This is a genomic window from Streptodolium elevatio, from assembly GCF_053592165.1.
In genome coordinates this window covers 1-115,343 of the sequence record NZ_JBSFVE010000023.1, presented here as the reverse complement: position 1 = coordinate 115,343, position 115,343 = coordinate 1, and the positions used below count along the sequence as shown (strand labels likewise).

At 71.8% G+C, this 115,343-nt stretch carries 102 protein-coding genes and 1 pseudogene (1 of these 103 running past the window's edge); 59 read left to right on the top strand and 44 right to left on the bottom strand.

The annotated features are described in order from the left end of the window. The 4 genes from sufD to ACWD12_RS33145 form a co-directional block, all read right to left on the bottom strand. Positions 1-24 carry the 5' end (the start) of a Fe-S cluster assembly protein SufD gene (gene sufD, locus ACWD12_RS33160; protein WP_358348756.1) on the bottom strand. 1,197 nt of this gene lie to the left of the window's left edge, so the window shows 24 of its 1,221 coding nt (coding positions 1-24); it begins with the start codon at positions 22-24; its stop codon lies beyond the left edge, outside the window. A gap of 14 nt (positions 25-38) precedes the next feature. Then, positions 39-1,451, bottom strand: coding sequence for a Fe-S cluster assembly protein SufB (gene sufB / locus ACWD12_RS33155; RefSeq protein ID WP_450102656.1), 1,413 nt, complete (start codon positions 1,449-1,451; stop codon positions 39-41). Further along, a complete protein-coding gene (locus ACWD12_RS33150) occupies positions 1,448-2,161 on the bottom strand; it encodes a helix-turn-helix transcriptional regulator (protein WP_358348859.1) in 714 nt (237 codons plus the stop codon). Before ACWD12_RS33150 ends, sufB begins: the two co-directional genes overlap by 4 nt. A gap of 125 nt (positions 2,162-2,286) precedes the next feature. Beyond that, positions 2,287-2,910, bottom strand: coding sequence for a TetR/AcrR family transcriptional regulator (locus ACWD12_RS33145; RefSeq protein WP_450102655.1), 624 nt, complete (start codon positions 2,908-2,910; stop codon positions 2,287-2,289). Between the two features lie 155 nt (positions 2,911-3,065). Between ACWD12_RS33145 and ACWD12_RS33140 the strand changes: the two genes are divergently transcribed. The 5 genes from ACWD12_RS33140 (at position 3,066) to ACWD12_RS33120 (ending at position 8,131) form a co-directional block, all read left to right on the top strand. Then, complete coding sequence (locus ACWD12_RS33140; protein WP_450102654.1) at positions 3,066-4,577, top strand: MFS transporter; 1,512 nt, start codon at positions 3,066-3,068, stop codon at positions 4,575-4,577. A gap of 79 nt (positions 4,578-4,656) precedes the next feature. Further along, positions 4,657-5,586 (top strand): ABC transporter ATP-binding protein, encoded by a 930-nt coding sequence (locus tag ACWD12_RS33135; protein ID WP_450102653.1) that lies wholly within the window; start codon positions 4,657-4,659, stop codon positions 5,584-5,586. 50 nt (positions 5,587-5,636) lie between these two features. Beyond that, positions 5,637-6,365 (top strand): ABC transporter permease, encoded by a 729-nt coding sequence (locus tag ACWD12_RS33130; protein WP_450102673.1) that lies wholly within the window; start codon positions 5,637-5,639, stop codon positions 6,363-6,365. Positions 6,366-6,422: 57 nt separating this feature from the next. Continuing rightward, complete coding sequence (locus tag ACWD12_RS33125; protein WP_450102652.1) at positions 6,423-7,409, top strand: COX15/CtaA family protein; 987 nt, start codon at positions 6,423-6,425, stop codon at positions 7,407-7,409. Positions 7,410-7,513: 104 nt separating this feature from the next. Next, positions 7,514-8,131, top strand: coding sequence for a helix-turn-helix domain-containing protein (locus ACWD12_RS33120; RefSeq protein WP_358348740.1), 618 nt, complete (start codon positions 7,514-7,516; stop codon positions 8,129-8,131). A gap of 107 nt (positions 8,132-8,238) precedes the next feature. Here ACWD12_RS33120 and ACWD12_RS33115 read toward each other — a convergent pair whose 3' ends face one another. Then, positions 8,239-8,619 (bottom strand): hypothetical protein, encoded by a 381-nt coding sequence (locus ACWD12_RS33115; RefSeq protein WP_358348738.1) that lies wholly within the window; start codon positions 8,617-8,619, stop codon positions 8,239-8,241. 95 nt (positions 8,620-8,714) lie between these two features. Next, complete coding sequence (locus tag ACWD12_RS33110) at positions 8,715-9,659, bottom strand: heme o synthase (RefSeq protein ID WP_435838978.1); 945 nt, start codon at positions 9,657-9,659, stop codon at positions 8,715-8,717. Between the two features lie 241 nt (positions 9,660-9,900). Here ACWD12_RS33110 and tkt point away from each other — a divergent pair, with 241 nt between their 5' ends. The 6 genes from tkt to pgl all read left to right on the top strand — a co-directional run bounded on the left by tkt (position 9,901) and on the right by pgl (position 18,592). Then, positions 9,901-11,991 carry a transketolase gene (gene tkt, locus ACWD12_RS33105; RefSeq protein WP_450102651.1) on the top strand — a complete coding sequence of 697 codons (2,091 nt, stop codon included), beginning with the start codon at positions 9,901-9,903 and terminating at the stop codon, positions 11,989-11,991. Positions 11,992-12,065: 74 nt separating this feature from the next. Continuing rightward, positions 12,066-13,175 (top strand): transaldolase, encoded by a 1,110-nt coding sequence (tal, locus tag ACWD12_RS33100; protein ID WP_450102650.1) that lies wholly within the window; start codon positions 12,066-12,068, stop codon positions 13,173-13,175. 161 nt (positions 13,176-13,336) lie between these two features. Next, the gene (locus ACWD12_RS33095) at positions 13,337-15,049 is read left to right on the top strand and encodes a glucose-6-phosphate isomerase (RefSeq protein WP_450102649.1); all 1,713 of its coding nucleotides are present in this window, start codon (positions 13,337-13,339) and stop codon (positions 15,047-15,049) included. Further along, entirely contained in the window at positions 15,046-16,590 is a 1,545-nt protein-coding gene (gene zwf, locus ACWD12_RS33090) for a glucose-6-phosphate dehydrogenase (RefSeq protein ID WP_358348725.1), read from the top strand. Before ACWD12_RS33095 ends, zwf begins: the two co-directional genes overlap by 4 nt. After that, the gene (gene opcA, locus ACWD12_RS33085) at positions 16,587-17,795 is read left to right on the top strand and encodes a glucose-6-phosphate dehydrogenase assembly protein OpcA (RefSeq protein WP_450102648.1); all 1,209 of its coding nucleotides are present in this window, start codon (positions 16,587-16,589) and stop codon (positions 17,793-17,795) included. The genes zwf and opcA overlap by 4 nt, the downstream gene beginning before the upstream one ends. Further along, positions 17,792-18,592 carry a 6-phosphogluconolactonase gene (gene pgl, locus ACWD12_RS33080; RefSeq protein ID WP_358348719.1) on the top strand — a complete coding sequence of 267 codons (801 nt, stop codon included), beginning with the start codon at positions 17,792-17,794 and terminating at the stop codon, positions 18,590-18,592. The genes opcA and pgl overlap by 4 nt, the downstream gene beginning before the upstream one ends. Positions 18,593-18,700: 108 nt before the next feature. On the opposite strand, the gene ACWD12_RS33075 is transcribed toward pgl, so the two are convergent. From ACWD12_RS33075 to ACWD12_RS33060, 4 genes are all read right to left on the bottom strand, one after another. Next, positions 18,701-19,285: a Uma2 family endonuclease gene (locus ACWD12_RS33075; protein WP_358348716.1), complete on the bottom strand. Its 585-nt coding sequence runs from the start codon at positions 19,283-19,285 to the stop codon at positions 18,701-18,703. Positions 19,286-19,606: 321 nt separating this feature from the next. Next, entirely contained in the window at positions 19,607-20,245 is a 639-nt protein-coding gene (locus ACWD12_RS33070; protein WP_450102647.1) for a DUF2889 domain-containing protein, read from the bottom strand. 155 nt (positions 20,246-20,400) lie between these two features. Further along, complete coding sequence (locus ACWD12_RS33065) at positions 20,401-24,150, bottom strand: hypothetical protein (protein WP_450102646.1); 3,750 nt, start codon at positions 24,148-24,150, stop codon at positions 20,401-20,403. Between the two features lie 206 nt (positions 24,151-24,356). Beyond that, positions 24,357-24,605, bottom strand: a complete 249-nt coding sequence (locus ACWD12_RS33060) for a DUF6191 domain-containing protein (RefSeq protein ID WP_450102645.1) — start codon at positions 24,603-24,605, stop codon at positions 24,357-24,359. A gap of 265 nt (positions 24,606-24,870) precedes the next feature. On the opposite strand from ACWD12_RS33060, the gene ACWD12_RS33055 reads away from it, so the two are divergent. Next, positions 24,871-25,458 (top strand): ATP-binding protein, encoded by a 588-nt coding sequence (locus ACWD12_RS33055; protein WP_358348705.1) that lies wholly within the window; start codon positions 24,871-24,873, stop codon positions 25,456-25,458. Positions 25,459-25,580: 122 nt separating this feature from the next. Here ACWD12_RS33055 and ypfJ read toward each other — a convergent pair whose 3' ends face one another. After that, a complete protein-coding gene (ypfJ, locus tag ACWD12_RS33050; RefSeq protein ID WP_358348703.1) occupies positions 25,581-26,489 on the bottom strand; it encodes a KPN_02809 family neutral zinc metallopeptidase in 909 nt (302 codons plus the stop codon). Positions 26,490-26,805: 316 nt separating this feature from the next. On the opposite strand from ypfJ, the gene abc-f reads away from it, so the two are divergent. The 4 genes from abc-f (at position 26,806) to ACWD12_RS33030 (ending at position 32,229) form a co-directional block, all read left to right on the top strand. After that, a complete protein-coding gene (gene abc-f / locus ACWD12_RS33045; protein ID WP_358348700.1) occupies positions 26,806-28,404 on the top strand; it encodes a ribosomal protection-like ABC-F family protein in 1,599 nt (532 codons plus the stop codon). 500 nt (positions 28,405-28,904) lie between these two features. Next, entirely contained in the window at positions 28,905-29,129 is a 225-nt protein-coding gene (locus ACWD12_RS33040; RefSeq protein WP_235057814.1) for a helix-turn-helix domain-containing protein, read from the top strand. A 193-nt stretch (positions 29,130-29,322) separates the two neighbouring features. Further along, positions 29,323-30,093, top strand: a complete 771-nt coding sequence (locus ACWD12_RS33035; RefSeq protein ID WP_450102644.1) for an enoyl-CoA hydratase/isomerase family protein — start codon at positions 29,323-29,325, stop codon at positions 30,091-30,093. Between the two features lie 168 nt (positions 30,094-30,261). Beyond that, a complete protein-coding gene (locus tag ACWD12_RS33030; RefSeq protein ID WP_450102672.1) occupies positions 30,262-32,229 on the top strand; it encodes an ABC transporter ATP-binding protein in 1,968 nt (655 codons plus the stop codon). A 124-nt stretch (positions 32,230-32,353) separates the two neighbouring features. Here the strand turns inward: ACWD12_RS33030 and ACWD12_RS33025 are convergent, their stop codons facing one another. Beyond that, entirely contained in the window at positions 32,354-33,013 is a 660-nt protein-coding gene (locus tag ACWD12_RS33025) for a hypothetical protein (RefSeq protein ID WP_450102643.1), read from the bottom strand. 185 nt (positions 33,014-33,198) lie between these two features. On the opposite strand from ACWD12_RS33025, the gene ACWD12_RS33020 reads away from it, so the two are divergent. The 6 genes from ACWD12_RS33020 (at position 33,199) to ACWD12_RS32995 (ending at position 35,960) form a co-directional block, all read left to right on the top strand. Continuing rightward, the gene (locus tag ACWD12_RS33020; RefSeq protein WP_358348692.1) at positions 33,199-33,687 is read left to right on the top strand and encodes an Asp23/Gls24 family envelope stress response protein; all 489 of its coding nucleotides are present in this window, start codon (positions 33,199-33,201) and stop codon (positions 33,685-33,687) included. A 16-nt stretch (positions 33,688-33,703) separates the two neighbouring features. Next, positions 33,704-33,991 carry a hypothetical protein gene (locus ACWD12_RS33015; RefSeq protein WP_450102642.1) on the top strand — a complete coding sequence of 96 codons (288 nt, stop codon included), beginning with the start codon at positions 33,704-33,706 and terminating at the stop codon, positions 33,989-33,991. A 129-nt stretch (positions 33,992-34,120) separates the two neighbouring features. After that, positions 34,121-34,303 (top strand): DUF2273 domain-containing protein, encoded by a 183-nt coding sequence (locus tag ACWD12_RS33010; RefSeq protein WP_358348687.1) that lies wholly within the window; start codon positions 34,121-34,123, stop codon positions 34,301-34,303. Next, positions 34,303-34,677: an Asp23/Gls24 family envelope stress response protein gene (locus ACWD12_RS33005; RefSeq protein ID WP_358348684.1), complete on the top strand. Its 375-nt coding sequence runs from the start codon at positions 34,303-34,305 to the stop codon at positions 34,675-34,677. The genes ACWD12_RS33010 and ACWD12_RS33005 overlap by 1 nt, the downstream gene beginning before the upstream one ends. Next, complete coding sequence (locus tag ACWD12_RS33000) at positions 34,674-35,306, top strand: DUF6286 domain-containing protein (RefSeq protein WP_450102641.1); 633 nt, start codon at positions 34,674-34,676, stop codon at positions 35,304-35,306. The genes ACWD12_RS33005 and ACWD12_RS33000 overlap by 4 nt, the downstream gene beginning before the upstream one ends. Before the next feature lie 9 nt (positions 35,307-35,315). Continuing rightward, positions 35,316-35,960: a hypothetical protein gene (locus tag ACWD12_RS32995; RefSeq protein ID WP_450102640.1), complete on the top strand. Its 645-nt coding sequence runs from the start codon at positions 35,316-35,318 to the stop codon at positions 35,958-35,960. A gap of 22 nt (positions 35,961-35,982) precedes the next feature. On the opposite strand, the gene ACWD12_RS32990 is transcribed toward ACWD12_RS32995, so the two are convergent. Further along, positions 35,983-36,768, bottom strand: coding sequence for an SDR family oxidoreductase (locus ACWD12_RS32990; RefSeq protein ID WP_450102639.1), 786 nt, complete (start codon positions 36,766-36,768; stop codon positions 35,983-35,985). Positions 36,769-37,003: 235 nt separating this feature from the next. Next, positions 37,004-38,101, bottom strand: coding sequence for a Zn-dependent alcohol dehydrogenase (locus tag ACWD12_RS32985; protein ID WP_450102638.1), 1,098 nt, complete (start codon positions 38,099-38,101; stop codon positions 37,004-37,006). A gap of 55 nt (positions 38,102-38,156) precedes the next feature. Between ACWD12_RS32985 and ACWD12_RS32980 the strand changes: the two genes are divergently transcribed. Beyond that, positions 38,157-38,906 carry an SIR2 family NAD-dependent protein deacylase gene (locus ACWD12_RS32980; RefSeq protein WP_450102637.1) on the top strand — a complete coding sequence of 250 codons (750 nt, stop codon included), beginning with the start codon at positions 38,157-38,159 and terminating at the stop codon, positions 38,904-38,906. A 41-nt stretch (positions 38,907-38,947) separates the two neighbouring features. On the opposite strand, the gene ACWD12_RS32975 is transcribed toward ACWD12_RS32980, so the two are convergent. Together ACWD12_RS32975 and ACWD12_RS32970 are read right to left on the bottom strand one after the other, a co-directional pair. Then, positions 38,948-39,835 carry an SURF1 family cytochrome oxidase biogenesis protein gene (locus tag ACWD12_RS32975; RefSeq protein WP_450102636.1) on the bottom strand — a complete coding sequence of 296 codons (888 nt, stop codon included), beginning with the start codon at positions 39,833-39,835 and terminating at the stop codon, positions 38,948-38,950. Positions 39,836-39,919: 84 nt separating this feature from the next. Next, positions 39,920-40,921 (bottom strand): metallophosphoesterase family protein, encoded by a 1,002-nt coding sequence (locus ACWD12_RS32970; protein WP_450102635.1) that lies wholly within the window; start codon positions 40,919-40,921, stop codon positions 39,920-39,922. A gap of 136 nt (positions 40,922-41,057) precedes the next feature. Between ACWD12_RS32970 and ACWD12_RS32965 the strand changes: the two genes are divergently transcribed. Then, positions 41,058-41,834: a hypothetical protein gene (locus tag ACWD12_RS32965; RefSeq protein ID WP_450102634.1), complete on the top strand. Its 777-nt coding sequence runs from the start codon at positions 41,058-41,060 to the stop codon at positions 41,832-41,834. A 145-nt stretch (positions 41,835-41,979) separates the two neighbouring features. Beyond that, positions 41,980-43,935: a protein kinase domain-containing protein gene (locus ACWD12_RS32960; RefSeq protein ID WP_450102633.1), complete on the top strand. Its 1,956-nt coding sequence runs from the start codon at positions 41,980-41,982 to the stop codon at positions 43,933-43,935. Positions 43,936-43,980: 45 nt separating this feature from the next. On the opposite strand, the gene ACWD12_RS32955 is transcribed toward ACWD12_RS32960, so the two are convergent. Then, positions 43,981-44,232 (bottom strand): hypothetical protein, encoded by a 252-nt coding sequence (locus tag ACWD12_RS32955; RefSeq protein WP_358348659.1) that lies wholly within the window; start codon positions 44,230-44,232, stop codon positions 43,981-43,983. A 660-nt stretch (positions 44,233-44,892) separates the two neighbouring features. Here ACWD12_RS32955 and ACWD12_RS32950 point away from each other — a divergent pair. Next, positions 44,893-45,114 carry a hypothetical protein gene (locus tag ACWD12_RS32950; protein ID WP_450102632.1) on the top strand — a complete coding sequence of 74 codons (222 nt, stop codon included), beginning with the start codon at positions 44,893-44,895 and terminating at the stop codon, positions 45,112-45,114. A gap of 38 nt (positions 45,115-45,152) precedes the next feature. On the opposite strand, the gene ACWD12_RS32945 is transcribed toward ACWD12_RS32950, so the two are convergent. After that, entirely contained in the window at positions 45,153-45,809 is a 657-nt protein-coding gene (locus ACWD12_RS32945; protein ID WP_358348656.1) for a TetR/AcrR family transcriptional regulator, read from the bottom strand. A gap of 273 nt (positions 45,810-46,082) precedes the next feature. On the opposite strand from ACWD12_RS32945, the gene ACWD12_RS32940 reads away from it, so the two are divergent. The 5 genes from ACWD12_RS32940 (at position 46,083) to ACWD12_RS32920 (ending at position 51,113) form a co-directional block, all read left to right on the top strand. Then, complete coding sequence (locus ACWD12_RS32940) at positions 46,083-46,886, top strand: acetoacetate decarboxylase family protein (protein WP_450102631.1); 804 nt, start codon at positions 46,083-46,085, stop codon at positions 46,884-46,886. Between the two features lie 60 nt (positions 46,887-46,946). Continuing rightward, on the top strand, positions 46,947-47,837 hold the full coding sequence (locus ACWD12_RS32935; protein WP_358348650.1) for an SDR family NAD(P)-dependent oxidoreductase: 891 nt from the start codon (positions 46,947-46,949) through the stop codon (positions 47,835-47,837). Positions 47,838-47,848: 11 nt separating this feature from the next. Further along, entirely contained in the window at positions 47,849-49,171 is a 1,323-nt protein-coding gene (locus ACWD12_RS32930) for an amidohydrolase family protein (protein ID WP_450102630.1), read from the top strand. A 35-nt stretch (positions 49,172-49,206) separates the two neighbouring features. After that, entirely contained in the window at positions 49,207-50,463 is a 1,257-nt protein-coding gene (locus tag ACWD12_RS32925) for an amidohydrolase family protein (RefSeq protein ID WP_450102629.1), read from the top strand. 269 nt (positions 50,464-50,732) lie between these two features. After that, complete coding sequence (locus ACWD12_RS32920; RefSeq protein ID WP_450102628.1) at positions 50,733-51,113, top strand: VOC family protein; 381 nt, start codon at positions 50,733-50,735, stop codon at positions 51,111-51,113. 87 nt (positions 51,114-51,200) lie between these two features. On the opposite strand, the gene ACWD12_RS32915 is transcribed toward ACWD12_RS32920, so the two are convergent. The 6 genes from ACWD12_RS32915 to ACWD12_RS32890 all read right to left on the bottom strand — a co-directional run bounded on the left by ACWD12_RS32915 (position 51,201) and on the right by ACWD12_RS32890 (position 56,472). Continuing rightward, the gene (locus ACWD12_RS32915) at positions 51,201-51,464 is read right to left on the bottom strand and encodes a hypothetical protein (RefSeq protein WP_450102627.1); all 264 of its coding nucleotides are present in this window, start codon (positions 51,462-51,464) and stop codon (positions 51,201-51,203) included. A 131-nt stretch (positions 51,465-51,595) separates the two neighbouring features. Beyond that, a complete protein-coding gene (locus tag ACWD12_RS32910) occupies positions 51,596-52,372 on the bottom strand; it encodes a GntR family transcriptional regulator (RefSeq protein WP_450102626.1) in 777 nt (258 codons plus the stop codon). A gap of 76 nt (positions 52,373-52,448) precedes the next feature. Then, entirely contained in the window at positions 52,449-52,883 is a 435-nt protein-coding gene (locus tag ACWD12_RS32905) for a nuclear transport factor 2 family protein (protein WP_358348631.1), read from the bottom strand. A 92-nt stretch (positions 52,884-52,975) separates the two neighbouring features. Then, positions 52,976-54,280 (bottom strand): MFS transporter, encoded by a 1,305-nt coding sequence (locus tag ACWD12_RS32900; protein WP_450102671.1) that lies wholly within the window; start codon positions 54,278-54,280, stop codon positions 52,976-52,978. Between the two features lie 384 nt (positions 54,281-54,664). Next, on the bottom strand, positions 54,665-55,195 hold the full coding sequence (locus ACWD12_RS32895; protein ID WP_450102625.1) for a GNAT family N-acetyltransferase: 531 nt from the start codon (positions 55,193-55,195) through the stop codon (positions 54,665-54,667). After that, complete coding sequence (locus ACWD12_RS32890; RefSeq protein WP_450102624.1) at positions 55,162-56,472, bottom strand: Tat pathway signal protein; 1,311 nt, start codon at positions 56,470-56,472, stop codon at positions 55,162-55,164. Before ACWD12_RS32890 ends, ACWD12_RS32895 begins: the two co-directional genes overlap by 34 nt. A gap of 162 nt (positions 56,473-56,634) precedes the next feature. On the opposite strand from ACWD12_RS32890, the gene ACWD12_RS32885 reads away from it, so the two are divergent. Together ACWD12_RS32885 and ACWD12_RS32880 are read left to right on the top strand one after the other, a co-directional pair. Further along, positions 56,635-56,850, top strand: a complete 216-nt coding sequence (locus tag ACWD12_RS32885) for a hypothetical protein (RefSeq protein ID WP_450102623.1) — start codon at positions 56,635-56,637, stop codon at positions 56,848-56,850. A gap of 208 nt (positions 56,851-57,058) precedes the next feature. Beyond that, positions 57,059-58,219 carry a methyltransferase domain-containing protein gene (locus ACWD12_RS32880; protein WP_450102622.1) on the top strand — a complete coding sequence of 387 codons (1,161 nt, stop codon included), beginning with the start codon at positions 57,059-57,061 and terminating at the stop codon, positions 58,217-58,219. Between the two features lie 6 nt (positions 58,220-58,225). On the opposite strand, the gene ACWD12_RS32875 is transcribed toward ACWD12_RS32880, so the two are convergent. Further along, a complete protein-coding gene (locus tag ACWD12_RS32875) occupies positions 58,226-59,422 on the bottom strand; it encodes a hypothetical protein (RefSeq protein WP_450102621.1) in 1,197 nt (398 codons plus the stop codon). Positions 59,423-59,600: 178 nt separating this feature from the next. On the opposite strand from ACWD12_RS32875, the gene ACWD12_RS32870 reads away from it, so the two are divergent. Both ACWD12_RS32870 and ACWD12_RS32865 read left to right on the top strand, forming a co-directional pair. After that, positions 59,601-60,674 (top strand): exonuclease domain-containing protein, encoded by a 1,074-nt coding sequence (locus tag ACWD12_RS32870; protein ID WP_358348614.1) that lies wholly within the window; start codon positions 59,601-59,603, stop codon positions 60,672-60,674. A 116-nt stretch (positions 60,675-60,790) separates the two neighbouring features. Further along, on the top strand, positions 60,791-61,864 hold the full coding sequence (locus ACWD12_RS32865) for an amidohydrolase family protein (RefSeq protein ID WP_450102670.1): 1,074 nt from the start codon (positions 60,791-60,793) through the stop codon (positions 61,862-61,864). A gap of 120 nt (positions 61,865-61,984) precedes the next feature. Here the strand turns inward: ACWD12_RS32865 and ACWD12_RS32860 are convergent, their stop codons facing one another. The 4 genes from ACWD12_RS32860 to ACWD12_RS32845 are packed head-to-tail and all read right to left on the bottom strand — an operon-like array spanning position 61,985 to position 66,351. Further along, complete coding sequence (locus ACWD12_RS32860; protein WP_450102620.1) at positions 61,985-62,665, bottom strand: ABC transporter ATP-binding protein; 681 nt, start codon at positions 62,663-62,665, stop codon at positions 61,985-61,987. Beyond that, positions 62,665-63,576, bottom strand: a complete 912-nt coding sequence (locus ACWD12_RS32855) for an ABC transporter ATP-binding protein (RefSeq protein ID WP_450102619.1) — start codon at positions 63,574-63,576, stop codon at positions 62,665-62,667. The genes ACWD12_RS32860 and ACWD12_RS32855 overlap by 1 nt, the downstream gene beginning before the upstream one ends. Then, positions 63,573-65,594: an ABC transporter permease gene (locus tag ACWD12_RS32850; RefSeq protein ID WP_450102618.1), complete on the bottom strand. Its 2,022-nt coding sequence runs from the start codon at positions 65,592-65,594 to the stop codon at positions 63,573-63,575. The genes ACWD12_RS32855 and ACWD12_RS32850 overlap by 4 nt, the downstream gene beginning before the upstream one ends. Positions 65,595-65,646: 52 nt before the next feature. Further along, a complete protein-coding gene (locus tag ACWD12_RS32845) occupies positions 65,647-66,351 on the bottom strand; it encodes a hypothetical protein (RefSeq protein ID WP_450102617.1) in 705 nt (234 codons plus the stop codon). 344 nt (positions 66,352-66,695) lie between these two features. On the opposite strand from ACWD12_RS32845, the gene ACWD12_RS32840 reads away from it, so the two are divergent. Together ACWD12_RS32840 and ACWD12_RS32835 are read left to right on the top strand one after the other, a co-directional pair. Continuing rightward, positions 66,696-67,277, top strand: coding sequence for a hypothetical protein (locus tag ACWD12_RS32840; protein WP_358348600.1), 582 nt, complete (start codon positions 66,696-66,698; stop codon positions 67,275-67,277). A 185-nt stretch (positions 67,278-67,462) separates the two neighbouring features. After that, positions 67,463-68,818, top strand: a complete 1,356-nt coding sequence (locus tag ACWD12_RS32835; RefSeq protein WP_450102616.1) for an ABC transporter substrate-binding protein — start codon at positions 67,463-67,465, stop codon at positions 68,816-68,818. A 114-nt stretch (positions 68,819-68,932) separates the two neighbouring features. Here the strand turns inward: ACWD12_RS32835 and ACWD12_RS32830 are convergent, their stop codons facing one another. Next, the gene (locus ACWD12_RS32830) at positions 68,933-70,405 is read right to left on the bottom strand and encodes a D-alanyl-D-alanine carboxypeptidase family protein (protein ID WP_450102615.1); all 1,473 of its coding nucleotides are present in this window, start codon (positions 70,403-70,405) and stop codon (positions 68,933-68,935) included. A 246-nt stretch (positions 70,406-70,651) separates the two neighbouring features. Between ACWD12_RS32830 and moaA the strand changes: the two genes are divergently transcribed. Beyond that, positions 70,652-71,680, top strand: coding sequence for a GTP 3',8-cyclase MoaA (gene moaA, locus ACWD12_RS32825; protein ID WP_450102614.1), 1,029 nt, complete (start codon positions 70,652-70,654; stop codon positions 71,678-71,680). Positions 71,681-71,911: 231 nt separating this feature from the next. Here moaA and ACWD12_RS32820 read toward each other — a convergent pair whose 3' ends face one another. The 5 genes from ACWD12_RS32820 to ACWD12_RS32800 all read right to left on the bottom strand — a co-directional run bounded on the left by ACWD12_RS32820 (position 71,912) and on the right by ACWD12_RS32800 (position 76,856). Beyond that, positions 71,912-72,157 carry a hypothetical protein gene (locus ACWD12_RS32820; RefSeq protein WP_450102613.1) on the bottom strand — a complete coding sequence of 82 codons (246 nt, stop codon included), beginning with the start codon at positions 72,155-72,157 and terminating at the stop codon, positions 71,912-71,914. Between the two features lie 336 nt (positions 72,158-72,493). Continuing rightward, a complete protein-coding gene (locus ACWD12_RS32815) occupies positions 72,494-73,036 on the bottom strand; it encodes a DUF3099 domain-containing protein (RefSeq protein ID WP_450102612.1) in 543 nt (180 codons plus the stop codon). Between the two features lie 265 nt (positions 73,037-73,301). After that, the gene (locus tag ACWD12_RS32810; RefSeq protein ID WP_450102669.1) at positions 73,302-73,838 is read right to left on the bottom strand and encodes an RNA 2'-phosphotransferase; all 537 of its coding nucleotides are present in this window, start codon (positions 73,836-73,838) and stop codon (positions 73,302-73,304) included. A 94-nt stretch (positions 73,839-73,932) separates the two neighbouring features. Beyond that, complete coding sequence (locus ACWD12_RS32805; protein ID WP_450102611.1) at positions 73,933-75,336, bottom strand: metallopeptidase TldD-related protein; 1,404 nt, start codon at positions 75,334-75,336, stop codon at positions 73,933-73,935. Continuing rightward, positions 75,333-76,856 (bottom strand): TldD/PmbA family protein, encoded by a 1,524-nt coding sequence (locus ACWD12_RS32800; RefSeq protein ID WP_450102610.1) that lies wholly within the window; start codon positions 76,854-76,856, stop codon positions 75,333-75,335. The genes ACWD12_RS32805 and ACWD12_RS32800 overlap by 4 nt, the downstream gene beginning before the upstream one ends. Positions 76,857-77,086: 230 nt before the next feature. On the opposite strand from ACWD12_RS32800, the gene fabG reads away from it, so the two are divergent. The 5 genes from fabG (at position 77,087) to ACWD12_RS32775 (ending at position 82,347) form a co-directional block, all read left to right on the top strand. Then, positions 77,087-77,791, top strand: coding sequence for a 3-oxoacyl-[acyl-carrier-protein] reductase (gene fabG / locus ACWD12_RS32795; RefSeq protein ID WP_358348577.1), 705 nt, complete (start codon positions 77,087-77,089; stop codon positions 77,789-77,791). 3 nt (positions 77,792-77,794) lie between these two features. Further along, positions 77,795-78,568, top strand: a complete 774-nt coding sequence (gene fabI, locus ACWD12_RS32790) for an enoyl-ACP reductase FabI (RefSeq protein WP_358348574.1) — start codon at positions 77,795-77,797, stop codon at positions 78,566-78,568. A 188-nt stretch (positions 78,569-78,756) separates the two neighbouring features. Then, the gene (locus tag ACWD12_RS32785) at positions 78,757-79,059 is read left to right on the top strand and encodes a hypothetical protein (protein ID WP_358348571.1); all 303 of its coding nucleotides are present in this window, start codon (positions 78,757-78,759) and stop codon (positions 79,057-79,059) included. 346 nt (positions 79,060-79,405) lie between these two features. Then, the gene (locus tag ACWD12_RS32780; protein ID WP_450102609.1) at positions 79,406-81,727 is read left to right on the top strand and encodes an MMPL family transporter; all 2,322 of its coding nucleotides are present in this window, start codon (positions 79,406-79,408) and stop codon (positions 81,725-81,727) included. A 104-nt stretch (positions 81,728-81,831) separates the two neighbouring features. Beyond that, positions 81,832-82,347 (top strand): SixA phosphatase family protein, encoded by a 516-nt coding sequence (locus ACWD12_RS32775; protein WP_450102608.1) that lies wholly within the window; start codon positions 81,832-81,834, stop codon positions 82,345-82,347. Between the two features lie 39 nt (positions 82,348-82,386). Here ACWD12_RS32775 and serB read toward each other — a convergent pair whose 3' ends face one another. Both serB and ACWD12_RS32765 read right to left on the bottom strand, forming a co-directional pair. Continuing rightward, a complete protein-coding gene (serB, locus tag ACWD12_RS32770; protein WP_450102607.1) occupies positions 82,387-83,577 on the bottom strand; it encodes a phosphoserine phosphatase SerB in 1,191 nt (396 codons plus the stop codon). Between the two features lie 466 nt (positions 83,578-84,043). Then, positions 84,044-85,759 carry a streptophobe family protein gene (locus ACWD12_RS32765; RefSeq protein WP_450102606.1) on the bottom strand — a complete coding sequence of 572 codons (1,716 nt, stop codon included), beginning with the start codon at positions 85,757-85,759 and terminating at the stop codon, positions 84,044-84,046. Positions 85,760-86,491: 732 nt separating this feature from the next. On the opposite strand from ACWD12_RS32765, the gene ACWD12_RS32760 reads away from it, so the two are divergent. Next, the gene (locus ACWD12_RS32760; protein ID WP_450102605.1) at positions 86,492-89,122 is read left to right on the top strand and encodes an FHA domain-containing protein; all 2,631 of its coding nucleotides are present in this window, start codon (positions 86,492-86,494) and stop codon (positions 89,120-89,122) included. A gap of 103 nt (positions 89,123-89,225) precedes the next feature. On the opposite strand, the gene ACWD12_RS32755 is transcribed toward ACWD12_RS32760, so the two are convergent. Then, complete coding sequence (locus ACWD12_RS32755) at positions 89,226-90,020, bottom strand: hypothetical protein (RefSeq protein WP_358361781.1); 795 nt, start codon at positions 90,018-90,020, stop codon at positions 89,226-89,228. A 172-nt stretch (positions 90,021-90,192) separates the two neighbouring features. Here ACWD12_RS32755 and ACWD12_RS32750 point away from each other — a divergent pair, with 172 nt between their 5' ends. The 7 genes and pseudogenes from ACWD12_RS32750 to ACWD12_RS32720 all read left to right on the top strand — a co-directional run bounded on the left by ACWD12_RS32750 (position 90,193) and on the right by ACWD12_RS32720 (position 97,691). Then, on the top strand, positions 90,193-90,987 hold the full coding sequence (locus ACWD12_RS32750; protein ID WP_358361784.1) for an ABC transporter ATP-binding protein: 795 nt from the start codon (positions 90,193-90,195) through the stop codon (positions 90,985-90,987). A gap of 304 nt (positions 90,988-91,291) precedes the next feature. Then, the gene (locus ACWD12_RS32745; RefSeq protein ID WP_358361819.1) at positions 91,292-91,702 is read left to right on the top strand and encodes an NfeD family protein; all 411 of its coding nucleotides are present in this window, start codon (positions 91,292-91,294) and stop codon (positions 91,700-91,702) included. A 192-nt stretch (positions 91,703-91,894) separates the two neighbouring features. Beyond that, positions 91,895-92,833, top strand: a pseudogene (locus ACWD12_RS32740) (SPFH domain-containing protein); the annotation flags it as partial. Between the two features lie 632 nt (positions 92,834-93,465). Then, a complete protein-coding gene (locus tag ACWD12_RS32735) occupies positions 93,466-94,224 on the top strand; it encodes a sulfite exporter TauE/SafE family protein (RefSeq protein ID WP_450102604.1) in 759 nt (252 codons plus the stop codon). Between the two features lie 243 nt (positions 94,225-94,467). Next, positions 94,468-95,460: a cobalamin biosynthesis protein gene (locus tag ACWD12_RS32730; protein WP_450102603.1), complete on the top strand. Its 993-nt coding sequence runs from the start codon at positions 94,468-94,470 to the stop codon at positions 95,458-95,460. Further along, positions 95,457-97,010: a cobyric acid synthase gene (locus ACWD12_RS32725; protein WP_450102602.1), complete on the top strand. Its 1,554-nt coding sequence runs from the start codon at positions 95,457-95,459 to the stop codon at positions 97,008-97,010. Before ACWD12_RS32730 ends, ACWD12_RS32725 begins: the two co-directional genes overlap by 4 nt. A 150-nt stretch (positions 97,011-97,160) precedes the next feature. Next, a complete protein-coding gene (locus ACWD12_RS32720; protein WP_358361792.1) occupies positions 97,161-97,691 on the top strand; it encodes a hypothetical protein in 531 nt (176 codons plus the stop codon). 117 nt (positions 97,692-97,808) lie between these two features. On the opposite strand, the gene ACWD12_RS32715 is transcribed toward ACWD12_RS32720, so the two are convergent. Then, on the bottom strand, positions 97,809-99,014 hold the full coding sequence (locus tag ACWD12_RS32715) for a DUF2330 domain-containing protein (RefSeq protein WP_450102601.1): 1,206 nt from the start codon (positions 99,012-99,014) through the stop codon (positions 97,809-97,811). 174 nt (positions 99,015-99,188) lie between these two features. On the opposite strand from ACWD12_RS32715, the gene ACWD12_RS32710 reads away from it, so the two are divergent. Further along, positions 99,189-100,073: a metallophosphoesterase family protein gene (locus ACWD12_RS32710; RefSeq protein WP_450102600.1), complete on the top strand. Its 885-nt coding sequence runs from the start codon at positions 99,189-99,191 to the stop codon at positions 100,071-100,073. On the opposite strand, the gene ACWD12_RS32705 is transcribed toward ACWD12_RS32710, so the two are convergent. After that, positions 100,025-102,430: an MMPL family transporter gene (locus tag ACWD12_RS32705; protein ID WP_450102599.1), complete on the bottom strand. Its 2,406-nt coding sequence runs from the start codon at positions 102,428-102,430 to the stop codon at positions 100,025-100,027. The genes ACWD12_RS32710 and ACWD12_RS32705 overlap by 49 nt on opposite strands. 98 nt (positions 102,431-102,528) lie before the next feature. On the opposite strand from ACWD12_RS32705, the gene ACWD12_RS32700 reads away from it, so the two are divergent. From ACWD12_RS32700 to ACWD12_RS32685, 4 genes are all read left to right on the top strand, one after another. After that, on the top strand, positions 102,529-102,984 hold the full coding sequence (locus tag ACWD12_RS32700; RefSeq protein ID WP_358361803.1) for a MarR family winged helix-turn-helix transcriptional regulator: 456 nt from the start codon (positions 102,529-102,531) through the stop codon (positions 102,982-102,984). Between the two features lie 151 nt (positions 102,985-103,135). Next, positions 103,136-104,704 carry a peptidase MA family metallohydrolase gene (locus tag ACWD12_RS32695; RefSeq protein WP_450102598.1) on the top strand — a complete coding sequence of 523 codons (1,569 nt, stop codon included), beginning with the start codon at positions 103,136-103,138 and terminating at the stop codon, positions 104,702-104,704. A gap of 168 nt (positions 104,705-104,872) precedes the next feature. After that, a complete protein-coding gene (locus ACWD12_RS32690) occupies positions 104,873-106,492 on the top strand; it encodes a hypothetical protein (protein WP_450102597.1) in 1,620 nt (539 codons plus the stop codon). A 97-nt stretch (positions 106,493-106,589) separates the two neighbouring features. Continuing rightward, a complete protein-coding gene (locus ACWD12_RS32685; protein ID WP_450102596.1) occupies positions 106,590-108,488 on the top strand; it encodes a peptidase MA family metallohydrolase in 1,899 nt (632 codons plus the stop codon). 79 nt (positions 108,489-108,567) lie between these two features. Here the strand turns inward: ACWD12_RS32685 and ACWD12_RS32680 are convergent, their stop codons facing one another. Together ACWD12_RS32680 and ACWD12_RS32675 are read right to left on the bottom strand one after the other, a co-directional pair. After that, positions 108,568-109,071 carry an HNH endonuclease gene (locus ACWD12_RS32680; RefSeq protein ID WP_450102595.1) on the bottom strand — a complete coding sequence of 168 codons (504 nt, stop codon included), beginning with the start codon at positions 109,069-109,071 and terminating at the stop codon, positions 108,568-108,570. 300 nt (positions 109,072-109,371) lie between these two features. Then, the gene (locus ACWD12_RS32675) at positions 109,372-109,914 is read right to left on the bottom strand and encodes a YbhB/YbcL family Raf kinase inhibitor-like protein (RefSeq protein WP_450102594.1); all 543 of its coding nucleotides are present in this window, start codon (positions 109,912-109,914) and stop codon (positions 109,372-109,374) included. Between the two features lie 358 nt (positions 109,915-110,272). On the opposite strand from ACWD12_RS32675, the gene ACWD12_RS32670 reads away from it, so the two are divergent. After that, positions 110,273-111,709 (top strand): hypothetical protein, encoded by a 1,437-nt coding sequence (locus ACWD12_RS32670; RefSeq protein ID WP_450102593.1) that lies wholly within the window; start codon positions 110,273-110,275, stop codon positions 111,707-111,709. Positions 111,710-111,780: 71 nt separating this feature from the next. Here ACWD12_RS32670 and ACWD12_RS32665 read toward each other — a convergent pair whose 3' ends face one another. After that, a complete protein-coding gene (locus ACWD12_RS32665) occupies positions 111,781-112,563 on the bottom strand; it encodes a sporulation protein (protein ID WP_358365110.1) in 783 nt (260 codons plus the stop codon). 59 nt (positions 112,564-112,622) lie between these two features. Here ACWD12_RS32665 and ACWD12_RS32660 point away from each other — a divergent pair, with 59 nt between their 5' ends. Together ACWD12_RS32660 and tyrS are read left to right on the top strand one after the other, a co-directional pair. Continuing rightward, on the top strand, positions 112,623-113,303 hold the full coding sequence (locus tag ACWD12_RS32660) for a DNA-3-methyladenine glycosylase (protein WP_450102592.1): 681 nt from the start codon (positions 112,623-112,625) through the stop codon (positions 113,301-113,303). A 105-nt stretch (positions 113,304-113,408) separates the two neighbouring features. Continuing rightward, the gene (gene tyrS / locus ACWD12_RS32655) at positions 113,409-114,686 is read left to right on the top strand and encodes a tyrosine--tRNA ligase (RefSeq protein WP_358365105.1); all 1,278 of its coding nucleotides are present in this window, start codon (positions 113,409-113,411) and stop codon (positions 114,684-114,686) included. Between the two features lie 437 nt (positions 114,687-115,123). Here tyrS and ACWD12_RS32650 read toward each other — a convergent pair. Then, positions 115,124-115,343 (bottom strand): hypothetical protein (locus ACWD12_RS32650; protein WP_450102591.1); only part of this gene is annotated, 220 nt, incomplete at its 5' end.

The window sequence follows — 115,343 nt, the reverse complement described above, 5'->3', positions numbered from 1 at the left end:
ACCGGAGTTGTTAGCGCTTGCCATAGGTATTTGCGGGCCTAGCCCACAGCCCCTTCCATCTGCAGCTCGATCAGGCGGTTCAGCTCGAGGGCGTACTCCATGGGCAGCTCGCGCGCGATGGGCTCGACGAACCCGCGCACGATCATGGCCATGGCCTCGTCCTCGGTCATGCCGCGGCTCATGAGGTAGAACAGCTGGTCCTCGGAGACCTTGGAGACGGTCGCCTCGTGGCCCATCGACACGTCGTCCTCACGCACGTCCACGTACGGGTACGTGTCGGACCGCGAGATGGTGTCGACCAGCAGCGCGTCGCACTTGACCGACGAGGTCGAGCCCTTCGCGCCGTCCTCGATCTGGACCAGGCCGCGGTACGACGTGCGCCCGCCGCCGCGCGCGACCGACTTGGACACGATGTTCGAGGACGTGTTCGGCGCGCAGTGCACCATCTTCGAACCCGCGTCCTGGTGCTGCCCCTCGCCCGCGAAGGCGATCGACAGCGTCTCGCCCTTGGCGTGCTCGCCGAGCAGCCAGACGGCCGGGTACTTCATGGTCACCTTGGAGCCGATGTTGCCGTCGATCCACTCCATGGTGGCGCCCTCGTGGGCGACGGCACGCTTGGTGACCAGGTTGTAGACGTTGTTCGACCAGTTCTGGATGGTCGTGTACCGCACGCGCGCGTTCTTCTTGACGATGATCTCGACGACCGCGGAGTGCAGCGAGTCCGACGAGTAGATCGGCGCGGTGCAGCCCTCGACGTAGTGCACGTACGAGTCCTCGTCCGCGATGATCAGCGTCCGCTCGAACTGGCCCATGTTCTCGGTGTTGATCCGGAAGTAGGCCTGCAGCGGGATCTCGACGTGCACGCCCTTCGGCACGTAGATGAACGAGCCGCCCGACCACACGGCGGTGTTCAGCGCGGCGAACTTGTTGTCGCCGACCGGGATCACCGAGCCGAAGTACTCCTGGAAGATCTCCGGGTGCTCGCGCAGGCCGGTGTCGGTGTCCATGAAGATGACACCCTGCTCCTCCAGGTCCTCGCGGATCTGGTGGTAGACGACCTCGGACTCGTACTGCGCCGCGACACCGGCGACGAGGCGCTGCTTCTCCGCCTCGGGGATGCCGAGCCTGTCGTACGTGTTCTTGATGTCGTCGGGCAGGTCCTCCCACGAGGCGGCCTGCTTCTCCGTGGAGCGCACGAAGTACTTGATGTTGTCGAAGTCGATCCCGGACAGGTCCGAGCCCCAGGTCGGCATCGGCTTCTTGCCGAAGAGACGCAGGCCCTTGAGGCGGAGCTTGAGCATCCACTCGGGCTCGTTCTTCTTCGCCGAGATGTCCCGGACGACCTCTTCGGACAGGCCGCGGCGCGCGTTGGCACCGGCCACGTCCGTGTCGGCCCAGCCGTACTCGTACGTGCCCAGTCCCTCAAGCTCGGGGCGAGCTTCGGTGGTCATGCGGGGTTCCTCCCGGTGACGTTCTTCGGTACGTGCGTGGTGCAGACGCCGTCGCCGTGTGCGAGCGTTGCCAGCCGCTGGACGTGGGTGCCGAGGAGGCGTGCGAACACCTCTGCCTCGGCCTCGCACAGCTGCGGGAACCGCTCGGCGACGTGCGCCACCGGGCAGTGGTGCTGGCAAAGCTGCTCTCCGCCGGGGGTCTGCCGCGCGTTCGCGGCGTATCCGTCGGCGGACAGCGCCTCTGCCAGCGCCTCGGCCCGTTTGCCCTCGGGCGCGCTCTCGACGACCGGTAGGTACTTGGTCTCGAGTGCGGCGACCCGGGTGCGGGCGAACGCCATGACCGCGTCCTCGCCCGCGACTTCCGAGAGGAAGTGCAGGGCGTCGGCGGCCAGGACGTCGTACTCCTGGTGGAACGATCCGCGGCCGGTGTCCGTGAGCGCGAACACCTTGGCGGGGCGGCCTCGCCCGCGGTGACCGTACACCCGCTGCTGCCGGGCCTCCACGACACCTTCCGCGAGCAGCGCGTCGAGGTGTCGGCGCACGGCCGCGGCGGTCAGGTCGAGCCGCTCGGCGAGATCCGCCGCGGTGGACGGACCGTGCTCGAGGATCGACCGGGCGACCTTGTTGCGGGTGCCGGCATGCGCGTCGTTCTCGGGCGCGGTCGGGCCCTGGGCGGCGTGCCGCCCCGGACCTCCCGTGTCCTCGCGCATGTATTTCACAACGCCATTGTTGCGTTAATGGTTCCCGAAGGCGAATCCGCCCCGCGTGCGGTCGATCACTTAGGGCTGCCTAACGAGCCTCTGAGCTGGGGGGATAACGCAAAGTACATGACCTTTCACGCGCGATCGGCCGGAGTGTCCCGAGGCCTGAGCATGGGCAGCAGGACGTCGTCGACCAGCTCGACCACGAAGCCCTCGGTCAGATCGCCGGGCGCGGTCAGGTTTTGGTACGTCACCATCGCCGGTCCCACGCGTGCCGTCAGCGGTGTCGCGGCCCCCTCGCGGATGTCGCCGCGCGCCTCGGCGTCGCGCAGGATCTCCAGCAGCATGCGGCGGGTCGGCACCGAGACGCGCTCGCGCATCATGGCGTGCGTCTCCTTGGACTCGGTCTTGGCGGTCTGGAGTGCCGGGTCCTTTGTGAGCTCGCAGGCGGCGCGCATGAAGCGCAGTACGGCGAGCAGGTCGGCGCGCAGTTCGCCGACGAGTTCGATGTCGTCGGCGCAGGGGAGTCGGTCGCGCAGGGCGTCGACGAGCAAGGCGTCCCGGTCGGGCCAGCGCCGGTAGAGCGGGGCCTTGCCGGTGCGCGCCGCGGCGGCGACGCCGTCCATCGAGAGCCCCGCGTACCCGACTCTGCGCAGTTCGTCGAACACCGCCTGGAAGATGGCCTGTTCGAGGGCGCGTCCGCGCCTGCGGGTGGGCGGTCCCGCGGCGGGGGACGGCTCGTCGGTGCGGGCTGTCACCTCGGGTCACCTCTCTCGAATCCCTCAACTCCGCCCCCAGTATCGCCGGAGGCTTGTAAGAGACCGAGCAGTCTCCTAAGGTGAACCCAGATAAGAGACTCCTTGGTCTCCTATTTTGCGCTTCCTTCCGCCTGTCCGCGATCCGGGGGTACCCCATGCCCGCTTCCCCATCTGCTTCCACCCGAGCCGCCGCGGCACCGCCGGGCGGCGGCACCACCCCGCCCCCGGGGCAGCGGCCAGGGCTCGCCCTCGCGGTGATCACCGGCTCGATGCTGCTCATCGGCATCGACGTCACCGTCGTCAACCTCGCGCTGCCCGACATGCGGGCGGCCCTCGACCTGTCCCCGACCGCGTCCTCGTGGGCCCTCAACGCCTACACGCTCGCCTTCGGCGGACTGCTGCTGCTCGGCGGCCGACTCGGCGACACGTACGGCCGGCTCCGCATGTTCGTCGCCGGCGTCGGACTCTTCACCGCAGCCTCTCTCCTGGCCGGCCTCGCGCCGTGGGCATGGTGGCTGATCGCCGCACGCGTCCTGCAGGGCGTCGGCGGCGCGCTCGTCGGGCCCAGCACGATGGCCCTCATCGTCAGCACGTTCGAGGGGCCGGCCCGCGCCCGCGCGATCTCCTGGTACTCGGCGGTCCTCGGCGGCGGCGCCTCGGTGGGCCTCGTACTCGGCGGCGTGCTCACCGAACTCGCCTCGTGGCGCTGGGTCTTCCTCGTCAACGTACCGCTCGGCGCGGCCCTGATGGTGCTCGCCCGGCGGGTCGTACGCGAGCCGCAACGGCCCGAAGCCGCCGCGGACCGCCCGAAGTTCGACCTCGCGGGCGCCCTCACCGGCACGGTCGGCGTCGCCGCACTCGTGTACGCCTGCATCAGGGCGGGGGACACCGGCTGGAGCGACACGCGCACCGTCGCCGCACTGGTCGCCGCCGCCGTCCTGCTGCCCGCGTTCGTCCTGGTCGAACGCCGCGCCGCCCAGCCGATCACACCGCTGCGGCTCGCGGTACGCGGCACCCTGGCCCGCGTCCTGCCGCCCGTCGCCCTCTACGCAGCCGCGATGTTCAGCGTCCTCTTCTTCCTCGGCCAGTACTTCCAGGAGGCACGCGACTACAGCCCCGTCAAGGCCGGCTTCGCCTTCCTCCCGCTGATGATCGGGCAGTTCACCATGGCCAGGCTGTCCCCGTGGCTGGTCCGCCGGGTCGGGACGGCCTGGCCCGCCGCGGTCGGCGCCGCACTCGGCGCGTCCGGACTGACCCTGCTGTCGAGGATCGGCGAGTCCGACGCCTACCCGACCGCCGTGCTGCCCGCCTTGCTCCTCATCGGCATCGGCGCCGGCGCGGCGATGTCACCACTGACCACCTACGGCATGACCGGCGTCGCGGCCCACGAGTCCGGCGCCGCCTCCGGCCTGCTCCAGACCACCCAGTGGCTGGCCGGCACCGTCGGGCTCGCCCTGTGGGTGACGGTCTTCGGCCACGCGACGCGCGACGCGGCCCCGGGCGCGACCCCCGAGCATGTCCTCACCCACGGCGTCGCCGCCGCGTTCACGGCCGCCGCGGTCTGCGCCGCTCTGGCCGCCGTCGCCGCCCTGCCCCTGTTCCGCAAGGGCAAGAACCCGGGCGACGACCCGGACAAGGCCCCCGGCAAGGTCCACGCCCGGGGCTGAGCCGCCGTGCGGACCCCGGCGCGGCCCATGGGCGACCGTGTACCGGGGCCGCACCCGGGCCTACCTAGACTGTTCGGCCATGGACTCCCCGCAGCCGGCCGTCGAGATCTCGGGTCTCGTCAAGAGGTACGGCGACAAGACCGCCGTCGACGGGCTCGACCTCGTCGTCGAGGCCGGGACCGTCACCGCCGTGCTAGGGCCCAACGGGGCGGGCAAGACCTCCACTATCGAGATCTGCGAGGGCTACCGCCGCGCGGACGGCGGCACGGTGCGCGTCCTCGGACTCGACCCGGCCGCCGACGGCGAGCGCCTGCGCCCGCGCGTCGGGGTCATGTTGCAGTCCGGCGGCGTGTACGCGGGCGCGCGCGCCGAGGAGATGCTGCGGCACGTCGCCAAACTGCATGCGCACCCGCTCGACGTCGGGATGCTGATCGAGCGGCTGGGGCTGGAGAGCTGCGGGCGCACCACGTACCGGCGGCTGTCCGGTGGCCAGCAGCAGCGCCTCGCGCTCGCGCTCGCCGTGGTCGGACGCCCCGAGCTCGTCTTCCTCGACGAGCCCACGGCCGGGCTCGACCCGCACGCCCGGCACGCGACCTGGGACCTGGTCCGCGACCTGCGCGACGACGGCGTGACGGTCGTCCTCACCACCCACTTCATGGACGAGGCCGAGAAACTGGCCGACGACGTGCACATCGTCGACCGGGGCCGGGCCATCGCCTCCGGCTCGCCCGAGGCACTGTGCCGGGACGGGGCGGAGAACTCACTGCGGTTCGCCGGACCTCCGGGGCTCGACCTGGCGAACATGATCGCCGCGCTGCCCGAGGGGGCCAAGGCGTTCGAGGTCGCGCGCGGGACGTACCGTGTCGAGGGCGACATCGACCCGCAGCTGCTCGCGACCGTCACCTCGTGGTGCGCGCAACACGGCGTCATGCCGGAGAAGTTGACCGTCGAGCGGCGCTCGCTCGAAGACGTGTTCCTGGAACTGACCGGGCGGGAGCTGCGGCCGTGACGACGACGGGGACCTTCACCCCCAGGCCCGGGGCCGCCCCGCTCGGCCGCATGATCGCCGCGCAGACCGCACTCGAGACCAAGATGCTGCTGCGCAATGGCGAACAACTGCTGCTCACCATCGTCATCCCCACACTCCTGCTCGTGCTGTTCAGCGCCGTGGACGTCGTCGACGTCGGCGACCTGGCACCCGGCGAGGAGCGCGTCGACTTCCTCGCCCCCGGCCTGCTGGCCCTCGCGGTCCTGTCCACCGCGTTCACGGGCCAGGCCATCGCGACCGGCTTCGAGCGCCGGTACGGCGTCCTCAAGCGCCTCGGCGCGACGCCGCTGCCGCGCTGGGGCCTCATGGTCGCGAAGACCGGCTGCGTCCTCGTCGTCGAACTCCTCCAGATCGCCCTGTTGACCACGATCGCCTTCGCCCTCGGCTGGTCCCCGCACGGCAACCCCCTCGCGGTGGTCCTGCTGCTGGTCCTCGGCACCGCCGCGTTCTCCGGGCTCGGCCTCCTCATGGCCGGGACCCTCCGCGCCGAGGCCACCCTCGCCGCCGCGAACCTGGTCTTCATCCTCCTGCTCGTCTGCGGCGGCGTGATCATCCCGCTCGACAAGTTCCCGGGCGGCGTCGAGGCGGTGCTCCAACTCACCCCCATCGCGGCCCTCTCCGACGGCCTGCGCGACGTCCTGCGCGACGGCTCGTCCATGCCCTGGGCCGACGCCGGCATCCTCGCCGCCTGGTCCGTCCTCGGACTGGCCGCCGCCGCCCGCTTCTTCCGCTGGGAGTAGCCGCGGAGCAGGGCCCCGTGTACTTCGTGAACGAGTTCACAACGTACGCTTTGCGGCATGAGTTCGCCGTCTGCCGTGTCGCCGCTTGCGCGACGGGTCTTTCTTGCCAACCTGTGCGCTCAGATCGGGATCGTCATCACCGGTGGGCTGGTGCGGCTCACCGGTTCAGGGCTCGGGTGCGACACCTGGCCGAGGTGCAACGACGACCAGTGGACGCCGCACGGTGAGAGCGACATCTACACGTTCATCGAGTTCGGCAACCGCATGCTGGCGTACGTCGTCGGGGCCATCGCGGTCGCGGCGATCGTGGTGGCGTGGCGGCACCGGCCGGTGCGCAAGGAGATCCGCTACCTCGCGGTGTTCCAGTTGTTCGCGGTCGTCGGGCAGGCGATCGTCGGCGGGATCACGGTCCTGACGGACCTGCACCCGGCGGCCGTGGCCAGCCACCTGCTGGTGTCGATGTTCATGATCGGCTCGGCGGTCGCCCTCTACGAACGCTCCGGCGAGGGCGACGGCCCGGTACGCCCGCTCGTCCGCCGCGAGATCCGCCGCTTCGGGGCCGGCGCGATCGGCGTACTGTCCGCGCTGCTCGTCGTCGGCACGATCGTCACCGGCTCGGGCCCGCACGCCGGCGACGAAGAGGCCCGGCGCTTCGACGTCGACGTCGACCAGATGGCATGGCTGCACGCCGACCTGGCCTTCCTGCTGCTGGGCGCGGCCATCGCGCTCGCGCTCGCGTTGCGTGTCACGGACGCGCCCGCCGCCGCGCAGCACCGGGTGTGGTGGCTGCTCGGCGTCATGGTCCCGCAGGGCCTCATCGGGTACACGCAGTACTTCAACGGTCTGCCCGAGTGGCAGGTCTCGCTGCACATGTTCGGTGCCTGCCTGGTCGTGGTCACCACCACGCGGATCCTCTTCGGGCTGCGCGAGCGCGGCGAGCAAATTGAGGCGGCAGACGGGGCAGACGGCCCCGACCGCAAGGCGGAGAACGCCGCCGGGGTACCCGCGCAGGCCGACGAGCCGGTCACCGCGACGCGCTACTGACCCGCCGCCGGCATACGACCTCCCACCGGCCCGGACGGACCGGCAAGATCACAATTTGCCACCCCGGCAAACTCTCGTTCACCGGAACGGACTAATCTGCGGCCATGACCGCCGCTGCGCCGGACGCGCCATCGGGCCGGGGGACCGGACGACTGGAGCGTGTCATCGCGCTCCGCGTCCGCGAGTACCGCCGTGCCGCCGGACTGTCGATCGCCGAGATGGCGACACTCGTCGGGGTGTCCAAGGCGATGTTGTCGAAGATCGAGAACTCGCAGACGTCGTGCAGCCTGGCCACACTCGAACGCATCGCCGACGGGCTCAAGGTGCCGGTGACCGCGCTGTTCCGCGGCGTCGACTCGGACCGCGAGGCGGTGTACGTGCCGGCCGGGCACGGCGCCCAGATCGTGCGCCGCGGCACGCGCGTCGGCCACCACTACCAGCTGCTCGGCGAACTGCGCGGCCCGCGCAAGCGACTTGAAGCCGTGCTGGTCACCCTGACGGAGTCCAGCGAGGTCTTCCCGCTCTTCCAGCACCCGGGCGTCGAAGTCCTCTACATGCTGGAGGGCGAGATGGTGTACGGGCACGGCGACGCCCGCTACACGATGCGCCCGGGCGACACGCTGCAGTTCGACGGCGAAGGACCGCACGGGCCCGACGAACTCGTCGCACTGCCCATCAAGTTCCTGTCCGTCACGGTCCTGGACGCGCCGCCGCAGACCTGACCCCTGGGGCCGGGCCGCGGGCCCGAGGTGTTCACCGCAGGGCCGTTTCCCGACCGCTCCCGCCGGCTCCCGACCGTTCGCGGGCGGGATGCCGCGGCGGACCGCCGTCAGGCGTTCGCGGGCCCGCCGATCTGGATGCCCGCCATGCGGGTCCACTCGTACTGCCCGGTCTTGACGCGCAGCGCCACGTCGTTCGGGAACTCGTCGTGCAGCCGCAGGCCGGCCGCCTCGATCGCCTTGCGCGCCGTTTCCGGGTCGCGCGCGACCTGGTCGCCCCACTGGCCGTCGGCGCCGACGACGACGATGCGGGTCGAGTCGCGCCCGATGTACTCCACGACCGCGTCGGCCGTCGAGTCGCCGCCCGCCGCGTGGCGGCTCGAGAACCGTGTGAGGTTGCGCGCGAGGCGGCGCACCTGGCGGTCGGTCTTCGGTGCCGCGTCCGCCGGCTCGGCCGGGGGAGTCGCCGCGGCGGTCTCTGTCTCGCTCATGCGCAGGATGCTACCGACGGGTCGTCGGACCGGCGCCGTGGGGATCATCACAGCGCGTCGCGCATCCACGGACCAGGCCGCCGCAGGTGAGGGACTCAGCCGAAGATGACCGGGTCGACCGCGACCGCCACGAACAGCAGCGTCAGGTACGTGATCGACCAGTGGAACAGGCGCATCTCCTTGAGCTTCGCGCCCGTCTCTTCGGCCTTCGCGCGGCGGTTCAGCGCATGTGCCTCGTACAGCCACGCCACGCCGAGCACCAGGGCCGCCGCCGGGTAGAGCCAGCCGGTGTCGGCGGTCGGCCACAGCAGCAGCGACGTGGCGACCATGACCCAGCTGTAGACCACGATCTGCTTGGCCACGACCTTGTTGCCGGCCACGACCGGCAGCATCGGCACGCCCGCGTTCGCGTAGTCGTCGGCGCACTTCATCGACAGCGGCCAGTAGTGCGGCGGCGTCCAGAAGAAGATGACCATGAACAGCACGAACGGCGCCCAGGCAAGGGAGTTCGTGACCGCGGTCCAGCCGATGAGCACCTGCATGCAGCCCGCGATGCCGCCCCACACGATGTTCTGCGGGGTACGCCGCTTCAGCATCATCGTGTAGACGACGACGTAGTAGAAGATCGCCAGCACCGACAGACCCGCCGACAGCGGGTTGACCAGCACCCAGAACCACACGGTCGAGATCACGCCGAGCGCGGTGGCGAACGCCAGGCACTCGCGCGGCGACACCATGCCGGTCACCAGCGGGCGCCGCTCGGTACGGTGCATCAGCCGGTCGATGTCCCGGTCGAGGTACATGTTGAAGGCGTTTGCACTGCCCGCGGACAGGTAACCGCCGAAGCAGACGACCAGTACGAGGCTCAGGTCCGGCAGCCCTTTGGCGGCCAGGAACATCACCGGAATCGTGCTGATCAGCAGCAGTTCGATGATGCGCGGTTTCGTGAGGGCCACGAACGCGAGGACCCGGGCCGCCGGCGGACGACTGCCGCGGGTAGGTCCCGCGAGCCCGGCCGGTCGGGATTCGACGGCTGTCACGAACACCCCATCAGCAGCGGATTAGAACTAACGGGAAACTGTAGTCCCTCGCTCGCTTGTGAATTGTGCGGGGGGCACGTCCGCGCGGCGTCGGCCGCCGTCGGCCACCCGGCCGGAGTCCTCCACCGCGTGACGTCCCCGGTGCCCCGGTAGGCTCGGCCTTGTGCCGTATACGCCGCGCGGGCGGTAGACCCGCGATTTCGGCGATCAACCGGAGAAACCGGAAGGAGCCCTGACAAGGGTGAGCACCATGCCGACCAACGACAGCAGCGCGCTGGAGTGGACCGATCTCGACAAGCGCGCGGTGGACACGGCTCGTGTCCTCGCGATGGACGCCGTGCAGAAGGTCGGCAACGGCCACCCGGGTACGGCGATGAGCCTCGCACCCGCGGCCTACCTCATCTGGCAGAAGCTCCTCAAGCACGACCCGGTCGACCCCGACTGGGCCGGCCGCGACCGCTTCGTGCTGTCCCCGGGGCACACCAGCCTGACGCTGTACACCCAGCTCTTCCTGTCGGGCTACGGCCTGACGCTGGACGACCTGAAGGCGTTCCGCACCTGGGGCAGCCGTACGCCCGGCCACCCCGAGCACGGCCACACCTCCGGCGTCGAGACCACCACCGGCCCGCTGGGCCAGGGTCTCGCCAACGCGGTGGGCATGGCGATGGCGGCCCGTTACGAGCGCGGTCTGTTCGACCCGGAGGCGCCCGCCGGCACCTCGCCGTTCGACCACACCATCTGGGCGATCGTCTCCGACGGCGACCTGGAAGAGGGCATCTCCGCCGAGGCCAGCTCGCTCGCCGGTCACCAGAAGCTCGGCAACCTCGTCGCGGTGTACGACGACAACCACATCTCGATCGAGGGCGACACCGAGACCGCGTTCAGCGAGGACGTCCTCAAGCGCTACGAGGCCTACGGCTGGCACACCCTGCGCATCGAGCCGCTGCCCAACGGCGACATCGACGTCGACGCGCTGTACGCCGCGCTGCTCGCCGGCCGCGCCGAGACCGGCCGCCCGACGATGATCGCGATGCGCACCACCATCGCGTGGCCCGCGCCGAACGCGCAGAACACCGCCAAGGCGCACGGCTCCGCGCTCGGCGCCGACGAGGTCGCCGCGACCAAGAAGATCCTCGGCTTCGACCCCGAGCAGAGCTTCGAGGTGGCCGACGAGGTCCTCGCGCACGCCCGCAAGGTCGTCGACCGCGGCCGCGCCGCCCGCGCCGAATGGGACACCGCGCTCGACACGTGGCGTGCCGCCAACCCGGAGCGCGCCGCGACCCTCGCGCGCGTCGCCAAGCGGCAGCTGCCCGACGGCTGGGAGCAGGCCCTCCCGGCCTTCGAGACCGGCAAGCCGATGGCCACCCGCAAGGCGTCCGGCAAGGTGCTGGAGGCGCTGGGCGGCGTCATCCCCGAGCTGTGGGGCGGCAGCGCCGACCTCGCCGAGTCGAACAACACCACGATCGACGAGTCCAGCTCGTTCCTGCCGGTCGGCAACGCGCTGAAGTCCGCGGACCCGTACGGCCGCACGATCCACTTCGGCATCCGCGAGCACGCCATGGGCTCGACCATGAACGGCATCGCGCTGCACGGCGGCACCCGCGTGTTCGGCGGCACCTTCCTGGTGTTCTCCGACTACATGCGCCCGGCCGTGCGCCTGGCCGCGCTGATGAAGCTGCCGGTCACGTACGTGTGGACGCACGACTCGATCGGCCTGGGCGAGGACGGCCCGACCCACCAGCCGATCGAGCACATCGCCGCGCTGCGCGCGATCCCCGGCCTCGACGTCGTCCGCCCGGCGGACGCCAACGAGGTGGCCGTCGCGTGGCGCACGATCCTGTCGCACACCGACCGCCCGGCCGGCCTGCTGCTGACCCGCCAGGACGTCCCGACGTTCGAGCGCGACGACCACAACTCGGCCGAGGGCGCCGCCAGGGGCGGCTACATCCTCGCCGAGGCGTCGAAGGGGCTGCCGCAGGTCGTGCTGATCGGCACCGGCTCCGAGGTGCAGCTCGCCGTGCAGGCGCGCGAGACCCTGGAGGCCGAGGGCATCGCGACGCGCGTCGTGTCGATGCCCTCGATCGAGTGGTTCAACGCGCAGGACCAGTCGTACCGCGAGCACGTCATCCCGCCGAACGTGAAGGCGCGCGTCTCGGTCGAGGCCGGTATCGCGCTCGGCTGGCGCGAGATCGTGGGCGACGCCGGAAAGATCGTGTCGCTCGAGCACTTCGGGGCATCCGCTGACTTCAAGACGCTTTTCGCGGAGTTCGGCATCACCGCCGCGGCGGTCGTGACGGCCGCGCGGGAATCCCTGCGCGCCGCGGGCGCTTGAGCCGGACGAGACCGGCTAAAGACATTCAGCGACCACTCGATCGGTCATTCACCGACCACTGAGGAGCGAAAGACATGACGGACAACCTCCGTCGCCTCTCCGCCGAGGGTGTGGCTATCTGGCTCGACGACCTGAGCCGTGCCCGCCTCGACTCCGGCAACCTCGCCGAACTCGTGCGCGACAAGGAGATCGTCGGCGTCACCACGAACCCGGCGATCTTCCAGAAGGCCATCTCGGGCAAGGACGACTACAACGCCCAGCTGCGGGACCTCGCGGTCCGCGAGGTCACGGTCGAAGAAGCCGTGCGCATGATCACCGTGCAGGACGTGCGGCGCGCGTGCGACGTGCTCAAGCCGGTGTACGTGGCGAGCAACCACGTCGACGGCCGCGTGTCGATCGAGGTCGACCCGCGGCTCGCGCACAAGACCGAGCCGACCGTCGCCGAGGCCCGCCAGCTGTGGTGGCTCGTCGACCGCCGGAACCTGTTCATCAAGATCCCGGCGACGAAGGCGGGCCTGCCCGCCATCTCGCAGGCGATCTCCGAGGGCATCAGCGTCAACGTCACGCTGATCTTCTCGCTGGAGCGCTACAAGGCCGTCATGGACGCGTACCTGACCGGCTTGGAGCGCGCCAAGGAGGCCGGCCTCAACCTCGCCGAGGTCGAGTCGGTGGCGTCCTTCTTCGTGTCCCGCGTGGACACCGAGATCGACGGGCGCCTCGACAAGCTCGGCACCGACGAGGCGAAGGCGCTGCGCGGCAAGGCCGGACTGGCCAACGCGCGCTTGGCGTTCGAGGCGTACGAGGAGGTCGTCGCCTCCGACCGCTGGAAGGCGCTGGCCGCCGCGGGGGCCAACCCGCAGCGTCCGCTGTGGGCGTCGACCGGGGTCAAGGACCCGGCCTACAAGGACACGCTGTACGTCGACGAGCTCGTGGTCGCCGGCACCGTGAACACGATGCCGGAGGCCACGCTCGAGGCGGTCGCCGACCACGGCGACATCCACGGCGACGCGGTGCGCGGGACGTACGACGCGGCCCGCGCCGACCTGGCCGCGCTGGAGCAGCTGGGGGTCTCGTACGACGAGGTCGTGCAGCTCCTCGAGGACGAGGGCGTGGAGAAGTTCGAGACCTCGTGGAACGAACTCCTGGACTCCGTGCAGAAGGAGCTCCAGCGCCTGCGCCCGTGAACCGGCGCGTCCCCGGGCCTCGATCCCTCGTCGGAGCCCTATAGCAGCACTCTTCGGTTGTCACGGCCGAACGTCACCCGTTCGGCCGTGACAACCGGGGAAATCCACGCAATCAGGGCATGATTTCAGCAGACTCCACAACACAGGAGGGCTGACCGCCCGTGCAACACGCATTCGACGAACGCGTGGCCGCCGGCGGCGTGGAAGTCACCGTCACCGGTGACCTCGTCCGTGCCGCAGCTGTCCACGACGCCGTCGCGACGTCGATCACCGACAAGGTTCCCGCGCGGCTCGCCGCGTCGGATCCCACCCTGTGGGGACCGGACGCCGAGTCCGAGGCGGCCGTGCGCCTCGGCTGGGTCGGCCTCCCCGCCTCCTCCCGGGCGTTGCTGCCGCAGCTCGCCGAACTCCGCGAGCAGGTCCGCGCCGAAGGACTCGACCACGTGGTCCTGGCCGGGATGGGCGGCTCCTCGCTCGCCCCCGAGGTCGTCGCCGCGGTCCACGGAGTCCCCCTCACCGTCGTCGACACCACCGACGCCGACCAGCTGCGCCGCGCCCTCCGCGAACGCACCGAACGCACCGTCGTCGTGGTCGCCAGCAAGTCCGGCGGCACGATCGAGACCGACAGCCACCGCCGCGCCTTCGAACAGGCGTTCCGCGACGCGGGTCTGACACCGAGCCAGATCGCCGCGCGCATCGTCGTGGTGACCGACCCCGGATCGCCGCTGGAGAAGTCCGCGCGGGAGGCCGGCTACACGGTCGTCCTCGCCGACCCCAATGTGGGCGGGCGCTACTCCGCGCTGACCGCGTTCGGCCTGGTGCCGAGCGCCCTCGCCGGCGCCGACGTGGCACGTCTGCTCGACGAGGCCGCGGCACTCGCCCCGGCCCTCGGCGGTGCCACCGACAACCCCGGGCTGCTGCTCGGCGCCGCACTCGGCGCGGCCGCCGCGTCCGGCCGCGACAAACTCGTCCTTTCCGACGGCGCCGGCCTGCCCGGTTTCGGGGACTGGGCCGAGCAGTTGATCGCGGAGTCCACCGGCAAGCAGGGCCGCGGCATCCTGCCGGTCGTCGTCGAGGGCCCCGACGCGCCCGGCATCGCCGGCCGGGGGCGCGACGCCGTGGTCGCGGCCGTCGGCGCGGGTAGCGGCGACATCACCGCTCCGTCCGCCGCGGCCGATTCGTCCGCCGCACCCGGGACCCCCGACATCGCCGTCACCGGCCCGCTCGGCGCGCAGTTCCTGCTCTGGGAGTACGCCACCGCCGTCGCCGGCCGCATCATCGGCATCGACCCCTTCGACCAGCCCAACGTCCAGGAATCGAAGGACAACACCGCCAAGCTGCTCGACACGCTCGCCGCCGAGGGCACGCTGCCCCAAGGCACCGCGGCGTTCGTCGACGGCGGGACCGCGGTGTACGGCGACGCCGACCTGCTCGGCGACACCGCCACCGTTCAGGACGCCCTGCGCGCGCTGCTCGCGGCCGTACCGGAACGCGGTTACCTGGCGGTCATGGCGTACCTCGACCGCGGCGGTGACACCGGCGCGCCGGACCTGCGCCCGCTGCTCGCCCGCGCGCTCGGCGACCGGCAGGTCACCTTCGGCTGGGCGCCGAGGTTCCTGCACTCGACCGGCCAGTTCCACAAGGGCGGCCCGCAAGTCGGGGCGTTCCTGCAGATCACCAGCGAGGTCACCGGCGACCTGCCGGTGGCTGGCCGCCCGTACACCTTCGCGCAGCTGCAAAAGGCCCAGGCGCTCGGCGACCTCCGCGCGCTCACCGCGCGCGGCCGCCCGGTGCTGCGCCTCCACCTCCTGGACCCCGCCGAAGCCCTGGCAGGTCTGCTGTCCGACGCACGCGCACTGGAGGGTGCCGCATGACACGCTCGCCGGCTGTTTGGCCCGCGAACCCGCTTCGTGACCCGCAGGACCGCCGTCTGCCACGCATCGCGGGGCCGTCCGGCCTGGTGATCTTCGGGGTGACCGGCGACCTGAGCCGCAAGAAGCTGATGCCCGCGATCTACGACCTGGCCAACCGCGGCCTGCTGCCGCCGGGCTTCGCGCTCACCGGCTTCGCCCGCCGCGACTGGGCCGACGAGGACTTCGGCCAGGTCGTGTACGACGCGGTCAAGGCGCACGCCCGCACCCCCTTCCGCGAGGAGGTGTGGCGCCAGCTCTCCGAGGGATTCCGGTTCGTCCAGGGCGACTTCGACGACGACGAGGCGTTCGACCACCTGCGCCAGACGATCGCCGAGCTGGACCAGAAGCAGGGCACGCACGGCAACCACGCCTTCTACCTCTCCGTACCGCCGAAGTTCTTCCCCCTCGTCGTCGCGCAGCTGAAGAAGCACGGCCTCGCCGACCCGCCGCACGCCGACTCGTGGCGGCGGGCGGTCATCGAGAAGCCGTTCGGCCGCGACCTGGAGACGGCGATCGAGCTCAACAACATCGTCGACGACGTCTTCCCGCCCGAGTCGGTCTTCCGCATCGACCACTACCTGGGCAAGGAGACCGTCCAGAACATCCTGGCGCTGCGCTTCGCCAACACGATGTTCGAGCCGCTGTGGAACCGCTCGTACGTCGACCACGTGCAGATCACCATGGCCGAGGACATCGGCATCGGCGGCCGGGCCGGCTACTACGACGGCATCGGCGCGGCGCGCGACGTCATCCAGAACCACCTGCTGCAACTCCTCGCACTGACCGCGATGGAGGAGCCGCAGTCGTTCGAGGCCGACTCGCTGGTGGCCGAGAAGCTCAAGGTGCTCAACTCCATCAAGCTGCCGGACGACCTGGGCAAGCACACCGTGCGCGCGCAGTACACGTCCGGCTGGCAGGGCGGTGAGCAGGTCTGCGGCTACCTGGAGGAGGACGGCATCTCGGCGTCGTCGCGCACCGACACGTACGCGGCCATAAAGCTGGAGATCGAGAACCGCCGCTGGGCGGGCGTGCCGTTCTACCTGCGCACCGGCAAGCGCCTCGGCCGCCGCGTCACCGAGATCGCCGTCGTGTTCCAGCGCGCCCCGCACCTGCCGTTCGACGAGACCGCGACCGAGGAGCTGGGGCAGAACGCGCTGGTGATCCGGGTGCAGCCGGACGAGGGCATGACGCTGCGGTTCGGCTCCAAGGTGCCCGGCACCGCGATGGAGGTCCGGGACGTCAACATGGACTTCGCGTACGGCGAGTCCTTCACCGAGTCGAGTCCGGAGGCGTACGAGCGCCTGCTGCTCGACGTACTCCTCGGCGACGCCCCGCTGTTCCCGCGCTGGGAGGAGGTCGAGGCGTCCTGGAAGATCCTCGACCCGATCGAGAAGTACTGGGACAAGCACGGCAAGCCCGACACCTATGTCTCCGGGACGTGGGGCCCCGAGGCAGCCGACCAAATGCTCGCACGTGACGGACGGAGCTGGCGCCGCCCATGATGATCGACCTGATCGACACGAAATCCAGTGCCGTCAACGCGGCGCTGGTCGACGCGCGGCACGCCATCGGGTCACCCGCCCTCGGCATGGTGCTCACGATGGTCATCGTCACCGACGAGAGCAACCAGTACGACGCCATGAAGGCCGCCGTCGAGGCGGCCCGCGAGCACCCCTCGCGCATCCTCGTGGTCATCGGCCGCCCCGGACCGGACATCCCGCCGCGCCTCGACGCCGAGGTGCGTGTGGGTGACGCGGGTGCGGGCGAGACGGTGGTCCTGCGGCTGCACGGCGAACTGGCCGAGCACGCCGAGTCGGTGTGCCTGCCGCTGCTGCTGCCGGACGCCCCGGTGGTGGTGTGGTGGCCGGGCAAGGCACCGGAGACGGCCAGCAAGGACCCGCTCGGCGTGCTCGCGCAGCGCAGGATCACCGACGCGGTCGCGGCGCCCCGGCGCACCGACTGGCTGGAGATCCGTGCGTCCGGCTACGTGCCCGGCGACACCGACCTCGCGTGGACGCGCACCACGACGTGGCGCAGCCTGCTGGCCGCCGCGCTCGACCAGCGCTACGAGCGGATCACCGGTGCCTCGGTCGAGGCCAAGGCGGGCAACCCGAGTGCCGAACTGCTCGCGCTGTGGCTGTCCGACCGCCTGAAGGTCCCGGTGGAGCGCGTCGTCTCGGCCGGCCCCGGCATCACCGCGGTACGCCTGACCACCGTGCAGGGCGACATCGCGATCACCCGGCCCGACGGCGTGCTGGCCACGCTGTCCACGCCGGGCCAGCCGGACCGGCACGTCGCCCTCAAGCGGCGTGACGCGGCCGAGCTGATCGCCGAGGAGCTGCGCCGACTCGACCCGGACGACGTCTACGCCACCACGCTCGCGCACGCGGCGGAGGAGGCCAAGGCGGCCGGCAAGTCCGCCGACCCGTCCGACGCCGCCGCGGAGGCGGCCGCGAACGAGCAGTCGTCGGTGGCGCTCGCCGCGCTGCCCGGCGGCCCGACGATGGCGGACACCGCGGACGTCGCGAAGCCGGCGGCGAAGCGGGCGGCCTCGCGTACGTCCGGAGGCGGGTCGAACGCGCCGAACCCGTCCGGTGCCACGAAGAAGACCGCGAAGTCCGCGAACTCGCGTTCGTCGTCTTCGTCTTCCTCGTCGTCGTCCTCGTCCCGGTCGCCGCGCAAGCGCTCCGGCGGTGGTTCGTCGTGACCGCGACGCCCGCGGTCCTGATCCACGCGGACGGCACGCTCCTCGCCCGCGCGGCGGCGGCCCGGCTCATCACCCGGCTCGTCGACGCGCAGGCCGCCCGGGGGGTGGCGCACATCGTGCTCACCGGCGGCCGCAACGGCAACGCGCTGATGCGTGAACTGGCCGAGTCCCCGGCCCGGGACGCGGTCGACTGGGCGCACGTCCACGTGTGGTGGGGCGACGAGCGGTTCCTGCCGAGCGGCGACCCGGACCGCAACGAGACGCAGGCCCGCGCCGAACTGCTCGACAAGCTGCCGCTCACCCCGGAGTTCGTGCACCCCATGCCGGCCTCCGACGGGCCGGACGGCGGCGACCCGGAGGCCGCGGCGGCCCGCTACGCGGCGGAACTGGCCGTCGCGGCACGGGCGGAGACGGCGGGGGAACGGGGCGGGGTGGACGTCCCGTCCTTCGACGTCGCGATGTTCGGCGTCGGCCCGGACACCCATGTCGCCTCGCTGTTCCCGGAGTTGCCCGCGGTGCAGGAGACCGCGCGGACCGTGGTGGCGGTACGCGGGGCCCCGAAGCCGCCGCCGACCCGGATCACCCTGACGTTCCCGGCGATCCGTACCGCCAAGGACGTCTGGCTGCTGGCCGCGGGCGAGGACAAGGCGTCGGCCGTGCGGATCGCCCTCGCGGGCGGCGGCGACAAGCAGGTCCCCGCGGCGGGCGCGTACGGCCGCCGCAACACCCTGTGGATACTGGACCGTTCCGCGGCCGCGCAGCTGCCGCCCGGTCTGAACCGCATCGCGTCGCCTTAGCGGGCGGAGACGAACAGGTGGGGCGGCTCCCGGAGTTCCGGGAGCCGCCCCACGCGTGTCTGCCGGTGCTCCAGGTACCCGGACTCCAGGTACCGGGAGTGGGCGCGGTCAGGACAGGCGGAGGCGTCCCCGGTGCGGCTTGGCGGGGAACTCGGCGGTCTCCAGGCGGAGTCCGAAGGGCTCCGGGATCGTGATCGGGTCGCCATAGGTGACGGTGTGGTGGGCGAGGTAGTCGCCGTGCTGCGGGTCGGTGTAGAGCGTGACGAGGGCGAGCAGCGGGTCGACGAGCAGGTAGAGCGGGACGCCTTCGCTCGCGTACAGCAGGCGCTTGGGTTCGCGGTCGTTCCTGATGCTGGACTCGGAGCCGACCTCGACGACGAGTTCGACGATGTCCATGGAGTGGAAGCGCAGGTCCGCGTCCAGCGCCTTGTCCGGGACGACGGTCAGGTCCGGGATCGGCTCGTCGCCGGTGGCCGGGCATCGGTAGCGGATGCCGCCGATGGGCCGGTGGTCGGCGGGGCACGCGGCCTGGAGTTGGCGGCGGACCTGGTCGACGGTGAGCGCGTGGCGGCCGCGCATGAGCGGTGACATGACGATGACTCCCCCGAGGATCTCCGCCCGGAGCGAGTCCGGGACATCGAAAGCGTGCAGAAGCTCTGAGAGCGAACTGTCGGAATGGCGGACAGCGATCATCGAATCCTCCGGTCGAGTGATCGGAATGTGATCGTCCGTCGACAGAAGGTAGTGGCGAAAGGGTGGCGCGTCCGGGTGTTCGAGTGACGTCACCCGTTTGGCCTAACGCTGCTGTCCGCCCGGCCCGCAAGGGAGTTCCGGGGGCGGCTGCCGGTCGGCGGTGAGCCGACGTCAGGTCGGTCGGCGCCTGTCAGCGGGCGCCTTCTCGGTCGGTGCCTGTCGGTCGGTGCCTGTCGGCCGGTGCCTGTCGGCCGGTGCCTGTCGGCCGGTGCCTGTCGCCCGGTGCCTGTCGGCCGGCGCCGGTTGGTCGGTGTCGGCCAGTCAGTCGGCGGTGCCGAGTGCGGGGATCGGGTACGGGCCGTGGTTCAGGTCCACGCCCGCCCGCACCTTGGTCTCGGCGACGCCGCCTTCGGACCAGATGTGGCACGTACCGCGGATCGGCGCGACCACCCGTTCGACGACGTCCGCGGGGAGGGGGTGCAGGCCGGGGCGGGGGACCGGGTTCGCCTCGAGACGCGCCCTGGCGTGGCAGGACATGACGCTCTGGAACACCGCGGACCCGAGCGCGCGGGACAGCTCGAACAGGTGGGAGCACCCCGAGACACCTCGGAACCCCTCCTGGAGCCGGGAGTTGAAGCCCGCACCCACCCGCATCCCGACCAGTTCCCCGAACTTCGGTGCGATCAGCGGGCATTCGGCGTGCGGGAAGCTGTGCATGCCGGCGTCGGCCGCGGTGATGACCATGTCGGACTTGCGGACGCGTACGTCCAACTGCATGTGGTGCAGCACCGCCCGCCCGTCGGTCTGCCAGGGCCGCTCGTCGCGCAGGTACGCGGTCACCAACAGGTCGCCGCCTTCCTCGAACGCGTCGAAGGTCAGCGTGCGGCGGTGCACCGGGAGCGGCACCCGCTCCGTGCCGCCCGTCTCCCGCGCCGCGGTCCCGCCGGTCGTCCCGTTCATCCCCGCCCCCTCCTGCGCCCCGGACGTCCGGTGGCGCGGCTTCGGCTCCTCACCGCAGTTTGCCTGACTGATACAACTATCCCGCCACCGGGGTGCCGATGACGGGATAGTCGATGCTCACGTTCCCGTGGTCGTGGCCGTGGGAGTGCGGCGGCTCAGCGGGCGGGTGCCACCCCCAGGAGCTCCAGGACGTCGGCGTCGCCCCGGTCCTGGAGCCGCTTGAGGACGGCCTTCAGGTCGCAGTTCGCGTCGAGCCCCAGCCGGGCGCCCAGCAGGGCGGGCAGGTTGACCTGGTCGGGGACGGGGTCGACGCCGGTGTGCCGCAGCGCACGCGCCCAGCGCGGCAGCCGCAGCTTGCCGTCGCCGGCCAGCAGCCGCGTCTCCAGGCGCCCCGGCCGCACCGAGCCGATGAACACCATGTCGCCGTCCTCGGCGCCGAGTCCGGCCAGGATGGCGCGCAGCGAGACGCAGTACGGCTCCCGCTCCCACCGCAGCGCGGCGGGACCCGCGGCGTGGTGCAGGCGCAGCCCCTGGTCCGGACGCAGGCCGAGGGACAGTACGAACTGCGGCGGCAGCGGCAGGCGTTCGCCGTCGATCAGCGGCATGTCGACGTCCACCCGGTACCACCAGACGCCCTGGTCGTCGCGGAAGCAGCGGGCCGCTTCGCCGGGATCGGCGTCCGGGTCCGGTTCCGCCGGCGCGGCGGCCGAGCCGGGCGCGGTCCAGGACGGCATGCCGGGTTCCGAGCCGAACGCGGCCTCGGGACCGGTCCCGGAGCCCGTTCCGGATCCCGGGTCGGGGTCGGGACGCGCCGCCTCCACGGTGGCCGCGGCCGCCTCGTTCTCGCCCGTCTCCGGGACCGCCGCGGCCTCGCCCGACTCGTCGCGCGGCCACGGGCGTACGACGCCGTCCGCGATCTCGAAGCCGTCGAGCCGGGCGATCCACGCCTCGCGCACCTTGACGCGCACGCCCAGTGCGGACAGCGGCGGTTCGAGGGCCGCCAGTGGGACGGAGCCGTCGCGTTCGCACGCGGCTCCGACGATCTCCGAGGTGCGCGACTCCAGTTCACCGGGCGCGCCGGCGGTGATCCACCCGTCGGCGGACGTGTTGAGGTCGAGCAGGCCGCGTACGACCTGCCACAATTGCACGCCGAGCCCCGGCACCGACGCGCTGTGCCGGTCGTCGAGTTCGCGGAGTTCGGCGACCGTGGCCACCGGGCCGAGGCTGTCGCGCACGTAGGCGAGGTGTTCGCGCACCTGGCTTCCGCCCGGCTCGTCCAGCTGCGCGTGCAGGTGCTGTCGCAACGCCCGTTCCAGCGCCGCGACCTCCGCCGTGTCCTTGTCGAACTCGGCCGCGATGGACGAGAGTTCGCGCGGGCTGTCGGTGAACAGCCGGTCCCGGGCGAGGGTTCGCCAGCGCGGTTCGCGGCCGGAGAACCACCCCGCGAGCACCATGACGATGTTGGCGGAGACGGGGGCGGGGGCGTCGTCGGAGTCGGTGTAAGACGACGCGCCCTCGACGGAGTCCGTACCGTGATCGATTGCGGTGGCCGCACCGGCGTCCGCTCCCGCGCCGCCCGTATCGGCCACGTCGCCACCCGACACCGGCGGCGCCGTCGTGGGGCGCGGCGGGATGGGCGGCGGCTGCGTCGGCTTCGGCGGGATCACGATGTCCGGGACGGCACCGGCCGGTTGCTGCGTCTCCGGCAGCGCGGACGCCTCCGAGTGCGCGGCGGCCTCCGAGCGTGCCGCCTTCTCCGCCCGTGCCGCCTCGGCCCGGGCGGCCGCCGCGGCCTTCGCGGCGGCGGCTTCGGCGCGCGGGTCGCGGGCGTCCGGGACGGCTTCCGCGGTGTCGGCGGCGATGGGCCGGGAGTCGACCTCGACCGTCACCTCGTCGTCCGTGTCGCCGGCACCCGCGTCGTCGCCGGCACCCGCAGTGCCGCTGTCGCCGCCTTGACCCGGCAGTGCCTTGGCGCCACCGCCGCGGATCCACGACGGACCGACGCCGAGCGACGTCGGGTCCAGTACCTCGTCCGCGTCCCACTCGGACTGTGAATCCGGCTGTGCCTCGGTGTGCTTACCGGACTGCGGGTGGAACGCCGGGGGAGATGCGAACACCTCGGGTTCCCGGGATCGCGCGGCGGACGGCACCGGGATGTCGTCGCGCGTCGACGGCGGGATCTCGCCGAACGCGTCGACCGAACGTTCCGCGGCGTCGCGGCCGTCCCGCGGTTCGGACCGCGGCTCGTCGCGCGGCGCGGGCTGCGCGGGCAGGTCCTCGCGCGTGGCGGGCGGGATCTCGCCGAAGGCGTCCATGGCGTCGTCGGCGGGCTCCCGCGGCGCTTCGGGGCGTACGGCGCGGTCCTCGCGGGTGGCGGGAGGCACCTCGCCGAAGCCGTCGAACGCGCCGCCGCAGGGGTGCGCGCCGGAGTCCTCCGAGTCGTCCCGACGCTCCGAATCCGCGGCGTGGTCCGGGTGGCCGGCGCCGTCGTCGATGCCCTCGTCACCGCCGTCGGCGGGGGTGACGGTGGGCATGGCGAGCATCGTCAGGTCGTCCGCACCCACCGGCGGCACGCGCGGCGGCTCGGAGGTGGCCGCGGGCATCGCCAGCATGGTCAGGTCGTCCGCGCCGAACGCCGGGCGCGCGTCCCGCTCGGGCTCCCCGCGGCTGTCGGACCAGGCGTCCGACGCCGAGCCGGACTCGGGCTCGTCGTCGGCGGCGGTGTCGGGTGCGAAGGCGGCGTCGTCCGGGCGTACGGCGCCGAGCATCGCGGTCATCTCGGGGGCGTTGTAGGGGTCCTCCAACTCGGCGCCGGGCACCGCGAGGGCGTCCTCGGAGACGTCCAGCCCCTCGGGCAGCAGGGTCTCCGGCACCAGCGAGGTCAGGCGCAACAGCGCCGTGCGCACCTCCGGAGGTGCGCCCTCGATACCGACGACGGCCACGGTCTCCAGCGTCACGCGGGCGAGTTCGGACATCAGCGGGACGTCCGGCGCCTCCTCGGCGAGCCAGCGCACGACGTCACCGAGGTCGCCGGTCGGCGGGGCGGGCATGCTGACCGGCCGCAGCTCGTCCTCGATCGCGTCGAGGAGGTCGCTGACCGGTTCGAGGCCGGAGTCCGCGGACGGGTCACCGTAACCGGCGTACGCGGACTGCGCCTCGTGCGCGACCGACGGCGGCTCCGGCTCCGGTTCGGTGTCCGCCGCCGGCTCGGCGACGGGTGTGACGGGCGGCCGCTTGCTGATCCGGATACCGCGCGGAGACGGCGCCGAAACGGGTGCCTCCGCGAGGGCCTCGGCGGCACTTTCCGCGGCCTCCGCCGGAGTCTCGCCGGAGCCGCCCGCGATGGAGGCGTCGACGGATCCTTCCCCGGATTCTTCCACACGTTCTTCCGCGGGCCCCGCCACGGAATCCGCAACGGAGTCGTCTGCCGCGCCGTCGGGCACGGCCGGCGCGCCCACGGTGCGTGCGTCGTCGGGCAGCAGCCCCAGGACCTCCGCGAACAACTGGGAGATCACCGGGCGCACGGTCGACGTGCCGATCTGGGTCCAGTCGCCGATCTCCTGCACGGTCGCGGTCAGCAGGTCCGCCCAGTCGGGCGTCCTGACCAGGACGTTCGTGCGGGCGGCGTCGGGCCACTGGGAGAGCCGGAAGTCGTTGCGGGCGAGCCACGCCGCCGGGAGCAGGTCGCCGAGGCGCAGGTGGCGGAGCTCGCCGTACGCCAGGTCCGCCAGCCGGTCGGGGAGTTCGGCCGCGCCGATCGCGTCGACGGCGCGCGAGATCGGCACGCTCGTCCACCACGCGGGCGGCAGGCCCGGGTGGCCCAGATGCCGGTCCACGCGGTCGGGGGGCAGGAAGCGCAGGGCCGGGACGAAGTCGGCCAGGGTGGCCTCAAGCCGTGGCTGCATGCGGATCCTCCGTGACGCGGACTCTTCTGTTGCCGCTTCTCGTGCCGACGGTAGCGCCCGCGCAGCGTGTCGGCACAGGGCGGTCGTACCGTACGCACCACCCGGCAAGCGGGACGTCGCAGCGCGCCGGTTGGTTCCCGGCACGGAGCCGACCGGGGCAGGTCAGAGCCGACGCGGGGGTCGGCCGGCGGCCGGATTTCGCGGCCTCAGGAACCGTCCCCGGGCCGCGCGGATCCGTCCGCGGCGGCTTCCGTACCGCCGCCCCCGGCCGGTGCGGCGGCCGGTGCCGCGGCCGGGACTGTGCGGCGGATCACCACGACGCCCTTGTCCAGGTCGATCGGCCCGGGGCCGCCCTGCTCGTGGTCGTCGTCGCGGGCGAGCGCGAGTCGGTTGTGCTCGTCGTTGGTGTGCTTGCGCCCCGGACTGAACAACTCCTCGAAGATGCCGCCTATCACGTGGCGCGCTCCCGCCGGTAGAGCGCCACGACGTGGCGCGGTGACTCTCTCCCTGCCACGGTACGCGCCGTCGCCACCCCGGTGCGCCGGGCGTGCGCCCCCGGTTCCGGACCACCACCCGTGCACCTGCCGGGCGTGCCTCGTCCGTGTCTGTTACCGCCAACGAGGTTTCGCGCGCCCCGCACAAGTCGATCTCACATACAAGGGAATCGAGGATCCGTCCGAGTGCACGGCGAGCAGCACGATCCGGCGATCAGGGGGAGCTGTGGGCGAGACCGCACCGCTGCGGCAGCACGGGGAGTCCAGATCCGACACACCGAATCCGGTCCACACACAGGTCCACTCGTCGACCGCACCGCCCATCCCGGCCCAGGCGACCGCGGCCGGAGGTGCCCCGGGCCGGCATCCGGGGCAGGCGCAGCACCCGGTGCCGGCGGTCCCGCAGGGCTCCGCATCCATGGTCTTCTCGCTGTGTCTGCCCGCGACGGTCGAGGCGGTCCCGCGTGCGCGGCACGCGCTACGCGGGTCGATACGGGGTGAGATACCGGGCGAACCGCTCGACGTCCTCGAACTCCTGGTCTCCGAACTCGTCACCAACGCCGTGCAGCACTCGCCGCAGTCGACCACCGTCACCGTCGAGGTGCTGCGCGGCGATCGCACGATCCGGATCGCGGTGACCGACGCGGGGGCGCTGCTGCCGCGCCCGCGCCGGGCGAAGTCGGTCGCCGAGGCCTCCGCGGACGAGCACGGGCGCGGCCTGCTGCTGGTGGAGGCCCTCGCGGAGTCGTGGGGCAGCCGTCCGGTGCCGGGCGGCAAGGTCGTGTGGTGCGACGTCGACGTGCTCCGGGACTGAACACGTGCCGCCGGGCCGACAGGGCCCGATGCGCTCGTGGGCCACGTCGGGCTCGCGGGCACATCACGGGGGCGCCGGTACGCCGTGCAGGGCTTGCCGCGCACCCCTGAGCGGACGACGCGTCAGATCCGGCCCGCGAACGTGTCGCACGAGGCCATGTCGCCCGTGCGGTACCCCTGGGTGAACCACTGCTGCCGCTGCGCCGCCGAACCGTGCGTCCAGCTCTCCGGGTTCACCCGCCCCTGGAACTCCTGCTGGATGCGGTCGTCGCCGACCGCGGCGGCGGCGTCGAGGCCGTCGGCGATGTCCTGGTCGGTCAGCTGCGTGATGAGCGGCGCAGTACCGTCCGGCTGCGGCCGGGTGGCGTTCTTCGCCCACACGCCGGCGTAACAGTCGGCCTGGAGTTCGAGGCGTACGGCACCGCTCTGCGGTCCCTGCCGGTCGTTGCCGACCTTCGCCATCTGGCCGGTGAGGTTCTGGATGTGGTGGCCGTACTCGTGCGCGATCACGTACGCCTCGGCGAACGGCCCGCCCTTCGCGCCGAACTTGGTGCGCAGGTCGTCGAAGAAGCCCAGGTCGATGTAGACCTTCCGGTCGGCCGGGCAGTAGAACGGGCCGACCGCCGAGGTCGCGCCGCCGCACGCGGTGCCGACCGAGCCGCTGAAGAACCGGGTCGGCGCGGCCGTGTAGCGGCCGCCGCGGGCCGTGAACTCGCCGTCCCAGTAGCCCTGCGCGCTGTTGACCACGCCGACGACGCGGCAGTCGTCGCGCGCGTTGGCGTCCCGCCCGGAACGGCAGGAGTCGGCGAGCGCCTGGTTGTCGGCCGGGATGTCGCTGCCGCCCCCGCCGCCGTCCGCGAGGCCGAGTTGGTCCGGGCTGATGCCGAAGATCAGCGCGACGATGGCGACCAGGATCCCGGCGCCGCCGCCGATCTTGAGGCCGGGGCCGCGCAGCCCGCCGCCACCGCCTCGGGAGCCCCGGGAGTCCTCGATCTGCGACGTGTCGAGATTGGCGTCGTCGTTGAACTGCATGGGACCACCCGTCGTCCGGCGGAGATCAACATCCCTTTTGTCAGAATTTAAAGGTGCTCCGTGCCGGCGGCATGCGCAGCACCCGGACCACCCGTCGCCCGCCCGACGCGGTGGAGGCGCGGTCGTGGCGCGACGGGTGGCGACCGGCGTACGGCGGGTCTCCGGCTAGACTGACGCGTATGGTCGTGAGGGCTTTCAATCCGCTGCGTGACCGCGGGGTGCATTAGGGCGAGGCGGTGCACGCCGCCCTCTGAGGTCCCCATGCCCCTGTCCGCCGGAGCCGACTTCCGGCCCTATCTGGAGCCACGTCCCCGACATGATCAATGCCACCGCCGTCGAACTGCGCGCGGGCGCCCGCATCCTCCTCGAATCGGCCACCTTCCGGGTTGCCCCCGGCGACCGCATCGGCCTCGTCGGCCGCAACGGCGCCGGCAAGACCACGCTGACCAAGACCCTCGCGGGCGAGACGCAGCCGGCCGCCGGAAGCATCGCGCGGACCGGCGAGGTCGGCTACCTGCCGCAGGACCCGCGTACCGGCGACCTGGACGTGCTCGCCAGCAACCGGATCCTTTCCGCGCGCGGACTCGACAGCGCCATCGCGGGCATGCGCGCCGCCGAGCAGACCATGTCCAACTCGGCCGGCGAGGCACGCGAGAAGGCGATGCGCCGATACGCGCGCCTCGAGACCGAGTTCCTCACCAAGGGCGGGTACGCCGCCGAGGCGGAGGCGGCCACGATCGCCGCCAGCCTCGGCCTGCCGGACCGCATCCTGTCGCAGCCGCTGCACACGCTGTCCGGCGGTCAGCGCCGCCGCGTCGAACTGGCCCGCATCCTGTTCTCGGACGCCGACACGTTGCTGCTCGACGAGCCGACGAACCACCTCGACGCCGACTCGATCGTCTGGCTGCGGGACTTCCTGAAGACGTACAAGGGCGGGTTCATCGTCATCAGCCACGACGTGAACCTGGTCGAGACGTGCGTCAACAAGGTGTTCCACCTGGACGCGAACCGCACCGCGCTGGACGTCTACAACGTGGGCTGGAAGGCGTACCTGACGCAGCGTGAGACGGACGAGCGCCGCCGCAAGCGCGAGCGCGACAACGCCGAGAAGAAGGCCGCGCAGCTCATGTCGCAGGCCGACAAGATGCGCGCCAAGGCGACCAAGACCGTGGCCGCGCAGAACATGGCCCGGCGGGCCGAGCGGCTGCTGTCCGGGCTCGAGGGCGTCCGCCAGTCCGACAAGGTCGCCAAGCTGCGGTTCCCCGACCCCGCGCCGTGCGGCAAGACGCCGCTCATGGCGTCGGAGCTGTCCAAGTCGTACGGCTCGCTGGAGATCTTCACGGACGTCGACCTCGCGATCGACAAGGGCTCGCGCGTCGTCATCCTCGGCCTCAACGGCGCCGGCAAGACCACGCTGCTGCGGCTGCTGGCCGGCGTCGAGCAGCCGGACACCGGCCGCGTCGAGCCGGGCCACGGCCTCAAGCTCGGCTACTACGCGCAGGAGCACGAGACGCTGGACCCGGAGCGCACCGTGCTGGAGAACATGCGCTCCGCCGCGCCCGACATGGACCTGGTCGAAGTACGCAAGGTGCTGGGCTCGTTCCTGTTCTCCGGCGACGACGTCGACAAGCCGGCCGCGGTGCTGTCCGGCGGCGAGAAGACCCGTCTCGCGCTGGCGACGCTGGTGGTCTCGGCGGCCAACGTGCTGCTGCTCGACGAGCCGACCAACAACCTCGACCCCGCGAGCCGCGAAGAGGTCCTGGGGGCGCTGCGCTCGTACGCGGGCGCCGTCGTGCTGGTGACGCACGACGAGGGCGCGGTCGAGGCGCTGCAGCCGGAGCGCATCATCCTGCTGCCGGACGGCGTCGAGGATCTGTGGAGTGCGGACTACGCCGACCTGGTCGCCCTCGCCTGAGCGGGACCGGCACGTAAGGCACCGCCGAGGGAGCGGCCACCGCCGAGGCGCCCGGGGCAACTCCGAGGGTACGGCCGCGGTCACTGCCGGGGAGCCGTCGAGACCGCCGCCGATGCGCGTTCCGGGCCTGGCGGTTCGGCCCGGCAGTGCCCGAACAACCCGCTGACGCCGGGGTTTCCCGGGCCGACAGGGATTCCCACACGAAATCCTCACAAGAGGAATCCCAAACTCCGGATCTCCCCGGCGCACACCCAACCAAATGATCAGCCACGCTGAGCAAGGTCGTAGACCTTGTGGGTGACCAGCGGCTTTGTGGACCAACAGCGGACAAGGTCAAGGAATTCCCGCCGGAACCCGGGGTTCCGGACGATGGATCTTGCCCGTCGGCGGGCGGATCAAGGCCCGCGGTCGGGCCCACGGGCTCCGCGGAATCACTGGCCTTGCCGCCCGCGAGGGGTGATCATGGGAACCCAGAGCGCACTTCCCATGAGGAGGCACGTGTGGCCGAGACTCTGAAGAAGGGCAGCCGGGTGACCGGCGCCGCGCGCGAAAAGCTCGCGGCGGACCTCAAGAAACAGTACGACTCCGGCGCCAGTATCCGCGCACTTGCGGAGGCGACGGGCCGTTCCTACGGCTTCGTGCACCGGATGCTGAGCGAATCGGGTGTGACCCTGCGCGGAAGGGGCGGGGCCACGCGCGGCAAGACCAGGGCTACGTCTTCCTGAGCCCTCCCGAGCTCCACCTTGTACTGCCTGCACAGCTCTTGCACTGCATCGCACCAGCCGACGGCTCGTGAAGTTACCAGCCGGTACCATCTCTCACGTGCGGCCACCCGACCTGCTTCCAGGCCGGGTGGCCGATCTCGGTGCACCCGGTCCGCCGTCCGGCCCGGAACCACCCCTCACGTGGAGGTAGAGCATGTCGGAGTACGTCCGTCTGGAACAGACGGGTCCGCTCGCCGTGGTGACCCTGGCCAATCCGGACCGGCGCAACGCGCAGACGCCCGCCATGTGGCGGGAGCTTGCCGGGATCGGGCGCTCGCTGCCCGGAGACGTCCGCGCGGTTGTGCTCCGGGGCGAGGGCGCCTCCTTCTCGGCGGGTCTCGACCGCCGTCTGTTCCCGGGCGGCGGAGGAGTTCCCGGCGAGGCCGCGCTCGCCGACCTGGCCGAACAGGACGAGGCCGGTCTCGACGCGGCCATCTCCGGATTCCAGGAGGCGTTCACCTGGTGGCGGCGCCCGGACCTGGTCTCCATCGCGGCGGTGCAGGGCCACGCGGTGGGGGCCGGGTTCCAACTGGCCCTCGCGTGCGACCTGCGGGTGTGCGCCGACGACGTGCAGTTCTCCATGCTGGAGACCTCGCTCGGGCTGGTCCCCGACCTGGCCGGCACCAAGCCGCTCGTGGACCTCGTCGGATATTCGCGGGCGCTGGAGATCTGCGTGACCGGACGCCGGGTGGGCGCCGAGGAGGCGGCGGCGCTGGGCATCGCGACGAGCGTCGTACCGCGTGCGGCGCTCGACGACGCGGCACTGGAGCTGGCCCAGGCCCTCACCCAGGCCCCGCGCGACGCGGTGGTCGAGACCAAGGCCCTGCTGCTCGGTGCGGCCGCGCGGTCGTACGACGAGCAGCGTGCCGCCGAGCGTGAGGCCCAGGGGCGCCGCCTTCGGGACCTGCTGGGCAAGGGCGAGTAACCGCGGGGGAGTTGACGCGGGGTCAACGGGGAGTGGTGCCTGGTACGTGCCTACCCCGTACCCGCCCGTACCCCCGCCTTGCCTTCCCCGGAAGGATTTCCCCCGGCCGCGCGTTGAGTGGGTCGACTCGTTTGCCGACGTGCCCTCAAGGGGGAATGACAACGCATGATGCCCGGTGGCTCTCTGGGGGTTTCCCCGCGTTCCTGGTCCCGTGACGGCTCCGTCGTCAAGCAGAAGCTCGCCCCGGGGACCGTACGCCGCGTAGGTGCCTTCGCGAAGCCCTTCCGCGGGCAAATTGCCGCGTACCTCGTCCTCGTCGTCATCGGCGCGGTCCTGATGGTCGTGCCGCCGCTGCTCGCCCAGCGCATCGTGGACGACGGCGTCCTCGGCCACGACGCCGGCTTGGTCACCACGCTCGCACTCGTGGTCGCGGGCATCGCCGTCGCCGCCGCGGCCGCGGGCCTCGTCGAACGCTGGTACTCCGCGCGGATCGGCGAGGGCTCGATCTACGCCCTGCGCACCCAGGTGTTCGCCCACGTGCAGCGCATGCCCGTGGCGTTCTTCACGCGTACGCAGACCGGCGCGCTGATCTCGCGACTCAACAACGACGTCCTGGCCGCGCAGCGCGCCTTCACCTCGACCCTCGCGGGCACCGTCTCCAACGTCGTCAGCCTGGTGCTGGTCGCGGGCACGATGTTCTACCTGGCCTGGGAGATCACCCTCGTCTCGCTGGTGCTGCTGCCGCTGTTCGTCATCCCGGCGAAGTGGATCGGACGCCGCCTCCAGGCCCTCACGCGCGAGCAGATGCAGCTCAACGCCGAGATGTCCACGGTCATGACCGAGCGCTTCAACGTGTCCGGCGCGATGCTCGCGAAGATCTTCGGCCGCCCCGAGGAGGAGGACGACGTCTTCGCCGCCCGCGCGGGCCGGGTGCGCGACATCGGCATCCGCATCGCGCTGGTCAACCGCGTCTTCGCCACGGCTCTCACCCTGGTGGCGGCACTCGCCACCGCCCTGGTCTACCTCATCGGCGGCCACCTGGCGGTCGACGGCAAGCTCAGCGTCGGCACGCTCGTCGCGCTCACCGTCCTGCTCGGCCGCCTCTACGGCCCGCTCACCGCACTCGCCAACGTGCGCGTCGACGTCATGACCGCGCTGGTCAGCTTCGAGCGCGTCTTCGAGGTCCTGGACCTCGACCCGATGGTCGCGGACAAGGACGGCGCGGCACCGCTGCCCGCGGACGCCGCCCGCGTCGAGTTCGACCACGTCGGCTTCCACTACCCGGCGGCCGACGAAGTCTCCCTGGCCTCACTCGAATCGGTGGCCGTCCTGGACCGCGCCCACGGCGGACAGGTCCTGCACGACGTCTCCTTCACCGCCGAGCCCGGCCAGATGATCGCCCTGGTCGGGCCGTCCGGCGCCGGCAAGACGACGATTACCAGCCTGGTCGGCCGGCTGTACGACACGACCGCGGGCGCCGTGCGCATCGGCGGGCACGACGTACGCGACGTGACCCTGGAGTCGCTGCGGGACGCGGTCGGCGTCGTGACGCAGGACTCGCACATGTTCCACGACTCGATCCGCGGCAACCTGCTGTACGCGCGCCCCGACGCCACCGAGCCCGAACTGTGGCAGGCGCTGCGCGACGCGAACATCCTCGAACTCGTGGCGAACCTGCCCGACGGCCTGGACACCGTCGTCGGCGAGCGCGGCCACCGCCTCTCGGGCGGCGAGAAGCAGCGGCTCGCCATCGCGCGCCTGCTGCTGAAGGCGCCGCGCGTGGTGGTCCTGGACGAGGCGACCGCGCACCTGGACTCGGAGTCTGAAGCGGCGGTGCAGCGGGCGCTCGCCAATGCGCTGCGCGGGCGTACCGCACTGGTGATCGCCCACCGGCTCTCGACCGTGCGGGACGCCGACCAGATCCTCGTGGTCGACGACGGCCGCATCGTCGAGCGCGGGCGGCACGAGGAACTCCTGGCCCTGGGCGGGATGTACGCCGACCTCTACCACCGTCAGTTCCGCGACGGGGACACGGTCACCCGGATGGGCGCGGTCGCGGAAGCGGACGTGGACGCCGACGGCGCGGGGCCGGTGCGCGGCGTCGACGACGGCGAACCGGCGGCGATCGCGGGCTGATTCGTCCGGACGAGCAGACTCGCCCGGACGAGCAGGTTCGCCCGGACGGGCGAATCGCGCGTGTGGGCGGTTGGCGCGTACTCGGGCCGTGCCGGCCAGGGCGCGGAGCGGCGCGGCGGGTCCGTCAGGACCGGGGCTTCGGCTTCGCCTTTGCCCGGGTCTTCGGCGCCGACGCCGCGGGCGGTGTCGCGCGCGGCGTGGCGCGTGGTGCGGCCGCGGGTAGTGCCGCAGGGGCCGCTACCGGGGCCGGTTCGTCGAGCCACACCACCTTGACGTCGACGCGCAGCGCGCCGCCGCCCGCACCGGACTTCGCCGACGACTTCGCCTTGGTGGTGCGGGCCGGGGACTTCGCCGCGGCAGCGGTCTTCGTCGCGGCTTTGCCGGCGGCGGGTTTCGGGAGCGGCTCGACGCCGAGCACGTCGACCGCTGCCGCGGCGACGCGTTCGCGTACCCGCTCGGCCACCGCATGCAGCGCGAGGCCGTACGCGATCGCCACCGAGATGGTCACCGTCGTCTCGCCGGTGTCGTCGTCGGTGCGGATCAGGCAGCTCCGGGAACGTACGCCGGGCTCCGCGTCGGCGGCGTCGCGCAACGCTCGCGCGTCCGGCGCCTCGGTCAGCCCGACCGCCGCGCCGAACGCCGCGAGCCCGCCGCCCTTCGCCCGTCCGGCGGCGTCCTCCGCCACCGTCCGCGACACCGTCGCGGACTCCGCGTCCGTCGCCGCCAGCAGCTCCGCCGCGGTCGGCATCCCGGTCTCCGCCGTGCTTTTGTCCTGCTTGTTCATACGCCCGCCGCTTCGTCCGCACCGCATGGTCCGTCCGCTGTCCACGCCGCGCGGGACAGTGGTTCGATCCCCGTCTCAGGGGCGTTCTGCTCATACCCTGGTACAGGTGTGGCGATCCGTAGATAGGGCATGTGCAGGATCGAACACCGGGGGAGAAGAATCCTATGGCGAAGGGAAGTGCGTCTATGCCGGACACGACGGCCCAACGGAGTGGATCGCAGGCGGTGGAGAAAGAGGGGGCGGAGCGCGTGCCGGGACAGCAGCGTTCCAGCGGCACCGAAGTGGCGCGCCTCAGTTCCGACCGCGGCCGCACCTCGATCGCGGACGGCGTCGTCGCCAAGATCGCCGGGATCGCCGCACGCGACATCTCCGGCGTGTACGCGCTCGGCAGCGGTGCCGCGCGCGCGTTCGCGGCCGTACGCCAGCGCGTCCCGGGCGGCAAGCCCAACGTCGCCCAGGGCGTCAGCGTCGAGGTTGGCGAGAAGCAGTGCGCCGTGGATCTGGCGATCGTCGTCGAATACGGTGTCCCGATCGCCGAACTCGCGGCGGCCGTGCGGGAGAACGTCATCTCGTCGGTCGAACGCATGACCGCGCTCGAGGTCGTCGAGGTGAACATCGCCGTCGACGACATCCACATCGAGCACGAAGACGACAAGGAACGCCAGCTTCAGTGAATCGGGCGGCCCGGTGATGACAACGGATCCGAGTGACCTGGAACGCCGTGAACTGATGCGGGAATACCGGGAGTTCGTCAAGACTCGGCATCCGGACCGAGGGGGCGACCCCACGGAGTTCGCCGCCGGGCTCGTGCGCTACCGGGCCCTGCTCTCCCCTGGGGGAGCGGGGCCTGACGGCGGCAAGCGGCCGCCGCCGCCGGCATCCGAAACGACCGTCTACCGGCGTGGGTCCCTGCCCGCGCAGATGTGGCGGGCGATCATGGAACGGCACCGGCGAAAGCAGAACCCGCGGGTGCGGTGAACGCGGCGGACGCGGCGACGGGACCGACATGACCGATGCGAACGATGCGAACGATGTGACAGAAGGCGAATCGAAGGCGAACCGAGGACGACCGAACGCGGTCCCTTCACCTGCGAGGAGTAGGTAGTCATGAGCACACCCATCGTGGGCCTGCTGGTCGGCATGGCCCTGGGCCTGGCCGCGGCGATCGGCGGGTTCGGGGCGTTTCTCCTCGTCGCCGCGCTCGGCGCGGTCGGGTTCCTGGCCGGCCGCTACTTCGACGGCGACCTCGATCTGAGCGAGCTGTTCTCGTCGCGCGGCCGGCGCCGCTGATGGGGCATTCGCGCGTTGACGGCCCCTCCCACCTGGAGCCGCCCGCACCGCCGGCCGAGCGCGGCTCGCTGCGCATCGGCGAACGCGTGGTCGAGAAGATCGCCGCGCGGGCCGCCCGGGAGGCGACCGGGGCCGCCGCGCCGGAGACGAAGCTGCGGGAGCCAAAAGCGGGAGTGAAGCTGCGCAACGACCATGCGACGGTCCGCCTCGACCTGGACGTGCCTTACCCCGGACAGGTGAAGGAGATGGCGGGCACCGTGCGGCAGCGCGTACGTTCCGACGTCGAGCGCCTCACCGGGATGCCGGTGGTCCGCATCGACGTCGTGGTGGCGCGTATGACCAGGATCGGCAAGGGCAGGAGGCGCGTGCAGTGAGTGTGCTCGACGCACCGCCGGAGAAGCCGGCCGACCCTTCCGGCCCGGAAACCGGCGGTGGCGCCTTCGGGATCGGGGCCGAGGACTACCGCAAGCCGCGCCGGGCGTGGTCGCCGCGCGGCTTCGTGGCGGCACTGACCGCCCTCGGCGTCGGCGGGATCGCCGGGGTGCTGCTGTTCTTCGGCATCGCGGCCCGGCTCGAGCGCACGCCGCAGTGGGCGTACGACGTCCTGGACTGGGTGCAGACCCACGAGTGGACCGAGAAGTGGGTGTGGGTCGGCGGTGTCGTCGCCGCGGTCGTCGGCCTGTGGCTGCTGCTCCTCGCCTGGACGCCGGGGCGCCGGCACCTGCTGCCGTTGAAACCGGTCGGGCCGGACATCACGGCGTACATGACGCGCGGCACCGCGTCCAATCTGCTGAGGCACACCGCACTGATGTCCACCGGGGTGCTCGACGCGCGGGTCCGCGTCACTCGGCGCAAGGCCGTGATGCGCGTGGACTACCACTTCCGCGACCCCGACGAACTGCATGACGAGCTGGAGACCGCGCTGCGCGAGCGCGCCGACGCGCTGCTGCTCGCGCGTGTGCCGCGCGTCGACGTACGACTCCAGCCCGCCAGTGGAAGGTGACGGGCACTCATGCGCCGTGTCGCGAACCGGATCCTGCTGACCATCGTGGGCCTCGGCCTGCTCGTGGGCGGCCTGGCGGTCACCGCGCGTTCGCGCGGGTGGTTCCAGGGCACGCTCGGGGACGTGCTGCACACGCCCCACAAGCCGCTGATCACCGAGAGCCAGACCGAGCGCCTGGTCGACCACGACTGGTGGTGGTGGGTCGCCTTCGGCGTGCCCGGCGCGGTCCTGGCCATCTGCCTGTGGTGGTTCCTCGCGCAGTTCCGCCGCCGCCCGGTGCGGGTCATCCGGGTGGCCGACACGTCCGAGGACGCCGGCGGCGGCCCGTCCGGGCTCGGCACCGGCTTCGGCCTGGTCGGCGACGACGCCGACACCATCACGGTGAACGGCTACGCGCTCGCCGACGCGATCGCCGACGACCTGGCGCGCGAGCGCGACATCGAGGACGTCCACGCGCGCCTCGTACGCCGCCGCCACGGTCCGGTGCTGAAGCTCGCGGTGCGTACCGAAGCGGGCGCCGAACCGCGCGCCGTGCTCGACGCCATCCATGAGGACGTCCTCGAACACGGCCGCGACGCCGTCGAGTTGCACCGTCTTCCGGTCGTCGTGGAGCTGCGCAGCGCCAAGGGCCTGCCGAAGCGCCACCTCGACTGACGCGGCGCGCCGGGGCGCGCGGCTACAGGCCGCGCAGGGCACCGCCGTCGAGCGGGACCATCGTGCCGGTGACGTACGAGGCGGCCGGCGACAGCAGGAACGCGGCCACGCGGCCGAACTCCTCCGGCGTGCCGTAGCGGCCCAGCGGGATGGACTGCTCCTGCCGGGCGCGGGCGGCCGCGGCGTCGCCGGAGAGCGCGTCGAGTTCGCGTACCCGGTCGGTGTCGATGCGGGCCGGGAGCAGGCCGACGACGCGGATGCCGCGCGGGCCGAGTTCGTCGGCAAGGGCCTTGGCGGCCATCGCGAGTCCGGGGCGCAGGCCGTTGGAGACGGCGAGGCCGCCGATCGGCTGACGTACCGACATCGACAGGACGAACCCGATGACGCCTTCGTCCGCCGAGCCCTGGGCGCTGCGGTCGCCCATCGCGTTGGCGGCGGCGCGGGCGAGGCGTACGGCGCCCAGGAAGACCGACTCGAACCCGTCGCGCCACTGGTCGTCGTCGGTGCCCATGACCGTGCCGGCGGGTGGCCCGCCGACGCTCACCAGGACGCCGTCGATCCGCCCGAAGCGGCTGACGGTGGCGGCGACCAGGCGCTCGGCGGTGCCCGAGTCGGCGTTGTCGGCCGCGATGCCGATGGCGTTCGGGGCACCGCCGAGTTCGGCGGCGGCCTTCGCCACGCTCTCCTCGCCGCGGCCGGTGACCACCACCCGGGCGCCGTCGTCGACGAGGGCCCGGGCGGTGGCAAGGCCGAGGCCGCGGGTGGCGCCGGTGACGAGGTACACGCGATCACGAAGTCCAAGATCCATGCGGCCATCCTCCCGCTCCGAACCATGGCGCGTCACTGCCCCGTGCCGGTGAGGTCGCGACCCGAAAAGCCGGATAATCCGATCGGACGCGCGGTCCCCACCAGACGGTTTGCGCCGACACGCGTCCGCCCGACGGCTCGCGCCGGCACCTGTCGGCCCACGGCTTGCGCTGGCCAACGGCTTGCGCCGGCCGAAGGCTTGCGTCGACGTGTCGGCCCGAACGCGCGCCGGCGTGTCAGCCCGGGATCACCAGGGCCCGCGCCCCGCGTCCCGCCCGCATCGCCGCGAACGCGTCGTTGACGCCGTCGAGTCCGATCCGGTCCGTGACCAGCGCACCCAGGTCGACCCGCCCGGCGGCCACGTGCTCGACGAGGCGCGGCACGTCCCGGACCGGGTCGGTCGACCCGTAGACGCAACCGGTCATCGTCCGGGCGAAATGGAACAGTTCGAGCGCGCTGAACTCCACCATGTCGTCCTTCGCGCCGACCCCGACGATCGTCGTCATGCCGCCGCGCCGCGTCAGGCCCCACGCCGCACGGATCGTCGCCGCGCGCCCGACACACTCGAAGGCGTGGTCGACGCCCCGGCCGCCGGTCAGCGCGCGTACGCGCTTGGCGAGGTCCGGCGCCGGCTCCAGGGCCTCGGTGGCGCCCATCGACAGCGCCAGCTTGCGCTTGCCCTCGTCCGGATCGACCACGATCACAGCGGAGGCACCGGCCACGCGCGCGCCCTGCACCGCCGACAGGCCGACGCCGCCGAGCCCGATCACCGCGACCGTGTTCCCCGCCGCCACCTGAGCGGTGTTCCACACCGCCCCGGTTCCGGTGGTGACCGCGCAGCCGAGCAGCGCCGCCTCCTCCAGGCCCGCCCCCGGACGCGTGCCGTCGGGCAGCTTGACGACGCCGGCCGCGGGGACGACGGTCTCCTCGGCGAACGTCGCCGTCCCCAGCCCCGGCAGGACCTCGCGGCCGTCGGAGGCGAGTGCGGCGTACGGCGTGCGCGCCGCGTCGAGGGCCTTCACACACAGGTGCGGCTCGGCGTGCTCGCACCACCAGCACTCGCCGCACGCCGGGGCCCAGATCAGCAGGACCGGGTCGCCCTCGGCGACGTGCGTCACGCCCTCGCCGACCGCGAGCACCGTGCCCGCGCCCTCGTGCCCCAGGACGACCGGGAACGCCTGGTCGAGCGTGCCGTCCGCGAGGGAGAGGTCCGAGTGGCACACCCCCGAGGCGGCCACGCGCACCCGTACCTGGCCCGGCCCGGGGGCGGGCAGGTCGATCTCCTCGACGCGGACCGGTTCCCCGACCCCGTGCAGTACCGCTGCCAGCACCATGGCCCCTCCGTTAACGACGTGTCGTCAGATCCGCGCGGTGGCTACGCTCGATGGCATGAACGCCGCCGTCCGGGACTGGATCCGGGCCTCCGATTCCATCACGGTGCTGACCGGTGCCGGTATCTCCACCGACTCGGGGATCCCCGATTACCGGGGTCCGCAGGGTGTCTGGACCAAGGACCCCGACGCCGAGAAGCTGGTGCAGTACGACACGTACATGGCGGACCCGGACATCCGCCGCCGCTCGTGGCTGCTGCGCCGGGACAACCCGGTCCGCCACGCGCAGCCCAACGCGGGGCACCGCGCGCTCGTCGAGATCGAACGCGCCGGGCGGCTCCGCGGCCTGATCACGCAGAACGTCGACGGCCTGCACGTGCGGGCGGGCAACAGCGAGGAAAAGGTCATCGAGCTGCACGGCACGATGTTCTCCGTGCTGTGCACCCGGTGCGGTGCGCGCACGACCCTGGACGAGAACCTGGCCCGCATCGAGGCGGGCGAGCCCGACCCCGCCTGCGAGAACTGCGGCGGCATCCAGAAGACCGCGACGATCATGTTCGGCCAGATGCTGGAGCGGCGCGTCCTGGAGCGCGCGGCGATCGCCGCCCAGGTGTGCGACGTGTTCCTGGCGATCGGGTCGTCGCTCCAGGTCGAGCCCGCCGCGTCGCTGTGCCGGGTGGCGGTCGAGGCGGGCGCGAAGCTGGTCGTCGTCAACGCGGAGGCGACGCCGTACGACGCGGTCGCGGGCGCGGTTGTTCGCGAGCCGATCGGCGAGGTGCTTCCGGGACTGGTCGCCGGGCTGGGGTAGGTGCCTCGGGCCTGGGCGGTGCGTCTCGGGCGGGGCCGCGGTCAGCCTGTCTTCGGGCCGACCGGCAGGTCCCGCTCCGAGCGCTCCGAGTGCTCGGGCTGCTCCGCCGCGGCGCCGAGGGCCACGCTGTTCGACGCGCTGTCCGGCCCGTCGCCCGACCCGCCGTCCGACTCCGCGGCGAGCTCGGCTTCCAGCTCCGCGGCCTCGCGACGGATGATCTTGATCCACATGGCGACCAGGGCCACCACGAAGATCCACCACTGCACGGCGTACGCGAGGTTCAGGCCGGTGTCCTCCGCGTCCGGCAGCGGCAGTACGGTCGGCGCCTCGGCGGGCGCCGGGGTCTGCTCGGCGAGCTGGCCGTAGCCGCCGAACACCGGGTACCCCAGCTGCTTCGCCAACGCATCCGTGTCGATGCGCATGATCTGCCCCTCGGGCAGCCCGTCGCGGTCGCGGATGCCGGAGCGGTCGCGCGTCTCGGACGGCCGCGCGCGTACGGTCACCGTCACCTGGCCGCCCGGTGCCGCCGGGACCTCGGGCCGTGCGGTGGCGCTGTCCGGGTTCTGCACCCAGCCGCGATTGACCAGCAGCGCCGTACCGTCCGCGGTGACGAACGGCGTCACGACGAAGAAGCCCAGCTCGTTGTCGAGCTGCCGGTGCCGGACCAGGAACTCGTGCGCCTGGTCGTACCGCCCGGTCGCGCTCGCCCGGCGCCACTGGTCGTCACCCGTCAGATCGCGGCCGACCGCGAACAGGTCGTCGACCGGCACCGCGTCGCGCCCCTTGTTGGCGCTGACTCTCTCGTTGCGGTCCGCCTTCGCCTCATACCGGTGCAGCTGCCAGAACCCCAGCTTGACCATGACCGGGATGAGCAGCACGACCAGCAGGTTGAGGGCCAGCCAGCGAGGCGTCAGCAGGAAGCGGTACACGGTATAAGACGGTACTCCGCGCCCCGGGGTGCCTCGGCCCCGGACCCCCGTCCGCCACCGCCGACGCCACCGCCTTCACCCGCGCTACACGGGTGCGCCGTCGGCCGTCCGGATGCCGTCGAGCGCCAGGTTCGCGACGGAGGGCCCGTCGGCGCCCATCGTCACCAGCGTGACGTGGTGCACGTTCCCGGGCGCGCCTTCGGCGAAGACCCAGACGCCGCCGGTCGGGCCGAGCCGGATGTACCGGTTCCCGTCGCGTTCGGTGGCCTGGTAGTTGTGCACGTGCCCGGCGAACATCGTGTGCGGCCGCTCGCCGAGCGCCGCCCGGATGCGGTGGTACGCCGGGTGCCCCTCGCCCTGCCACAGCGGCATGTGCATGAGCACGAACGTCCAGCGCACGTCCGCGTGCGCGCGCAGCACCTCTTCGGCGTACCCCAGTTGTCCCTCGGAGAGGCCGGCCGCGGCCGGCACGCCGTTCCAGTCGAACGCCTCCTCGTACGCCTGCCGGGTCAGCTCCTCGTCGCCGCCCGCCGCCGCGAGCCGGGCCCGCAGGCGGGCCTCGTCGTCCGGCGGCATCTCCCGCTCGGGATCCTGCGTGTTGAGCACGAGGAAGAGCACGTCGCGGAACCTGAAGTGGTAGTGGAACGCGCCGTACCGCCGCAGCCAACGCTCCCGCATCACCTCGTTCGCCACGTCGTGGTTGCCCGCGACGTGGAACATCGGCACGCGCAGCGGCGCCAGCATCGCGTCGATCTCGTCCCACTCGGCGTCGAGCACCGACCCGTCGCGCGTGTAGCCCTCGACCAGGTCGCCGAGCTGGACCGCGAAGTCCGGCGCGAGCGCGTTGACCGCCGCGATGCCGCGTTCGAACACCCCTGGCTGCGCGCCACCGGTCCGGTCCGAGACGAGCGCGAACGTGAACCTGCCGGGGTCGGGCACCGCACCCGGACCCGAGAACGGGGCGGGGGATCCGACGTCGATCGTCAGGCCGGCCGGGAGCTGTGCGGGGTCGCGCTCGTGCACGGACGTCTCCGAGGGCACCGCCGGGCGCGGCTGCCGGGCGGCGAAGTAGGGATTTCGGCTCATCCTCACGATAATTGCCCGATACGCTGCCCTGCCCGCAGCTATCCACCGCACGCAACGCCGTTCCGCCCACGCCCGTCCGGTCCCGGGACGGTCGCGCGGGACCGCACGCCCGTGTCCCCGCCCAGGAGCAGTACCCATGTCAGGCACCCAGCCCCCGCCGGGGTACCCACCGGCGCCGCCCGCAGCGGCACACCCGGGTCCTTTCCCCGGGGCGAACGGCAGCCGCGGCAAGGCCGTTGCCATCCGCATCGCGTGGTCCCTGGTGCCGCTCCTGTCCGTGGGCTTCCTGGCGTGGATCCCGCTGCTGATCCTCGGCCTGCACCGGCGGACCCGCCAGGCGTGGGCGATATTCACCGCGTCCGCAGTGCTCGCGGTCACGTCGTTGGTGCTGCTGATGATCAACGGTTCGGAGGGCGAGAAGGCCGAGCGCGACCGCGGCGAGGGCGCCGAGGTCGAGGGCATCGCGTCGGTGCCGGGCAACATCGGCGCCGGTGTGATGATCGCACTGTGGGTCGGCGTGCCCGTCTACTGGTTCGTCACGACGCGGCGCGGCTCGCGCGCGGAGATCCGCGGTGTTCCGCCGCTTCCGACGCCGATGACCGGGCCCGGTATGCCGATTGCGGCGTACGGGTGGCACGGCGCGCCCGGCGGACCGCACAACTACCACGGAGGCGCGCCGACTTCCTCGGCCGTGCCGATGCCCGCCTCGGGGCCGGTCTCTGCCCCGGCGCCCGCGCCCGTTCCGGGGCCTGTACCGTCGCCCGCGCCCGCTTCCGCTCCGGCGTCGGGGGCGGCGGGGCAGGACGCGGTCCGCGTCGAGCGCGCCCGAGCCCGGCTGGAAGGGCTGAGCGAACGCCTGCGTGAGCGCGAGGGCGGCGCGGACCCGGGAGCAAGGCCCGGGGCGCCGCACTGACCCGTAGCTGGAGGTGCAGGTGCGGGCCGGAACATCGCAGCCGACGGCGGGCGAGCACCGGGCGGGCCGAGGCCGGGGACGAAACGCTGAGGCAGACGGGTTCACCTGTGGCGACAGCTTCCCCAGCTCTCGATACGGTACCGACGTGACAGCACCAGGGCGCATCATTGCCGACCGATACGAGCTGTCCGTGGCCGTCGGCCGGGGCGGCATGGGCCAGGTCTGGAAGGCGTACGACCGCACGCTGCAACGCCGGGTCGCGGTCAAGCTGCTGCGGTCCGACCTGGTGGGCGGCAGCACCGACCGGGCCACCCTCGAACGCCGGTTCCTGCGCGAGTGCCGGGTCACCGCGGGGATCGACCACCCCGGTCTGGTCACCGTGTACGACGCGGGCATGGACGAAGGCGACCTCTACCTCGTCATGCAACTGCTGGACGGCATGGACCTCGCGGACCTGATCGCCGAACAGGACCCGGTGCCGTGGGAGTGGGCCGTCGCCGTCGCGGCGCAGATCTGCTCCGTCCTGGCCGCCATCCACGCCGCCCCCGTCGTGCACCGCGACCTCAAGCCGCGCAACGTGATGGTGCGGCGCGACGGCACGGTGAAGGTCCTCGACCTCGGCGTCGCGGCCGTGCTCGACCCGGACTCGACGAAGCTCACGAGCACCGGCGCGCTGCCGGGCTCACCCGCGTACATGGCCCCGGAGCAGGCGCTCACCGGTCTCGCCGAGCCCCGCAGCGACCTCTACGCGCTCGGCTGCCTGATGTACGAAATGCTGGCCGGGCGCGCGCCGTTCACCGCGCCGACGGCCCTCGCGGTCCTGCAGCGCCACCTGACGGACCGTCCGGAGCCGATCGGTACACACCGCCCGGACGTGCCCTCGGGACTCGACCGCCTCGTCGCGGACCTGCTGGAGAAGCAGCCGGAGGACCGGCCCGCGACGGCACAGGACGTGTACCGGCGGCTCGTACCGCTGCTGCCCCCGGCCGCCCGCGACGCGGATGCCGCCCTCGCGCCGAACTCCGCGATGGACCCGACCCGTCCGCTGCGCCACCCGGCCGCACCGCAGCCGTTCCCACTGTCGGTGCCCGCGCAGGGCGGCCCCCCGCACGGCGACCGGTACGCCGCCGTGGACCGTACCGAGGCCGGCGGGCTCGCGGCCGTGATGACCGGCCCCGCGGGGATCATCGCGGGCGTCGCCGCCGCGGCCGGCCACGCGGGTACGCACGCTCCTGCGGTCGGCGGCGCCGGCTCGGCGGGTTCCGCCCCGGCCGCCTCCGCCGGTTCCGGGCCGGGGGCCGCGCCGGCCTCGGCGCCGGGGTCGTCCCCGCTGGGATGGTCGGTGTCGGCCGGCCCCTCCGCGGCCAACGCACGCGCCGACTCCGGCTCCGGAAACGGTGGCGGCGGCATCGGCGCCGGTGCCGGTCGTCGCGCCGACATCCCCGCGCCCGCCGGAGGTTCGCCGCTCGACGCGAGCGGCACCGACTGGTCCGCCGTACCGTCGGCCGGACCCGACCCGGGCGGCCTCGACGTCGCCGCGGCCCTGGATGCCGCGGCGCGCCTGCTCGGCGAGAGCCAACTCGCGCAGGCGGTGGACGTCCTGGGCGCGGCCCTCCCCGCCGCCGTCGCCCGCCACGGCGAACACGACCCGGTCGTCCTGGAACTGCGCCAAGCCCTCGCGGACACCCTCCTCGCAGACCGCCAGTTCCGCCGTGCCCTGCCTGAACTCAGGTACCTGGCAAGGACATTCGCCGCGACGGCAGGGTCGCTCGACCCCGAGGCGATGGAGTACGCCCGTCAGGTCGCCTCCTGCCTGGAGGAACTGGGCGAGACACACCAGGCGCTCCAGGAGTACCGCGCCCTGCACGCCGCCTTCCAGCGCATCCCCGCCGACCGCGCCGACCTGCACTTCGGGTTCGAACTACGAGAGCGCATCGCCCTGTTGCTGGCCGCCGTGGGCGACCCGTACCAGGCCGAATCCCTCCTCGGCCCCCTCCTCGCCGAGGAGCAGCGGGCCTTGGGCCTTCACCACCCCCAGGTCGTCGCCCTGGGCCAACAGCTGCTCCGCATCCAGGGCATGCGTGCGGCGTGGCGCCCCTGACGGCGATCATCGGGGCCACCACGCCACACGTACGGTTTCAGCGGCTCACATGGCCGCGCCCACCGACACGTTGTCCCTGATGCCCTCCGCGCCCTCCGCCTTGGCGCAGTGCGCGCAGCAGAAGTAGCGTCCGTCCGATTCCACCCCGTGCCCGATGATGCGGCACCGGCAGTGCTCGCAGATCGGAGCCATCCGGGTGATCGCGCACTCGAAACTGTCGAACACGTGCACGGCGTCACCCGCGTGTACCTCGAACGAGGCGTAGTAGTCGTTGCCGCAGACCTCGCATCGCGCCACGAAAAGCTCCTTGCCGGTATCGGGGGTCCCGAGGACCCATACGCGACCACCCTCAAGCCCACAACAAACAACGGCAAATCCTGCTAACCCGTTGGCGTGACACCGCCAACTCCGAAGAGTTCATCCGGACCATCGAGGGAGGAGAGACCGAACGATGAGCCACAGCCGCTACAAGACCCTGCGCGAGCGCAAGCTCGCCGACGGCTTCACCGAGCCTGCCGAGGTTGCCGAGGCTTGGACGACGGTGAAACTCGCGTGACGTTCACAGCCCACCGCAAAGACGCCGCCTGAGCCGCGCACACCGGAACCGCACCGACGCCCACTTGTGCTGGAGCAGGGGTGGGGGCAGGCCCGCTTTGTCACGACCGTCGCCGGTGCGCTCTGGCGTCGCGACGTTGACCCCCTCGGACGAGCGACCCACGGCGCCCGCGTTCGCGGAGGAAAAGCCACCCGTACCCGCGCCGCTAACGCCCGCAGTAGGGGACGGGAAAGTCGGTATGCCCGGGTCGCAGGAGCTGGTCGCTTCGCGTGCGGGCAGCCGGTTCGGTGGAACGTTGTGGGTCCGAGGAGCGACGGGTTGACGTTGACGGTCGAGTCGCTGAGCCGGGAGTTCCCGGGAGTTCAGAGCGGGCCGGCATTGTCGCCGGAGGACTGGCCGCTGTGGGTGACGTACCGGTCGTCGAGACGAAGGCGGCGAACGCGTGGCTTTGCCGCCTCGCCGAGTGGGACGAGTTGTGGGCGAACCCGGAGCGGTACTCCGTCGCCGTGGTCATGACGCCGCTGGCGACGGTCTGGCGTGACTCCCAGGGCCCGAATGCCGACTACACGCGGTTGGACCGCCCCCTGATGATGGTGGAAGTCCCGCTGAGCCAGGTGCGGTAGCGATACCCGCGGTCGTGTCTCGGGGGAGCCGCGAAGGCTCAGGCCTCGTGCAGCAGTGACTCCACGATGGAGCGTACGGCTACGTCGAACAGGGTGTCGGTGTCGGCGGGGTCGTACATGGAGCGGGCCAACTCGGGGTCGCCTTCGGCTACTTCGTCGAGCCAGGCCTGGACGAGGGGCGGCTCGACGGGGAGGCCGGTCAGGGCGCGTTCGAGCATGACGAAGCCGGCGACCTGGTATTGCACGGACTGCACGGCGAGTGCGGCGCGCGTGCCGTGCAGTCCGGCGGCGGCGAACTCGCGGACGAGGGCGCGTCGGGTCGGGAGCATCATCAACGAGTCGAGGCCGCGCTCGCGCACGAGGCTGATCAGGTGCGGTCGGTCGAGGATCGCGTGGCGGCTGGCCTGGGCGATCGAGACGATCCGGGCGACGGGCGTGGTGCCCGTGACGCGGATCGTCCCCATGTCGCGGAGCACGCGTTCGACCAGCTCGTCGAGCAGCGCCTCGCGGTTCCCGACGTGCCAGTAGATGGACGTCACGGCGACGCCGAGCTCGGCCGCCAGCTTGCGCATGCTCAGGCCCTCGGTGCCCGACTCCATCACCAGGCGCATGGCCGTGGACAGGACGGCGTCGCGCGTCACGCGGGACGCGCCGGCCGCGTTGCCGGGCTTCGGGGTGGCTCTCGTTCCGTCCATCGCTCCCTATTCTCGCGTCCGTCACCGGTCCGGGGGACCAGCAGGGCTAGCCGGGCCAACCTCGCTTCTGCTCTTTACCTCGTCGGCATGCGCATGTAACAGTGTTACAGAGACGGAGGTCACTGTCCCGGACATCGGCACACCGCTCACGACAGAACCACCGCACCACCGCGTTACCGCACCACCGCGCTACTGCACCACCGCACCACCGCACGAAGCCGGCGCACGACGGCGTGCCCTGGCCAGGAGACGTGGAGAAGAGGTGTGTTTTCCGTGGCACGAGTCCGTTATGGCGCGCGCTCCCTGGAGACCCTGAGCAAGTCCGCGAAGGACCGCAGCGTCCTGCCGGAGATCTGGTCCACCGGCGTCGTCGCGATGTGGGAGACCGACCCGGCGGTCGTCGCGGCCGTCCTGCCGCCCCCGCTGGTGCCCGCCGACCGCCCGCTCGTACGCGCCAACATCTCCGCGGTCGACATCAACGGCTACCCGCTCGGCGCGGGCGCGATAGCGGTCCGCTGCAAGCACGGCGACGTCGAGGGCGACTACACGCTCACCATGCCGATGACGACCGAGCGCTCGGTCATCGGCGGTCGCGAGGTCTTCGGCGAGCCCAAGAAGCTGGCCGAGGTCAGCGTCGACCGGGACGGCGACGAGGTCGTGGCGAAGGTGACGCGGCTGGGCGTGACGTACGTCGAGATCCGCGGGCGCGTCGTGGAGGAGCTTCCGCTGCCCGACCCGCGCACGACCACCAGCTTCTACTACAAGTTCCTGCCCGCGGTGGACGGCGACGGGTTCGACGCCGACCCGATGCTCGTGCACGTCACGCGCAACGAGAAGCACCGCTCGGCGTCCCGCATCGAGGGCGAAGTCATCCTGCGCGACTCCGACTTCGACCCGGTGGCCGACCTGCCGGTGCGCAAGCTGGTGTCCATCACCATCGGCGAACGCACCAGCGACCAACAGGGGTTCGTCGCCGAGCACGTCAAGGCCGACCTGGTGCTGCCGTACATCCACCAGCGGTACGACGACGTCGCGCAGATCTCCGACGAGCCGCCCGCGCCCGGCGACCCCGTCTGACCGGCGGTCCGAGACCGTCGCCCCGTACCAGCCGTCGCGAACCCGAGGGAACCCACGTACATGCTGAACGACTTCACCGGCAAGGTCGCCGTCGTCACCGGCGCCGCCAGCGGCATCGGATACGCGATGGCCGAACGCTTCGTCGCCGAGGGTATGAAGGTCGTCCTGTCCGACATCGAACAGGGCGCGCTGGACAAGGCCGTGGCCCGGCTCGCCGAGGACGGCGGCGACGTCCTCGGACACGTCACCGACGTGTCGGACCGCGACTCCGTGATCGCCCTCGCCGACGTGGCGTTCGACCGGTACGGCGAGGTGCACGTCCTGTGCAACAACGCCGGCATCGGCTCGGGCTCCGAGGGCAAGATGTGGGAGCACGACCCCAAGGACTGGGACTGGTGCTTCGCCGTCAACGTCTTCGGCGTCTTCAACGGCATCCAGGCCTTCGTGCCGCGCATGCTCGCGCAGGGCACCGACGGGCACATCGTCAACACCTCGTCGGGCGACGGCGGCATCGCGCCACTGCCCAACGCGTCGGTGTACGCCTCGACGAAGGCCGCCGTGGTCACCATGACCGAGGCGTTGTACGCGCAACTGCACCAGGTGCAAGCCAAGTTGGGTGCCTCGGTCCTGTTCCCCGGGCCGAAGATGCTGCGCACCGGGCTGTGGGAGTCGTACCGCAACCGCCCGGAGCGGTACGCGAAGTCCCGTCCCCGCAAGACGCCTTACAACACCCTCGACGCGTGGGAGAAGGCGATGCGCGACGCGGGGCAGGAGATCGAGTTCACCCCGGTCGAGTCGGTCGCCGCGAACGTCGTCGACGGCATCCGGGAGAACCGCTTCTGGATCATGCCGCCGAGCGAGCACAGCGACGGGCAGATCACCGCGCGGTCGCAGAGCATGCTCGCCCGCTCGAACCCGACGTACCTCGAAACGTTCATCCTGGACAAGTGAGAGCCGCCGCCATGAGCCAGCAGCAGAGTACGGAAGACCCGTACACGATCATCTCCTCCGACACCCACGCCGGGCTGCCGACCGAGTTGTACCGCGACTACCTCGCGACCCGGCACCACGCCGCGTTCGACGGGTTCCTCGCCGAACGCGAGGCGCAGCTCAAGGCGATCACCGACCTCGGGGTGCGCAACGAAGACTTCGCCGCCAACTGGTTCGAGACCAACGAGGAGGTGTTGCGCAGCGGTTGGGAGGTCGACCGGCGCGACCTCGAACTCGACAAGGACGGCGTCACCGGCGAGGTGATCTTCCCGGACGCGGACGCCGTCGAGTCGCGCACCTGCGTGCCGTTCGGCGCCGGCCTCGGCTTGTCCGGCGACATGGACCCCGAACTCGGCCTGGCCGGCGCGCAGGCGCACAACCGGTGGCTCGCCGAGCTGTGCAAGACCTCGCCGGAGCGCCGCCGCGGCGTCGCGCTGATCCCCATCACCGCCGACCTGCCGGACGTCCTCGCGGAGATCCGCCGCATCAAGGACGACGGGCTGGGCGCCGTGATGATCCCGGCGATGTGGATGAACCAGACCCCGTACCACGACCGCAAGTACGACCCGGTGTGGGCGCTGTGCGAGGAACTGGAACTGCCGGTCGTCACGCACTCGGGGCCGGCCGACCGCGAGTCGTACGGCAACCACCTCGGCATCTACGTCCAGGAAGTGACGTGGTGGCCGGCCCGCCCGCTGTGGTTCCTGCTGTGGGCCGGCGTCTTCGAGCGCTTCCCGCGCCTGAAGTTCGGTGTCACGGAAGCCGGTTGCTGGTGGGTCGGCAACATGCTGTGGTTCATGGACCGGCTGCTGCTCGGTTCTCGCGGGGCCGCCAAGCTCGCCGGGTTCGAGGAGATCAGACTCCTGCCGAGCGAGTACTTCGACCGCAACTGCTTCATCGGGGCGTCCAACACCAAGCGCCGCGAGATCGGCATGCGTTACGAGATCGGCATCGGGAACATCTGCTGGGGCAACGACTTCCCGCACCCCGAGGGCACGTGGCCCGACACGCTCAACATCCTGCGCAAGACGTTCGGCGACGTCCCGGTGGCCGAGACGCGCGTCATGCTCGGCGAAGCGGTCGCCGGCGTCTACGGGTTCGACCTGGAAGTCCTCAAGCCGCACGCCGCGCGCATCGGTGTGACGCCCGGGACACTTGGGCAGACCGGACCCGACGGCAGGGTGCGCGACCTGGAGTCCAAGTGGGCCGCGGCCAAGGAGATCGGCCGCCACTGGATCACCGGTCACGACGTGGCCGCCGTGGTCGACCCGAACGTGCAAGCCCTGGAGGTCTGAGGTAGATGAGTGACGACGGCATGACACCGTCCGGCATGCCAGAGTGGGAGGGACCGGAGCGCTACACCGTGATCTCGGCCGACTGCCACGGCGGCGGCGAGATCCACGAGTACCGTGCGTACTTGCCCGCGCGGCTCCATGAGGAGTTCGACCGGTGGGTGCAGGGCTACAAGGTCCCGTACCCGGACCTTCTCGGTGACAACGGCAAGCGCAACTGGGACTCCGACCGGCGCCTGCGCGACCTCGAGGACGACGGCGTGGTGGCGGAGGTCATCTACCCCAACACCGTCCCGCCGTTCTTCCCGAAGGCGTCCCTCACCGACCAGCCGCCGGCCGCCAACGCCGGTGACCTGCAACTGCGTTGGGAGGGCCTGAAGGCGCACAACCGCTGGATGGTCGACTTCTGCGCGGCCACCCCCGGGCGGCGGGCCGGCATCGTCCAGATCATGCTGCACGACCTGGACGCCGCCATCGAGGAGGTCAAGTGGGCCGCCGCGGCGGGCCTGACCGGCGGTGTGCTGCTGCCGGGCACGCCGCCGGGGTCGGGGCTGGTGCCGCTGTGGGAGTACGACCATTACGAGCCGCTGTGGCGTACGTGCGAGGAACTCGGCGTACCGGTCAACCACCACACCGGCTCGGCGGCGCCGCCGATGGGCGACTCGCTCATCGACAAGGTGGTCTTCCTGACCGAGGTGTCGTGGTGGGCGCACCGCGCCTTCACCCACCTGATCGTGTCGGGGACCATGGACCGGCACCCGGACCTGCAGTTCGTGTTCACCGAGCAGGGCACGGCGTGGATCCCGGAGGAGTGCCGCCGCCTCGACTACTACTGGGCGCGCATGGGCAAGGCGGTGGGCTCGCAGGAGTACGAGTGGGGCCACACGCTGGTGAACTCGATGTCGCTCAAGCCCAGTGAGTACTGGGCGCGGCAGTGCCACGTCGGCGCGAGCTTCCAGCGGCCGGCCGAGGCGGCGCTGCGCTACGAGGTGGGCGTGGACCGCGTCATGTGGGGGAGCGACTACCCGCACAAGGAGGCCAGCCACCCGTTCAGCCGCGAGGCGTTGCAGCTGACGTACAACTCGATCGATCCGCACGAAGTGGCGCAGATGGTCGGCGGCAACGCGGCGAAGCTGTACGGCTTCGACCTCGACGCGCTCGCGCCGATCGCGGCGAAGGTGGGCCCGCTGGTCGAGCAGGTCTACAAGCCGCTGGCGATCGAGGACATCCCGAAGGGCGCGGACAAGTGCCCGGCGTTCGTCGGCCTGCCGGGCGCGGCCCGGGTCAAGCCGTAGGGTCTCCGCGGTAGTTCGCCCGAGAGAGCTGGTGCGCACGGCTGCGGCCGGGCGGCGTACCCGGCCCGGCGGGGCGACGGACGGGCTACCCATGAGCAGGACGACGATCCGACCGCCGGATCGGCCCCTGCTCGCCGCGGGGTGGTCCGGCGCCTGCTGGGGTGAGCCATGGTGATCAAGGGGCCCGCCGGGAGAGTTGTCCCGGCGGGCTGCCGCGGTTCGGCCCGGCGCGGTTCGGCTCGCCGGGATCCCGCGCATAGGGTGGCGCCATGCCGGTTGCGATCCATCACATCGTCATTGATGCCCACGACCTGCCGGGCCTCGCGCGCTTCTGGTCGCAGGTCCTCGACTGGCCGATCCTGTCGGTGAAGCCGCGCGAAGTGATCGTCGGACCGTCGCCGGACGCCCCGCTCGGGCTGTGCTTCATGCCCGCCGGAGAGGCGAAGTCCGGAAAGAACCGGCTGCACTTCGACCTCAACGCGGACCCGGAAGCGCCGGGCGAGCGTGAGGCGGAGATCGAGCGGATCCTCGGCCTCGGGGCGCGCCGCGTCGACGTCGGGCAGAGCGGCGACGAATCGTGGACGGTCCTCGCGGACCCGGAAGGCAATGAGTTCTGCGTGGTCCGCCCCAAGCGGGACCTCATCGGCTGAGCACGAACGGCCGTGACCGCCGGCGGCCGCACCCACCGCGGGCTTCATGGCAACGGCAGGCCGCCCACGGGACCCGTCGTGCGGCAGTCATGCGTGAGGGGGATGCTCCTGGGCGTCGCGCGGCGGAGTCGGTGACACCTCGGCGCCGTTGAGCAGACGGGTGAGGGCCGCGTGCAGGAACTCGGTGTCGGTGCCGCCCAGTCGGAGCGCGGACGCGTCGACGGCCGTGCCGTCGCCGTGGTGCAGGATCAACGGGACGGAGAGCGTGCGCGAGCGTGCGTCGTGTGCCAGCGGGACGCCGCGTGCGAACGTGGCGTACATGCCGGACGAGCGGGCGGAAGTGCCGTACATGGCTGGACCCCCAGTGTGGGCGATGTAGGCGGTGCCGGTCGCGGGCGAGCCGGGCGGGGCCGGTGCACGCCGGTCAACCGTACATGTACGTACAAGTTCGCTCAAGAGCTTGCCGCCACCGTCCGGTCGCCTCAGCGCACCGCGGACTCATAGACCAGCACGTGGAGTTCGGCGGGGAGACTAATCGCGCTGTAGTCCAACACGCGGGTCTCGCCGAGCCTTTCGCCGGTGGCTATGCGGTGCACGACGAGGAGCGGCGAGCCGGGGGACATGTGCAGAAGTGTCGCCTCGTCGAACGTCGGTATGCGGCTCTCGACTTCCTCGCGGACGACGGTGAACCGCCACCCGGCTTCCTCCAGACGGGCCCACGAGCCGCCCGGGCCGGAGTCCGGTTCCGCCGCCCGCGTGCCGCCGGCTATGTCCGCGGGCAGGAACGAGACGGCCAGTTGCAGGGGCCGATCGCCTTGCAGGTAACGGCGTTCGCGCCGAACCACCCGAGAACCCGCGGGGAGGTCGACCCGCCCGGCAGTGGCCGCATCGGCCTCCAACGTCTCCACCCGCACCATGTCCGCCCGCAACTCCGGGCCCCGGTCCCCGAGATCGGCCTGTCCGGCGGAGATCCCGGAGTGCCACGCGGATCGGACGTACCGGTCGGCCGCGCTGCGCCGCACGCGGCCGCGCCGCTGCACGAACACGCCGCGCCCGTGCTGGCTGACCACCAGGCCCTCGGCTTTGAGGATCGCCAGCGCCTTGCGTACGGTTTCCCGCGAACTCCCGTACAGGGTGCGGAGTTCCTGCTCCGAGGGCAGCCGCGCCCCGGCACCGAGGGCGCCGCCGACGATGCGGGCGCGCAGGCGGTCCGCGATCTCCTGGTACGCGGGCAGGTCACCGGACAGCGGCTCGGGCACGGTCCCCTCCAAGTGGTCCGTACAAGTCTAGACAAGTGATCTTGCCGGGCAAGGAGCCGAACTCATCCCGAGCGGCTCACTCGTCAGGAGTCAGAGCCGCGGTGGCGGCGTTGGGGTTGTAGAACTCCTTCTGACTCGCGATCAGGCCGTCGCGGAAGCGGACCACGGAGATGTAGGTGTTCGTGTACGACTTGCCGGTCGTCGTCACCTTGCCCTCGCTCGTGAACTCGGCGACCAGGGTGTCCGGGTCGGTGGTCTCGTGGATCTCGGTCACCGTGACCCTGATCTCGAAGATGCCGAGCGCGCCCCGGAGGTAGTCGGAGACGGTCTGCTTGCCCTCGATGCGCGCGGGCGGCGAGGCGTACGGGAACTCGAAGACCGCGTCCTCGGTGTAGTGCGCCATCTGCGCGTCCACGTCGCCGACGCTGGTCAGCGCCGCCCGCAGGGTGTCGGCGTTGCGGGTGCGGATCTCCCGGTCGTCGCTCATGCCTCGCTCGTTTCGCTCGCTCATGCGGTGATCGTGGAGATCCGCGCCGCAGAAGGCAAGGGCCATGCGTACGACAAGAGCCGTGTGTACGACCTGGGCCACGCGTACGACGTGGGCTACGCCGCCACTGGGGCCGGTTCCGCGGGTTCCGCGGGTTCGGCCGGTTCGCCGGCCAGGATGGGCCGGGTCTCGGGCAAGGCCAGGAAGCAGAGCAGGCTCACGCACGCGATTACGGCGAGGTACGCGGCAACGCCCCACGGCGTGCCGTCCCCGCGCGACAGCTCGGTGGCGATGATCGGGGTGAGCGCTCCGCCGAGCACCCCGCCCAGGTTGTAGGCGGTCGAGGCGCCGGTGCAGCGTACGCGCGGCTCGTACAGCTCGGGCAGGTACGCCCCGAGCACCGCGAACATCGTGATGAAGCCCAGCAGAGCGACCACGAACCCGAAGATCATCAGGGTCGGCTCGCCGGTCTGGAGCAGCGCGACCAACGGGAACGCCCACAGCATCACGGCCACCGTGCCGATGAGGCACAGCGGCTTGCGACCGTAGCGGTCGCCGAGCATCGCGACGAGGGGCGTGCAGACGCCTTTGACGGCGACGGCGGCCATGATGCAGGCGAGCATCGTCGTACGGCTGACTCCGAGGTCGTGGGTGCCGTGGTGTAGAGACCACGTGGTGGTCAGGTAGAACACCGCGTACCCGACGGACAGCCCGCCGGCCGTCAGCAGCACGAGGCGCCAGTGGTCGCGGAAGACCTCCACCAGCGGTACGCGCGAGGTCTTCTGCTGGGCCGTCAGTTCCCGGAAGGCCGGGGTCTCTTGCATGGACGTACGCAGCAGGAGCCCCACGGCGACCAGGACGCCCGCCGCCCAGAAGGGGATGCGCCAGCCCCACGACCGGAACTGAGCGTCCGTCAGCGTCGCCGAGAGCACCAGCATCACGCCGTTGGCCAGAAGGAACCCGACGGCCGGCCCGGTCTGCGGGAAGCTCGCCCACAGGCCGCGCCGCCGCGCGGGAGCGTGCTCGGTGGCGAGGAGGACCGCGCCGCCCCACTCGCCACCGAGGCCGAGGCCTTGCAGGAAGCGCAGCGCGACCAGCAACAGGGGCGCGGCGATACCGATTTGCGCGTACGTGGGCAATAGCCCGACCAGCACCGTGGCCAGGCCGGTCATCAGCAACGAGGCGATCAGGACAGGGCGTCGGCCGAGGCGGTCCCCGACGTGCCCGAAGAGCATGGAGCCGAGGGGGCGGGCGACGAATCCGACGGCGTAGGTCGCGAAGGCGGCGAGGGTCCCCGCGACGGGCGAGAAGGACGGGAAGAAGAGCGGGCCGAGGACCAGTGCGGCGGCCGTGCCGTAGACGAAGAAGTCGTAGAACTCGATTGCGGTGCCGGAGAAGGAGGCGAGGGCGATGCGCAGCATGGAGACAGGACGCGCGGAAGCGGTCTTCCTGTCGGCGTCGTCGTCGGCGGTCTCGGCGTGGACGTCGGCACCCGCATCGGACGCGCCGCCGGAGTCCGTATCCGCGGCCCGCGCACCCGGGACGCCGGTGCCCCCGGGGATCTCCGCCCGGTCTCCTGGAGCGGTGCCGTGAGTATTTGTCGATTCAGTCATGCGTGAACCAACGATCCGGTCTGGTGATGGTCACCCGTCCGCCGCCACGATTAGTGCAAACGGGTTCCGCAGCGCCGGAGATCGCCTACGGCAGCACGTCGCGGTACGCCAATTGGCCAATGGAGGGCGCGACTTGTCACGGCTACGCGGGCGGCGAGGATCGCGGTTACTCGACAGACAGGGGAAAGCGAGTCAGCGGAGTGTGCGCACCATAACCGCGTAGACGGGGGCGTCCGGAAACGGCTGTTGATCCCCGATTCGCTTGTAACCCCAAGACACGTACAGGTCCAGCACCTTCGGGTGCGAGGGGTCGACCAGCAGTGTTACCCGCTCCTCCGAGCGTGCGCGCAGCAACTCCTCGTGCAACTCCTCCGACAGGCCGCTGCCGCGCCACTGATCGCGAACCATCAACTCGAACAGTGCCAGAGTCCGGCTTCCGGTCTCCATCGTGTACGCCTCGGGCAGCGTCTCCCGCATGACCGACCACCATCGGGCCCCCGGCCGCAGCGGAGCCGCGTATACGAAACCGACAGGCTCCCCGGTGTCCCACGCGATGACGGCCTCCCAGTCGTCTCCTGCGGTGTGACCGCGCAGCCGCTGCTCGAACTTTTCGAGCGTATGGAACTCGTCGGCCAACTTGTCGCCGTAGACCTCGGCATACACCCGCGACAACACGGGTCGCGCTTGCTCTAGGTCCGGCAGTCGGTAGTGTCGCAATTCCATTGCCTACTCCTTGGATCGTGCGTCTCCCGCAACTCTTCGGCCCACTCCCGGGCCTCGGGGGAGTCGGGCGCGGCCGCCGACAACGACGCGGAGAAGCCCAGCAGCAGGGACCGCGTTCGTCCCGACAGCGCACCGGCATCCGTGATCACGGTCCGGGCGGTGTCGCTTGCCTGCTCGAGGTCGCCTTGCGCGAGCTGAGTCCGCGCGAGATACGCCGTGTAGTAAGCGCGGTTGCGGTGCAGGTCCGGGCGCAGGAGCGCGAGGGCGCGGTGTGCCTGTCCCTCGGCCTCCATCGGTCGGCCTGCCGCCAGCAGGGCCACGCAAGCCAGGCCTGCGAGTTCGGCCTGATCGTAGAAACCCATCCAACTCGGACGCGCCCAGCCGAGGTCTGCGCGGCCGAACGCGTCGGCCGCCCAGTCCAAGCTTCGCAGCGCTCCGGACGGGTCGCCGAACGCCGCACGGATCCCGGCGATCCGGGCGTGGGTGAGCGAAGCGAACAAGGGATCCGCGCGGACAACGGTGCAGGCCTGAGAGGCTTCCGACGCGGCGAACGCGTCGGCAGGGCGCTTGCGTTGGAGCGCGAGCATGGATCCGTGCGACCACACCCGCCAAGTGGCGGCGCTGTCCCGCGCGTACCCGGCGAGGGACAGCGCGCGCTCCATGTGCCGCACCGCGTCCGCGTCGCGCCGCCCGTCGAGGGCCGCCCACATCGCTGTCGAAGCGAACGATGCCGCCAGCGAGTAGAAATGGCCGCGCACCCGCTGCGATGCCGTCCCCGAGTCGAGTATGTCCAGGGTGACCCCGGCCAGGCCCGAGGCGCGCGACTCCAGGCTGGTCGTGCCGCCGTGGGTGTTGTCGTCGCCGACCAGTCCGTCAAGGCGCGAGCGCAGGCGCTGCACATCGCTCATGCCAAGCGTGTAGCGCGCCGCGCTGACGGGCAATGCGGCACCGGCCGTGACGGCGGTGGCTGAGGCGAGGAAGCGGCGGCGTTCCACGGGCGGTTCAACCTCCGGGACGGGAGCGGCGCGGGGCACGAACCCCAGCTCACCCGCAGGACATCCGAATACCGTTTCCAGTGCTCGGCGCTGGCGTTCGTGCGGCCATGTGGACTGCCCGGTGAGCCATCGGCGAACGTGTCGGTCCGACAGCGTCCCCAATTTGCCTGTGAAGTCAGCCATGACGCGGTTCAGTTCCTCGGCGAGTTCGGCCTGGCCGAGGTTTTGCGACGCCATGGCGGCCGCTAACTGCTCGTTCGCTCTACGCGGGTGATCCCCCATGGACCGACGGTAATCGCATATGTCCAACCTGCTGTAGGGGCGCGCGTCAAGCGCACCCAAAAATGTCCGGTTGTCCGCGACTGGACGAACCCGCGAATGCCCTGCCCACACCGGGCGATCCGCTCGTTCACTTGACGCAGGACGGAGACGAAGGGCGAAGCGATGAGCGAGGCAACACCCGGCCGGCAGGCGGCGGCGCATGCGGCACCGGACGTCGGTGCGGTGCTCGACACCGTGTACGGCCGCCAGCGGGTCATGGACGTGCTCAACGTCCCGTACGACCGGCCGACCGTGTACCTGAGACCGGAACGCGGCGGACTCGAATGGACCGTGGCCGTAGCGGAGTTGCCGAACGTTCTTCGTCAGGAGGTCCTGTGACCCCCCGTGCGCCGGGTCCGCAAACGTCCCCCGTCGCCGTGGGCCCGGCACCATCAGAACTGACACGGAAGGAGGGCGACATGCCCGCCGACAGCAAGCTCAAGGGGCCCTCCGCTCCGATCCAGCCCGCGCCGGCGCCTCCGCCCGGTAGCCCGCCGCCACCCCCGTCGCCGGATGGCAGCAGCCCCAACGGGCCGGGTAGGCACCGGTGACGGGCACTCTTGCGGGGACCGGCGGCGACGTGGACAACGCGTCGGTGGCGCTGCTCGGGCGCGATCGAACCCCGTTCCTCCCGGCCCGCGTGTGGGCTGAGCAGCGAGGCGCCTGGCGCCTGGTCGACCGGGCCCGTGACTCCAAGACATGGGCGCGCGCCGCCCGCGCCGACGTCCCGTTGATCACCCAGTGGGACAACGGCGACCATGAGGGCGACGAACCGGGAACCGTTGCCACATGTTCGTCGTCGCAGCCGTCCGTGACGCGCCAAATGCTCGACGCTTTGGACGTCCAGCTCGGACAGCACGTGCTCGACGTCGGGACCGGTACCGGCTACACGGCCGCGCTACTCGAGGACCGAGTCGGAACGAGCGGCACAGTGGTGTCCGTCGAGGTCGACGACGGCTTGGCTGCGGCCGCGCGGACCACGCTTGACACAGTTGGGGCAAGGGCGCGGGTGCTCGCCGCGGACGGTGCCACCAGTCTCGCGGGGCCGTTCGATCGCACGCTGGTCACCTTTGGGGTCCGGACCGTCCCCCCGACGTGGATCGAACAGACGGTAACCGGAGGCCGGGTCGTCATGCCGTGGGGCACGGACTGGTGCCGCAGTGACCGGCTCCTGACCCTGCTCGTCGGTGCGGAAGCCGCTGCCGGGCGCCTCGGCCCCGGCCTCGACTTCATGAAAATGCGGGCCGAAGAGGCCGCGTGGAAGCGCGCGCTGGGCCCCGACGGGTGGCTGGACCGGGCCGAGCGCTGGGAGGCGGACGCCGAAGGCGCCGACGTCGCCGCCGGGCTCGACGGATGGGGCGAGTACGTTCTTGGCCTCCTCATGCCACCTGGCGTCGTCAAGCTCGTCACGGAACCGGAACCGGAACCGGCACCGGCAGCGGAACCAGAGCCAGAACCCGGTGCGAACGGCGACCGTACCGCGTACTTCTACGCCGACGGGTCCGCCGCTGCCCTCACGTTCGGCCGTGGCAGCGGCGTCCACGCCGCCGAGTTCGGCCCGCGCTCGCTCGCGGCCGACTACCTTGCCGCGCTGCGGTGGTGGCTCGACCACGGGTGCCCCGACGCCCAAGGGTTCGGCGTCGGCATCGACGCCGCCGGGCAGCGGGTCTGGTTCGGGTCTCCGCGGGGGCCCGCCGCGCCTGGGTGAACGGTGTCAGGTGGGTGGGGCGCCGGCGCGGATTTGGCGCCAGGTGTGGGGGGCGAGGGTGTTGCGGTCGGCGTTGCGGAGTGCTCGGCGGAGCGTCCAACCGGGGGCGGCGAGGAGACCGGTGGTGAGTGCGAGGAGGGCCGGGATCGTCCGGGGTTCGCGGCGCACGGAGAGGAGTTCCTCGGTGCTGTCGCGGTACGCGCCGCGCCGCACCGTGGCGTGCCACAGCTCGCGCAGCACGGCCGCCCGTCCGCGCTCGCCGGCGCCGAGCAGGCCTTGCAGGAACTGGTGGGTGGTCGCGCCCGATTGCGCCGTCGGGACCGAGGCCGGGGACCGGCCGAGAGACACCGCGATGAGCGCGCCCAGCAGGTCGACGCCGGACAGCGCCGCGTTGGTCGGCTCGACCAGGCGCGGGTTGACGTCGATCCAGACCGGGCCGTCGTCGGTGAGGATGCCGTCCATGGACAGGGCCCCGTGCCAGCCGATGTGTGCGCCCAGAAGAGTGATGTGCTCACGGAGAACGGCGAGCACCAAGCCGCGCTTCGCGGCCGCGCCGCCCCGGCTGCCGGGCACGACGTGGACGTAGGCGTGCATCGCGACGAGGCGGCCGTGGTCGAACACCGACTGGACGCTGACCACCGGGCCGCGCACCGGCTCCTGAACGAGTACGCGCCCGCCGCCCGCGAACACGCCCTGCGCCTCGAGGTTGTCCGCCAGGCGCAGGAGTTCCTCGCGGCGGGTGATCGGGAACACGCCGTTGGACGCGGTACCGATCGGCAGCTTGACGTACATCGGGGGATCGGCGATCTGCCGCAGCGCCTCGGCGGAACTCACGACCGACGCCTCCGGCTGCGGCAGGCCTATCTCGGTGAGCGTGACGCCCGCCGACACCTTGTCCTGCACCCGTTCGAGTGAGGCGAAGCGTGGTACGGCCAGGCGCGCCGCAAGCGTCGTGCCCCCCACGTCCGCCCGTGCCAGCACTGCCACTTGCTCGCCGGTCGGTATCAGTACGTCGTGCCCCTCGGCGTGCAGGACCTTCGACGCGGCGTCGAGCCAGCCCCATGGGTCCGCGCCGTACGCCGGGACCGGGTGGACCCGCGTCACCGCCGGCGGCAGGCGCAGCGGCGGACGGCCCGGGGGCGCCAGGACCTCGACCTCGTGTCCCGCCTGCCGCAGAAGCTGGGCAGCCTGACGTGAGGTCATACCGAAACCGTCGGAGAGCAGTACGCGCACGCGCACATCCTGGCACTGCCGGGGCCGTGCCGTGGAGGGCCCCGGCCGCACGAGCGCGTGCCGTACCCTCCGACGTCGTTGGCAGCGCGTAGCGTGGTGATGATCGTGACGCATGGTGAACCGACGTACCGAGCGAGGTAACCAGCCTGTGGCCACCAACCGATATGGCGCTGCCTGTGCCACCTGTTCGACGTATGTGCCGCCCGGCGACGGGGTGTTGACGCGCGTCGGCGGAGCGTGGACGACGTACTGCCGCAACTGCGAGCCCAAGCCCGCGGCTCCGGCCCGGGGGACCCACACGGGCTGGCACCAAAGGGAGTTGGCGGCGTTCGACTTGGAGACCTCCGGAGTGGACGTCTCCTCCGACTTCATCGTCACCGCGGCGGTCTGCGACACCTCGGGAGTACACCGGACGTGGCTCGTCCATCCGGGCGACCGGGAGATCCCGGAGGAGGCCACCGCGGTGCACGGGATCACGACCGCGTACGCGCGCGAGCACGGCAGGCCGGCCGTCGACTGCCTCGACGAACTCGCCGACGTGCTGGCCGCGTACCTCGACGCCGGGACACCGGTCGCGATCTACAACGCGGTGTTCGATCTGTCGTTGCTGGAGGCCGAGTTGCGACGGCACGGACGAAGGACGCTGGCCGAACGCACGGCGGTGATCGGCCCCATCATCGATCCGCTGCTCATCGACAAGCACCAGGACCGCTTCCGGCGCGGCAAGCGCACGCTGGAGGCGACCAGCGCCTTCTACGGGGTCGCGCTCGCGGACGCGCACACGGCGGACGGCGACGCGGAGGCGTGCCTGCGCCTCGCCGTGGAACTGGGCGCCCGCTACCCGAAGCTCGCGGCCCTCGACGTGCGGACGCTGCACAACGAGCAGCGCGCGTGGGCGGCGGAGCAGGCGGCGTCGTTCCAGGCGTACCTGGACCGTACGAAGCCGGGGCACGGCGAACGCATCGCGGGCGAATGGCCGGTGGCGCCGACGGCTGCGTCGGGTCCGTCGCGTCCGTCGGCCAAAGGAGATTCGGTGGCGGGTGCGGTGGCGCCTGTGGCGGCTGGCGGCGAGGCTGAGACCGGGGATCGCCCCGTAGGCGGCGGTCCGGGAGCAGGCGCCGTGCCGCGCGCCAGGACGGATGCCGACGGGGGTGCGGGCGTGGCGGATGCGGGCGTGACGGACGGTCCGGTGCCGGGCGTCGGCAGGGGAGGGGCATCGTGAACGAAGGCGGCAACAGCCACAGCCAAGGCAACAGCAGCGGGCGTGGTCGCGGCGAAGGGAACGCGGGCGCCGTCGGCAGCGGCAGCGGGAGGAGGCCGCGGGATACGCACGGCCCGCTGCACATCGTCGGGCCGATCCTCGTCGCGCCGGACGACGTCCGCGACGAACTCTGGGTCCTGGACGGCCGCATCACCTTCGAGCGGCCCCGCTTCACCGCGGAAGAGGCGACGACCGTACGCGGCTGGGTGCTGCCCGGCCTCGTCGACGCGCACTGCCACGTGGGCCTCGACGCACACGGCGCCGTCGACCACGACACCAGCGAGCGCCAGGCCCTCACCGACCGCGACGCGGGCGCCCTGCTGCTGCGCGACGCCGGCTCGCCCGCCGACACCCGCTGGGTCGACGGCCGCGAGGACCTGCCCCGGCTCATCCGCGCCGGCCGCCATCTCGCCCGCCCGCGCCGCTACATCCGCAACTACGCGCACGAGATCGAACCGGGCGACCTCACCGCGTACGTCGTGCAGGAGGCCCGGCGCGGCGACGGCTGGGTCAAGCTGGTCGGCGACTGGATCGACCGCGACCGGGGCGACCTGGCGCCGTGCTGGCCGTACGACGCGCTCAAGGAGGCCATCGACGCGGCACACGCCGTGGGCGCCCGCGTCACCGCGCACTGCTTCTCGGAGGAGTCGCTGCCGGACCTCGTGGCCGCCGGGATCGACTGCATCGAGCACGCGACAGGCCTGACCGAGGACATGATCCCGGAGTTCGCCGCACGGGGAACGGCGATCGTGCCGACCCTGGTCAACATCGGCACCTTCCCGGGCATCGCCGACGCCGCGGCCGCCAAGTTCCCCGAATACGCCGCCCATATGCGGGCGTTGCACGCGCGCCGGTACGCCACCGTGCGCGCGGCGTACGACGCGGGGATCCCGGTCTACGTCGGCACGGATGCGGGCGGCGCCCTCGCGCACGGGCTGGTGGGCCACGAAGTCGTGGAACTCGTCCGCGCCGGCCTTCCGCCGACCGCGGCCCTGTCGGCGGCCACCTGGTCGGCGCGGGCGTGGCTGGGCCGCCCCGGCCTCGAAGAAGGTGCCTCCGCCGACTTCGTGGTCTACGACGCCGATCCGCGCGACGACGTGGGCGTATTGCTGTCACCGGCAAAGGTGGTGCTGCGCGGCGTCGCCCGCTGAATGACACATGAGGGGTGGCCGGAGGCGTCCGATCTGCCGCGCCGCAGCGTCCTGAAACGATCGGCGCCGTCGGCACTTTGCGTGTCCATCCGGCCCCCGCCGCGTTAGTCGAGGGCCGCGTCAGTCGAAGAGGGAGGCGTGGCCGTCGGTGCGGAGTTCGCCGGGTTCGCCGGCGAAGGCGACGCGGCCGCGGCGCAGGACGTACGCGACGTCGGCGCGGCGCAGCGCTTCCCCGGCGTACTGCTCGACCAGGACCACGGTCCGCTGTCCGGCGGCGAGTTCGGAGACAACGTCGTAGAGCTGGGCCACGACGCGGGGCGCCAGGCCCTGGCTCAGTTCGTCGAGGAGCAGGACGCGCGACGGACGGAGCAGGGCGCGGGAGACCGCGAGCATCTGTTGTTCGCCGCCCGACAGGGTGCCGGCGCGTTGGCCGAGTCGCTTGCGGAGTACGGGGAACGCGTCGAGGGCCGGATCGATGGTGTCGGCGCTTGCGAAGACGCGGAGATTGTCGCGGACGGAGAGCCCCGCGAAGACGCCGTGGCCGTCCGGAATGAGGGCGAGCCCGTCGCGGGCACGTTCGGAGGCGGTCCAGCGGGTGACGTCGCGGCCGTCCCATTCGATGCGGCCGGAGGTTGGGGACAGGAGGCCCGCGAGGGTGCGCAGGAGAGTGGAGCGTCCGGCGCCGTTGCGGCCGAGGAGGGCGGTGACGGCGCCGGCCGGGAAGGCGAGGTCGACGCCGTGCAGGGCCTCGACGGGGCCGTAGCGGACGCGGACGTCGTGGAGGGCGAGGGAGGCGGGCATCAGCGCTCACCGTCCCGGGGCGTTCCCTGTTCGTCCGGGGGCTGCGATCCGCGTACGCCGAGAGGTCGCGGGTCCTCGTCGTCCGGCGGTCGCGGGGACGGGGATGGAGGCTCGTCTGCCGCGCCGTGGGCGTCGCCGGTCACGGGATCGAGGTAGGCCGCGCGCGCCGCCTCGTTTTCGCGTACCTGTTCGGGCGGCCCCGACGCCACGATTCGCCCGGCCGCCATCACATGCACCGAGTCCGCCACCCCGAACACGAGTTCCATGTCGTGCTCCACCAACAGCACCGCGAGCCCGTCGTCCGCGAGGCCACGCAGCAGCACTCGCAGCCGCCCGGTCTCCGTGTCGTCCAACCCGCTCGCCGGCTCGTCGAGCAGCAGCACCGACGGCCGCGACGCCAGCGCCCGCCCCAACTCCACCAGTCGCAACGTCCCGGTCGGCAGCTCCCCGCAGCGCACATCCCGCAGTTCGGTCAGCCCGACCAGCTCCAACGCCGCCTCCACCGCAGTCCGGGTACGCCCACGCGCCGCATCCGGCAGCCCCAGCAACCGCGCGGTGGCACTCGCACCCGTACGGTTCTCCGCACCGACCCGCAGATTGTCGGCCACCGTCAGGCTCGGGAACACCGACACGACCTGGAACGTCCGTGCGATGCCCAGCCGCGCGCGCCGGTGGTCCGCCAGGCGCGTGATGTCGCGCTCGCCGAGCCTGATGCGCCCCTCGTCCGGCCGCTGCGCCCCGGCCAGGCAGTGGAACAGCGTGCTCTTGCCCGCACCGTTCGGCCCGATCACCGCCGTCACCTCCCCCGGCGGCACCGCCAGGTCGACCCCGTCGACGGCCCGCAGGCCGCCGAAGTGGCGTACCAGGCCCCGCGCTTGCAGGCTCGGTACGTCCGACTGACGCAGCGTCACGGACGGCCCCCGTCCCGCGCGGCCGCCTCAGTCGCCGCCGCGGCGGTAGCCGCACGCCGCCGCACCCGCCCCCGCAACGCCTCACCCGCAGGCGTGAGACGCACCGCGCCCCACTCCGGCCGCATCCCCGAGCCCGGCCGCAACCCGGACCCCGTCCCCGGCCCCGCCTCCGGGTCCTCGGCCCACAGCGGCCCGAGCAACCGCCGGGCCGTCGCCAGCGCACCACCGGGCATACGCGACAGCAGCACCGCGCCCGCACCGATCACGATCGTCGACACACCCGCCCGCGTCCCGCTGTCGAGGCCCACGATCAGCGCCGCCGCGAGCACCGCGCCCGCCGCGCTGTCCACCCCGAACACCACCACCGCCGCGAACCAGATCAGCCCCACCAGCGGGTCGAACGTCTGGGCGTCGAAGGCGCGTCCGCTCATGCCCATGAGCGCACCCCCGAGCCCCGCCACCCCCGCGCTCACCGCGAACACGAACACCTTCAGCCCCGGTACGTCCACCCCCGACGCCGCAGCCCCGCCCTCGCTGTCGCGCGTGGCCACCAGCATGCGGCCCAGGCGCCCGGTGTGCAGTCGGCGTACGAGCAGCAGCGTCAGCCCCAGGCAGACCAACTCGAGGACGTAGAAAGAACGTTCGCCGGAGAACGGCCACGGATGGTCCAGCCTCAGGCCGGTCGTGAACATCGGCTGCGCGAACACGAACCTGCTCACCACCACCGCGACGGCGAACGTCGTCAGGGCCAGCGCGAGACCGCGCCGCCGGATCGCCGGGTAGCCGGTGAGCACCCCCACCGGCACCACCAGCAGCGTCGCGAGCAGCAGCGCGAGCAAGCCGGGCACCTCCGGGAGCCCGAGGAACTTCCCGCTCATCAGCGACGCCGCGAACAGCGCGCCGAGGCCCGCGTACCCGGCCTGGCCGAGCGACACCTGCCCGGCGTACCCGGTCAGGATCACCAGCGACACGAACACGATGGCCAGCGCCGGGATCTGTTGCGCGGACCGCAGGTGCTCGGTGCCCAGCGCGAGCGGCGCGGCCAGCAGGATCGGGTACGGCAGCCACCACAGCGCGGGCAGTCGTGTCCGCGTCCCCGCGTCCACACGCGGGTACGACGCGCGCGAACCGACCTCGACCATGCGCGGCAAGAGCAGCAGAGCCAGCAGCAGGACCACCACGAACAGGTTGGACTGCAAGGCCTGCAGAAGGTTCTGCGCCTTCCCCTCCAACTGCACGCGCGTCAACTCGCTCTGCCCGACGCCGATCGCCACCGCCACCAGGATGGCCACCGGCAGGCTCGCCAGCCGCGCGGCCACCGCGACACCGATGGTCTCCAGGACCAGGAGGGTCAACCCGAACGGGTCCAGGCGTACGTGCGGCGCCAGCAGGATCCCGGTCAGACCCGCCAGCATCGACCCGAAGGCCCAGCCCACCGCCGACACGCGGTCCGCCGCGACGCCGCTCAGCTCGGCCAGCTCACGGCGGTCGACGACGGCCCGGAGCTCGGCACCGAAACGGGTGAAGCGCGTGACCGCCGCGACCACGACCGCCACCCCGACGACCACGCCCAGGTCGATCAGCGCGGCCTCGGACACCGTCGCGCCGCCCCACAGCTCGATCGAGCCGGTCTCGAACAGGGTCGGCGGGTCGAGACGCGACTCGGTGCCCCACGTCAGGATCGCGATGCCGAGCAGCAGCACGAGCACGCCCAGCGACGCGGCGAGCATCTCGGCCGGCCCCGCTCCGCGCCTGCCCAGCCCTCGGAAGACGAAGCGTTCGAGCAGCAGCCCGAACGCGGGTGCGACCACCAGGACGTCGAACAGCGCGGCGGGCACCACCGGCCATCCCCACACGCGTACCTGCTGCCAGAGCAGGTAGGCGATGAGCATCGCCAGGGCCCCGAACCCCAGGTTGAACACGCCGGTCGCCCGGTACGACGTGATCAGGCCGACCGCGCCGAGCGCGGCGATCGCCCCGACGGCCAGCCCGGCGAGAGCGAGGTCGATGGTCAGCATGGGCGCGGGGCCGCCCTCCGGCCGGCGGCCGCGGTCTCGGGCATCGGCGGCGTCAGTCCGCGTCGCCGGGCGCGGCAGACGGGGGCGCGGCGGGGGACCCCGGGGCCGGGCCCGGGGAAGGACCCGAGGGGGTCGCCGAGGACGACGCGGACGGGGCCGCCGGAGCCGCACCCGTGTCGTCGGGGTCGCACAACGCGCACGGCCGCAGGTCGAGTTCGGCCGCCTGCTTCGGGCGGAGGGCGAACACGCCGTTCTTGCCGCGCACCAGCTCGCAGTCGGGCCGGTGGTAACGCGCTCCGCCACGTAGCGAGACGAACGGCGTGTCGCCGCTCGCGACGACGTTCCCCTCGCCGCTCCCGTCAGCCGCGGACCCGGGCCCCGCGGCCACCGCCCCGGCTGACGAACCACCGGACGTACGACCGCCGTTCGCCACCCCGGCCGCGCCGTCACGCGTCTCTCCGGCCCGGATCTCCCCGGCACCGCCGTCCGCACCGACCGGCTCCAGGATCAGCGCATGGAGTTCCGCCACCTGCCGCCGCAGCGCGTCGTCGGACCCGCCTCCGCCCCGCAGACGTGCGGCCACCAGGACCGCGCCCGCGACGATCAGCGCCGCACCGGGCACCGTGGCCGACGCGATGTACGGGAGCTGCCGGGCCTCGTGCTTCTCGCCCGACACGCCGTACCAGCCCACCGCGCACAGCACGGCGCCGACGAGCACGACGATCCAGCCCCCGTACGCCCGAACGGCCGAACGCACGTCGCCGTCCCAGCGCGGTCTTTCGGAACCCTCCACCGGCCCGCCTCACCTGTTCGCCGCCTGCGCATCCGGGACAGTGCGGATGCGGTCGCCCCGGGTCTGCTCCAGGTTAGTTGTGGTCGAAACGGAACACCCGGCTTTCGCGATCGGAAAACGCGGGGAACGATTGCATACCGACTGCGTGCCGACGGCATGTCGGCAACGCGGCGCGGATACAGGTCGGACACAGTTGTACGGGTATCCGAGTCGGCATGTGACGCACGGGTAGGGTGCCGTACGCTCCGACCTGACTTCTGTGATCTACGCCGGGGAATGGCCCTGGCGAGAACGGACGGTGAAAGCACATGCGGGACATACGTACTCGTCGCATGGCGTGGGCGGCCCTGCCGGTCGCGGGCGTGCTGCTGCTCGCGGGCTGCGGCGACGACGACAAGGACGAGCCCAAGGCGTCGCCGAGTGCATCGGCGCCGGCGACCAGCGCGGCCCCGTCGTCGAGCGCCCCGGCGACCTCCGCCTCGGCCACGGGCGGCTCGTCCAGCGCGCCCGCGGGTGCCCCGGCCGACCCGGCCACCTTCACGGCCGACCAGAAGGCCGCTGCCGCGTCGTTCACCCAGATGCTCGACGCCAAGGTGCCGGTCGACCAGCGCAAGGCGGGCATCCAGGACGCGGCAGGCATCGCTCCGCTCCTGGACCAGTTGCTCGCCAACCCGGCCCTCGGCACCGCGTCGATCAAGGTCAACGACGTGGCCGTGTCCGGCGACAAGGCCGTCGTCTCGTTCGACGTGATCGTCGGCGGCGCGCCGTTCTACCCGAACCAGAAGGGCGAGGCCGTCAAGCAGGACGGCAAGTGGCTGGTCGGCAAGAAGACGGTCTGCGGCTTCGGTACGGGCCTCGGCATCCCGGCGCCGCCGGCCTGCGCGTCCTGACGCCGGTCGAACCAAGAGTGCCGAAATACCGTCCTCCTGACTGACGGTGGCGGCTGCGGGTACGCGCCCTCCGCGTGCGTACCCGCAGCCGCCGGCTCGCTTCCTGCGGTACCGCGCGAACGTGCCGCAGGATCCACCCAGGACACCCCAGGCCCGCTCAGGACAGAGGCTCCCGGGAGGAGCACATGCGCCGCATCGTCCGCAACGCCGCTGCCGCCGCCGCGCTCGGTCTCGTCCTCGCGGCCTGCGGATCCCGACTCCCGGCAAGCGATTTCGAGCAACCGGCGCCTGGCCCGAACACCGCGGGCGGGCCCAACGTGAACGCCGCCTCGGACGTCGGCGTCACCCCCACCACCATCAAGGTCGGGATGATCGACACCGCGTCAGGTCTGCTGGGCAGCGAGACCTTCTCCGGCCCGATGTACGGCGCGCAGGCGTTCTTCAAGGCCCTCAACGAGAAGGGCGGCGTCAACGGCCGCACCATCGAGGTCGTGGCATGCGACGACGGCGGCATCGGCGCCGACAATCAGAAGTGCGCGCGCCAACTCGTCGACGACGACAAGGTGTTCGCCTTCGCCGGCAACAGCATCTACAACTACACCGGTGCCGAGTACATCAGTTCCAAGGGCGTCCCCGATGTCGGCGGTATCCCGGTCGGCAACGCCTACGACCAGTACCAGCACCTCTACAGCCTCTACGGCTCCAGCGCGCCCCGGAACGGCAAGGTCGGCTGGGACGGCACGCTCTTCCAGAACACCGAGATCTACCGGTACTTCAAGGAGCGCGTCGGCGCACGGACGGCGGCGGTGGTCTCGTACAACCAGCCCGACTCGGCGCGCTATGCCCAGACCATCAAGGACGGGCTGAAGGCCGAGGGATACACCGTGGTCGACAAGCAGGTCGACTTCTTCCTGGCGAACTTCGACGCGGCAGTCGTCGACATGAAGAACCGCGGCGTCGACCTCGTCTTCGACGCGATGGACACGCGCGGCAACGCGGTGCTCTGCAAGTCCATGGACGACATGGGCCTCAAGGTGCAGGCGAAGGTCTCCACGGTGCAGAGCCAGAACGCGGCGGTGGGACGGGAGTTCAAGGACTCGCCGACCTGCCGCAACAGCATCCAGGCCACCGGGTTCAGCCGCTCGTACGAGGACGTCGACCATCCGGCCGTCGCGGAGTTCCGGGCCGCCATGCTGAAGTACTTCCCGGACCGCGAGGACCGGATGTCGCAATGGGCGCTGGAGGGTTGGGCGTCCGCGCAGTGGCTGACCGACGCCATCGCCTCCTGCGGGGCCGACGTGACGCGCAAGTGCGTCGAGGCGTTCGTGAACCGACCCGAGGGGTACGACGCGCACGGCCTGCTGATCCCGGTGGACTTCCGGCAGGAGAGCGCCGAACAGGCGCAGGCGCCGCAGAAGTGGTGCACCAACGTGGTCCGTTGGCAGGACACCGCGAACGGCGGCAAGGGCGGCTGGGTCGACCAGGTCCCCGACATGGCGGCGAACTGCTCGGTGGTGCCCTCGCTTCCGTACAAGCCGTAGCGGGCTCCGGGGAAAGAACCACGCGGCGGCACGGGAGGAACCCGTACCGCCGCGCATTGAACAGCCTTGTGGTGTGTCGGCGTTGCCGTCACCGGCCAGGATCGGCCGCCGTGCCTACGGGTGCGGCTTGAGCGCCGGGCAGCCCTGGGTCTTGTAGGACGCCTGGAACTCGAAGTGCCACGGCTCGTTCGCGTAGATCTGGCACCAGCCGTACGTCTTGCCCTTCGACTTCATCCACGGCTGCGCGGCGACGTTGATGTCGATCGCGTTGCCGTCGACGTGCGAGGACTCGTCGGGCGGCAGCACGCGCATACGGGCCGCCGCGGTGGAGCCCTTGTCGCGCACCTCCTGTTCCCACAGGTCCTTCTGGTGCTCGTACGACCGCTTGCCCGACGTCAGCGTCATCGTGACGCCCTCGGCCGCCATCGCCGACTTCGCCTGCTGATACGCGGTGCGCGCGCCGCCGACCAGCTTGGCCGGGTCGGTCGCCCCCGGGTCGTCGGCTATCCCGTCGTCGTCCGAGTCGGTCTTCGGCGTCTTGCTGCCGGTCGACGCACTGCCCGACGGGCTGCCGCTCGCCGACTTGGAACCGGACGGCCGACCGCTTGAGGCCCCCGTGCTCGGGCCGCCCGTGGACGGCGCCGAGGACGCGGTCGAGGGCGGCGGGGCCGAGGACGGCGGGGCGCTCCCGGGCGTGGGCGACGTCGTCAGGCCCACCGATGTGGTGCTGGGCTTGTCGTCCCCGGTCAGTGTCTTCGCGGCGACCAGACCGGCGCCGGTGAGCGCGACGGCGCCGGCGACACCCCAGATGACCAGGGCGCGGCGCCGCTTGCGGCGGCCGCCGGACCCGGACCCGGATCCGTCGTCCGAGTCGTCGCCGTAGCCGCCGTGCCCGCCGTCGCCACCACCGTGGCCGCCGGGACCGCTTCCGCCCGGCATGTTGCCGTTCCCCGGAGCGGCTGGGGACCCGTGTGCGGCCTCCGACCCGTAGGCGTCCGTCGGCCCGGCCGCGCCCGCGTGCCCGCCGGGGCGCCCGGGGGCACCGGGGCCGGTCGGCTGCGGGGCGCCCATCGCGTACGCGCCCAGGTCCAGCTCCGGTCTGCGCTGCTCGGGGGCTGGGGACCCGGTCGGCGGCATGCCGGCCGATTGCGCCCCGGCCGACCGAGCCTGATTCGGCTGCGCGGGGTCCGGCCGTGCGTCGTTCGGCTGTGCGTGGTGCTGCTGTGCCCGGTGCGCCTGGGCGTCGTGCTGCTGCCAGTCTTGCTGTTGTGCGTCGCGCTGTTGTGCGTCGTGCGGTTGGGCGTCTTCGGGTCGTGCGCCGGACGGCCGCGGTCCCGCGGGCTGCGGGGTGGGCGGCTGCGGCGCCACCGGCATCTGGTGCACCGGTACGACCTGCGTCGGCCCGTCGTACGGCGTCTGCGGCGCGCCGCTGCTGCTCGACTCCCACGCGCTGTCGAGGTACCGGGCGGCGTCCGAGTACGACGGCTCCCGGTGCCCGCCGGGGCCGGTGTCGGCACGGTGGCGGGCGCCGCCGCGCGCGGCGTCCCGCCCGGCCTCCGAGCCCTGGTCTTGCGGTCTTTGATTCAACGTCGGATCCTCCCCGCAGGATCATTACCTATGCCGGTGTACTGCGGGGCCGTGAAGTGTCACAGGTGCGCTATGGGATACGCCACGCCGAGATGAGGCAACGCGACACGCCCGCCGGACGTACCGTCACGTACTGTCGCGAGGGTGGCGCCGGTCACCTTGTTGCGGACCGTGCGTACTCTGGGGGCGAAGCCGAACCGGCAATCTGACATGCTGCCACGCCGGGCTGGGGGTGAGGAGACCGCCATGAGTGTCGAGACGACAGCCGAGGCCGCGCGGGCCGGCGGACTCGTCGACTCCTTCGGGCGCGTCGCCACCGACCTGCGCGTCTCCCTGACCGACCGGTGCAATCTGCGCTGCACCTATTGCATGCCGGAAGAGGGCCTCGACTGGCTGCCCAAGCCCGAGCTGCTCACCGACGACGAGATCGTGCGGCTGATCACGGTCGCGGTCACCCGGCTCGGCGTCACCGAGGTGCGCTTCACCGGCGGCGAACCGCTGATGCGCCGCGGGCTGGTCGGCATCATCGAGCGCGTCGCGGCCCTGGAGCCGCGGCCCAAGCAGTCGGTCACGACCAACGGCCTGGGGCTGACCAAACTGGCGCCCGCCCTCAAGGCGGCCGGCCTGGACCGCGTCAACGTCTCGCTGGACACCCTCGACCCGGAGCGCTTCCGTACGCTGACCCGCCGCGACCGCCACCACGACGTCGTCGCGGGCATGGCCGCCGCCGCGGCGGCCGGGCTGACGCCGGTCAAGGTCAACGCCGTCCTGATGCGCGGGGTCAACGAGGACGAGGCGCCGGCGCTGCTCGCGTGGTGCCTGGAGCGCGGGTACGAGCTCCGCTTCATCGAGCAGATGCCCTTGGACGCGCAGCACGGCTGGAAGCGCGAGCAGATGGTCACCGCGGAGGAGATACTGCGCGACCTTTCGGCGGCGTTCCGGCTGACCCCGGAAGGCGACGACGCGCGCGGCAGCGCACCGGCCGAACGCTGGCTGGTCGACGGGGGGCCCGGCCGCGTGGGCGTGATCGGCACCGTGACGAGGCCGTTCTGCGGTGCCTGCGACCGCACCCGGCTGACCGCCGACGGCCAGATCCGCAACTGCCTCTTCGCCCGCGAGGAATCGGACCTGCGCGCGGCCCTGCGGGGCGGCGCGGACGACGCCGAGCTCGCGGACCGCTGGCGCGCCGCGATGGCGACGAAGAAGGCGGGGGCGGGCATCGACGACCCGGCGTTCCTCCAGCCGGCCCGCCCGATGTCGGCCATCGGCGGCTGAGACCACCGGGCTGACCACTCGGGCTGACGACGCGGGCCGGCCATCCGGGCGACGACGCCGGCCAACGCCCCCGACTGACGACTGCCCCGGCCGCGAGCGCCCCGCCGGGACCGTCGCACAACCACCGCGCCTCCGCGCGGCCCCTCCAGGCATTCGCGCAGCCGGTCAGGGCCTACCCGCGACCGCCGTTCCGGCCCACTCACGGCCGCCGGTCGGACCTCCGCGCAGCCGTCAGGCCTTCGTGCCGCCGGTCTCCTCGGCGGCCGTCCACGCCTCGAACGCGACCGTGTCCTTCAGGAACCCGCGTACCGCGAGGAACTGCCCCAGGGTGTCCCGGTGTTCGTCGCAGGCCAGCCACGTCTTGCGGCGATCGGGCGTGTGCAGCTTCGGGTTGTTCCAGGCCAGGACCCACCGCGCGTCGACACGGCAGCCCTTCGCCGAACAGATGGGCCGTCCCGGCTCTTCGGTGGGAAACATGCCCCCAGTATCGCAAGACGGCACCCGCGTCACGCGTCGGGAACCGCGGAGCCCGGCCACCCGTTTCGCTGCTCTGTGTGATGAGCGTCCCCCGGCGGGGCGACCTCGCCGGTCCGCGAACTCCCGTTCGCACAAGCCCCGGACACGGGCGATGCCGGGCAGCCACGGGGGGAGCCGCCCGGCATCGCGTCGGTCGCTCCGACGGGGGATACGGAGCACGTTTTGAAGTATGGCACGTCCACGCCCGACGTGAAGCCCCATCCGGCAACGCGTGTCGAGCGATTTTGGCAGGTGCCGCGAACCTGTTCCCACCCGGTCGGCGGGCACTCGAACAACTTACTGACGGTTACCTTCTGGCGGAGCGTCAGGTCCGCCATCGGCCCCGCCGGACGGCTCGCGGTGCGGTTCCCCGGCACCCGAACCGGCGGCTCTGCCGGCGCTGGTCTCACCGGATGCGGTGGTCGCCCAGACAGTCGTCCCGCGCGGCGGCGCGGCGGCCTCGTCGGGCACGATCCACGCGTCCTCCGGAACGACCGTGATGTCGTGCCGCTCGGCACTGGTGAGGACCGCGTGCGGCGGCGGTTCGATGGCCCGGTGTGCCTGCGGCGGCACCACCTGCGAGGCGGGCGGCGGATCCAGCCGGCGCGAGCGGCCGGCGTTGGCGACCACCACGGCGACGTACGGCAGCAGCAGCGCACCGGCGATCATCACCCACCGCAGAGGCCCCTCCAGGACCACCGCGAGGATGAAGCACACCGTGCGGATCGACATCGACACCACGTAACGGCGCTGGCGCCCGCGCACATCCTCGGTCAGTCCTTTGCGTGCACCGCTGATCTGGTACGTCTCCGCGCGACCCGCGCGATTCACCAGCACCATGCCCACCTGCCCGCCGACGAGCCCCGGTCGACCCTGGGCCGAGGTCCTTGTCCCCACCGTACGCCGCGCCCACCCCGTGAACGAGACCGGGGGGCGCGCCTTGGCCACGAGTTTCCGATTGCCGTCCGTGCGGGTGATCCGGAACTGCGAAGAAGGCCGCGGGGCGGCGGGCGAACCACGAACCGGCGGCGTGGGCCCAGGACTCCTGGCGGCTCCGCACCCCTCGCGGCTACCGCACCCCTTGCGGCGCAGCGCTCTCTGCGGCTCAGGTCTCCTGACGACGCAGGTACCCCGGCGGCACCGCCGGCACCAGCCACACGCCGTTGTCCGATACACGGAACACGTGCCCGTCCGCGTGCATGCGCCCCGCGTCCACCATCAGCACCACCGGACGACCCCGGCGCGCACCCACCCGGCGGGCGGTCTCCACGTCGGGGGACAGGTGCACGTCGTGCCGGTCCATCGGGCGCAGTCCCTCGGCCATGATCGTGTCGACCACGCGGCCGACCGTGCCGTGGAACAGCAGGGCGGGCGGCTCGGCGGCGGTCAGGCCCAGCTCGACCGCGACCGTGTGCCCCTGGCTCGCGCGGATGCGGGTGCCGTCCGCCGACACCGCGAACCGCTTCTTGTCGTTGTGCTCGACCACGTGGTCGAGCTCCTCGCGGCTTACCGCGAAGCCCCGCGCGCGGCACGCCGCGAGCAGGTCGTCGATCTCCGCCCAACCGGCGGTGTCAAGGGTGATGCCGATGCGCTCCGGCTGGTGCCGGAGTGCCCTCGACAGGTATTTGGACACCTTGACCATACGTTTTTCGTCCACACGCCTCCTCGGCGCTCGCGGCTCGGGCCGGGGCGTCGGATCGGCCCCCGCACCCGGTGCGGGTGCGGGGGCCGGATCCTCAGGACGCCTGGCTCACCGAGCTCATGTTGAAGTCCGGTACGCGGAGCGGCGGCATCGCCGCCCGCGAGAAGTAGTCGCCCCACTCGCGCGGCATGGTCCGCTCGGTGGCGCCCGCCTCGGTCACCCGGCCCAGCAGGTCCACCGGCGACTCGTTGAAGCGGTAGTTGTTGACCGCGCCGACGACCTCGCCGTCCTCGACGAGGTAGACCCCGTCGCGTGTCAGGCCGGTCAGCAGCAGGGTCTGCGGGTCCACCTCGCGGATGTACCACAGGCAGGTGAGCAGCAGCCCGCGCTTGGTCGAGGCGACCATATCGGCCAGGGACCGGTCCGCGCCTCCGCTTTCCAGCACCAGGTTGTCGATGTCGGGCGCGGCGGGCAGGCCGGCCAGCGCGGCCGAGTGGCGGCTCGCCGGGAGGGTCGACAGCACACCGTCCGCGATCCACGAAGTCGGCTGCAGCGCAAAGCCGTTGTCGAACACCGACGACGTGTCGCCGGACGCGGCCGCGGTGCTGAACGGCGCGCACTCCAGGCCCGGGTACGCGGGGTCGCTGCGCAGCGTCAGCGGCAGCGACGACAGCTTCTCGCCCACCCGCGTCCCGCCGCCCGGCTTGCTGAACACCGTGCGGCCCTCGTGCGCGTCGCGTGCACCCGCCGACCAGGCGAGGTAGATCATCAGGTCCGCCACCGCGCTCGGCGGCAGCAGCGTCTCGTAGCGTCCGGCCGGCAGGTCGACGCGGCGGGCCGCCCAGGCGACGCGCTGCTCCAGCTCCGCCTCGGCGCGCGCGACGTCCACGTCGGTGAAGTCGCGCGTCGCCGCGCCCGCCCACGCCGAGCGGGACATGTCGGCGGACTTCGCGTTCAGCTCGAAGGTGCCGGTGGGCTGGTCGTGCCGGGCGCGCAGGCCCGCCGAGTTGCCCACGTACCTCGACGACACCTCGTGCGAGGCGAACCCGTACAGCCGGCGGCCGCCGGCCCGGGCCCGTGCGAAGGCCTCGCCCAACGCCGGGGCGAACTCGCGGAACACCTCGATGGATGTGCCCGCGGGCGGCTCGTCGAAGCCGGCCGCGAACTCGGTGCCGCCCACCAGGGGATTCGCGTCCTCGGCGGGTCCGGCGCCGCGCGCCGCCTCCTCGGCGGCGCGCACCAGGCCCTCCAGATCGGCGGGTGTGACGCCGCTGCGCGAGACCACGCCCGAGGCCGTGCCCTCGGCGCCGTCGACCGTCGCGATCACGGTCACCTGGCGGCTGTGCGTGAGCCCGTTGGTGGTCAGCGCGTTGCCGGCCCAACGCAGGTTCGCGGTGCCGGACTCCTGCGCGATCACCACGCAGCCGTCCGTACGCGACAGTTCGAGCGCGCGCTCGACGATCTCGCCGGGCTTCGTCACCGTGGTCGTGTCCGTCAACGCCCCGCCTCCTGAACCGTGTTGAGCACCCGCACGCCCCGGAAGAGCGCCGACGGGCATCCGTGGCCGACCGCCGCGACCTGACCGGGCTGCGCCTTGCCGCAGTTGAAGGCGCCGCCGAAGACGTACGTCGACTCGCCGCCGAGCGCCTCCATCGACCCCCAGAAATCCGTGGTGGTCGCCTGGTACGCGAAGTCCTTGACCTGGCCCGCGAGTCGGCCGTTCTCGATGCGGTACGCGCGCTGGCCGGTGAACTGGAAGTTGTAGCGCTGCATGTCGATCGACCACGACTTGTCGCCGACGATGTAGAGGCCGCGCTCGACACCGCCGATCAGGTCGGCGGTCGACCGGTCCTCCGCGGCCGGGCGCAGCGAGACGTTCGCCATGCGCTGGACCGGGACGTGCGACGGCGAGTCGGCGAACGCGCAGCCGTTGGACCGGCCGAAGCCCTTCATCCGGGCCATGTTGCGGTCGAGCTGGTAGCCCACCAGCACGCCGTCCTTGACCAGGTCCCAGCTCTGCGTCGCCACGCCTTCGTCGTCGTAGCCGATGGTCGCGAGGCCGTGCTCGGCGGTGCGGTCGCCGGTGACGTGCATGATCTCGGAGCCGTACTTGAGCGTGCCGAGCTTGTCGAACGTCGCGAAGGAGGTTCCCGCGTACGCCGCCTCGTAGCCCAGCGCGCGGTCCAGCTCGGTGGCGTGGCCGATCGACTCGTGGATCGTCAGCCACAGGTTGCCCGGGTCGATGACGAGGTCGTACGCGCCCGCCTCGACGGACGGCGCCGCGACCCGTTCGGCGAGCAGCGACGGCAGCTCGGCCAGCTCCGCCTTCCAGTCCCAACCGGTGCCGGTCAGGTACTCCCACCCGCGGCCGACCGGCGGCGCGATCGAGCGCATCGACTCGAACGCGCCGCCGGTGACGGCGACCGCGGTGAGCTGCGGGTGCAGGCGTACGCGCTGCTGCGTGGTGGTGGTGCCCGCGGTGTCCGCGTAGAACTTGTTCTCCTGCACCGCCATGAGCGACGCGTCGACGTGGTCCACGCCGTCGGCCGCGAGCAGGTCGCGGCTCCACTGCGCGAGCAGCGCGATGCGGTCGGCCTCCGCGACGTCGAACGGGTTGACCTCGTAGGAGGACACCCACACCGCGTCCTCGTACACCGGCTCCGGGGCGAGCTCGACGAGGTCGTCCGGCCCCGCGCCGGACGCCTGCGCGATCGACCGCGACACGCGGGCGACCGCGACCGCCTCCTCGGCGATGCGCACCGCGGCGTCCACGGTCAGATCGACGCCGGCCGCGAAGCCCCAGGCACCCTCGTGCACGACCCGCACCGCGAACCCGACGTCGGTCGAGTCGAGCGACGTCTCGGTACGCCCGTCGCGCAGCCTCAGGTGCGCGTCACGGATGCGCTCCAGGCGGAAGTCCGCGTGGGCGGCACCGAGTTCGCGGGCCCGCCCGAGGGCGGCGTCCGCGAGGCGGCGCAGCGGATAGGCCTCGAAGGCCGGATCGATCGGGTGCGGCACGGGCTGCTCACCTGTCTTTCTGCTGCTCTGGAACCAGGGCACGCGCTGTCCGGAAGTCAATCACGGGCGAGGCGGCCGCAGCCGCCGATTTCGGGCGTGCGCCGGCACGCGGCGGTTGGCGACTTCCCACAGCCGCGGGCCGGATCTTCTTGTCGAGGGCGATTCCACGTACCGCGCCGTGGACCGATACGGTCGACGGACCCGTACAGCGACGTATAAGGAGTGATCCGTTGAGCCGGTCCGTACTGGTCACCGGAGGCAACCGGGGCATCGGCCTGGCGATCGCGAGGGCCTTCGCGGCGGAAGGCGACAAGGTCGCGGTCACGTCGCGGTCCGGCGAGGCGCCCGAGGGACTGTTCGGCGTCAAGTGCGACATCACCGACCCCGAGCAGGTCGAGCAGGCCTTCAAGGAGGTCGAGGCGCACCAGGGCAACGTCGAGGTCCTGATCGCGAACGCCGGCATCACCAAGGACACGCTCCTGCTGCGCATGAGCGAGGACGACTTCACCGAGGTGGTCGACACCAACCTCACCGGCACGTTCCGGGTGGTCAAGCGCGCGAGCAAGGGCATGCTGCGGGCCCGCAAGGGCCGCATCGTGCTGATCTCGTCGGTCGTCGGGCTGCTCGGCTCGGCGGGCCAGGCCAACTACGCGGCGTCGAAGGCCGGCCTCGTCGGCTTCGCCCGCTCCCTCGCCCGCGAACTGGGTTCGCGCAACATCACCACCAACGTGGTCGCGCCCGGCTTCGTCGACACGGCCATGACCGAGGTGCTCGGCGAGGACCGCAAGGCCGAGATCCTGGCGCAGGTGCCGCTCGGCCGATACGCGAGCACGGAGGAGGTCGCGGGCGTGGTCCGCTTCCTGGCCTCGGACGCCGCGTCGTACATCACCGGAGCTGTCATCCCTGTTGACGGCGGACTTGGAATGGGGCACTGACACATGGGTGACCTTCTGGTCGGCAAGCGCATTCTTGTCACCGGCGTCCTGACGGACGCCTCGATCGCCTTCCACGTCGCGCGCCTCGCGCAGGAGGAAGGCGCCGAGGTCGTGCTCACCGGGTTCGGCCGCCTGTCGCTGGTCAACCGGATCGCCGGCCGACTGCCCAAGCCGGCACCGGTGATCGAGCTGGACGTGACGAACCAGGAGCACCTGGACGCCCTCGCGGACAACGTGCGCCAGCACGTCGACGGCCTCGACGGCGTCGTGCACTCCGTCGCGTTCGGCCCGCAGGACGCGCTGGGCGGGAACTTCCTGAACACGACGTACGAGGACGTCTCGACGGCCGTGCACGTGTCCGCGTTCTCGCTCAAGTCGCTGACGATGGCCACGCTGCCGCTGAAGCCGAAGGACGGCTCGCTGTCCGTCGTCGGCCTGGACTTCGACGCGCAGGTGGCGTGGCCGGGGTACGACTGGATGGGCGTCGCCAAGGCCGGTCTGGAGGCGACCTCCCGCTACCTGGCGAAGTACCTCGGCGAGCAGAACGTGCGGGTCAACCTCGTCTCGGCCGGGCCGGTCAAGACGATGGCGGCCCGCTCGATTCCCGGCTTCGACCGGTTCGAGGGCGTCTGGAACGAGAAGGCCCCGCTGGGCTGGGACCTCAACGACCCGGAGCCCGCGGCGCGCGGCGTCGTGGGACTGCTGTCGGACTGGTTCCCGAAGACGACGGGCGAGGTGGTCCACGTCGACGGCGGCCTGCACGCCATGGGCGCCTGACACCGCATCACACGAGACCCGCGAACCCGGCCCGCAGGGCGGGTTCGCGGGTCTTTGTGCGCGGCCGACCCGCTTCGCCGGCCGCGCGGAGGCACTCGCCCGGGTCCCCGCACCGCACGGCCCCGCGGCGTCGTCCCGATTCGCAACCCCCGGGCGATCGGCACCGCGGCGTCTGGGAGACTCGTGGTATGTCCGCATCACCGTCGCAGCCCCGGCCCGCCAAGGGCGAGTCCTCCAAGGAGCGCTACGCGCGTGCCGTCGCGGCACGCAAGGCGCGGGAGGACCAGGCGCGCGCCGCGGAGCTGGAGGCGCGCCGGGCACGGGCCGAGGCCGAGGCCGCCGATCTCGCGGCTCGCGGGGACGAGGGGTTCACCCCCGTCCTCGGGCCGCCGGACCCGGACAAGCCGGCCAGCCGCGCCATGCTCGGGATCCTCGGCGCCATGCTGCTGATCACCGGGATCATCTCGCTGATCGCGACGCTCGTGAGCTGACACCCCGTCCGACGTACGCCCCTGTGTGCCGCCGCTGACGAAACGTCAGCAAACCGTGCACCAGGGGCGTTTCGCGCTATCCGGATAACCGGGTGGTCGAAATGATCATGATCGCCCAGGATCGCCCAGGCGACACGACAACGAGTCGACCCCTTCCGGCGCCACCCGACCCCTAGGGGGTGGGGTTAGCCCTACCTCGGCTACGGGCGCCCACACCCGAGCGATACGGCAGTCCGCCGGATGGGGCCGCGCGCCCCCGGCTCGTAGCGTCGTACCGACAGCACGGGAGCCACCGACTCGGGGCGGTTCCGCCGCGTACGCACACGCGACGAAGGAGAACAAACCCATGGCACGCAGGCGCAATCTCGCCGCCTCGATGGGCGGATGGAGCGCGAGGAATCGCAAGACGGCAGTGGCCGCCTGGCTGCTTTTCGTGGTCCTCTCCGTCGTCATCGGCGGCATGCTCGGATCGAAGGAACTGAAGGACTCGGACATGACCCCGGGGGAGTCCGGGCGCGCCGAGAAGATCATCGAGGACGCCGGGGTGGAGGACCCCTCCAGCGAGATGCTGCTGTTCACCAGCGCATCCGTCGCCGCGCAGGACCCGGGCTTCAAGGCCGCCGTGGACGACGTCCTCGCCAAGGTGCAGGCCAGCGGCGTCGTCGAGAACATCCGCTCGCCGTACACGGCGGAAGGCGCCATCTCGGCGGACGGCAAGTCGGCCCTCGCCCAGTTCGACGTCATGGGCAAGCCCGACGACGCGGTCGACAAGCTCGACCCGATCCTGGACGCGGTCAAGGCCGGCCAGGCCGCCCACCCCGACCTGAAGATCGAGCAGCTCGGCGACGCCACGTCCGAGAAGTGGTTCGACGACACGATCGGCAACGACTTCAAGACCGCCGAGTGGACCGCCGTCCCGCTCGCCCTCGGCATCCTGCTCATCGCGTTCGGCGCGGTAGTCGCGGCCCTGCTGCCGGTGGTCCTGGCACTCACCGCGTTCATCGCGGCCAGCATGGGCCTGCTCGTCCTGGCGAGCCGGCTGGTCCCGACCGAGGACGTCACCATGTCGGTGATGCTGCTCATCGGCCTCGCGGTCGGCGTCGACTACTGCCTCTTCTACATCCGGCGCGAGCGTGAGGAGCGCGCGAAGGGCCGCGACCCGGAGCGCGCACTGGCCATCGCCGCCGCGACGTCCGGCCGTTCGGTACTGATCTCGGGCGTCACCGTCATGGTCGCGATGGCGGGCATGATGTTCACCGGCCTGGGCCAGTTCCAGTCGATGGCGATGGGCACCATCATCGTGGTCTTCACCGCGATGCTCGGCTCGGTCACCGTGCTGCCCGCGCTGCTGTCGATGCTCGGCGACAAGGTCGACGCCGGCAAGATCCCCGGCCTGGGCCGCATGCGCCGCCCGTCCCCCGACGGCGGCAAGTTCTGGGGCGCGATCCTGCGCACCGTGCTCAAGCGTCCGCTCGCCTGGACCGTGGTCGCAGGCGGCCTGCTGATCGCGCTGACGATCCCCGCCCTCGACATGAAGCTGTCGCTGCTGCCGCTCGACAAGGAACTGCCCAAGAGCGAGCCGATCGTCCAGACGTACAAGCACGTCAACGAGAAGTTCCCCGGAGGCCCGGCGCCCGCGCAGGTCGTGATCTCCGCCGACGACATCAACGCCGCCGGATTCCAGGCCGCGCTGACCGACTTCAAGAAGCGCGTCGCCGACAACCCGACGCTGTTCACGAACCAGATCGAGGTCCGCACCTTCCCGGACAAGAACGACGTCATGCAGATCAACGTGCCGTTCACCGGCGCGGACGACGGCAAGTCGCTCAGCACGCTGCGCGACGACGTGGTGCCCGCCACGTTCGGCAAGGTCGAGGGTGTCGACGCCCCGGTCGCCGGCGACTACGCGGAGACCAAGGACTTCAACCACCAGCTCGACAAGACCACGCCGATCGCCTTCGGCTTCGTGCTCCTGTTCGCCTTCCTGCTGATGCTCGTGTCGTTCCGCTCGCTCGCCATCGCGCTGACGGCGATCGTCCTGAACCTGCTGTCGGTGGGCGCCGCCTACGGTGTGCTCGCGCTGGTCTTCCAGCACGGCTACGGCGACTTCCTGGTCGGTACGGACGCACCGGGCGCGATCACCTCGTGGCTGCCGCTGTTCCTCTTCGTGGTGCTGTTCGGCCTCTCGATGGACTACCACGTCTTCGTCGTCAGCCGGATCCGCGAGGCGTACGACAAGGGCATGAGCACCAACGACGCGGTGGCCTTCGGGGTGCGCAGCACCGCCGGCGTCGTCACCAGCGCCGCGGTGATCATGGTGGCGGTGTTCGCGGTCTTCGGCACCCTGTCCATGCAGCAGATGAAGCAGATGGGCGTCGGCCTCGCGGTCGCGGTCCTGCTGGATGCCACGATCATCCGCGCGATCCTGCTGCCGGCCGTCATGGGCCTGCTGGGCGAGCGCAACTGGTACCTGCCGAAGTGGCTGGGCTGGCTGCCGCAGATGGACCACGGCGCGGGCGAGGACGACGAGGTCGCGACGCCGCACCGTGAGCCGGTGCTCGCGGGGGCCCACGCGGCGCCGTACCAGCCCGGCTACGGCGACCCGTACGGCCAGGACGGGCACGACGTCTCCGGCTCCTCCCGGATCCCGAGGCCGCCGGTCGGCTGACGATCGGCCGACGGTCGAACACAGTGTCACAACGCGGCGGGTCCCGACCCTTGAGGGTCGGGACCCGCCGTGCATGTCCCCGGAATTCTGAGAGGCTGGATCCCATGGCATCGCAGCGACAGCGCACACTGGTGGTGGTCAGGCACGCGAAGGCGGACTGGCCCGACGTCCCGGACCACGAGCGGCCTCTGGCGGACCGTGGCAGGCAGGACGCCCCGCAGATCGGCAACTGGCTCGTCGGGCAGCGCGTGCACCCGGACCACGTGGTCTGCTCGACCGCGCAGCGCACCCGCGAGACCTGGAAGCTCATGGGCAAGGTGTTCGATCCGAAGCCGCACACCAGCTACGACGACCGCCTCTACGACGCCTCGGCGCAAACCCTGCTCTACGTCGTGCAGGAGACCCCCGACGACGTCGAAACCCTCGTCCTGATCGGCCACAACCCGGGCGTCGCCACGCTGGTGTCCGCCCTCGCGGGCAGCTCGGACGGCGACGCGCTGGAACGCGCCCGCGAGAAGTACGCGACGTCGGGCATCGCGCTCATGCGCTTCGAGGGCACCTGGGGAGACCTCAACGAAAAGGGCGCGCACCTGGCGGCCTTCGAGACACCCCGGGCCTGACCGCCTCGGGCGGCGCGCGCCGCGCGCCGCCCCCGTCGGTCAGCCGCCGTCCGCGGCGTCCGCGGCCTCGACCTCTTCCCGGGTCAGGCCCAGCAGGAACAGGACGGTGTCCAGGAACGGGACGTTCACCGCCGTGTCGGCGGCCTGGCGTACCACCGGCTTGGCGTTGAACGCGACACCCAGGCCCGCCGTGTTGAGCATGTCGAGGTCGTTGGCGCCGTCGCCGATCGCCACGGTCGCCGACAGCGGTACGCCCGCCGCCAGCGCGAACCGCTCCAGCATGCGGGCCTTGCCCGGACGGTCCACGATCTCGCCGATCACGTGCCCGGTGAGCCTGCCGTCCACGACCTCCAGCGTGTTCGCCGCCGAGTAGTCGAGCCCGAGCCGTTCCACGAGGACATCGGTGACCTGCGTGAAGCCGCCCGAGACGATGCCGACCTGGTAGCCGAGGCGCTTGAGCGTGCGTACGAGGGTCCGCGCGCCGGGAGTCAGCTCCACCTGCTCGCGCACCGCGTCGATCGCGGACGCGTCGAGGCCCGCCAGAAGCGCCACGCGCGCCCGCAGCGATTCGGCGAAGTCCAACTCGCCGCGCATCGCGGCGGCCGTCACCTCGGCCACCTCGTCGAGACAGCCCGCGTGCGCCGCGAGCAGTTCGATGACCTCGCCCTGGATGAGCGTCGAGTCGACGTCCATGACCACCAGGCGCTTCGCCCGCCGTAGCAACCCCGCCGGCTGGACCGCCACATCGATGAGCCGGGCCGCCGCCTCCGGCGCGAGCTCCGCGCGGAGCTTGTCGGGCTCCACCCCGGAGACCTGCAACTCGATCGCGGTGACCGGGTACTTCGCGAGCCGGAAAATGCGGTCGATGTTGGCGCCCGTCGCGGCGATGCGTCCCGCTATGGCGGCGACCGCGTCGGCGGTGAGCGGATGCCCGAGCACCGTCACGTGCGAGCGCCCCTCACCACGCGGACGGTTGTCGCCGCTGCCCGAGATGATCTCGATGTCCAGCCGCTCGCCCTCGGCCCAACGGTGCAGCCGCGCCCGGAGCTCGCCGTCCTCGGCCGGCGCGGGCACCAGAACACACAGGGTCAGACGGCCCCGCGTGACGGTCTGCTCGATGTCGACGACCTCAAGACCCTGGCCCGCCAACGTCTCGAAAAGCGACGAGGTGATCCCGGGATGGTCCTTACCGAAGATCTTCACGAGCAGCGTACGGGTCGCGACGTCCATGAACGATCACGGTACCCGTCCCCCCACAACCCCCGTCGCACGGTCCCGATGGGTGGACACCAAGCCCCCACGTAGCGCCACCCCGGAACCGCCTCCCCACAACCACCAGCCACCACCCCCGCCCACTCATCCCGCCCCCACCGACCCGACCCACAACTCACGAGGCTTTTCCGCCTCGGGGTGCTTCACACAGGGGAGGTTCAGCGGCCACAAAACAATCACCGCGGTTGCCGCCATCTATGGCGCGGTTCCGCCCGTGTCGGTGCCCCACCCCCACGCGGCCGGAGGCCGCCCGAAGGTGTCGGTATGTCTCCGTGATCGACGAGCGCAGCGAGGAGAGCGGCCGGAGGCCGCACTCAAACAAAAGCGCCCACTCCGACCAAGGGCCGAATCCGCCTGACCAAGGGCCGAGTCCGCCTAAACCAAGAGCAGAACCCGCCCCAAGATCCAGACCCCGCCCCCAGCACTACCGCCCCCCACCAGCCCCCGGCGGCGTATACCCAGGCGGCGTGTACCCCGGCGGCTGACCCCCCTGCGGCCCACCCCCCGGCCGCTGCGAACCAGGCGGTGCCTGATACCCAGGCGGCGCCTGGTACCCCGGCGCCTGATGACCGGGCGCCTGGTATCCAGGCCCCGCATGACCCGGCGCCCGATACCCAGGCGGTCCACCCACCCCGCCACCCTGCTGCGGGCCCGGCCCGGCGTACCCCTGCGGGTGCCCCGCGTACCCGGGCCCAGCCGTCTGCCGGGGTCCCGCGGCCGCGGGATCGCGGCTCTCCCGTACCGCCCGGATCCACGCCGCGAGCGCACCGCCGAGCAGCCCCGCACACGCACCCCACAGCGCCCCGAAACCGGCGGTCTGCACGTAGTCGGGGTGCAGCGAGACCTCACCGCCCTGCGACATCGTGTCGCCGAGGATCTCGACCGCCGCCTTGACGTGGATCTGCGCGATGGCCGCCGCGATCACCGCGGTGACCGCGAAGGCGACGGCGAACCGCCACGCGTGCTGGTAGAGCTTCACCCGCGCGGGCGCCCGCAGGGCCATCACCGTGCCGCCGAAGAGGAGCAGGATTCCGGAGACCACCGGAATCCACCATGCGCGGTTGTCGAGTTCGGCGAGGCGTCCGACCGTGATGGGCAGCCCCTGGCTGCCCGACTGATTGAGCAGTTCGCCCAGCGGGCCGGGCAGACCGAAGCTGAAGTCGCCGCCGCCGGAGGACTTCCACTCGACGCCCATGCCCAGCGTGACCAGCAGCCACATGACATTGGGCAGGGCGAGCAGCATGCCGCCGATCATGCGCTTCGGCCCAGGGGCCTCGGCGGCCACGAACGGCGCGCCGAGCAGGCCGAGCACGACCGCACCGAGGAACACCGCCATCACGCCCGCGATCGGCGGACGCAGAACGTCGCGATAGCGCAGCCACATCCGCGGCAGCGGCCCGCGCGCGGACACCCCGAGCGCGACGGCCATGGCCAGCAGCATCCACCCCAGGCCGAACCCGACGGTGGTTGCGGCGTCCGTGGTGAACTCGGCGGCCGCGCCCAGGTTGAAGATGCCCATGAGTTCGGCGGCTTCGGCCTGCGGGATGGCGTCCCCGATGGGCAGCGAGTCGCTGCCGAGCGCGACGCAGGCGCCCAGCGCGGCGGCCGTGAAGACGGCGATCCGCGCCATGTGGGCGAGGAGTTCGTCGAAGCCGATGACCAGTCGATAGCGCAATGGGCGCAGGAACAGCCAGCCGAGCACGAGCGCGCCGACAAGGCCGACGCCGAACATGAGTATGTCGACGTCGCCGCTGCCCTCGGCCAGGGACACGTCGCCGATCAGATCGCCGAGGATCCCGTCGCTGCCCGCCGACTCCGCGCCCTTCAAGTCCACCTTGCCGCCGACGGCGAGCGCGATGGTCGCAGCCACCAGCGCGGGCATCGTGCCGCCGCCGAGGTCGCCGGCGCCCAACAGCCACAGCGCGAGCCAGGCCGTGACGGCCATCGCCGCGAAGGCGGCAAACACCGCGAGGAACGCGTGCAGCCACGCCTCCACGCCGCCGAACAGGCCGGCGGCGGACCCCGTCCGGGCATCACCAGGCGGCTGCGACGGCGGCGGCCCCGCGGGCGATCGGCCCGCCGGTCCGGGCGGCCCGGCACCAGGAGGGCCAGGCCGCTGCGGAGGGTTGGTCCAGGACACGCCCGCTCCCTGCGGAAGAAATCGACGGGGGCACGATCCGTAACCAGCCCCCCTCGGACATCAATGACTATCGGACCCCCGCGCGACGCACGTCAACGGAATCACCGACACGGTTGATCGCCTGTTACGCGGTTGCGCGACGCCGCGAGGGACCGCAGGCCGCAAACCGGAGCCCGCGCAACGACATGCCCAATCACCCCCGTTCGGCTCCCCGCCGCAACCAACCGGGCCAATACCCGCTCTCTGACGTCGGGTGGCGTCGTCGGGTTCGAGATCTAGGCCGCCCTGGGGGGGCGGCTGTGTCGCGGGGGGCGTGCCGGTCAGCTCATGGGTTCGCGTTCCGCGTCGCGTCGATCCTGCCGTCTCTGTCGCGTCCTCGTACGCGGCGTCGCAACGGTCTCCCTCGTCCGGCTCCCGGTCGGGGCCTTCCGTCCAACCGACTTGCCGTCCGCCGGTCCCACTCAACTGCCCGAACAACACAGTGCGTCGTGTCCTTCGACACAGCGACCGTGCGAAGCACGGGCCAAGACCCGTTCCAGGGCCGGAATTACGGTTGGCCGATTCATCCCGGTCGCCCATGATCACGTGGATCTGCCCAGCCGCTCGACCACTCGTGCAGGTGATTTTGTCCGGCACGTCACCCCCGGGAACCCCGCATGTGTACGCCGATCCGAGTGGAAGCCTCGCCGAACAGGTGCCGCGGGGGCCCGTTGGTCCCTAAACTCGCTGGACATGGGGGGCAGGTATGCATCCGAAGACCCGGTCGTGCCGCAGCTGACGGCGAGCACGGACGCCGGGCAACCTGTCGTGCTCGATCCCGGGCGCGACTACATCGTCGGCCGTGACCCGCAGTCGTGCAATGTCGTCGTCGACGACCGCCGCGTCTCGCGGCGCCACGCCGTGCTCCGCGTCGCCGCCGACGGCTGGGAACTCGTCGACACCGGCAGCGTGAACGGCACGTACGTGCGCGGGCAGCGCGTCAACCGCGTCGTCGTGGGCGGCGGCATCGAGGTGGTCCTCGGTGACCCCGACGACGGCGGCCGCCTACGTCTGAGCCCCGTCGTCGAGGCGACCGAACTGGTGCCCGCGGCCTCGCAGTCGCAGCAGCCGTACGCCCCGCCGCAGCCGCCCGTCCCGCAGCCCGGCCCGCAGTCCATCCCCCAGCCCGGCCACGGAGGTCCCGGCCCCGCACACGGCGGCCCCGCCCGCGCAGGCTCAGGTCCCGGCCAGCCGGGCCAGCCCGGTCAAGGCGCCCGCGGCCCCGGCCAAGGCTCCGCCGGCACCCCGGTCGCCCCGCCTCCGCCGCCCCCGCCCGGCGCCGGCGGTCCGCCGCCGTGGGCCAACATCGTGCCCGGCCCGATGGCCGATCCGCGTCCGAGTGTCGACCGGCGTCCCAGCGTCGTCATGCAGATCCCGGTCCGGACACTGCGCATCGGCCGCGCGCTCGACAACGACCTGGTCCTGACCGACCTCATGGTCTCGCGCCACCACGCCGAGCTGCGCACCACGCCCGGCGGCCGGCACGAGATCGCCGACCTCGGCAGCCACAACGGCACGTACGTCAACGGTGTGCCGGTCGAGCGCCAGATCCTCGGCCCGAACGACATAGTCGGCATCGGCCACGCGACCTTCCGCCTCGACGGCAACGAACTCCGCGAGTTCATCGACACCGGCGAGGTCTCGCTCCACATCAACGGCCTTGAGGTGAAGGCCGGCGACAAGACGCTGCTGCACGACGTGTCGTTCCCGATCGGCGAGCGCACGCTGCTCGCGGTCGTCGGCACGTCCGGTGCGGGCAAGTCGACGCTGCTCAAGGCGCTGACCGGCTCGCTGCCGGTGAGCCGCGGCAACGTCCTGTACGACGGCCGTGACATGTTCGCCCAGTTCGCCGAACTGCGGCAGCGCATCGGCCTGGTGCCGCAGGACGACATCCTGCACAAGCAGCTGACGGTACGTCAGGCCCTGCGTTACGCAGCCCGCCTGCGCTTCCCCGAGGACACCGAGAAGTCCGAGCGTGCCCGCCGCGTCGAGGAGGTCATCGCCGACCTCGGACTGACCGAGCGCGCCGAACTGCCCATCCACAAACTGTCCGGCGGCCAGCGCAAGCGCGTCAGCGTCGCGGTCGAGCTGCTGACCAAGCCGTCGCTGCTCTACCTGGACGAGCCCACCTCGGGCCTCGACGTCGGCTCGGCCGGCGACCTGATGGACAACCTGCGCAACCTCGCCGACGACGGCCGCACCGTCATCACCGTGCTGCACGACCTCGACAGCGCCGAGGTGTGCGACCGCCTGCTGGTGCTCGTGACCGGCGGGTACGTCGCGTACTACGGCCCTCCCGGCGAGGCGCTGGCGTACTTCGGCAAGGAGAACTGGCGCGACGCGTTCAAGATGCTCAACCGCGAGGACGGGACGACGCTCGCCCAGCGGTTCCGCGCCTCCGAGCCGCACGCGCGCTACGTCGAGTCGGGCCTCGCGCCCGCCGCCGCGCCGCAGCCGCAGGCCGAACGGCCGCAGGTCAAGCCGCCCAAACCGCAGAGCTGGGGGTCGCAGCTCGCGACGCTGTCGCGGCGCTACCTGTCGGTCATCGCGTCCGACAAGAAGTACCTGGCACTGCTCCTGGCCGCGCCGGTCCTCCTGGGCGCGCTCTGCCGGGCTATCCCGGGCAAGTTCGTCGGCGAGCCCGGACAGAACCAGGACATCCTGACCAAACTCCTCGTCCTCTTCGTCATCAGCGGCCTGATGGGCTCCGCGACCGCGGTCAACGAACTGATCAAGGAACGCGCGATCTACCAGCGAGAACGCAGCGCCGGGTTGTCGGTGTCGGCGTACCTGTGCTCGAAACTGCTGGTGCTGGGCCTCATCGCGACACTCCAGGGCGTCGCGCTGACAGCCGTCGCGGTCATCGGCTACGACCTCCCGGACAAGGGGGTCGTGATCAGCCCGACGATCGTCGAAGTCGGCATCGCGGTCGTGCTGTCGGCGGTCGCCGCGATGGCGCTTGGCCTGGTCATCTCGGCACTGGTGTCGACACCGGAACTCACCATGCCGCTGCTGGTCGTGATCGCGATCGTCCAGGTCGTGCTGTGCGGCGCGCTGTTCCCGCTGACCGGCGCGCTGGTCATCGAGCAGATCTCGTGGATCGCGCCGGCCCGGTGGGCGTTCTCGGCGGCCGCGGGCAGCGTCGACGTCCTGGTGCAAATGCCGGACAAGGGCGACAAACCCGACCCGTTGTGGAAGTCCGAACCGCGCGTCTGGTACACGAACATCGCCATACTCGGCGGCCAGATCGTCGTCTACGCGACGGTCGCGATGATGCTGCTGCGCCGCCTCGACCCCAAGGTCGGCGGCCGCAAGGGGCGGTAGCCCGGTCGGCGCACGGCAGTCAGCACCAGCACCCGCGCGGTGTTGTGCGCCCGCGCGAGCCAGACGGCACCGGGCGTGAAGCAGCCCGCACCCGCGCGCGGATTCATTCCGCCGCGGATGGCTCCAGCGCCGCACCGAAGGCCGCCACCAGCGCCCTGCGGCAGGCGCGTTCCAGCGGAGCGAGGGTGGCCGCGCGGGCACTCATCTCGTACGCGTTGACGGCCGCGCCGTGGTCCTGCGCCGCGATCTCCAGGATCGTCGCCACCCGGCGCGCCTGCTCCAGGACCCGCACGGCGCGCGGCGGACAGCCGGGCGCCAGCGGGGAGTCCGCGTCCGAGCCCCGGTCGCGGAGTACGGCCGCAACCGCGCCCGCGCGCGCTCCGGTCCCCCCGACGTCGAGCTTCATCAGCTCGGCCGTGGCGTCCTTGAGTGCCGTGGCCAGTTCGCGGTCCGCCTCGGCCAGGAACGGGCCCGACGGCGGCCGGTCGGCGGCCTCGTACACCCGCCACACCACACGCGTCGCCTGATCGCCCTCCGGGCCGTACACGAGCCCCTCGGGCACCAGCCCGAGCCGGCGCCCGCCGTCGCCGTTCGCCCCGACCGTGACGACGGCCTCGCCCGCCTCCAGCGCGGCGTCGTTGAACGCGGGCGGACCGGGCAGTCCGAGCGGGTCGCCGGGCGCCGGGAGCGCGAGGCGCAGCCCGGTCACCCCCAGCGAGCGCAGTCGGCCGAGGGCGAGGGTCAGACCCACCTCGCGGTCCTCGCCCGGGAGGCCCGCCACGCGGTGCGGCTCGTCCCCGTGGGTGATCCGGGTCACGGCGTCGTCGGGCGCCACGAGCCCGGAGAGCAGGGCGTTGCCCCAGGCGACGAGGACGCCGGAGCGCGGAACATCAAGCATGCGGTTGAGACTAAACCGTCGTGGTGTCGTAGGTTTCTCCACGAGTGGGTGAGTCGACCGCGGGGCTGCACGCAATGGGGAGCTGGTACCGGCAAATGAGCGAGCGGAGCGAGCGAATCAAGATGAAGGGTGCGTTGCGCCACGGCGGCGCCGAGCTCCTGCGAGGTGCGGTATGAGCGACGTCCTTGAACTGGTTGACGTTTCGGTGGTCCGGGGCGGCGGCCCTCTGGTGGAGCAGATCACCTGGTCCGTCGCCGAAGGCGAGCGCTGGGTCGTCGTCGGCCCCAACGGCGCCGGCAAGACGACGCTGCTGCAGATCGCCTCCACCTACCTGTTTCCGACCTCGGGCACGGCCGCGGTCCTCGGCGAGAAGCTGGGATCGGTCGACGTGTTCGAGCTGCGCCCGCGCGTGGGCATGGCCTCGGCGTCGCTGGCCGACCGGCTGCCGCGGCGCGAGAAGGTGCTCGACATCGTGCTCACCGCGGCGTACGGCATGACCGCGACGTGGCGCGAGCGGTACGAGGAGAGCGACGAGGACCGCGCGCTGTTCCTGCTCGACCAATTGGGCATGTCGGCGTTCGTGGAGCGCAGGTTCGGCACGCTGTCCGAGGGCGAGCGCAAGCGCGTGCAGATCGCCCGCGCGCTGATGACCGACCCGGAGCTGCTGCTGCTCGACGAGCCGGCGGCGGGCCTGGACCTGGGCGGGCGCGAGGACCTGGTGCGGCGGCTGGGACGCCTGGCCGCGGACCCGATCGCGCCGGCGATGGTGATGGTGAGCCACCACGTGGAGGAGATCCCGTCGGGATTCACCCACGTGCTGATGCTGCGTCAGGGCAAGGTTCTTGCGGCCGGGCCGATCGAGGAGACGCTGACGTCGCGGAACCTGTCGCTGTGCTTCGGGCTGCCGCTGGTGGTCAAGCAGCGGGACGCGCGCTGGTCGGCGCAGGGTCTGCCGCTGAACGCCTGATCCGACGAACACGCGCGGGCCCGGAGGCTCTTGGCCTCCGGGCCCGTTCCGTGCGCTCGGGCCCCTTCCATGTACTTGACCCCCTTCCACGTACTTGACCTCGTTCCATGTGCTTGCCCCCTCCAGTGCGCTCCGGCCCGTTCCGTCCGCTCGGCTCCGTTCCCTGTCCTTGGTCCCGTTCCGTGCGCCCGACCCGCTCGGGGCCCATCGTTTCGAACGGGCGGGCGAGTTCGTCTGATCTTCACCCTCCCAACCACTCCTCCGCGCCGATTCCCCGCCCTACCATGGCTTCGTGGACGCATGGATGTGGTGGCTCATAGCCCTCGGCGGGCTCGGCATCATCGGTGTCATAACGTCCGTCGTCGAGTTCGGCATGTTCGCGATCGGCGCGCTCGCCGCCTCGATCGCGGCCGCGCTCGGCCTCGGCCTGATCGGTCAGTGCGTGGTTTTCTCGGTCGTCTCGATCGCCCTGCTCGTCTTCGTACGCCCCATCGCGATAAGGCAGTTGCAAAGCGGCCCTCGTACGCGCACCGGAATCGACGCGCTGCGCGGCCGCACCGCCGTCGTCCTCGAACGCGTCGACGAGAACGGCGGCCGCATAAAGCTCGCCGGCGAGGTGTGGTCGGCGCGATCCATGGACACCACACGTGTGTTCGAGCCCGGCGAGAAGGTCGACGTCGCCGAGATCGACGGCGCGACCGCGGTGGTGATCTGACGACATGCCGACACAACCGACGGCGCGACCACCGACTTGAACGCCCGTGCGCATACCGTGCGAGCAGGCACGATGCCGACATGACGATTCGTCAATTCCCTTATGGGGCAAGGATCGCCGTGTTACAGCGACACAGGGGCCCGGGCACCCCGTAAGGTCGACTCATCAACCCAACGGAATCGGGGAGGGGCCGTGGCCGTCGTCATCGTCGTCATCGTTCTCGTCCTGCTGGTGATCGTGGCCCTCGTCAGGACGGTCAAGGTCATCCCCCAGGCGAGCGCGGCGATCGTCGAGCGGTTCGGGCGCTACACGAGGACCCTGCACGCGGGGCTCAACATCCTCGTGCCGTTCATCGACCGCGTACGCCAGATGATCGATCTGCGCGAGCAGGTCGTGCCGTTCCCGCCGCAGCCGGTCATCACCGAGGACAACCTTGTCGTCCAGATCGACACGGTCATCTACTTCCAGGTGACGGACCCGCGCGCCGCGACGTACGAAATCGCCAACTACATCCAGGCGATCGAGCAGCTCACGATCACCACGCTCCGCAACATCATCGGCGGCATGGACCTGGAGCAGACGCTGACTTCCCGCGAGGAGGTAAACGCGGGCCTGCGCGGCGTGCTGGACGAGGCGACCGGGCGCTGGGGCATCCGCGTCAACCGCGTCGAGCTCAAGGCGATCGAACCGCCGCCCTCCATCCAGGAGTCGATGGAGAAGCAGATGCGCGCCGAGCGCGACCGCCGCGCGGCGATCCTGACCGCGGAGGGCACGCAGCGCTCCCAGGTGCTCATCGCCGAGGGCGAGAAGGAGGCCGCGGTCCTGCGGGCGGAGGGTGACCGTACGGCCGCCGCGCTCCGCGCCGAAGGTGAGGCCAAGGCCATCGAAACGGTGTTCCGCGCGATCCACGACGGCGACGCCGACCAGAAGCTCATCGCGTACCAGTACCTGCAGATGCTGCCGAAGCTCGCGCAGGGCGACGCGAACAAGCTGTGGATCGTGCCCAGTGAGATCGGACGCGCGCTGGAGGGGCTGGGCGGCGCGTTCGGCAACCTCACCGGAGTACCCCCGGTCGGCGGCGCGGCCGCTCTGCCCGGTCCCGCACCCGCGGCCGCCTCGGGCGACGAACCGGCCGCGTTCCCGCGCGGGGCCAAGGACCCGGCCGAGACGCCGTCCGACATCTCGACCACCGTGCCCGGGCCCGCCCGCGGGATCCCCGCGCAGGCGCCCCCGGCCGGCACCGTCCCCGCGGACCCGGACCCCGCCGAGGACCTGGGCCCGTCGAGCCTGCCCGGACCCGAGGTCGGCAGGCGCCGTCCCTCCGGACCGGGTACGCGCGTGGACCCGCCGCGCATCGAGCGCCCGGCGTCCCCGGGACGCCGGCAGCCGCGGGACAACGGCCCGCTGGGCTGAGACCCACCGTCTGCCACCGCAGGCCCCGCCGGTCATCCGTACATACGCCGCTTTCCGGGCGTACGGGCAGATGTCGGCGGGGCCTGCGCTGTGTCGTGCGCTCCGCACCGCACCGCGACTCACCCCAGCACGGCACCGTCGGCACGCACGCTCAGCACGTACCCCCAGCACGGCACTTCGGCACAGCGGCACAGCAGGACCGCGCCGCCTGCCCTGCCCCGTACTCCCCTGCCCCCGTACTGCCCGGCAGGGGAGTACGGTCGGCCCCGATCCGGGCGACCGTTAGGGTTCCTCCACGGGGAACGCTTGTACGGATCTTGAATCCGACGGGACGTCTAAGGACCACGCACATGACCTGGCTGGAGCAGCTCGCCGTTCTCGCGGCGGGCATTGGAGCAGGCGGAATCAACGCGGTCGTCGGGTCCGGAACGCTCATCACGTTCCCGGTTCTGCTCGCGGTCGGCTATCCGCCGGTGACCGCCAACGTGTCGAACACGATCGGTCTCGTACCGGGATCGCTCAGCGGGGCGATCGGATACCGGCGCGAACTGCGCGGGCAGCGAAGCCGTTTGATCCGACTCGGAACCGCATCCGTGCTCGGCGGCATCACCGGCGCAATACTCCTGCTGACGCTCCCCGAGGGTGCATTCAAGGCGATCGTGCCGGCGCTGATCATCGCCGCACTCGTCCTGGTCGTCGCGCAGCCCACGCTGGCCCGCCGTCTCAAGGAGCGCCAAGGGGAGGCGCGGCCGGCGCACGGAGGGCCGATCCTCATCGCCGCGGTGTACGCGACCGGTATCTACGGCGGCTACTTCGGCGCCGCGCAAGGTGTCCTGCTGCTCGGCCTCATGGGCGTGTTCCTGCACGAGGACATGCAGCGCATCAACGGGGTCAAGAACGTTCTCGCCATGCTCGTGAACGGCGTCTCCGCGATCATCTTCATGTTCGTCGCGGACGTCGCCTGGCAGGTCGTGGCACTCATCGCGGTCGGCTCGATCATCGGCGGCCAACTCGGCGCCACGGTCGGCCGCAAGCTGTCGCCGACAGTTCTGCGCGGCGTCATCGTCGTCGTCGGTCTCGTCGCGGTGGTCCATCTGCTGACCTCGTAGCGCGCACCGTCGCCGACGTCCGCACACCCCTCGGGGCCCAGGACCCAGGACCGCGAGGCCGGGCCGCGAAAACCCGGGGCCGCGAGACCCGGGACCGGGACCCGAGAGACCCGGAAACCAGGAGCACAGGAGCACAGGAGCACAGGAGCCGCAGGTGCACACGGGACACCAGGGATGACAGCCACCGACCGACCCAGACCCTCCGCGCCGCGCGGCCGTTCGCCGCGCGGCACCATACCGCGCATGTCCGCCGTCGGCCTGGCGCTCGGCGTGGCCCTCGACGCACTCGCCGGCGACCCCCGGCGCGCGCACCCCGTCGCCGCCTTCGGCACCGTCGCCGGGGCACTGGAACGGCGCATGTACGCGGACTCCCGTCCCCGCGGCGCCGCGTACGCCGCCGCCTGTGTCGGCGCCACCGCCGCGCTCGGCATCGCCGCCGACCGGCTGACCCGCCGGCACCCCGTCGCCCGCACCGCCGTCACCGCCGCCGCGACCTGGGCCGTCCTCGGCGGAACCACCCTGCGCCGCGAGGCGCGTGCCATCGCCGGACCGCTCACCGCCGGGGACCTGGAGGCCGCCCGCGAGCGCCTGCCCTACCTCGTCGGCCGCGACCCGTCCTGCCTCGACGAGACCGGCATGGCGCGGGCCGTGGTCGAGTCGGTCGCCGAGAACACCTCCGACGCCGTCGTGGCACCGCTGTTCTGGGGTGCCGTCGCGGGCCTCCCGGGGCTGCTGGCGTACCGCGCGGTCAACACCCTCGACGCGATGGTCGGCCACCGCACACTCCGGCACTCTAATTTCGGCTGGGCGTCCGCCCGCCTGGACGACGTCGCGAACTGGCTCCCGGCCCGCGTCACCGGCCTCCTCACCGTCGCCGCCGCGCCCCTGACCGGCGGATCCCCGCGCGAGACGTGGCGCGTGCTCCGCCGCGACGGCGGCGCCCACCCGAGCCCGAACTCCGGGCGCTGCGAGGCGTCCGCGGCGGGTGCGCTCGGCGTACGGCTGGGCGGCCGCAATGTCTACGCGGGCCGCACCGAGGACCGCCCCGCGCTGGGCGACGGTCGCCCGCCCGTGCCCGCCGACATCGCGCGCGCGAACCGGCTCTCCGCCGCCGTGTGCCTGGCCGCGGCCGCCGCCGCGGTGGCCGCCGCACGGCTTGGCATCCCGCGTACGCCGCGCTCCCGCACCCGCAGCCAGGCCCACACCCGCCCTCGACAACCGAAGGAACTCCCGTGAACGGTGCGCTGCTTGTCGCCGGAACCACCTCCGACGCCGGCAAGAGCGTCCTCGTCGCCGGGCTCTGCCGACGCCTCGCGCGCGAAGGGGTCAAGGTGGCGCCGTTCAAGGCGCAGAACATGTCGCTCAACTCCATGGTGACCGCCGACGGCGCGGAGATCGGCCGCGCGCAGGCCATGCAGGCCGCGGCTGCCGGCATCGCCCCCGAGGCCGCGATGAACCCCGTGCTCCTCAAGCCCGGCGGCGCGATGAGCAGCCAGGTGGTGCTGCTCGGCCGCCCGGTCGCCGAAGTCTCGGCGCTGAACTACCACGACCTCAAGCCCCGCCTGTTCGCCGCGGTGCTGGACTCCCTCGCCGATCTGCGGGCTCGCTACGACGTGGTGGTCTGCGAGGGGGCGGGCAGTCCGACCGAGATCAACCTGCGCGACCGCGACATCACCAACATGGGCCTCGCACGCGCCGCCAACCTGCCCGTGCTGGTCGTCGGCGACATCGACCGCGGCGGTGTCTTCGCGCACCTGTTCGGCACCCTCGCCCTCCTGTCCCCCGAAGACCAGGCGCTCATGTGCGGGTTCGTGGTCAACAAGTTCCGCGGCGACGTACGGCTCCTGCAACCGGGGCTCGACCGGATCCGCGAATTGACCGGCCGCCCGGTACTCGGCGTACTTCCCTATCTGCGCGGCCTGTGGCTGGACGTCGAGGACTCGCTCGCGCTGGACGCCGACAGGGGTACGCCCGAGCCGCCGCTCGGCGACGAGATCCTGCGCGTCGCCGTCGTCCGGCTGCCGCACATCAGCAACTTCACCGACATCGACGCCCTGTCCGTGGAGCCGGGCGTCGTCGTCCGGTTCGTCGCGACGCCCGGCGAACTCGCCGATGCCGACCTGGTCGTGGTCCCCGGCACGCGCGCGACGGTCGCGGACCTGGCCTGGCTGCGCGAACGAGGGCTCGACGCCGTGATCGCCCGCCGTGCGGCGGCCGGCCTGCCCGTGCTCGGCATCTGCGGCGGGTACCAGATGCTCGGCCGCGAGATCGAGGACCGGTACGAGTCGCGCGCCGGAGTCGTCGCCGGGCTCGGGCTGCTCCCGGTCCGGGTGCGGTTCGCCGCGGAGAAGACCCTCGCGCGGCCGTCGGGGTTCGCGGACGGCGAGCCGGTCGCGGCGTACGAGATCCACCACGGAGTCGTCACCGTCGACGCCGGAACGGGGACGCCCGCAGGCGGTGGCGCCTCCGCGCCGGAAAGCGAACCGCTGTTCACAAACGCCGAGGGTGCCCCCCTCGACGGCTGCCGCGCCGGTTCCGTCTGGGGCACGTTGTGGCACGGCGCGCTCGAGAACGACGGCTTCCGCCGCGCGTACCTCACCCAGGTGGCCCAATGGGCGGGTCGCCGCTTCGTCACCTCACCCGACACGTCGTTCGAGGCCGCCCGACAGGCCCGGCTCGACGCCCTGGGCGATCTGGTCGCGGACCACTTGGACAACGCGGCGGTCGACCGGCTGATCAAGCGCGGCGCCCCGGCGGGCATGCCGTTCATACCGCCGGGAGTGTGACAACCGGCCCGCCACGCGCCCCGGTGCGCGGGGATGTCCGGCGGGCGGGCGGTGTCACCGACCCCGCGCGTCCGGTTTGCGGTCAAAGTGCCGACATGACTCGTGCATGGCTCAATGGTGCCTACTTCGTGGAGACAGAGGGGCACCACCATGCGCTCACCCCTGGCCCGCAACCTGGCCGCCGTTCTCACCGCCTGCGCGCTCTTCCTGGGCCTCGCGGCGTGCAACGGCGACGAGAAGACCAGCGACGCGGCGTTGCAGTCCAAGGACCCGGTCAAATTCGCCAAGACCAAGTTCGTGCTGCACGCCGGTCTCGCGGCGGGCGCGTCGTACCGCTGGATCGTCAAGCCCTACCGCGAGGGCAAGTTCCAAAGCGGTGCCGACGGGCGGACGTTCGCCCTCGTGAAGGCCGGTCTCGCGGGCGCGTTCACGTACCACGAGGTCAAGAAGGCCATCGAGTCCGCCCAGGGGGACCCGACGTTGTCCAAGGCCCTGGTGCCCATCCAGGCGGCGGCCGACAAGCTCCAGGGCCTCGGCGGCAAGCTCTCCGGCGGCAACGCGACCGAGGCCGACGTCAACGACGTCTCGTCGGTCGTCGACAGCCTCAAGTCGATCGGTGCGCAGAACGGTCTCAAGGTCGAGAACAAGGAACCGAGCGTCGGTCAGCTCAACTCCGGCTGACCGACGCAACGGTCCCAAGATCCCGGCGCCACCGCGGTCACAGCCGTCCGGCAGACACGGCGCTCACGACGATCACAGCGACTACGACGGTCACAGCGATCACGACGGCCGTCGCGGTCACAACGGCCGCAACGGCGGTGGGGGAGGGTACGCGGCCATCCGCCGCTCGTGCTTCCGCCGCGCCCACACCACCAGGCCGACCCCGAGCGCCAGCAGGGGCCCGAAGACCACGACCAGCCACACCGGGACCCCGCCCACGGTCAGCAACTCGTCGGTGTAGTCGACACGTTGGAAGCCCTTGTCGCTCGGCGCCGCGCGGAACTCGAAGTCGGCCGTGATCGTGGACGGCTTCGGCAGCGGACGCGTCATCGCGGTGAGGTACGACGCCGAGCCCGGCGTGCCGGGCCAGCCCACGTGTTCCGGATCCGGCCTTCCCGCGTACAGCAACTCGGTCTTGCCGCCGCCTCCGATGTCCGCGACCGCCTCGACCCGGTGCGGTGCGAACACGAACAGGTTCAGTGTCTGACCGCTGGTCGCGCGCTGCGAGAGGCGCATCGGGTAGACCAGCCGATCGGAGGCGAACGTCAGTTGCAGCGGGTCGAGTTCACCGCCCAGCGTCTGCTTGTGCCCCGGCCCGCGTGCCGCGTCCCGCTCTCCCGCGGCGGCCGGGGTGAGGCGTACCGCGACGTACTCCCAACGTTGTTCGACGTACGGACGTAGCGACTCGGCCATCCCGTCCGGCATCCGGAAGCCGTTGTCGCCCAGCCATGCCGCCAAGGCGTTCGGGTCCGTCGCCGCCAACTGGGCGAACTCGAACGGCCCGAGCGTCCCGGAGGCCAGTACGTCGACCGGGGGAGCCCCGGGCGCCGCCCCGGACCCCGACCGCGACGAATCGCCGTCCCCGCCCCCGCCGGTGAACGGCCAGTCACCGTCGCGCGGCCAGAAGTAGTTCCGGGTCTTCTCCACCGGCTCGACGATCCGCTCCAGACGGTCGAACAACTGCGCGTCGCCGAGATCCAGCGTCGCCCGCGAGGGCACCGGCATGATCCACGCGGCCTCGGCGGCGTCCCCCGACACCGACAGCCGCATGATGATCCGCTCGGTGACCCCGTCCCAGCTGACGGCCGACGTCTCCTCGCCGACCCGCAGCGTCGCCTGGTCCGCCGGGACCATCGCCCCGCAGCCGCAGGCCCAGGCCGGCCGGATCACCCAGCCGGCCTGGATCAGCAGCGCCAGTACCAGCACCGCGGCCGTGCGCAGCCCCCACCGCGCCTGCCCGGCCGTACGCCCGGACGCCACCGCGCCCCCCTTCCGGCTCCCCACCCCAGTCCCCTCCACCACAATCATCGCGACCCGCCCCCATGACGATCCGGCACATCCATCCACGGCAACGGCGGTACGACGCCGCACCCGGAAATCCGGTTCCCGCCCGCGCCCCGCACCGCTGATCATGGGAGCGACGCCGCACCGGGCGGCAGACGGAGACGAGGCGACGCCATGCGGCTTCTGCTGGCAGGGGACACCCACGGCAACCTCGGCCATGTGCGGCGCATCCTCGGCGCCGCCGCCGACCGCGGTATCGAACACGTTTTCCAGCTCGGCGACTTCGGCTACTGGGAGCACGAGCACAGCGGCGTCCGCTTCCTCGACTCCGTGCACCGCGCCGCCCGCGACCACGGCGTGACCGTCTACTTCCTCGACGGCAACCACGACAAGTCCGGCCTGATCCACGAGCGGTACGGCGACCGGCCCGACGCGGAAGGCTTCCTCCAGGTTCGGGGCCGAATCCGGTATGCCCCGCGCGGCCACACCTGGACCTGGGACGGCGTGCGCTTCCTCGCGTTCGGCGGCGCCCGTTCCGTGGACAAGGACGAACGCCTCAAGGAGGAGGCGAGGCGGCGCCAGAAGGCCGCACGCAAGGAGGGCCACCGCATCGCCGCGGGCCGCCCACCCGCCGAAGTCCCGGACTTCGCGGGGACGTTGTGGTTCCCCGAGGAGGAGGCGACGGACGACGACGTCCGCAGGATCGTCGCCGCCGCATCTGCCGCGGGCGACACCGCGGACGCCTCCGGCACCGCGGACGCCGCCGGGATCGACGTCCTCCTCACCCACGACAAACCCCGCGCGACCCGCCCCGGCACCGACCGCAAGGACCTCGCCATCTGCCATCCCAACCAGGTGCGGGTGCAGCGCCTCATCGACGCGCTGCACCCGCGGCTGGCCGCGCACGGCCATCTCCACTACCGCTACACCGCCACCTTGACCGGCCCGCTCGCGACCACGCGCGTCGAGGGCCTGGCGGCAGATCCCGGGGCGTCGTGGGGCCTGCCGGGCTACAAAGCGCCGGACTCGTGGCTGGAGGTCGACACCGCGACGCTGTGACGTGCGCCGGCCGCGGAGCCGGCCGCCGCCTCGGCCTCTGCGCCCACCTCGGCCCCGGCGCCGGCGCCGAATCCGGCACCCGCCACCGCCCCGGCCGCCGCGGGCACGCCCCGCGGCCCGGGTCCCGACTCGCTGATCCCGAACCGGTCGTGCAGTCGCCGCAGCGGACGCGGGGCCCACCACGAGCGTTCGCCGAACAGCCCGAGTACGGCAGGCACCAGCAGGCTCCGCACGATGAACGCGTCGACGAGGACCGCGAGTGCGAGACCGCCGCCCAGCATCATCGTGTTCGTGACGCGTGAGGTGCCGATCGCCCCCATCACCACGGCCATGACCGCCGCCGCTGCCGTGACGATGCTTCCCGTACGCGCCAACCCGACCGCCACCGAACGCCGGTGATCACCCGTCAACTCGTATTCCTCCCGCACACGTGAGAGCAGGAACACGCCGTAGTCCATAGACAATCCGAACGCGATGCAGAACATGAGCACCGGCAAAGCCGTCTCGATCGAGCCGGTGGGCGTGAAGCCGAGGACGTCCGAGAGGTTGCCGTCCTGCACCACCCACACCACCGCGCCGAACATCGCCGTGAGGCTCAACGCCGCGAACACGATGGCCAGCAACGGCAGTACGACGCTTCCGGACAACAGGAAGACCAGCACGAACGTGGCCAGCAGGACGATTGCCCCGGCGATCCACAGCCGGTCGGCGATCGCGTCCTTGCTGTCCACGATCGTCGCGGTGAGTCCGCCCACCAGCACCGGTGAAGGCGCTTGGGTGGCCCGGACATCGCGCACGAGTTCCTGGCCCGCCGGGGACAAGTCCTCGATAGCCGGAACCACCGACAGGTACGCGCTGGTCGCCGCGCCCGCCCCCGCGATCCGCCCTGCCTCCGCGGGCCCGGGCGCCGTCTCCAACTGCCCTGCCCGGAACACGCCTTCCGGTCCCACGACGCGGGCGACCCCCGGCAGCGCGGACAGGCGTGCCGCGTAGTCGGCGCGCGCCGCGCTGTCGGTGGATTCGCGCGCCACGATCTCGATGGTTCCGGCCGGGCGCCCCTCGACGTGGTCGCGTATCACCTGCTGAACCTGCCGCGACTCCGCCGACGTGGGCAGCTGGCGGTCGTCCGCGGTGCCGAACTGCACTCCCAGGAAAGGGAGTCCGAGCAGTAGCAAGCCACCGACGGTGGCCACGGTCACCACCGGGGCCCTCCGCATGACCGCCTGAGACAAGCGGAACCACCCTGTCCCGGCCAAGTTTTCCGCGCCGTCCGCCTCCACGGAAGCCCTGCGGCGGCGGCCAAGGAAGCCGATCCGCCGCAGCGGCTTGCGTATGTCGCCCGCGTCCACGCGCCGACCCAGCAGCACCAGGGCGGCCGGCAGCACGACGAGCGCGCCCACGGCCGCGAGCAGCACGACGGGGATGCCCGCGTACGCGAACGAGCGCAGGAAGTACTGCGGGAAAACGAGCATCGCGGCGAGCGAGACGGCGAGGGTCAGCGCGGAGAACAGCACAGTACGGCCCGCGGTGCGCAGTGTGGCGGCCACCGCGCCGGGCACGTCGGCACCGCCCGCGAGTTCCTCTCGGTAGCGGCGTACCACGAACAGCCCGTAGTCGACGGCGAGTCCGAGCCCGAGCACGGTGGTCAGGTTGAGCGCGAACACGGAGACGTCCGTGAACGAGGCCACCGCCCGCAGGACCGCGCTCGTGCCGAACATCGCGAACAGGCCCACGGCCAGCGGCAGCAGCGCCGCGACCGCGCTGCCGAAGACCAGGACCAGGATCAGCAGCGTGATCGGGAGGGCGATCAACTCGGCGCGTACGAGGTCCTCGGAGATGGTGCTTTGGATGTCGTGCTGCACGGCGACCATGCCGCCGATGCGTACGTCGAGCCCGTCCTGTGCGCCGCGGTAGTGCGGCGCTATTCGTTCGAGGGTGTCGGCCGCGGCGGTCTCGCGGCCTTCCAGGTGGGCCAGGACGAGGCCGGAGCGCCCGTCGTCGGTGCGCAGCGTCGGTGAACCCGTCGTCCAGTAGGAGCGGACGCCGGTGACCCCGGGTTCGGCCGCGAGGCGGTCGGTGAGCGCCTTGACGTCGGCCGCGGTCCCGGGTCCGTCGAGCCCGGCCGAGCCACCGGAAGGCGTCACGAGCAGCACGAAGTTGGGGCGGCTGCCGGGGAAGTCACGGTCCAGGGCCGCGGCGGCGCGGGCCGACGACGACCCCGGGTCTTCGTTGCCGCCGCCGAGCAACTCGTCGGCGGCGCCCCGCCCGACGACCGCGGCGAGGGCCAGCAGCACGAAGGCGGAGATCAGCAGGAGACGTGGTCGGGAGGTGGTCAGGCGTGCGAGGGCAGCGAACATCGCCGGCCTTCCGATCGAAGGATTCGTATGTGCAGCATACGATATTCCATGATGTTCATCGGCAATGCATACGATTGTGCGTCGGTAGAGTTGTGCGCATGGAAAGACGTCCGCCGATGGGCACGAGGACCGGATACCGGCTGGTCAAGGTGGGGGAACTGCTCGTCGGGCTGGCCGAGGAGGTGCTTGCGCCACTCGGCGTGCGCTCGAAGCACGTACACGTCATGGAGACGCTGCTCGCGTACGACGGCCTCTCGCAGCAGGACGTCAGCCGGCTCCTCGGTATCGACCCCAACGTGCTGGTCGGCGTCATCGACGAGCTGGAGGCACACGGCTTCGCCGAGCGGCGCCGCAATCCCGAGGACCGCCGCCGCCACCTGATCCACGTCACCGCCGCGGGGCGCAAGACCGTGGACAAGAGCCGCACGCTGCTCACCGAGGCCGAGGACGCCTTCTTCGCCTCACTCGCCGAGGACGAGGTCGCGGTACTGCGCACCGCGACGGACAAACTGCTCGCCGCACACCGCGCCGGCTGGGTCCCCGACACCTGCTGACACCGCACCCGGGACCGGGGCGCGGCAACCCCCTTGACGGTGCGTCGCCGTGGACCGGTACTCTCCGCGGACGCGGTTTTGCGGATGATCAGGCAGCATGTCCCGGAGGCCCGGCAGCAACGGCCGCGGCGGGCACGGGGGAGGGCGCGGCATGGCCGACCAGCCGGGTGGGGACGACAAGGTGCCGGCCGACGAGCCGACCACGCAACAGGCCGCGGAGCCGCAGGGCGTGAACCCGCAGACTGCCGAGCCGCGCGGCGCGGATCCGCAGGGCGTTGAGCCGCAGACCGCAGAGGCTCAGGACGTGGAGCCGCAGGTCCCGCACAACGCGCACCTGTTCGTGGCCGCGGCCCCCGCGCGCCGCGGCCCGCACCCGGTCCTGATACCGGTCGTCGTCCTCGGCGCGGTGCTCCTGCTCATGCTCGGCCTCGTCGGGTTCGGCAACCCCGGCGCACGCGAAGTCCTCGACACGACACGGGCGCACACGTCGCCGGCCGCGCCGCCCTCCGCGGCCTCGCCGACGACGACCGCCGCTCCGACTTCGACCCCGACGCCGCGCACCGAGATCACGGTCGACGAGGTCAAGTCCGTCGCCACGGCCCAGGGCGACGCCCTGCGCGCCGGCGACCTGAACGCATTCCTCGCCCCCTACGACCAGGCAAAGCCCGAACTCCTCGCCGAGCGCCGCCGCGTGTTCGCCAACCTGCGCCTGATCCCGTTCACCCGGGCGGTGTTCCGCTGGGACGGCGTCTCCTCCGGATCGCTGTCCACCCGCGACGGCGGACCGGTGAACGCCGACGTGTCGGTCGAGTTCGTGCACCAGATACCGGGCGTCGACCTGGCGCCCGCGGTGCAGACGTACCGCTGGACCGTCTCGCGCGAGGCCATCGGCGCGCCGCTGCGCATCACCGCGGTGGCGAACGACGACCCGCAGGCGTGGGATCTCGCCGAACTGGTCAAGGTCGAACGCCCGCACGTGATCCTGCTTGCCGCGGTGGCCGACCGGGCGAAGTCGGCGCAGTGGGCGGACCGCGCCGAGACGGCCGCCAAGCGCGACCTGGCGCTCTGGAAGGGGCCGGCCGACATTCCGTCCCGCTTCCTGGTGTTCGCGAGCCCGGACCCGGGGACGTTCGGGCAGGCGTACGGCGGTGACACCCCCGAGGGCACGGTCGCCTTCTGCTCTCCGGTGCTGCGCGACCGGGACGATCCCGGTGCGGACCCGGCACGGCCGATAGCCGGGAGCCGTATAACGTGGGACACGGACGCCAAGGGCATGAGTGCGTACGACGCGCAGACCGGCGTCATGCGGCACGAGATGGGCCACGCGCTCATGGCCGGCTTCAGCGGGACCCGGGCCGGGCGTATGCCCCTGTGGGTCGTCGAGGGTTTCGCCGAATACCTGGAGTGGGCCGACCTGTTCGGGGACTACTACGCGCCCGACGCGCGCGAGTATGTGCGCGGGCGCTCGTTCCCCGGCAAGATTCCGACAGACGACCAGATCTACGGCGAGGATCCCGAGGCGAACGGGATCAACTACCACCTGAGCATGACGGTGATCCGCTACATGGTGGACAAGTACGGCGCAGGCAAGACCTACACGTTCGTCATCGCCGTTTACCGGGAACCGGGGTCGGTCGATGCCGCCCTCAAGACGGCGACAGGACTCGACAAGGCGACGTTCGAGGCCAATTGGGCGAAGTGGGTCAAGAGCCACGTGTGATCGGCACGAGGCACCTGGGGGAAACAGGGGGCAGGGGGTGGGGTGGCAATGACGGCCGGCGGAGTGGGGACTCCGGCACCGGAGGACCTCTCCGGGCAAGGCGCGTACGGGCAAGACGAGTGCGGCCGGGACGCGTGTGGCCACGACGAACCGCGCTGGGGACGCGGCATGTCGGGGGCCCACGAACGGGACGGCGACGAACCGGACAGCGACGAATCGAGCCTCAGGACATCGGTATTCGGCACGCCCGCGCCCGACGCGTTCGCGACGCGTACGCACGCATCCGAGCCACCCGCGTCCGGCACGCGCGCGCCCGCGCCCCCACGCGACCCTGAAGCCGACCCCGAACCCAATCGCGACAGGCCACCGGGCAGCCCGACGACCCGCCCCAGGCTTCGCCGGACTCTCACCGGCGCCGTCGTCGTCTCCGTCGCGGCCGCCTCGCTCGGCCTTGCCGCGGTGGTACGCCACGCCGCCGGCCCCGCCCGCGCCCTCGTCGACAGCGCCGCCGCGCAGCACGACGCGGGCCGTCCCCAGGGCAGCGACCCGGCAGTTGCCCCCTCGCCGTCGTCGCCGCAACGCGTCCCGGAGCTGACCCGCGCCGAGATCGCGGACGTGGTCGCCCGGCAGACCGAGGCGCTGCGGCGCAAGGACCAGGCCATGTTCCTGGAGCCGTACGCCGCCGACCGCACGGCGCTGGTCGCCGAACGCACCCGCCTGTTCGGCAACCTCCTCAAGATCCCCTTCGCGCGCGCCGAGTACCGTCTCCAGGCCGTCGCCCCGCGGGCCGAGGACCCCGCCGGGACGCGGCGCACCAGCTCCGTCACGGTCGTGTTCAGCCACCAGATCGCGGGCGTGGACGTGGCGCCGATCGCGGAGACGTACCGCTGGACGGTCACGCGCGAGGCGCCCGGCACGCCGCTGCGCGTCACCGAGGTCGACGGCGGCGCCGACGCCGGGCGCGGCGGTTCGACGTACCCCGCGCCCTGGGACTCGGCCGAACTCGTCGTCGTGGACAAGCCGCACGTGCTCCTCCTCGCCGCCCGGCAGCACCAGGCGAAGGCCGCGACCTGGGCGAGCCGCGCCGAGACCGCGGCGACCCGCAACATCACCGCGTGGAAGGGCGCGGAGAAGACGCCGGGCCGGTTCCTGGTGTTCCTCACCCCCGACCGCGCGTCGTTCGAGAAGGTGCGCGGCGGTGACAGCGTCACCACCAACGCCATCGGCGTGTGCCTGTCGCTGCCCGCCGATCCGACCGGCAAGTCGCCGCAGACACCGGACTTCGCGGGCAGCCGCATCTACGTCGACTCCACGTCGCAGGACATCACCGACGGCGCGGCCGAGGACGCGATCGCCATCTTCCGGCACGAGATGGGCCACGCCATGATGGCGACCTTCCAGCAGCGCTCCGCCGGGACGCCGCCGCTGTGGGTGGCCGAGGGGTTCGCGGGCTACCTGGAGTGGAGCGACCGGTCGCTCGACCGCTGGTACGTGCCGCCCGCCCGCGAACTGGTCCGCTCCGGGAAGTTCGGCGGCAAGCTGCCGACGGACACGGAGATCTACTCGGCCGATCCCAAGACCAGCGCGTCCGGCTATCACTTCGCAATGCTGTCAATTCGGTATATCGCCGACAAGTACGGCGCTGCCAAGGCTTACGAGTTCGTCATCGCCGTGTACCGCGACCCGCGTCCCGGCTCGGTCGACGCCGCGCTCAAGACCGCCACGGGCCTCGACCGCACCGCGTTCGAGGCGAAATGGGCGCAATACGTCAAGAGCAAGGCGGGGTGACGACAGTGCACGAACGGGACGGATTCCCCGGGCCGGTGCGTACCCGGATATCCTCACGCTGCACCCGCACGGGTGAAGCCGACAGCGGAGCTCGGGGATGACCATGGACGACAGCGCGCCTCGGCCCGGTGCCGAGGAGCCTGCGGGCGGGGGACCGGACCAGCCGCCCGACGACCGCGCCGCCATGACGCCCGGTCGGATACGCGGGACGCTGATCGAGCCGTCCGTGACCCCGCAGTGGTCCGCGCAGAACCCGTACGATGCGGCCCCCGCAGCCCCCGCGGCTCCTTCGGCCCCCGCACTCCCGGCACCGCGCGCCCCGTTCGACCCCTTTGCGCCCTTTGGTCCGACCGCTGCCCCCGACCAGTTCTTCCGCTTCACCGCGGGACCCGCCGGCACCTCCGGGTACGTCCCCTACCGCAGCCCCCGCGATCCCCTCGGCCTGTGGCCGCACGCCGTCGCCAACCCGCGTCGCGACCGGCACACCGCCGCCATCGTCGTCTGCTCGCTGCTCGCCGCGCTCGTGACCCTGGTCGCGGCGATAACCCAGCTTCCGGACCGCACCGGCGAGGCCAGAGCCGCCGCCGACGCGGGCGTCGCCACGGAGCCCGGCACCGGACTCCCGTCCGACGAACCCGCCGACCCCGGTGGCAAGAACCCCGGCGACGACGGACAGGACGCCGACGACGGGAGCGGCGGCAGCGACGGCGCCAAGGACGACCCCGGCAAGCAGGACACCGAAACCCCCAGCCCGGCACCAACCTCCGACCCCGACCTCAAGGGGCCGAGCGCCTCCGCCGCGCAGCGCACGGCCGTGCTCAACCGGGCGCGTACGCTCACCGCCGCCCGCACCTCCGCACTCGCCGCGAACGACGCCGACGCGTTCCTCACCCCGGTCGACAAGAACAACAAGGCCCTCGTCGACGCCGAACGCCGCCTGTTCACCAATCTCACGATGGTCCCGTTCGACGAGAGCGCCTGGTCGGCCGACGAGGTGAACGACGCGCGCGGCGAAACCGGTTCCTCCGGTGCCTGGCCGGTCACCGCCACCGTCGGGGTCGACTTCCGCCACAAGATCACCAACGTCGACGTGCTCCCGGTCGTCGAGCGCTACGTATGGACGCTGCGCTGCGCGAGCGCGGCCGACCCGTGCTCCCTGACCCAGGTGTCCGGGGCCCGCGACAGCAACATCACCGGCCCCGCCGGCTACCCGGCGCCCTGGGACGTCTGGGACCTGGCCGTCGAACGCCGCCCGCACGTCGTCGTACTCGGCCCCAGCGCGAGCGCCGAGGATCTGCGCGTGCGCGCCGACGAGGCGGAGGCCGCCGCCGCGTACGACCTCGAGCGCTGGACCGGGCCGCAGGGCGCGTCCCCGGGCTTCGTCATCACCCTCACGCGCGAACGCACGACGTTCGAGAAGCTCTACAGCCGTGAGTCACCCGGCGACTGGGCGGCCGGATTCGCACTGCCGCTGAGCGCGGCCGACGACATCGGCAGCATAGGCGGTAGCCGCGTCGTCATCGACCTCGACGAGATGGACCAGGACCGCGAGTTCGCGCGCATCATCCTGCGCCACGAGATGGTGCACGCCCTGCTCGACCCGCTGACCCGCGCCGACTACGACCAGATACCCCTGTGGGCCGCGGAAGGGTTCGCCGACTGGGTGGCGCAGGCGGACGCGTCCATAGCGGACAGCTACGAGGCGCACGGAGTCGGCGCGCAGATCAAGGACGGCAAGTTCACCGGCACGCTGCCGGACGACGACGACTTTGCGGCCGAGGACGAGAAGGTCATCGACGCCGCGTACAACCAGGCGCACCTGGCCATCCGCTACCTGGCCGACACCTACGGCGCCGACAAGGCCTGCGCGTTCATAGCCGACGTCTACATGGGGACCTCGCGCGGCGTGGACGCGGCCATCCAGACCGCCACCGGACAAAGCCTCTCGCAGTTCGAGAAGGCCTGGGCCGAGTGGACGCGCGAGAACTTCGGCTGAGTCCACCGGACGAGTCGTCCGGGACCACAACCGACCGCGGCATCCACCCGGCCCCACCACACTCGGCGGTGGCCCCGTCTCACACGGCGACGGCCTCGCCGAACCATGCCTGCTGCTCGGCCGTCACGCCGAAGGCCAGCACCAAGGCGCGGCTGCCGGACGGCTCGTACGGCTGGAAGAGCAGGCGCATCCCCGCCTCCTCGGGCGTCCGGTCGGCCTTGCGCTGGTTGTCCGCCGCGCACGCCGCCACCGTGTTCAGCCACGAGTCGGCACCGCCGCGCGACTTCGGCCGTACGTGGTCGACCGTCGTCGCCCGCCCGCCGCAGTACGCGCACCGGCGCCCGTCCCGCTGCAACACGCCCCGCTTCGACCACGCCACCCGTTGTCGGAACGGCACACGGACGTAGCGGAGCAACCTGATGACTCGGGGAACCGGCAGCTCAAGCGCCGCCGCGCGGATGACCCGGCCCGGCTCGACGTCCTCGACCACGGCCTTCTCCTGCAACACCAACACCAGCGCGCGACGGAACGACACCGTCGCAAGCGGCTGGTACGTCGCGTTCAGCACCAACGTGTCCCGCATGCGTCCGCCCTCCCTTCAGGGTGGGGACCGCCGCGGATCCGAACAGGGCGACCCAGGACCGGCCGGGCGTACGCCCCGCCGCGATCCGCGCCGCCCGCCCACGTTCTGGGGGCCGGGGAACGTCGTCAGTTGAGCGGTGGTGCCACGGAGGTCATGCGCGCCTTTCTCGGATCCGGCCGGTCCATCGGCCAGATTGCCCAGCCCGCCGCCGGAAGGCGGCGGGCTGCCACAACTGTGCCCGGGAGGGGATCACCGGGACAACGCAATTACCCGGTAGTTACCGGATCGGCACCGTGCGGCTCAGCGCTGGTAGACCGGCGTCACGATCGCGCGCGCGAGCGTGTGGAAGAAGAGGTTGAAGCCGACGACGGCCGGCGAGGCGCTCCCGTCGACGTCCAGCTTCTCGACGTCGACCGCGTGCACGACGAAGGCATACCGGTGCGGGTAGTGGCCCTCCGGCGGTGCGGCGCCGACGTACCCGGGGAAGCCCGCGTCGTTGCGCACCTGCAAGGCACCCTCCGGCAGCCCCTTGCCGTCCTGCGCACCCGCGCCGGCCTCGAGCTCCGTCACCGAGGCCGGGATGTTCACCACCGACCAGTGCCAGAAACCGCTGGCGGTCGGCGCGTCGGGGTCGAAGCAGGTCACCACGAAGCTCTTCGTCTCGGCCGGGAAACCGGACCACGCCAGCTGCGGCGACTTGTCCTCGCCACCGGCCCCCATCACGCCGCTCACCTGCGGGGACGGCAGCGTCACGCCGTCCGAGACATCCGTGCTCGTCACCGTGAACCACGGCTTCTCCGGCAGGAATTCGTACGGCAGCGGCGGCATCTTCGGATCCGACACGACGGGCTCCTCCAGCTCCGGGCCGACCGCGGCCGACCACGATTCCCCGGGCACCACGGCGGCGGCGAGCACCCCGCGGCCGCACGCACCCGGCACACATGAGCCGACCCTACGCCGTCGGGCGAGGGCACCGGTGCCGATCTTCTCTCGGCGCCGCGCCCTCGCGCGGGTATCCTCCCGCCACCGGCGGAAGTTGCCAGGTGAGAACAGCGCGCACAACACCCGGCGGACACCTGGCCGACACTCGGCAGGTGCCCGTGGGGCACTCGCCGGGCACCCGACAGGCGCCCGACAAGCCACCGGCAAGGCACCCGACAAGGCACCCGGCAACGACCACCACGTGAGGGGAGCGGCGCCCGTGGCGCAGGTACGAACGAGCACGGGGCACGCCGCCGCACCCGGCCGCCGCCGCGACTCCCGTGCCGCCACCCGCGTCACCGTGACACTCCTGATGCTGGTCGTGCTGCTCGCCGCGGTCATCGCCTACGGCGCCACCCGCGACCGCAAGGACGAGGCGTCCGCACCGCTCCCCGCCCCCTCCGCCGCATCGCCGAGCCCCGCACCGCCCGCGGCCGCGCCCGTCACACCAGCCGAACTCGAAGCGCTCGCGGCCGCCCGCAGCCGCGCCCTCGCCGAAGGCGACGAGAACGCCTTCCTGGCCGCACTCGATCCCGCGACCCCCGGCCTCGTCGACGAACAGCGGCGGCTGTTCCGCAACCTGCGGCCCATACCGTTCGACGAGGCGGCCTACCACGTCGACGCCACCCGCCCCGCGGACATGCCCGACGCGCTGATCGTCGACGTCTCGTTCGACCACCGCATCGCCAACGCCGACACCGCGACGGTCGGGGAGGGATACCGCTGGACCGTCGTGCGGCCGGCGCCCGGGGCGCAGCTGCGCATCACCAGCGTGACCGGCACGCCCTACGAGGGCGCCGGCTACCGCTACGCCCGCGACTACCCCGCGCCCTGGGACCGGTCCGAACTCACCGTCGCCCGCCGCCCGCACGTCGTCGTCCTGGCCGAACAGGGCCTGGCCGACCGCGTGGAGGGCCTTGCCGACGCCGCAGAGGCGGCCGCGGTCGCCGACCTCGCGACGTACAAGGGGCCGAAAGGCACAAGCCCCGGATTCGTCCTCGTGCCGGTGGCCGACCGGCACTCGTTCTACGAGCTCTACGGGGGACGCGCGGACCAGCACGGCGACGAGTCCGGACTCACGTACGCCCTGCGCACATCGGCGACCGCCGGCGCCTCACCGGTCATCGGGCACCCGCAATTCGGTGGCGCCCGCATAGTCGTCGACGTCAACTCCGGCTACTTCACCTCCGGAGACCCCGAACACGCGGCCGCGCTGCTGCGCCACGAGATGGCCCACGCGCTCATCACCCCGCTGCGCACCGAACTCGCCGGGCAGAACCAGCCCGTTTGGATCGTGGAGGGCTTCGCCGACTGGCTCGCGCTCCGCGACCACCGCGACCACCTCGACGCGGAGCTCACGGAGGCGCGCACCTACGTGGTCACCGGGCGGTTCGGCGGCGCGCTGCCCACCGACGCCGACCTGTACCAGGCCGATCCGGTGGGCAACGCCGCGTCCTACGAACTCGCGCACCTCGCCGTGCTGCGCATAGAACAACTGGGCGGAACCTCCGCGGTCTACCGCTTCATCGCCGCCGTCTACGCCGACCCGTCGCCGTCCGCGGTCGACCAGGCCCTCAAGAACGCGACCGGATTCGAACGCGCCGACTTCGAGACGGACTGGGCGCAATACGTCAGGACGCTGTTCGGCGTGCCGTAGCGACGAGCGACGTGTTCCCACGAGCGTGCCGCCGTGGACCGGTACCGCCGTCGACTGTTGCCGCCGTCGGCCTAGAACCAGCCGCGGCGCTGGCCGACCTCGTTGAGCCAGCCATGCAGGTACGCCGCCCAGTCCGTGCCCTCGACCGCGCCGTGGTCGATCGTGAAGTGCCGGTACGCGTCGCTGCCCTCGCTGATCAGACCGCCCTTCTTGTCGACCTCGAGGATCACCTCGGTCGCGTGTTCGTCCGAGATGAACGTCAGCTCGACCTCGTTGATACGCGAGTACTGGCCGGAGGGCGTGAACTCGATCTCCTGGTAAAAGGGCAACCGCTGCCGCGTGTTGCGGATGTGGCCCTTCTCCAGGTCCGCACCCTTGAAGTGGAAGCCGAGGTTGCCGAACGCGTCGAGGATCGCCGACTGCGCCGGGATCGGGTGCACGTTGACCGGGTCCAGGTCACCCTTGTCGATCGCCCGGTCGATCTCCAGCTCGGTACGCACCCCGATGCTGGTGCCGCGCAGCTGCACGCCCCGGAACACCGTCACCGGCGTCTCCCACGGGATCGGCAGCTGGAACTGCACGTCGTGCGTGGCGCCCTCGCGGAGCTGGAACCCGCCGCCGACCTGCAGGCGCGCGAAGTCCTGGTTGACCTTGTACTCGCCGTCCTCGGTCTCGACCTCGACGACCGCGCGGAGCTCGACGTAGAGCCCCTCGATCGTCTGGTCGACCTTGCCGCCCTGGATGCGGATGACACCCTCGGCGACGCCGCCCGGCGTCACGTCGGGGCGGTAGAGCTCGGTCTCCACCGACGCGCCGCCGGCCCCCATGCTCGCCATGAACTTCTTGAACACCATGGATGCTCCCTGGCCTACACGTGATCGTGATGACTCCCCGTCGCCGTAGAGTCTGGCCCATGCCACCCGCCCCCCGTCGCGCTCTGCCCCGATCCTTCTTCGACCGGCCGGTCCTGGACGTCGCGCCCGACCTGCTGGGACGGCTGCTGGTGCACGAGACCGACGACGGCCGTACCGTGCTGCGGATCACCGAGGTGGAGGCGTACGACGGGGGCGTCGACCCCGGATCGCACGCCTACCGGGGGCAGACACCGCGCAACAGCGCCATGTTCGGACCGCCCGGACACCTCTACGTCTATTTCACGTACGGAATGCACTTCTGCGTCAACGTCGTCTGCGGACCTGACGGCAAACCTTCCGCGGTGCTGCTGCGGGCAGGGGAGATCGTCGAGGGCGTCGGGCTCGCGCGTACGCGGCGGCCGGGCGCGAAGCGCGACACCGAACTGGCACAGGGGCCGGCCCGGCTGACGGTCGCACTCGGGATAGGACGCGAGCACGACGGGGTCGACGCGTGCGCGCCGGGGACGGCGTTCCGGCTGCTCCGGGGAACGCCGGTGGAGCCTGGCATGATCCGTAGCGGGCCGCGTACCGGTGTCGCGGGCGACGGTGGGGACGGCGAGCGGTATCCGTGGCGGTTCCATGTAGCCGAGGACCGGACGGTGAGCCCGTACCGCGCCCACGTGCCGCGCGTGCGACGGAATCCGGTTCGCGCGGCGGCCGACCCGTCGGGCACGCTGTAGGCGCCGCGCCCCACGCGTACACACGCACGCGTACACACGCACACGTACAGGCGTTCAAGAGTTGCCTGGACACTTCGAGAACACATGAAGAGGAGACGAGCCGCCGTGACCGACATCGTGGACGACCTGAGGTGGCGGGGGCTGATCGCCCAGACCACCGACGAGGACGCATTGCGCAAGGCGTTCGCGGAGGGTCCCGTGACGGTCTATGCAGGCTTCGACCCCACCGCCGCGAGCCTGCACGTGGGGCACCTGACGATCGTGCTGACCCTGCGTCGTCTCCAGCAGGCCGGAAACCGGCCGATCGCACTGGTCGGCGGGGCGACCGGGCTGATCGGCGACCCGAAGCCGTCCGCGGAGCGCCAGCTCAACGAGGCGTCGACGGTACGGGAGTGGACGGACCGCATCCGCGGGCAGCTCAGCGCCTTCCTCGACTTCGAGGGAGAGGCGCCGACCACCGCGCTCATGGCGAACAACTTCGACTGGACGCACGACCTCAGCGCCATCGACCTGCTGCGCGACATCGGCAAGCACTTCAGCATCAACCAGATGCTCGCGCGTGACACGGTCAAGTCACGGCTCGGCGGCGAGGGCATGTCGTACACCGAGTTCAGCTACGTGCTTCTGCAGTCGAACGACTTCCTGGAGCTCTACCGCCGGCACGGCTGCACGATGCAGATCGGCGGCAGCGACCAGTGGGGCAACATCACCGCGGGTCTGGACCTGATCCGCCGGGTGACCGCCAACCAGCCGCACGGCTCGGCACACGGGCTGACCGCCAATCTGCTGACCAAGGCAGATGGCACGAAGTTCGGAAAGACCGAGGGGGGCGCGGTGTGGCTCGACCCCGAGCTGACGACGCCGTACGCCTTCTACCAGTTCTGGCTCAACTCGGACGACCGCGACGTGTCCCGCTACCTGCGGACCTTCAGCTTCCGATCGCACGAGGAGATCGAGGAGCTGGAGCTCGCGGCCGCCGAACGGCCGGCGGCCCGGGCCGCACAGCGGGCCCTCGCCGAGGAACTCACCACGATGGTCCACGGCGCGGATCAGTGCGCGGCAGCCGTCGAGGCGAGCAAGGCGCTGTTCGGCCAGGGGGACCTGACCGCACTGGACGCCGCGACGCTGGCGGCCGCGGTCGCCGAACTGCCGTCGGCGCAGGTCGCCGAGTTGCCGAGTGTGGTGGACGCGCTGGTCGCGACCGAACTGGTGGCCAGCAAGTCGGCGGCGCGACGCACCATCAAGGAGGGTGGTGCGTACGTGAACAACGTGAAGGTGACCGGTGAGGACGCGGTCCTGACCGAGTCCGACCTGCTGCACGGCCGCTGGGCGTTGCTGCGCCGCGGCAAGCGCAACCTCGGCGCCCTTGAGGTGACCGGCTAGCCGGTCGGCTGCACGGTTGCCCGCAGATCGGCTGGACGTTCAGCCGGACGGCCGGTTGGACGGCCCACGAAGTGGGCTGACCTGCACGGGACTTCGTACGTGATCAAGCCGGGCCCGCGAACTTCAGGACGAGTTCGCGGGCCCGGCTTGACTCGTCTCGCGGACTCGTCTAATGTCTTCCAAGTCGCTCGTTCGGGAGATCCGGACAGAATGCGCCCTCCGTGAACCCCCTTCTAGTGCCGCATGCTTCGTCATGCGCCTGAAGCCGGTGCACATCCGTGGCGCGATGGCCGGTCCCGCAGCGACCATCACATCGAAGCGAATCGAACGGAATCGTTCAAACGATTTCCGTGCGCCCTTCTTTGTGTTGCCCGAATTTGTTTTTCGCGTGCGTTTAGGCAATCGCGGGAAGTGGTTCGGAACCCCGCGGAAACCTGCTACGGTGGATGCATCGAGAACGCCGGATGCGCGGCTTGCTCAAAGGCTCGGAAGCGAGTTGAGAGCGGGAAAACGGATCTGGTAGGCTCGAAGAGCGGAAAGAAAAGCAAGAACAAAGAAACACCGAAGAGCGTAACGCCCGGAGAGACCGGTGAAAGGGTCTCGAAGGAAGCGTCCGTTCCTTGAGAACTCAACAGCGTGCCAAAAGTCAACGCCAAA

Coding starts and splice junctions, on each gene's coding strand:
- sufB (WP_450102656.1), bottom strand. CDS start 1,451: ATGACCACCGAAGCTCGCCCCGAGCTTGAGGGACTGGGCACGTACGAG.
- ACWD12_RS33150 (WP_358348859.1), bottom strand. CDS start 2,161: ATGCGCGAGGACACGGGAGGTCCGGGGCGGCACGCCGCCCAGGGCCCG.
- ACWD12_RS33140 (WP_450102654.1), top strand. CDS start 3,066: ATGCCCGCTTCCCCATCTGCTTCCACCCGAGCCGCCGCGGCACCGCCG.
- ACWD12_RS33135 (WP_450102653.1), top strand. CDS start 4,657: ATGGACTCCCCGCAGCCGGCCGTCGAGATCTCGGGTCTCGTCAAGAGG.
- ACWD12_RS33130 (WP_450102673.1), top strand. CDS start 5,637: ATGATCGCCGCGCAGACCGCACTCGAGACCAAGATGCTGCTGCGCAAT.
- ACWD12_RS33125 (WP_450102652.1), top strand. CDS start 6,423: ATGAGTTCGCCGTCTGCCGTGTCGCCGCTTGCGCGACGGGTCTTTCTT.
- ACWD12_RS33120 (WP_358348740.1), top strand. CDS start 7,514: ATGACCGCCGCTGCGCCGGACGCGCCATCGGGCCGGGGGACCGGACGA.
- ACWD12_RS33115 (WP_358348738.1), bottom strand. CDS start 8,619: ATGAGCGAGACAGAGACCGCCGCGGCGACTCCCCCGGCCGAGCCGGCG.
- tal (WP_450102650.1), top strand. CDS start 12,066: ATGACGGACAACCTCCGTCGCCTCTCCGCCGAGGGTGTGGCTATCTGG.
- zwf (WP_358348725.1), top strand. CDS start 15,046: ATGACACGCTCGCCGGCTGTTTGGCCCGCGAACCCGCTTCGTGACCCG.
- opcA (WP_450102648.1), top strand. CDS start 16,587: ATGATGATCGACCTGATCGACACGAAATCCAGTGCCGTCAACGCGGCG.
- ACWD12_RS33075 (WP_358348716.1), bottom strand. CDS start 19,285: ATGATCGCTGTCCGCCATTCCGACAGTTCGCTCTCAGAGCTTCTGCAC.
- ACWD12_RS33070 (WP_450102647.1), bottom strand. CDS start 20,245: ATGAACGGGACGACCGGCGGGACCGCGGCGCGGGAGACGGGCGGCACG.
- ACWD12_RS33065 (WP_450102646.1), bottom strand. CDS start 24,150: ATGCAGCCACGGCTTGAGGCCACCCTGGCCGACTTCGTCCCGGCCCTG.
- ypfJ (WP_358348703.1), bottom strand. CDS start 26,489: ATGCAGTTCAACGACGACGCCAATCTCGACACGTCGCAGATCGAGGAC.
- abc-f (WP_358348700.1), top strand. CDS start 26,806: ATGATCAATGCCACCGCCGTCGAACTGCGCGCGGGCGCCCGCATCCTC.
- ACWD12_RS33035 (WP_450102644.1), top strand. CDS start 29,323: ATGTCGGAGTACGTCCGTCTGGAACAGACGGGTCCGCTCGCCGTGGTG.
- ACWD12_RS33030 (WP_450102672.1), top strand. CDS start 30,262: ATGCCCGGTGGCTCTCTGGGGGTTTCCCCGCGTTCCTGGTCCCGTGAC.
- ACWD12_RS33025 (WP_450102643.1), bottom strand. CDS start 33,013: ATGAACAAGCAGGACAAAAGCACGGCGGAGACCGGGATGCCGACCGCG.
- ACWD12_RS33020 (WP_358348692.1), top strand. CDS start 33,199: ATGCCGGACACGACGGCCCAACGGAGTGGATCGCAGGCGGTGGAGAAA.
- ACWD12_RS33015 (WP_450102642.1), top strand. CDS start 33,704: ATGACAACGGATCCGAGTGACCTGGAACGCCGTGAACTGATGCGGGAA.
- ACWD12_RS33010 (WP_358348687.1), top strand. CDS start 34,121: ATGAGCACACCCATCGTGGGCCTGCTGGTCGGCATGGCCCTGGGCCTG.
- ACWD12_RS33005 (WP_358348684.1), top strand. CDS start 34,303: ATGGGGCATTCGCGCGTTGACGGCCCCTCCCACCTGGAGCCGCCCGCA.
- ACWD12_RS32995 (WP_450102640.1), top strand. CDS start 35,316: ATGCGCCGTGTCGCGAACCGGATCCTGCTGACCATCGTGGGCCTCGGC.
- ACWD12_RS32990 (WP_450102639.1), bottom strand. CDS start 36,768: ATGGATCTTGGACTTCGTGATCGCGTGTACCTCGTCACCGGCGCCACC.
- ACWD12_RS32985 (WP_450102638.1), bottom strand. CDS start 38,101: ATGGTGCTGGCAGCGGTACTGCACGGGGTCGGGGAACCGGTCCGCGTC.
- ACWD12_RS32980 (WP_450102637.1), top strand. CDS start 38,157: ATGAACGCCGCCGTCCGGGACTGGATCCGGGCCTCCGATTCCATCACG.
- ACWD12_RS32970 (WP_450102635.1), bottom strand. CDS start 40,921: ATGAGCCGAAATCCCTACTTCGCCGCCCGGCAGCCGCGCCCGGCGGTG.
- ACWD12_RS32965 (WP_450102634.1), top strand. CDS start 41,058: ATGTCAGGCACCCAGCCCCCGCCGGGGTACCCACCGGCGCCGCCCGCA.
- ACWD12_RS32945 (WP_358348656.1), bottom strand. CDS start 45,809: ATGGACGGAACGAGAGCCACCCCGAAGCCCGGCAACGCGGCCGGCGCG.
- ACWD12_RS32935 (WP_358348650.1), top strand. CDS start 46,947: ATGCTGAACGACTTCACCGGCAAGGTCGCCGTCGTCACCGGCGCCGCC.
- ACWD12_RS32930 (WP_450102630.1), top strand. CDS start 47,849: ATGAGCCAGCAGCAGAGTACGGAAGACCCGTACACGATCATCTCCTCC.
- ACWD12_RS32925 (WP_450102629.1), top strand. CDS start 49,207: ATGCCAGAGTGGGAGGGACCGGAGCGCTACACCGTGATCTCGGCCGAC.
- ACWD12_RS32920 (WP_450102628.1), top strand. CDS start 50,733: ATGCCGGTTGCGATCCATCACATCGTCATTGATGCCCACGACCTGCCG.
- ACWD12_RS32915 (WP_450102627.1), bottom strand. CDS start 51,464: ATGTACGGCACTTCCGCCCGCTCGTCCGGCATGTACGCCACGTTCGCA.
- ACWD12_RS32905 (WP_358348631.1), bottom strand. CDS start 52,883: ATGAGCGAGCGAAACGAGCGAGGCATGAGCGACGACCGGGAGATCCGC.
- ACWD12_RS32900 (WP_450102671.1), bottom strand. CDS start 54,280: ATGCTGCGCATCGCCCTCGCCTCCTTCTCCGGCACCGCAATCGAGTTC.
- ACWD12_RS32895 (WP_450102625.1), bottom strand. CDS start 55,195: ATGGAATTGCGACACTACCGACTGCCGGACCTAGAGCAAGCGCGACCC.
- ACWD12_RS32890 (WP_450102624.1), bottom strand. CDS start 56,472: ATGGGGGATCACCCGCGTAGAGCGAACGAGCAGTTAGCGGCCGCCATG.
- ACWD12_RS32885 (WP_450102623.1), top strand. CDS start 56,635: ATGAGCGAGGCAACACCCGGCCGGCAGGCGGCGGCGCATGCGGCACCG.
- ACWD12_RS32875 (WP_450102621.1), bottom strand. CDS start 59,422: ATGACCTCACGTCAGGCTGCCCAGCTTCTGCGGCAGGCGGGACACGAG.
- ACWD12_RS32860 (WP_450102620.1), bottom strand. CDS start 62,665: ATGCCCGCCTCCCTCGCCCTCCACGACGTCCGCGTCCGCTACGGCCCC.
- ACWD12_RS32850 (WP_450102618.1), bottom strand. CDS start 65,594: ATGCTGACCATCGACCTCGCTCTCGCCGGGCTGGCCGTCGGGGCGATC.
- ACWD12_RS32840 (WP_358348600.1), top strand. CDS start 66,696: ATGCGGGACATACGTACTCGTCGCATGGCGTGGGCGGCCCTGCCGGTC.
- ACWD12_RS32835 (WP_450102616.1), top strand. CDS start 67,463: ATGCGCCGCATCGTCCGCAACGCCGCTGCCGCCGCCGCGCTCGGTCTC.
- moaA (WP_450102614.1), top strand. CDS start 70,652: ATGAGTGTCGAGACGACAGCCGAGGCCGCGCGGGCCGGCGGACTCGTC.
- ACWD12_RS32820 (WP_450102613.1), bottom strand. CDS start 72,157: ATGTTTCCCACCGAAGAGCCGGGACGGCCCATCTGTTCGGCGAAGGGC.
- ACWD12_RS32815 (WP_450102612.1), bottom strand. CDS start 73,036: ATGGTGCTGGTGAATCGCGCGGGTCGCGCGGAGACGTACCAGATCAGC.
- ACWD12_RS32810 (WP_450102669.1), bottom strand. CDS start 73,838: ATGGTCAAGGTGTCCAAATACCTGTCGAGGGCACTCCGGCACCAGCCG.
- fabI (WP_358348574.1), top strand. CDS start 77,795: ATGGGTGACCTTCTGGTCGGCAAGCGCATTCTTGTCACCGGCGTCCTG.
- ACWD12_RS32785 (WP_358348571.1), top strand. CDS start 78,757: ATGTCCGCATCACCGTCGCAGCCCCGGCCCGCCAAGGGCGAGTCCTCC.
- ACWD12_RS32780 (WP_450102609.1), top strand. CDS start 79,406: ATGGCACGCAGGCGCAATCTCGCCGCCTCGATGGGCGGATGGAGCGCG.
- ACWD12_RS32775 (WP_450102608.1), top strand. CDS start 81,832: ATGGCATCGCAGCGACAGCGCACACTGGTGGTGGTCAGGCACGCGAAG.
- serB (WP_450102607.1), bottom strand. CDS start 83,577: ATGGACGTCGCGACCCGTACGCTGCTCGTGAAGATCTTCGGTAAGGAC.
- ACWD12_RS32760 (WP_450102605.1), top strand. CDS start 86,492: ATGGGGGGCAGGTATGCATCCGAAGACCCGGTCGTGCCGCAGCTGACG.
- ACWD12_RS32755 (WP_358361781.1), bottom strand. CDS start 90,020: ATGCTTGATGTTCCGCGCTCCGGCGTCCTCGTCGCCTGGGGCAACGCC.
- ACWD12_RS32750 (WP_358361784.1), top strand. CDS start 90,193: ATGAGCGACGTCCTTGAACTGGTTGACGTTTCGGTGGTCCGGGGCGGC.
- ACWD12_RS32745 (WP_358361819.1), top strand. CDS start 91,292: ATGTGGTGGCTCATAGCCCTCGGCGGGCTCGGCATCATCGGTGTCATA.
- ACWD12_RS32735 (WP_450102604.1), top strand. CDS start 93,466: ATGACCTGGCTGGAGCAGCTCGCCGTTCTCGCGGCGGGCATTGGAGCA.
- ACWD12_RS32730 (WP_450102603.1), top strand. CDS start 94,468: ATGTCCGCCGTCGGCCTGGCGCTCGGCGTGGCCCTCGACGCACTCGCC.
- ACWD12_RS32720 (WP_358361792.1), top strand. CDS start 97,161: ATGCGCTCACCCCTGGCCCGCAACCTGGCCGCCGTTCTCACCGCCTGC.
- ACWD12_RS32710 (WP_450102600.1), top strand. CDS start 99,189: ATGCGGCTTCTGCTGGCAGGGGACACCCACGGCAACCTCGGCCATGTG.
- ACWD12_RS32705 (WP_450102599.1), bottom strand. CDS start 102,430: ATGTTCGCTGCCCTCGCACGCCTGACCACCTCCCGACCACGTCTCCTG.
- ACWD12_RS32700 (WP_358361803.1), top strand. CDS start 102,529: ATGGAAAGACGTCCGCCGATGGGCACGAGGACCGGATACCGGCTGGTC.
- ACWD12_RS32695 (WP_450102598.1), top strand. CDS start 103,136: ATGGCCGACCAGCCGGGTGGGGACGACAAGGTGCCGGCCGACGAGCCG.
- ACWD12_RS32690 (WP_450102597.1), top strand. CDS start 104,873: ATGTCGGGGGCCCACGAACGGGACGGCGACGAACCGGACAGCGACGAA.
- ACWD12_RS32685 (WP_450102596.1), top strand. CDS start 106,590: ATGACCATGGACGACAGCGCGCCTCGGCCCGGTGCCGAGGAGCCTGCG.
- ACWD12_RS32680 (WP_450102595.1), bottom strand. CDS start 109,071: ATGCGGGACACGTTGGTGCTGAACGCGACGTACCAGCCGCTTGCGACG.
- ACWD12_RS32665 (WP_358365110.1), bottom strand. CDS start 112,563: ATGGTGTTCAAGAAGTTCATGGCGAGCATGGGGGCCGGCGGCGCGTCG.
- ACWD12_RS32660 (WP_450102592.1), top strand. CDS start 112,623: ATGCCACCCGCCCCCCGTCGCGCTCTGCCCCGATCCTTCTTCGACCGG.